We start from the raw sequence: 115,343 nt of genomic DNA, 5'->3' as shown, positions 1-115,343 counted from the left end.
GTAAGTTATAAACTTCACCTCTTCCTTTTTCTTCACGATTTACAAAAAGGAATTCTTTATCAAAATACGAACCTGCAGGTAAATAGTACCTCATTCCGAGTATATTATTTTCATAGTTTAAGAGATCATGTCCAAAATGAATCTGGTTATTTATATTAACACCTAATAGATTTGTAACCGTAGGCATTATATCAATTTGGCCAGCTAAGTTAGATACTTTGCCTTTATAATCTCCTGGCAGATGAATCAACAGTGGAATATTAAAACGGTCTGCTAAACCATAAGGATGGCCAAGGATATTTTCCATTAATTTCTTATCTTTCACTTCTTCTGGCTTTGGATGATACCCAGAGTGATCACCGTAGATAACTACTATTGAATTTTGCCATAAATCGCGTTCTTTAAGACCATTAATAAATTTGCCTAATGCGTAATCAGCATAGTTAGTAGATTTAAGGTAATTGCCTATCTTGGTATGATTAAATTGCTGAGGTAATTGTATTCTTTGTTTTTCTTCAGGGAGTTCAAATGGGGTATGACTAGTCATGCTTAATACATGAGCATATATTTTATTGTATTTTGCTGTAAGATCAGATAATTCTTTTAAAGTTTCTTCATAAAGAACCTCATCTGAAGGTCCAAAACCTATAACTTCTTTATCTCCAAAAAAAGACTCCTCATAATACTTATCAAAACCTAAAGAAGGATATAACTTTATTCGATTCCAATATTCAACATTATCTGCATGAAAAGTAGCTGTATAATACCCATGTTTACTCAATACTCTTGGTAAACTTGGGATAATTTTATCTTCATAAATCTTAGAAGATGGTTTATTCCCAGCAGGATAAAGCGACGTATTAATTAAAAATTCTGCATCAGATGTATTCCCTGCTCCTATTTGTTGGTAAGTGTTGCTAAAATAAAAACTATCTTTTACTAATGAGTTTAAGGTAGGTGTAACTTCTTTATCATCTACTTTAAGATCAATTAAAAAGTTCTGAAAAGATTCTAACTGAATAATGATTACATTTTTACCTGATGCAATATTAAAATATTTAATGTCCTTCTGATTTAGAGATTTAAGTCCTTTGAGGGCATAAATCTTTTCATTGGATAAATTTTCCTTATCAGCAAGTGCTGGTAGTGCTTTATCTTGATAATACTGCATTAATTCATATTGAAAGATACCCTTATTATTTGCCAATGCAAGTACATCTGTAATTTGTTTATTCTTGTTAAAGTAAAATTGAGCGGATATACAGATTATACAAATTATTACTAGGCCTGAAGTCAAGGTTCCATTGTTGCGAGTTCTTTTTTGATAAAACTTTAATATTACATATACGATAATGACATCAATAAATACAAGGTAATAACGTGGATTTATTAAATCGTAAATATCAGATTTTATTGTTCCTACTTGATTGATTTGAAATAGGTCATAGTATGTGGGAAGTATTTGATAATACTTTACATATACAATGAGTATAAAAAATACAATGCTGTAAAATAAGTTAACTAAAAATAAATTAAACAATCTAGTGTTTGGCAATAGTACCGCAAACATTATAAATAACAAAATAAACGGCATATCCGTTGCTAAAGAACTTAATACATTTATTTCTCCAAATAATATGTGTCTGATTATCATTAACTTTAAAAATAGTATAACTGAATATATTACAGCAGGTTTCCCTATTATTTGTTTTAATTTGTTTTGCAATTCTTTACCTCCTAAATATAACTACTATATGATGTTAATCTATTTTGTTAGTTAACAAAAGTAAAAAATCAGCCAAATATTGGCTGATCTCCCCATCACTCATATCCATTTTTATTTTTTTGCTGCCAATTCCAAGAATCGCGCAGCATATCTTCAAGACTATGTTCAGCTACCCATCCTAATTCTTGTCTTGCTTTGTCCGGATCAGCATAACTTACTCCTATATCTCCCGGGCGACGGTCCGTTACCTCATAAGGTATAGTTACACCCGTAACTTTTTCGAAAGTCTTTACAATGTCAAGAACACTGTATCCTTCACCCGTTCCTAGGTTATATGCATCAACTATATTATTCGTTAATACTTTATCTAGCGCTTTAAGATGTCCTTTTGCTAAGTCCACTACGTGGATATAATCACGTACACCAGTACCGTCTTTTGTATTATAATCGTTACCAAACACTCGTAACTTATCAAGTTTACCTACTGCCACTTGTGTAATATAAGGTGTTAAGTTATTGGGAATTCCACTTGGATTTTCTCCGATCAATCCTGTTTCGTGAGCACCAACTGGATTAAAATAACGAAGTAAAGCAACACTCCATTCATTATCCGAAGTATATAAGTCGCTAAATATTTGTTCTAGCATTAATTTTGACCAACCATATGGATTTGTAGCACCAAGAGGCGTATCTTCTTTAAGTGGTACCGTCTCAGCTGTACCATATACAGTGGCAGATGAACTAAAGACCATCTTCTTAACCCCAAACTCTTTCATTACTTCACTTAAAATAAGGGATCCTGTAATGTTATTGTGATAATAATAGAGCGGTTTCTCAACAGATTCCCCTACTGCTTTTAATCCTGCAAAATGTATAACGGCTTCTATTCGATTATCAGAAAACACTTTACTCAGACCTTGTTTATCCAATAAATCAATATTATAAAATTTAATTTCTTTACCTGTAATTTCACTGATTCGATTAATGACTTCAGTATTGCTATTCATAAAGTTATCAACTATTACAACCTCAAAGCCAGATTGGACAAGTTCAACAACTGTATGACTTCCAATGTAGCCTGCTCCACCTGTAACGAGTATTGCCATGATTAAACCTCCAATGATACTTTTTATTTATTTTAACAGATTAGGGATACATAAGCACATTTATATTAGATAAACCCTTTGTGCAGTAAGGTTTTTCATTCTAACAGGCTTATCTTATTAGATAGCGTACTTTATTTGGTACATATTTTAAAAATACTCAATTATAACTAAACTTGATGCGATACTCTATCTCGGATCAATGATTCTACTTTTATGATTACTATTTTACAAGATTTTAATTATCTTCAATGGTTGGTGAATACTGCTGTCGAATTTTGATAAAAATACACCTTTTTAATTGAATTAAAGATTGATATCCACTGATTACCAACTTATAATTATGGGAAGAGAAATATATTTAACTACCTACTCGCTCTTTTTAAAATATTAAAAAAGTAAATGAGGTATTTATGAATTTTCAAATATTTTTGGCAGCAATTCTCTCTTTTTTAGTAGTTTTATTCATCACACCATTCGTAATAAAGTTAGCTATTTTAATAGGAGCTACAGATCAGCCTGATGCACGAAAAGTACACAAAAAGCTCATGCCTAGACTTGGTGGATTAGCCATTTTTCTAGGAGTTATGGCAGGTTATTTTGCGGCTGGACTTCATAATCAATCGATTAAAGGAATTACGCTTGCTGGGATTATTATAATTATTGTAGGTATCATTGATGACCTCTATTCTCTATCTCCTAAATATAAACTATTAGGTCAGTTTATCGCAGCTTTTATAGTGGCCCATACAGGTTTAACAATTGATTTTATTACAATTCCTTTTATAGGACATTTTGATTTAGATTTACTAACTTATCCCATTACTATACTTTGGATTTTAGCCATTACAAATGCAATAAATTTAATTGATGGTCTTGATGGCCTGGCAGCTGGAGTTTCTGCAATTGTCATAGCTACCATCGCAATTATGGCGGGTTTAAATGGTAATATTATGATCTTAACCATTTCAATGATTGTCTTATGTTCAACGGTTGGATTTTTGTTTTACAACTTCAATCCAGCTAAAATATTCATGGGAGACACTGGTGCATTATTTTTAGGGTATTGTATCGCGATACTATCGTTGCTCGGTTTGTATAAAAGTGTTACGTTATTCAGTTTCGTCGTTCCCATTATTATTCTCGGTGTTCCTATCTTTGATACAACTTTTGCAATACTAAGAAGACTTGCAAACGGACAGCCAATCTCTGCTGCTGACAAAGGGCATCTTCACCATCAATTACTTCGGTTAGGCTTGTCACATAAAATAACTGTTATTGTTATCTATGTATTAAGCATAATTTTTAGTATTTCAGCAGTCCTATTTTCAACGACAACACTTTGGGGCTCGTTAGCTATAACTTTCGGTCTGTTGCTCATGTTGGAACTAATAGCAGAACTAATCGGTTTGGTTCATCATAAATATAGACCCCTACTCTACGTATATAATAGAGTATTTGGTCAAGATAGAAACATAAATCGCTCGAAAGCAAAATAGTTTTTTTGAAGAAAGTCTATGTTAAGCGCATAGACTTTCTTCTTTTTGTCCAACTATAAAACTAGTAAATACACACAATTTTGGATTGAAATCCATCGTACAGTCTTATATAATAAGTGACGACACAAAAGTAAAACATTGTAAAAACTTTACGATATATGTAAATCGTATAAAGGAGAAAATGTTATGGGATTAAGATCGGAAACAAAAAAAAAGAAAAGAAAACCCTTTCTTAAAGGCTTACTAATTTTTCTTAGTATAATATTACTCGCAGGTGCAGGCTACACCTATTATGTTTATCACTCAGTAAAAGAAGCTGCACATAAGATGCATGAAAAAAGTGAATGGTCAGGATCAAAAAAACGAGAAAAAAAATTAGATCTTTCTACAAACCCTTTGTCTATCTTAGTTTTGGGTGTCGATGAACGTGAAGGTGATCGTGGCCGTTCTGATACATTAATGGTTGTGACTGTAAATCCAAATGATAATTCTACTTATATGACTAGTATCCCTCGTGATACAAGGACAGAAATTATCGGTAGAGGCAAGGAAGATAAAATTAACCATGCCTATGCGTTCGGCGGTACGAATATGACGATACAAACGGTTGAAAACTTTCTGGATATTCCCATCGACTATTATATGAAAGTAAATATGGAAAGTTTCAAACAAATCGTAGATGCTTTAGGTGGTGTTAGTGTAAATAACCAAAGATTAGCTTTCAATTACCAAGGCTATTCTTTTCCAAAAGGCACTCTAAATCTTACTGGTGATGAAGCTCTAGCATACTCTAGAATGAGAAAAGCTGATCCTAGAGGAGATTTTGGCCGTAATGAAAGGCAGCGCCAAGTAGTAAACGGAATTATTAATGAAGGTGCACAAGTATCTTCTATTACTAAACTAGGCAATATATTAGATGTCCTTGGCGATAACATTGCAACAAATATGTCCTTTGATGATATGAAAGACATACAAGCTAATTACAAGGGTGCAAGAAAAAGCGTACAATCTATTGAAATTAGTGGTCAAGGTGGAAAAATAAGTGGAGTTTATTACTTTAATGTGAACGAAGAGGAAAGAACTCGGATTAGCTCTATGCTAAAAAAACATCTAGAACTATAAAAAACGGATGGCTCGTTGGGCCATCCGTTTTTTATTATGAATTAATGTTTGATTCTACCAGAAAAGCTACAAGAACATATCTTTCTGGCGCGGCTCCAACAAAATTAAAAGGATAACATGTGCTTACAGTTAAAGTTGGCCGAGGTTTAGGAACAATTACCGTACGATCATCCTTATCGACGATTCTGACTTGTTTTACTTTATAAGTAAATTCTCCAGCGACCGTTGTTACGACAAGCAGATCACCTTTTTTCACTTCACCCAACTTACGAAATACAGTGTCCCGATGCCCAGAAAGTACAGAATTATCTTGCTCTCCTGGTAAGACGCTATCAGCAAAGTGACCTACACCTTTTTCAAGTTCATCCTCATTCGTTCCATGAAAAATGGGTAGGTCTGCTTTCAACTTCGGGATGTATAAATTCCCGATGTTTTCTCCCACCTTGGGACGATTGATATATAATTCGGTTTTTGATGGTCCTTTTTTGGTAGCTACTGCTTTTGTTTCTAATTTAGTAAAAGTCATCTGCCTCTCTTCTTGTCCCACCTTAAAAAGTAAATAACCTTTAGCAAATTTGTATGCATTTGTTGAAGAAAACCATAAACCGAAAAAGATAAAGAAAATAGAAATTGTTAAAAATATGATTCTTTTGTTTTTTTTCATCTTATTGGATTTTTAAACGTCTAAACATAAAACCACCAACTAGTGCGATTCCTAAACCTAACATCATATTAGTTCCATAGTCAGATGCAGTCTTTGGGAGCTTTGCCCCTTTAACTGTTTTATGTTTTGGTGAACTTTTAACTTTTTCAATCTTCTCAACTACTTTTGGTACTTCTTTAATATCCTTACCTGTTTCTTGTATAATCTTTGCACCAATCATTTCAGCAGTAAATAACATATCTAATATGAACTTACCCTTCAAATCATAGAACTCGATTTTTAGTTTATAGCCCTTTTTCATATCTTTTAAATACAGTAATTCTTTTAATGAAAGAGGTTGAGTATCTGTCCCATTCGTTAGAAAAAACTTAGGTTGAAGCTCAAAAATATTTAATAATTCTTGTGAAATAGATAGAAACTCTGAAATTTGTGCATCTGTTAGATCATCAACACTTTCAAAGTCTTCAAAAGCCATCATTCGATCAGCTAAATCCATTAGACGCTCTTCCATTGCAGGATCAGAAAGTTTGTCCTCAAGTGCTACTAAATGTTCCATCATAGCATTAAGTTCATCTTCTGTCAGATCAAATTCAGCAAACATATCGCCAATTTCAGGCATTTCAGGCATCTCTTCAACGTCTAGAAAGAAGCTTACATCAAAATATAAATCATCTACAAATATGTAGTTATCAATACTCTCTCCATTTTCCTCTAATAATGAAAATAAGGATTCTTGGTCTAACTCATAATCTTCATATATCGTTTCAAGGTTACTATAGTCTGATTTAATAACGGCACCTAGAGAATCTCTTAATTCTGTAACATTTTCAAAGAATGCAAGATCCTCTTCAAAATATTCCATTACATAGTCTTCAAGATCTACTTTCGAAAACTCAATTCCTCGCTCACTACTAACTTCCTCCAAAAATTCAGTTAGCTCTTTTTCATCAACTGCTGCAAATGAAACGTTTGGAAATAGCGAAAATAATAGAGCAAAAACAGACAAAAAAGCAAAGTATTTCTTCAACTAAAACCCACCCTTTTATTTATTTGACAATAACTTAATCATAGGGTAAAAAATTACATTTGTATATAAATTTTTTCCAATAAATTGATAATTTTTTATACTCGAGTTGATAAAAAACACCCCTTTTCATTGAGAAAAGAAGTGTCAAAAATTTATTATTATTTCAAGGAAAACCAACTACTTTGAATTAAGGATTTGTTACCCGCAACATCAATACTTTCGATAATAAACCTGTATTTCCCCGCATTTGCGAAGGTCTTGTTTTCAGCCTTACCATCCCAACTTTGACTATGTGTTCCTAGTTTTAGAGACTTCTTGTTAGCCAAAGTTCTTATTTTTTGACCATTGTTGTTAACAACATAAATCGTTACGTTTGAAGTTTCATTGATTGAGAAATTACTTACAACTGTCATACTTTTACCTGTTTTGTAAACAGAGGGCGTTATCGAATTAATTTTTATTAGTGGAGGCTTGCTATCAACTATTATCTCAACTGTCTTTCGATCTGCTCTTTGATTATCAGAATCTATACTATCTAACCTCATCAGATAATTTCCATCAGGTGCTTGCTTTCCAGAACTATTTTTACCACTCCAACCTATCGTCTGACTACCACCTATTATAATTTTGTTAGTTATAATATTCTTCACATGTCCACCTTTTGAATCAAAGATTTTTGCAGTAACTAATTGTGTTTTGTTAAGTTTTACATGTACAATACCTGCCTTAGAAACTTTAGGAGAATAATGAATTGTCGTTTTCCCAACAGCTATTGATGGCTTTAATTTATTCTTAACGTTCACAGAAAGCTCTTTTGACCTAGAAGAAGAACCTTTCACTGCCGAAGCTATTATTTTGTAAGCTCCACTATCTGCATAACTGCCATTATCTATCTTTCCGTCCCATTTTATGTTTACCTGTTTACCACTGCTTTTAGCATTTTTGTAAATGGTTTTTACAATATTCCCTTTTGCATCTTTTACAACTATGGAGACTAATGAACCTGTATAAGCTTTATAAGACGTTGAAATAGTATTTAGTCCATTTATTATTAATTCTTTTGATGATAAAGATGCGACAGAAAGTGCTTCTGGAGTATTTTTCACTGCCAATGAAGCATCAATTCTCCCAAATCCCGAAAGATTATCTCTTCCAGATTGATAAAGATCTACAGTGGATTTTTTCAAAATAGTATCGACCTGAGTTTCATTTATAAATGGATTCTTTGAAAGCATTAAAGCAATGGTACCGGTTACGACAGGGGATGCCATTGAAGTTCCACTCATATAACCATATTTTCCGTAGGCAATTGTAGAATAAATATCCTCTCCTGGAGCGGCGAAATCAACAAAGCTTCCGTAGTTGGAAAAATAAGAAGCACGGTCTGCATGGTTGGTAGCACTAATTCCAAATACACCTTTATAAGCAGCTGGATATGTTTTTTCGTTTACATGATCATTACCAGCAGCAGCAACAACTATTGCTCCCTTAGATCTTGCGTATGCAACCGCATCGTTTATAACTTTGCTATAATAATAACTTCCTAAGCTCATGTTAATAACATCCGCTCCCTTGTCTGCAGCATAATATAAGGCGGATGAAATTTCTTCAGCAGTTGTTGAATCTCCATAAAACACATTTATAGGCATAACTTTCACATTTGGAGCTATTCCTGTTACTCCTACAGTATTTAGTGATGCGGCTATAATGCCTGCAACATGTGTTCCATGATCATCTGGAAAATAGGTAGAATCACCATCGACAGCATCATAAGGCTTGTACAACTTCCCTTTAAGTTCTGGATGCCTGCCATCTACACCACCGTCTATTACTGCTACAACTATATCGCTAGAACCTTTTGTAGTATCCCATGCTGAAGGGGTATTAATTTTGGAATGAAACCATTGTTTTTTATACAAAGGATCAGAAGGTATATATTCTTTTTGTATTTTATAATTGGGTTCTACAAATTCTACAATTTTGTTATCGTAAAGTTTTTGAACCAGTTTAGGTAAATTAGTCTGGTTGGAAAAAGAAATAACATAGAAGTCTTCTCCAATGGGTTTAATATTTATTAGATTAAAGAGATTTTTAAAATTTCTCTTGTCATTCTTATGTAGTTTTTTTGAAAACTTGACAATGAGCTCAGTATTTACGTAGTTTCTATCTTGAAACATTTTTTGAATAGTATACGCTGTTCTTTCATGTGATCTTGACTCACTTGCGGCAGATACATGGGTAGAAGAAAAGCAAAGTGAAGTGAAAACCAAACAACTTAATAGTTTTTTTTTGTTCATAATGGCCCCCAAGATTATAAAATATAATTTTATTATACTTGAAAAACCACTTATTACCACTTAATTCCATGTTTTTATGCAACAAAAAAAGCAACCTGTTTTAATAGGTTGCTTTAATAGAATATGCTTTTTCTTAGTTAGTATGTAACTTAAAAATTATCTTCGTATCTTTCTTAGCGTACCTTCAATACTTGCCCTACTTTAATTGATGTAGATTTTAGTTTGTTTAACTTTTGGATTGCTGCAACACTCGTTTTATATTTCTTGCTTAAGCCCCAAAGGGTGTCACCTTTTTGAACTTTATGTGTTTTTGTTTTAGATGAACTAATAGCTGGTTTAGAAGCAACAGGTTTTTTTGCCGCACTAGACGTAGCTTTCTGATTTATAACTCGTCTTCCTTTAACGTACCTTGCTCCCCAATAATACTTGGAAAATGCATCAGTATAAGCAACTCCATTGGATTGTGCATTTAACATTTTTCCATTACCAGCATAGATTCCAGCGTGATTAACTCTACCATCAAAATCAGTATCATAGAAAATAAGATCGCCTTTTTGCAGATTAGCTTTTGATACGGCAACTCCAGCAGATGCTTGTCCAACACTTGTTCGAGGAATTGTTATTCCATTTTGTGCAAAAACATATGAAGTGAAAGATGAACAATCAAATGTTCGTGTATTTCCAAACGTTGAACCATATTTATAAGGTGTTCCTAGATATTTATTACCAGTCTTAATAATGTTATCTCCAACTGAAGCTTGAGCAAACTCTCCACCAGATAAAATTACACCTGCAGCAACTACTATAGATAAAAGTTTCTTTTTCATAAAAATACCCTCCAATTGATTAGGCTAGATATAACCAATTGGGTTCAAGTTATACTAGTAGACTAGTTCAATTTATGTAGTTAAAAACAAGTATGTATTGTATGTTTCTACCTTTTGCTTGACCCCATCGTCCTATGTCTATGGTAGCATAAGTCGACTGGTTGGTTTATTACATGTTCGTTACATATCTGACAGCATCTGTGTAATTTTTGTAATATTATGCTAAATCATGTCGTTATTCCCTGCTAATTAGATTACCTTTTGGATCAATGGGTATTAAAAAAAGCTGATATCAAAAAGGACGTGAACCTTTTGAATCAGCTTTAATTTATTATTCAAATATTTCTCTAAAAACATTCTTTACTTTAGGTGTTACGTAATGACTGCCATTTCGATTTTCAACATCTTCAATCATCATGGAAACAAGAAGGGACGGATTTTGTGTATTATAGCCAACAAACCAGCCTAATTCTTTCCCCTTGTCTTCTCCAGCGGATTTCAGTTCAGCCGTACCCGTTTTTCCTGCAAGTGGCAAGTTCTTCATAAAGGCATCTTTATGAGCTGTTCCATTTTTATTGACCACAACCTGAACAAGATCACCACTTATTAATTTCGCTGTTTCTGCTGATATTACTTTTTCTTTCCACACAGTGGTCTCTTTCGCTTGATCCAATCGTGGCGCCAGCAAGTTTCCTTCATTTAAGAAAGGTGTGTAAGACATGGCTACATGTAGCGCACTCATTTGAATCTGCCCCTGACCGAAGCCACTGTCAGCGAGCTGCCCTTCACTCATTCCGTTTTTTCCAATAGAAGATGCAGTGAACGGGAATGAAACAGGCACCTCTTCACCAAATCCAAATTTCTTCAATCCTTCCGTAAACTTGTCTTCACCTAGATTTAGCGCAGCTTGAGCAAAGTAAATATTATCTGAGTAGATGAGTGCTTTTTCCAGATTTACACTAGGAACATCCGTTACCCTTGTTACTTTATAATTACCCCATGCTTCTTTATCTTTTTGCCACGTTTTACCTGACACTTTCATTTCTGCATTAGGATCCAGTGTTCCCTTTTCAAGTCCGATAGCAGCTGTTAAAGGCTTAAGCGTTGAACCAGGTGCATAAACATATTTGAATCGGTTCAACATGGGTTGCTTTGGATCATCTGCCCATTTTTGTCTTAATGCCTTGGTTAATCCCAACGTAAATTGATTAGGGTCATATGATGGACTATTCACTAATGCTAGTACATCACCTGTTTTTGGATGGATAGCCGATGATGTTCCAACGTCAGCTTTAATCTGATTATAGATGGATAGCTGAACCTTGCTATTAATCGTTGTTTTTACATCTTTTCCATTTTCAACTTCAGTTTGTGCAAGTATAGATTTTTCTTCACCTTTACTATCCATAATTTTTATAATGCCGCCACTCTTGCCACGCAATTGTTCTTCATAAACTTGTTCAAGGCCTGCCTTACCAATCCAATCTTGTGCTGAATAGCCTTTTCCCTGTAACTTTTCCATATCCTCAGCTGAAACAGGCGCAATATAACCTGTAAGATGTGCCGCAGCTTCTTTTAAAGGATAAAGACGAGTTGATTTCTTTTGGTAATCTACGCCTTCTAGAGCAATAGTATCTTTTAATTTAGGATCATCGACCGAAATTTTTTTAATCGGAACTGCTTGGTCTTGTTTTACCCATGGCTGATCTAACTGTTTTTGTATCTCTTCTGTTGTCATCCCAAGTATTTTAGATAATGGTTCCAGCGTTTTCGCCTTATCTTGAGGCAGTTTTTCAGGGACAATAACAATTTCTGCTGCCACACCATTTACAGCAAGAGGTTTGCCTTCGCTATCTAAAATCTGTCCTCTTTTAGGAGATATGGAAGATGCAGAAATACGATCACCTTTTTTCATGTCAGGAAAGATATGAGACGTATTCCATTGGATGCCCCACTTTTCAGTATCCTTTTTCTCCTCGAGGTTTAATTTTATATTTTGAGTAAATGTTATCGGGCCACCCATTGTTTCCATTTTAAGTGTATAAGGAAGATTAACACTCTCACTATTATCTTTATCGTCTTTTTTCTTTTTTTTCATTTTTATATCTAACTTACTAACTTCTATTCCACTATATATAGATTCATAGCGTTCAACAAAATCTTTCTCAGAAATGGCTTCTTGCGATTTAGTATCTAATAGTTTATACATATTCTTAAAATCTTGTTTTTCCCAGTACCCAACATATTTTTCTAATGTATTCTCTGGCTTTGGAGGCTCTGAGCAAGCTGATAAAAGCCCAATGGACAAGACCATTAACAGGATAAGTTTATAATAATTCTTCAAAACACATCTCCTTCTCAACTAGTATTTTCATATACTTTAACACTCATATATTATAACAAAATAGTTTACAATATATGACTGATAATCACCTGATAGTTTGCTGATAAAACACATATATAATATTAAAAGCTGCTATGCAAGGCCATATTAAACCTAGACAGCAGCTTTTTTTTATTACTATTTTAGTAATTTACTCGTTTCGCTCCTAAATAACGGGATTTCCAATAGGATAAGTTCATATCACTGACCGTCACACCTGTACTTGATCCAGCATGTACAAATTGGTTGTTGCCTATGTAAATACCTAAATGTGATGGCCCAGAGGTGTATGTTTCAAAATAAACTAGATCTCCTACTACTGGTTTACTGACCAAAGAAGTCGCGTTCCACATTTGCGCTACAGTTCTCGGTAGCTGAATACCTTCTTGTGCATAAACATATTGGATAAATCCACTGCAGTCGAATCCTTTTGGTGTAGTTCCACCCCAAACATAAGGTACACCCATATACTCTGAAGCATTTGCAATAATATTAATAGTGGTTTGATTACGTGAATTGCTTGGTTTTTGTCCCTTTTTTTTCTCAACCTCAGTTATTTTATTTAATACTGAGCTTGTAATTTCACCAGTGACCGGCAAACTGTTAGCTTTTTGGAACCTCTCAACACTATCCTCTGTAACTGTTCCATAATAATCTGTAATCATATGGTATTTAAAATACCCCAGTTTCTTCAGGCGTGTTTGAAGTTGCATTACTTGAGTACCTGTACTTCCAAATTTCATTAAAACCGTTTCTTTGGAAGGTGATGTAGGTTTTGTAACAATTGGTTTAGGTTGTGACACTGGTTTTTTCTTTCCTGCTATTAGCTTTTGAATTTGATTAAGTGTTACCTGGTCTGCAGTCCCCGTCGCCTTTAATTTTTGATTAATTTGAAACTTCCGAACGGCTTCAGTTGTTATTGTTCCATAGAAATCAGTCGTTTTATAAAAGGTGAAGAATCCTAAAGTTTTAAGATCAGTTTGAAGTTTTTTTACTTCAGGTCCAGTTGTATTAAGCTTTAAAACTTTACTAGTTTTTGAACTTGATGCGGGCTTAGTACTGGATACCGGCGGTTTTGACACTTTAGGTTTTTGCACTGTCGGTTTTTGCACTGTCGGTTTTTGCACTGTCGGTTTTTTTACTGACGGTGCTTCTTCTTGATGAGTTTTTTGCAACAACTTATCGTATGTTTTCTTTCCAACAATTCCATCCACAACGAGACCATTAGCTTTTTGAAAGTCCATTACTGCCTTTTTTGTAATTGGTCCAAAATAAGTGGTCGTTTCTTGATAATGAAAATACCCCTTACTTTTTAAGATAGACTGCAACTCTTTTACATCGGTATGACTATTACCTTGTTTAAGTGTTTGATCACCAAGTGCTGCTTCCCCTATTACTGGTGCTGCTAAGAATGCTCCAGCAAAAGTAGAAGTCATAATAAAACGTTTTAGTACCTTTTTATTTTCCATTTCTTCCTCCTTTTACTAATATCTTTAAAACTCACTTCTTCTTTTATCGACAATTTCCTTCTAAGTTTCAGAATAAATATGCATTATATTGATAGATAAGAGTATTAGATTGTCAAATTTTTGCTAAAGCACTTAATATTTTGATAATATATAGAGTAATTTAAATACGAGGAGTATATAGTGAAAAGACTTTTAATTATATTATTTGCTTTGATCGCATTCACAAGCTTTTTGGGATATGTGCACTACCAAAAACAAAATGAGGATAAATCAAGGTATGAATTTAATACTACACGTGGAATTACAAAAAAAAATGACGGTATTTTGATCGAGGATGTCCCTTTAATCCAACAAAAGCCCGAACTAGATCGAGGCTGCGAAGTAACTTCACTGGCAATGCTTTTGCAACATGCAGGAGTAGACGTTGAGAAAATAGAACTGGCAGAAAAGATAAAAAAAGTGGACACGCCATATAAAAATGAGAATGGAACCTATTATTATGGCAACCCAAACGACGGATTTGTTGGGAATATTTATACGTTTGATAAGATGGGGTATGGCGTATATCATGGCCCTGTGACAGATCTTGCGGAGAGATACTTGCCTGGTAGAATAGTAGATTTCAGTGGAAGCAACTTTAATGAAGTCCTTGGAAAGATTAAGAATGGCAAACCTGTTTGGGTAATCATTAATTCAGAATTTCGTGCATTACCAGAGAGTGAATTTCGAACATGGAATACACCATCAGGGAAAGTAAAAATTACGTGGAAAGAACATTCGGTGGTCATTACGGGCTATGATCGTGAACACGTATATGTGAATGATCCGTTGAACAAGGAGAAAAATCGAAAATTAAAGCTTAATGATTTTGAAGAGGCGTGGAAGCAGATGGGTTCTCAGGCGATTACATATAAAAACTAAAAGAAGGAACTCAACCCTGAGTTCCTTCTCATTAATTTACGCCATGTAGATCGATAAGTTCATAGAGAAGAAATGTGGATTCTGCTTTCCACGTCACTTCTTTTATCACAGCTCTTCCTACTGGAGAGCTGTTTTCTTTTTTCTGTACCGGTACAGGATGATCTAAAATAAACAGCTTATAGCCTTCTAAAGAAATCTCAAAGACATTACCTTCAACTCGTTTTTCTTTTCCAGTCGTCACTAGATTCGATTGCATCGTCATTGGCATTTGCATGTTATCACCTGCGTTCTTTTTTCTTTTATTGTAGCACTAAACTAAATTCTTTTCGTACGGAATTTTTTATAAATCATTGAGGCTAATAAGATACCGATAAAACCGCCTGTCGCATCAATCATGACATCCTCTAAATGCGGCGATCGATTGGGAGTAAAGCTTTGATGAACCTCATCTGAGATGGCATATAAAATGGTCATGATCCAGGAGATCAACCACGTTAAACGTTTGTTTAACAAATAATAATTTAAAGCACGGTACATTAAAAACCCTAATACAAAATAGGTGGAAAAGTGTGCTGCTTTTCTTATAAAAAATTCAAGAAAATGAGCAGCTCCCAGTGCTTCAATACTGATCTCATCGCCAGCATAATGGAGTTTCACTGAGGAGAACAGAGTCTCAATGATAGTTAAATCTAAATTAGCTGAGATTGTTGGTCTCAGATCTTGTTTTTCATAGGGTTGAGAGCTGGCATAAAAAATGATTCCCATCCAGAGAAAGACGGGGAGCCAGTATAATAAAATTCTTTTCATGTTAAACCACCTGTTTGAATGATTACTTGGAATTACTATACCATATGAAAGGCTGCAAAAAAGACTCCGAATATACGGAGTCCTGTGTTATTGAAATGCTTTTATCATAAAGTCAGCCCAAAGCTTATGGCCCTTTTCATTTGGCTGTAATGTTGTGCTATCGTAGTAATCCTTTATTTCTTCTGAGTCTACACTTGGCCAACTGCTCCAAATATTGAGATAAGTAATACTTTCTTCTTTCGCAAAGTTCTCTAATTCAAGAACTTGATCCGCATATTTAGCTGGTTTGCTAATAGGGTTTGAAGACTGAATAAGAATAATGGCTTCAGGATTTGAGGTCTTTATTCCTTCGATCATATTTGACAGCACAAACAACGTATCTCTCATACTTATTCCATCGTTATCATTTAATAGTGGTGGTTCTATAATAATAACGTCTGACTTTCTGGTTTGTATCTCTTCATAGATTGAGTCATCTTGAAGTTCTAGACTTGTCATATCTCCTGTACTAGTCGTATGCAGGTTTACTTTTTCTTTATATGTGTTTGTCATTTCAGTTGTAAATAGTTGTGCCCACGTTCCTTGATCGGAAGATGTATTCGTTGAACCAACAAGGTGAAACTTAAGAGGGTTCCCCATCTTTTCCTTTTCTTTGTATAGTTCTGCTATTCCCTCAGGTGCATTTGCAAAAAGATTCTCTTTTAATAATGGAGTTTCTTCTGATGAGACTTTTTTTGACGCAGTCCTCTTTTCAGTGATCCCTATTTCTCTTTTTGCTGCATATGCATTTTTTTCTAATTTGTTATTGTAAAAAAAATGTCCGCCAACTACACTAACCACGCATGCAATCATGACAAACACCATTAAAAAACGGCGTTTCTTCATCCGTCCCAACCCCTTATATATACTATAACTATAATATAGGGTAAAATTTTCTAATACAAGAAAATTGTTGAAGATTGTAGGTTTCTATCTAAATTTCTCTAGTTGATTTATCAAATTTTGTTCTGATAAATTTAGCCTTTGATGCTCCTTTTTTAAATTACTAACAATCTCTAGAACCATTTGCATTCTATTTGTGAGCATTTTCCTCACCTCATCCGGATTCGGCCCGCCTTGAATGCTGCGCCTTTTCACGAATTGGAGGGGGCAGATGATGTCTTCCCATTCTTTTTGGGTGAGAGATAGGTGTTCATGCTGAGTCGTCAAAATTCGTTGAACCGTTTCAAGAGGTAGTTCGTTAAGTTCCAGCTTTTCCGATGAGCACTTTTGCGCGACGGCGCTCGCTAATTTGTGTGCTGTTCGAAACGGCACTCCCTTTTCTTTCGCTAAAAAGTCCGCCAGCTCTGTAATCGTGATACATGATGTTTTCGCACGAGCGAGTGCTAACTCTTTGTTCACTTCCATCGTTCGGATGACCGCATGCATGAGATGCATCACTCGGTTCGCTTTTTCGTAACTTCTATATAAATGTGGCTGAAGGTCATCCTCGGTATCCACGATATCGCCAAACGGTGTGTTGTGGATCATGTGGATTGCCGCGAGTGCTTCTCCTGCTGTTGAACTGGCGAGTGCCCGAGAGTGTTCGATGGAAACCGGATTTCGTTTTTGCGGCATGATCGAGCTGATTTGCACGTAAGGATCTGCCACTTTGATGATGTCGTGTTCACGGGTAACGAGCTGAAGAAAATTTCCAACCCAACGACCGCTGTTCGTCATCAACGTTAAAACGGCAGTCGCTGTTTCTATCAAATAATCAGCACCTGCAACAGCGTCATACGAGTTCTCAATAAGTTTGGAGAAACCGAGAAGTTCACAAACTCGATGGCGGTCGATCGGAAAACTTGTCGTGGAGAGTGCTGCTGCTCCCATCGGTGAACAGTTCACTGTTTTATATGCGGATTGCAGACGTTCGATATCTCGTAACAGGATGTCTAGCACAGCAGTTAAGTAGTGTCCGAGCGTTGTCGGCTGTGCGGGTTGGGTATGAGTGTGTGCAGTCATGACGGTTTCCGCGTGTTCGTCAATTTTTTCTAGAAGTGCTGTGGCGAGTGAGAGTGCACTTTCTATCAGTGTGAGGATGTGTACTCGGAGCACAAGTCGGTACATGGCGATTCCCATGTCGTTCCGGCTTCGTGCCATATGCATACTGCCCGCAAGATCCGGTCCAATTTCTTCACTCATTTTGTGTTCGATCATGAAAAATAAGTCTTCGAATCGTGGATCGTAGGTTAGAGTTTGCGGGTCGATCTTTGCTATCGTTTCGACTCCTCGGAGTATTTTTGCAGCTTCACTTTTTTCTAAAATACTCTGCTCGGCAAGCATCACAACATGTGCTCGGTGAATGTTAAACATATGTTTAAAAAGATAGTCTCTTTGGTCGTTGAATACGGGGCGTAGTAAGTGTTCCACGTACGTTTTACCGGGGAACTCCGTGCCTTCTTGTTTGATAAAATTGTCTTTGGATGGCATGTATTCTCACTCCAATGCTGAAGGAACTTCTGTTAGTAGTGTATAGAGATGAGTGGATCTTGGGAACTCGGTTACATTATGTTATTGGGATTAAAGTTGGTTAAGCTACGTAAAAACCCGGACGTCAATTACGCCGGGTTCTTTGTATTTACATGAAATTGTGTACCCGGATAAGTGGGGTAAAAGGGTGAGTTTCTTTCTAGAGGCTTGATTCTAATTTTCCTTAAGTTGAAAGATTTCGCGGTCATGTTCAGCAATTTTAAACTCGTAGTATTTTAAGTCATTTTTGCGAACCATTGTTTTCTCGATGTTTGTTACTCTAACTTTCAAGTCTGCCACATCATCTTTTAGTTCTAAAATGCCTTGCTGGTTTTGTTTAGTCAGTTCTAAAATTTGTTCTAATAATAGTCTGTCGCTCATTCTGCTCACCTCCTTTACACTTATTTTATCAAAAATCGTAATCGTTTTCTGCTGTTAACAAATAAAGCTTACGGTACGTGTTTTTATATTTCTTACACGTTCGCTGATAAATGGCCCGTTTTCACCTGTTATGCACTATTTTTCACCTGTGAATGATGTACGAGCACCTGTAGACGAACATGTTTCACCTGTAAACCGTTCTTAATCACCTGAACATGCTACCTCCCACAAAAAAACACCCGATTCGCGAAGAATCGGGTGCCTCATGAAATAAAAAAACCTACTTTTTCTCCAAAACCGCAACAAACTCACGCATATAATCCGGCAGATCTGGCGGACGGCGGCTGGATACGAGGTGACCGTCAACTACGACAGGTTCATCGATCCATTTTGCTCCTGCGTTTTCCATGTCATCCTTAATTCCAGGTGTACTTGTCACTTTTTTACCGTCTAAAATCTTCGCAGATACGAGAACCCATCCCGCATGACAGATCTGGCCGATCGGCTTTTTGTTCTTCTCCATATGCTGGACCATCTCAATCACTTCTGGAAAACGGCGCAGCTTGTCCGGTGCCCAACCGCCCGGAACTAAGATTGCATCGTAACCTCCAGCATTCACATCACCAAACGCATAATCAGCCTCAGCCGGAACACCGTATTTTCCGATGTACGTCTCCCCTGCTTTCTCTCCAACAAGTTCAACGATCGCCCCTTCTTCACGCAAGCGCAAAATCGGATACCACAATTCCAAATCCTCAAAATCGTGATGCACGAGACTGAGCACTTTTTTACCTTTTAAACGCATGTTTAACACCTCCACTATTTATATCCTTAATAGCGTAACATGAATCCTAGCTGAGACACTATTCTTCCACTTTATCAAAGACTTATGATACGATTTTTTTAACAGAAGACAGAAGGAGACTGATTATGATGGGCAAATGCACGATCGACCACACGTTAGAAGATGTGAAGCAAAAGCTAGCCGAACAATCCGCTTTTATGCCGCGTGAACTTGTGATAGAGGTTGGCGACTCTTTATCTGATGATAGTGATCAGACCTACTTAAATGAAGTGTTTCATCTTTTGAAAAAGTATGACCTCGTGGACGAAAGTGAACGAGAAACACGCAATGAGAAATTGAGTAATCTGGTTAAATAGAAATCATAGCAGAGAAAAAACACTTGGAATTGTCACCAAGTGTTTTTTCGTTTAATTAATCGGAATCGATCGTTCTGGTAATTTGCCTGGCTGATCTGCACCAGGATTTTCTGAGTGCTCAAAAGGGACGACATAATATTTTTCCGATTCCAGATTGATTGCGCTAAATCGGTTATACGATTCTTCCGGTGCCACAGAAACCGTGCCTGGCAAGATTTCCTTTCCAGATTGACTTACAATTTTAAAAGCAATGTGGTTCTCTTCGCCTGGCCAGTCATAATACAGCACGGTGGAGATTGGAGTCACGATCATTTTTTCGAGTTTTATAGAGCGTCCGTTCTCGAGTTGTATGTTTTGATAAAGCGTAATCGTTTTGCTATCCGCTGCTAACTTTTCAGTTGGGACTTCAATATCAAACACCCACGGCTGGTTCATCTTCAATTCTAGATCTAAGCGATCGTATTCAATATGAAACTGAATCTTCTCCCCCATCGGTATTTCTTTTAATTGAACTTCGTTGTAAACCGTAAACATAGAATTGTTTAGTTCAATCGACTGCCCGCCAGTACTTGACGTTAAATCTTTTCCATTCATCTTCACTTTAGGCATAGGGTGCATCTTATGATGAAAGTCGATTCCGTCTGCTGGTTCGTAGGTCGAGCTTAAAAGTAAACGTCCGCCATCAATCATCACTTCGTTCAACGTCAACTTCCCCTTCTCGTTTTCAGCGGTTTGTCCGATCGCTGTTTTATAGGAAGAAAAATCGAGATTCTCGTTTTGATTCAAATATTTTTCAATTGTTTCACCTACAAATGGCATATTAGCTATAGATACGATGCCTGTACTTAGTGATAATCCCGTCGCTATGAGCATGGCCGCTGTTACACCCATATACTTCTTTACCTGCGATGGCTTTTGTTTTTTTACTTTCTTTAGTACTCGCTTTTCCCATTGCTTTTTTTCAAAATGAGAAAGGTCTTGCTCTTCATATTGTTTCAAATCTATATCCATTTCGTTTAATTCGCGATAGATCGTCATATCTTCACTCCTCATGCTTCATTATTTTGAAACAAAAACCCTTTTAGTTTTTTACGTCCCCGGGATAACTTGTTGTACACCCAGGATTCTCTCTCGTTATATTCATGAGCGATCTCACTTGACGTGTTTCCTTCTAAATAGTACTTTTCAAAAATCCGCCGTTCACCGGGAGGTAACTGCTGAAGCAACTCATCAACGAGAATTTCTTCGCGTGACTTTTGTGACAGTAAGTTGGACTCGGTAAAACCGGGCACTGAGAACTGTTGTTTTTGTAGAGAGATCTGTCTTCTCCCATAATCGATTGCTTTATATTTCGCTACAGCTGCGATCCATTGTTTGAACGTATTTTTCGTAGGATCAAATTGATGAATATTGTTCCAAACGGACAGTAAAACATCGTCAAGGCATTCTTCATAATCTTGTTGCTGCTTATTCACATATCGTTTGATGATTGCTGTGAGAAGACCACCGTACTGCTGGATCATGAAAGAGATCGCATTTTCATTTTTATCTATTAATTGTTGTACAACATTTTCTTCTGTAACTCTCAATCGTACACCCCTCCTGCTTATTATTGGTACCTACTATGTATTACGAAATGAATAGGGGAAATCTATCACTTATCAAAAAATTTGTTGAGAAAGTAATCATTTGGAAGAATCACTACAATCTAAAGCATAACTTTATTTCCTAATGAATTGTCTATATATGTTTAAAAGAAATACGATTACACAAATCTAGTGAATCGTTTCGATTTTTCATTGACTCTCAAAATGAAAGCGCTTATAATTTTTATTATCAGGTTTATCGAAACGTTTCGATTACGTCAGACCATACACAATAAACGATATCCAGGAGGTTTTCTTTATGCTTAAGCAAAACGTGCAACATATCATTCAAGACATGACATTAGAAGAAAAGATCAGTCAGTTGGTTCAGCTTGCTACTCCTTTCTTTAAAGGTTCATCTGATCAAGGCTTCATCACGGGTCCTATGCAGGAGATGGGGATCACGGATGACGTGATTTGCAATACAGGATCTGTTCTCGGTGGATCAGGAGCTCGTGAAACGCGCAACATTCAAGACGCACATTTAAAAGAAAACCGTCATGGCATTCCTTTATTGATGATGGCTGATATCGTGCATGGTTTTAAGACGATCTTTCCGGTACCTCTAGCGATCGGTTGTTCGTGGGATATGAATCTTGCTGAAAAAAGTGCAGAGATCGCAGCGAAAGAAGCATCTGTTTCAGGTGTTCACGTGACATTCGCGCCTATGGTCGATCTTGTTCGTGATCCGCGCTGGGGCCGTGTTATGGAATCTACGGGTGAAGATGGCTTTCTGAACAGCGAGTTTGCTCGTGCATTCGTTCGTGGTTTTCAAGGAACGGATTTAACAAACGACAAAGACCGCGTGGCAGCTTGCGTGAAGCACTTTGCCGCATATGGTGCTCCTGAAGGCGGACGCGATTACAATACGGTGAACATGTCTGAACGTCAGCTTCGCGAGTCTTACCTGCCAGCTTATAAAGCAGCGCTTGATGAGGGCTGTGAAATGGTGATGACCGCGTTCAATACAGTCGACGGGATTCCGGCAACGGCGAACAAGAAGCTGATGCGTGACCTTCTTCGTGACGAGTGGGGCTTTGACGGTGTAATTATCTCGGACTGGGGTGCTGTAAAAGAGCAGCTTCCGCACGGTGTGGCTGAAGATGAAGCAGAAGCGGCGTATAAAGCGCTAACAGCTGGAGTTGATATCGAGATGATGACAACGTGCTACGTCGACCATTTGAAAGAGCTTGTGGAAAGCGGCAAACTATCTGAATCTCTTGTAGATGAATCGGTAGAACGTATATTAACGTTGAAGCAGAAGCTCGGACTTTTTGAAGACCCGTACCGTGGTGCTGATGAGAAGCGTGCCGAAGAAGTGATTTTGTGTGAGGAGCACCGTGATGTAGCACGTGAACTGGCTGCGAAATCGTGTGTACTTTTAAAAAATGAAGGTGGGATTCTTCCCCTTCAACCGACGCAAAAGATAGCACTGATCGGACCATTCGCGACAAATGGCGATCTGATGGGACCTTGGTCGTGGCAAGGTGCGTTTGATGACGTGGTAAAAGTAGACACAGGTCTGTTGGATAAACTGGCTGATCCTTCTCTTTTAACGGTTGCGGATGGTTGTGAGGTTGAGTCTGTAACAACTGAGCAGTTGGAAAAAGCGGTTCGTGTTGCGAATGATGCGGATGTGATCGTGCTCGCACTTGGAGAAGCTTCATACATGAGTGGTGAAGCGGGATGCCGTGCTGACATTCGTCTCCCTGAGGCTCAACTTCAATTGATTCAGGAAATGAAAAAGTTAGGTAAGCCGATTGTCACCGTACTCTTTAACGGTCGTCCACTCGACCTGCATGGTGTGGTAGATCAAGTGGATGCAGTATTAGAAGCTTGGTATCCGGGTACTGAAGCGGGTGCTGCGATTGCTGATCTTTTATTCGGAGATGTGAATCCGTCTGGTCGTTTATCGATGTCGTTCCCGTATTCAGTTGGTCAGGTTCCTGTGTATTACAACCACTTCAACACAGGTCGTCCACAGCCTACTCCTGAAAATAAAGAGCGCTATCTGTCTCATTATCTGGACATTCCGAACGAGCCTCTATTCCCGTTCGGTTTCGGGTTGAGCTATACAGAGTTCACGTATGACGATGTGAAGTTGTCTAGTGATGTGTTGACGGAGGATGAGTCGATTACAGCTTCTGTAACGGTTACGAATACAGGCGATGTTGCTGGTGAAGAGCTAGTTCAGCTGTATATCCGCGATATTGCGGGTGATGTTGTTCGTCCAGTGAAAGAGTTAAAAGGATATAGAAAGATTGTTCTTGAACCAGGAGCGTCTGAGGAAGTAACGTTCGAGATCACAGAAGAAATGCTACGCTATCACCATGAGAACCTAGAGTTCAAGAGTGATGCAGGTAAGTTTACGATGTTTATCGGGAAAAACAGCCATGATGTGGTAAGTGTTCCGTTTAGGTTGGTTAAGTAATATAGTAAGTGAGGACTGCTCTTGGGGTTGAGTAGTCCTTTTTTTGTGTTTTACGGTACGTGTTTTTATATTTATTACGCGTTCACGCAGACGTGGGCTCTTTTCACTCAATTGCCCCTTCGTTTCGCTCAGTAAACCTTTGTTTTCGCTCAAACAACAGTGCGTTTCGCTCCAACGGCCTTCCTTTTCGCTCAAGCGACCAATATCACTGGTATTCCGCATACTAAAAAATGAATAATGTTCAATTAAACACCCTTTTTGTGTCTATTTCTGCCTTTATGATCTACATTACAGCCAAATACAAAAGCTAATATTTAACTATCTAAAAATAAAAAAGACCGCTCCGAAAGAGCAGTCTCACCTTATTATCCAACCAAAACCCGCAACGCATCATCCACTTTTGCATGTTTTTTACTGCGAACGATTGTGAACTCCTCATTTTCTTCAATCACATAATCAGCACTCGGTAAAATCTTCGTTCCACGTTCAAACGCGATCACATCTTCGACCTGCGTTAGGCGGAAATCGATATATTCTGCATCCACACCGGTAATTTCTGCTGTCGCGTAAGCAATTTTCACATTACCTACAGCTAGATTCATAGGCAGCATCACACCGTCTTTGCTCTGCAACAATAGCTTTCTTCCGCCTAACAACGCTACGCCATCTTCATAAACCGTGAATTCTTTATCGAATCCGTCTAGGTTCAACAGATGAAGGAAACGCTCACCTTCTGCGTCAACAGTCGATGTCATAAAGATGCCGTGATGTGGACAATCATGCGTTAGTTTCGCGCGACTTCCTAGTCGTTCGAGAGCGTTTTTAAAGAAAGGTAGATCGCAGCGATAGAAGCTGGCGATCACGATCGCGCTTCCATTCCCCACTTTAGACTCAAACCCACACACATCATCCGATCCGTACACTCTAAAAATCGGCGTTACATTAGGTCCAACTTCAAAACGCTGAACGAAGCCTGAACGAATCTCCGGCTGAGCTGAAGCCCAGTTGTCTCCATAGATAGAAAGGTAGTTTCCGTGACCATCACGGCTTATTCCTTTATACGTAACACCAAGTGCTTCTGCTAAAAGCGTACAGTCCTTCCCTTCCATATCAAAAAGAGGAACTTCACCGTACAGAAGAATCTTTCCGCCCGTGTTCAAATAGTTTACGAGTTTCTCCTGAATCGCACTGTCCATATAGCGTGCGGACGGCAACGCGAGTACAGGCGTTTTCGTCACATCCAGGGGTTTGTTCTGTACATCAACCGCTGTAAAACGATAACCGTTAAGCAACATCGCACGGCCCATGATTTCCCAAGCGCCGGCACCGCGGTTCGCCTCGATGTTTGAGAGAATCTCACGCATCACTTCACTCTTCGGATAACGATATTCGGTCATGTAATAATCCGGGATGAACGCGAACGATACTTCATCTCGTTCTTCGTTCATACGCGCGAGCTTATCACTCACCGCCATCACACTTTGATTCACGCGTGACATGCGGGGAAACGTATAGTTATAATCACCTTCTGGCCCAATTGGTGCTGCGAAACCGTGGCGTTCACCAGTTGAGGCAATTCGGTCGTTTCCATCGTCAACAAGCGTATCGAGTCTCGCATTTTTTCCGCCAGCAAACAGATAATAGTTGATGAGTCGGTTTCCTTGAGCAAGACACATTCTAAATTTAAAATCCGCTGCTGATGGATCATAGCGCTCGCCTAGTGTCTCGCCAAAGTTTCCGTCACCACAGTTGAACTCGACAGACGTTAACGGCTGATCCTCGTTATGAACGGCTTCCATCAGACCGTTGATGATGTAGAGGTCCTGGAACGTTTTCATGTCAAGATCGCCAAAATAAATATCAGAACCCGAGATATATCCAGGTCCTTGGTTATACGTTTCATACAGCTGACTGATTCCGATCGGATACGTGAATCCTCGTCCTCCACCCGTTCCGTGGATGTTAACGACGAACGGAATGTCTTTCACGCCGAACTCTTCTGCGTACTCTCTTAAAATCGCTATATATTTGGCGAAACGATAACGCATGTAATAGCCAAGATCTTTTAACAGTTGAGCGGCATACTCTTCTTTTGGAGAACGGAATGCGGTATTACGCTCTGCACTTTCATCCAACGAGAACGGATAGCGGTCAGAAACGTTATCTCCGTATCGTTCACTCAACCAATTTGATAAATCGTTCAGCACGTTTTCCGTCAGATCTGGTGTGTTGCTTACCCAAGAGAGCATGCCGATCTCGTTATCAAGCTGAAACGCGATGATCTTTCCACCGTTCGAATAGATGCGCGGTGTAACCACTTCCATCACTTTTTCATAATACTTACGAACTTCTTGTAAAAAACCTGGCGCAAGATAATCGACGGTTGGTGTCGTTGGTTCGCTCTCGTCCCAACCAACCGGAATGATCTCTGGATGCTTCTCGTACACCCAATAAGGCAGTCCTTCGTTTTTCATCTCGGCCATAATGAATGGTCCCGGACGAACGAAGAAATAAAAGCCGTTTTCTGTACAAAGGTCGATGAAACCGCCAAGGTCTGTTTCAGGACGCGTTTTACCTGTAAAATCAAACTGCCCTTCCACCGGCTCATGCCAAAGCCATGGCACATAAGTGGCCACGGCGTTACAACCCGTTTCTTTTAGCTTATCCAGTCGGTCTTGCCAATCGCTTTTATCAAGACGGTAGTAATGAATCTCTCCGCACGTGATCAGAACGGGCTTACCGTCGATGATGATCTGTTTGTTCTTGATCTCAATCATTTTGCCGGACTTCCTTCTGTCTTTTTCCAACCTAACAGGTCAGCACCTTGTTTCACATATTTATTTTTCATGAACAGATCCCACACGAGACTAGATTGATAGTTTTCGATCATAAGAAGCGTGATCCCCTTGTCGATTCCGATGACATGGTCTGAATACCAAGCTGGCGTTACGTCTAGGTTATAAGAATCTTGGAAACCATATTCACCCCAAAGCTGAGGATGCTCTTCGTAAAAATACTTCATCGCTGCGATCGACTCTTCTGGTGTGAACACGATCGATCCCGCTGCTCCCGTCGGTGCGACCGTACCTTCTAGTTCAGGCTCACACCCTTCGTAATAAGGAGGAGCTCCTGGAACGCGGTAGCCGGTCGGGCTTGCACAAGCCGTTAAGCCCCATGCATTTTCGTGATAGGTCTTGAACTCACTCGATTTTTCTTTACAGAACGCACGGTTCGCAAGGGATGCTTTTACCGAGTTCTCGTACCAGTTGATTCCGTCTCCGTCGACGATATTTCTAAAATCGATGAACGCATGCGAATATTGGTGAACAAACATCGCGTTTCCTGGTGCATGGATGTACTCGTAATCTTTGTACGTCCCTTTTCTGCGCTCGAAGCCGTCATAAATTTTTGCAGGAACCGGATGTGTAGGAGACGCCACCCCAAGCACGTACGTCATCATCTGCTCCGCGTACATATCCCAATAGTGGAAGCCGCCCGTTTCCGGGTTGTAACCCATGTAGAACTGGTTAACCGGCTCATCATAATACACGTTCCAGTCGATGCGCGCGTAAATTTTTTCGAAAAGCTCTGCGATCTCTCCGCCAAAGTATTCAGCAGATGTTACGGCACCACATAGGAAGATTCCCGTATCGATGATCGACGCGCAGTCATACCACTCTTCGTTTTTCTTCGCCGTCTCTATGTTTAAGAAGTGGTAAAAGAAGCCGCTCGCGTGTTCCACGTTGTTTAAGAAAGTTTCAAGCGTCCCTTTCGTGCGCTCGTAGCCTTCTTCTTTCGTGATCCAACCGCGCTCGATTCCGATGATGATCGCCGTTAAACCGAACCCGTTTGATGCGATACTTGCTACTTTTTTATTCGCCGACTGATCCAGGATCAACCCGTATCCCGGGCTGTTTTTATCCGTGTTTGCTTCGTTCCAAAAGAAATCAAAGCATCCTTTTGCTTCAAGGTCTAATAGTTTTTGTGTATCCATCGTTATTTCCCTCTCTATCTTTAATCTTGAATTTTTCTATTAAAGAGCGTGGATTTGTATAAAGGTTCGGTTGGGCCTCATTGAAAAGTTAATTGTAGTGCAGGGTGCGAGACTCATGCGGGACAGGTGGGCAGGTGAGACACTTAAAAGTGAAACGTACGAATGTGGCTCACCGCCTGCCCCGCGGAAAGCGAGCACCTGAAACGGAAATCAACTACCCACACCGATCTTTACTCCCCAGTAATCCCCGAACGGTCCACACCTTCAACGAACCAGCGCTGCGTGATAAAGTACACGATCAATAATGGCAGAATCGACAGGACGGTTCCTGCCATCTTGATTCCTTCGTTCAACTGGTTACCGCCCGACACTCCCATCTCAGCTGGGAACATCTGCTGATACGTGGCAACGAACTTTTGCAGCTGCAGCGGTAATGTGGTTAACGCATCTCCAAAATAAATCGCCGCGAGATACGTTTCGTTCCAATACCAAACGAACGAGAACAAAAATGAGATGATGATCGCAGGCAATGCCATCGGTAAGGCGATCGTGAAAAAGATTCGAAAATGACCTGCTCCATCTAGCTGAGCTGCTTCTTCCAAAGCTTTTGGCACGGCTCTAAAAAACTGATAAAAGATCAGGATGAAGATCGCGCTGTTCAAACCTTGTCCGAACGTTGCCGGAAGCAAGAACGCACTCAAACTGCCGAGGATATTCAGCTCATTAAAGAAGATGTATCTTGGAATGAGCGTCACCTGCGGCGGGATGATGAACGTTGCGAGCACAAGAACGAACATGATCTTTTTACCGCGAAACTCAAATCGAGCGAGTCCGTATCCGACTACTGCTGCAACGGCAGTTTGCGCCAATGCAGGGAGAACCGTCACATACAATGTTTCCATCAGGGTTGAGAAAAAGTTTAGTACTTTGTTCGCCTGCTCATAGTTTCCGGTATAAAACTGTGTTGGAATCCAGTTCACGAGCGGGTTCAACAGATCATCCAAACTTTTAAAGCTGTACACACCCATGTAGAGAAGCGGATAGAGATACACGAAACCGATTCCCACCAAGAGTCCGTAGATCAAGAGCTTGTAAAGAAGACCATCTGTCCCCTGCATGCCCAAAAACATGCGTTTTGTTTTTAAGTAATACTTGTTCACTTGCTGTGTTTTGGTTTGCACATTGATCACATCCTCTTAGGTGTATTTTTTCTTTCTTTTTACCGTCATCACACCAACCGCAATTGCTAGCGCTGCGGCTATGATCAGGAAGTAGATCCAAGATAGCGCTGACGCATAGCCATAGCCTGTGTCTACTTTAAACATGTTCTTCTGAATATGTTCGATGATCGGATTCAGTGAGAAGACTGAATACGTTACGATCGTGTAGATCAAGTTAACGATGATCATCGGCTTTAGACTTGGCAGAGTGATCTTCCAAAAGAACTCCCAGTTGCTCGCACCGTCGATCTTCGCCGCTTCAAAGATCTGCTTGTCCATCTTTTGAAGTGCAGCTAAGAAAATTAAGATCTGTACGCCTGAATACCACAGGATTACGATCAGGTTTTTTATTAAATACAGTAAGATCCCGTTAAAGAAGCCATCCGGGTTATCATTTAACGCCTGATAGATCGCGTATTGTTCAATAGAAGGAATGGTCGTGATTCCTTGATCGATCAGCTCCTTGATCACCGGTCCGCTCGCGATGATAACGGGCAGGAAGAAGATCGTACGGAACAATCCGCGGAACTTGATTCTTTGGTTTAACAATAGAGCGATGATCAATGAAAAGACGATGATGATCGGAACCGAGATGACCATCTCTTCTAGGTATTTTAGGACGCGGTCTACGAACGTTCCATCGACCGAAAACGCGTATTCATAGTTTCCAAAGCTCACAAAGTTCGTTTTGATGCCATCCGTCGTAATCTTTACTTCCTGAAAGCTTAAAAAGAGCGAGTAAAGAAGCGGAAACGCCGTAAAGACGAGAAAGCCGATGATCCATGGTGAAACAAACAGCAATCCTGTAAGATTTCTGTTATTGCCTAGTCGTTTCATCGCTTTCTCCTCCTTCAGTTACCGCAAAATCCTTAGGTTTCACTTCAATGCTGTTACTTTTATAAGTCGCATTCGTATAGTTGACGACAATCACTTTTCCGTTCGAATACCCTACTTCTACAATGCCTGTTTGAGGCACATTGCGGCTGATGATCTCTTCGCCTTCTACATCACCGAGACTTTTCTTGATGTTTTCGTATTGATACAAAATCTTGTCTTTCCAGATCGAATATTCCGATGTGTAAACGTCACTGGATGCTGTTTTAGCAAGAAGGTGTGACGCTTCCTTCGTTAAAAGATACGATGGATAGGCTCCGTACTCGATCATGCGCAGCATCTGATCTTCCGAATCTGACTGAAAGTTCGAGAACGGTGCGTAGTATGGCATGTAGCCTTTTAATACGATCTGCAGAAACGGCACCGTGTCTGTTTCAAACACATAGTTGGACGCGTTCATCGGAATGTCGAGATAGCGGTCGGTCTGATTCCATAGATATGTGTTCGGCTCATAAAGAGCAACGTTCCCTACTTCTTTGTTGAGTGTGCCGAACAGCTTTTGATACGTTTTGATCGTCTGGTTTCGCTCGCTCGATTTTTTCCCGCTAAAGTCAGAGAACAGCGTGTATCCGCTCGTATCGATCGCTACGTTTGAAATGCCTTGTTCTTTAAATTCCTTGGCATCTTCTTTTGCAATCGCAAGAGATTTTTCTGGCGATAGATAATACAATGTCTTCTTATCTTCACTGTGTGAGATCGTCTCAGCACTGATTTTCTTCGCTACGTCTTTGCTACCGGAATAGCCGGATGCTCCGTCGTATGCTTTTGTGTAATCGCTATAAAAATAAAGCGGAATGTTATCTTTTTTAAGACTGTCGATCGTGTGCTTTACGTCGTCACTGCTTCCAAGTTCACTTTCAAACGGAAACTTCTGAGGCAACGTGCCCGTTAGACCGCCTTCTGACCAGCCTTTATAGACGACGAAAAGATCATCAATGTCTTTTTTGAGTTCAGATGTCATACCTGGAATGTCTGTCACCTTCGTCATCGGCAGAACAGAGTCCCACAATAGACCTTCCTTCACTTCGCCACCTAGAAATTCAAGTCTGACGCCGGTTTGGTCGTCTTGCTTTTCAAGCTGTTTTGTTTCAGAAAGATGATTCTGATACGCTTTAGCCATCCCTACATAATCAGCGTCATCTTCTTGTAAGAACATGTATCTCAGCTTTACACCGAAAGGATTTTTCGTTTTTTGATACACGTTCAGACCCTTCATGTTCTTACTCGTCGGCTGGTAATATTCTTTTCTAAAATGAAATTCAGAAGAGATCCAGTTAAAGTCGGTTGAAACACCAGACGGATACGCTAAAATGTCCCCATGTGTGTAGCCTTCTTCGATCACGGCAAGAAATCCGTTCTGCTTCACACCGTGAACCGTTCCGAATACCGGCATCTTGATCTCTTCAACCGGTGTTACTTTTTCTTCTTCTTCCTTCTTCACTTTCGTTTTCAAAAAGGCTTCATCATTACCGTAAATGGATCCCGTAAACGGCGCATCGGCTTTTGTTCCGTTCTTTTCATAACGAATCAATGCTCCTGATCCGTCTGGGATGAACATGTACCCGTTGATGTCACTCTTGTTAACCGCACCTAAAAACGGATAAACGCGCATCGAGATGAGCTTCGTGTATTTGTTTTCTTTAATTTCATTCTCAGGAATTGAAACAACAAGGTCGTTTTCTTGAAGTTCCACGTTCAGTTCAAATTCTAACTTCGACTGGTTCATGTAAAGAGAGGCCGTGAAGCCTTTATCGTTCATCTTCACACGAGGTCTAGAATCGTTCGTCGTGATGCTCTCGGTTTTCACCTTTCCGCGACGATCCATATAATCAACGGTGATCGCAGATTGAGCCATCTGTTCCCACGTTTTGTTCAGTCGGTACTGATCAGGATTATCGAGCCCTGAGTTCCAAACGTATTTTGTTTTCTTGTTCTCGATCTTGATCGCGAGCGTTTCTTCGTTCACATAAAGAGCAAGATTTTCGTTCTCAGCTGCTTTTTCAAAGCCTTGGAATGAATTTTTCTGCTTGATCGTAGCACCATCTGCTTTCTCAGGCTTCGTAAACGATGAAGACGTATACTTCATCACGTTTTGACTCTTTTCTGTTGGTACGGGAGGCTGTTCCGTACTTTTCTTATCATCTTGCGCGGCGAATACAGAGATCGGTACGAGCAAGGTAAGAAGCGCGATACTTATCTTTTTATACACGAAGAACAGCCTCCTTTATGATGGAATAAACAAAATCGTACACTTGATCGATCAACACGAACACGATGAACACTACAAGAAGCATGATCACCATTCCGAACAGCGTAACGAAGATGTTTCGGATCGTGTCTGAGAACGTATAGTTATGGATCTCTTTTAGCATGATGAAAAGGATAATCAGACACCATGCGTAGATGATGCGGATCGAGAACACATAAACAAATGATTCATTATAAGTTAGCACGTTCGACAATAGGGTCAGGATCGGACTGAACACAAGGAACGGAGCGAGTGAATAGATCGTTCCGATATAGATGTCCTTGAACCTTCCTTCACCATCGTTGATCGTACTAACGAGATAGTTCACCACAATGAACAGTGCGAGCGGTACGAGCAATAAGAGAAGCTCGCCGACTAAGTTCGCATCGCTGCTCACCGTTTTAAAGATAAATCCGGTATAGAAGCGGCTGTAAATATACTCGACGATTAAGATTACATATAGAATCGTCGCTGACAGGATCGATGCGTATTGTTTCTTTTTCAAATAATAAAAACTGTCGATCGGATGACGGAAGAACTTGAACAGAAAGAGCAGTTCTCCTATCAATCTCTGTTTCTTAATCGCGCCGAGACTTCTGCGCGGCTGATTCAAAATGCCTTTCTTTTTGTCGATCACTTTTACGATATAGTACAAAATTCCGAAGAAGATGAACGCGAACAACACGGTTTCCAGGTTCTCTTGCATCCACGCATGTCGCACTTCCCAGAACGAGTCTGAATAACCGTACACGTCGTTTGCAAACTGATACTCTTCTAGCGCCTTATCATAGTCTTGTTGTTTGTAGTAAGCAGAGCCCATGGCAGAATGCGCGAGACCGAACGAAGAGTTCATCTCCAGCACTTCTTCCCAATACTTCTGGCTCTCTACATAACGGCCTTCTTTAAAAAGCGCGATTCCTTCATGTACTTGCTTCGAAAAAGCAGTAGATTCAAAGACTTGAATCATGCCGCGTTCTTTGTCTGTAACGTACAGCCTGCCGTCAGGATCGATCGTGATGCCTGTAGGCTGTTTGAACAACCCGAGACGGTTCGTTCCGTCGTCTTTTCCACCGAAGATGAATAACAAATTTCCGAAGCTGTCATATTCATAGATCTCACCGGTGCTTGATACGACGAACATGTTTCCGTCGTGATCCACCGCGATATCTTGCAGTGACTTCTCATCAGAGATGTCACCAAACAGCATGTTCTTTCCGGCAACATTCAGCTTTTTGATCACTTCGTTCGTCGTTCCTTCTGTTACAGAATAGACGAGACCTTGATCATCAAGCGCGATGTTGTCTGGCGCAGGAGGTGTCTTCATGAACATATTTGCTTTTTTGCTCTCTGATGTGAGAAGCTTCTGCAAAAACGTGCCGAACGATCCTTCTGTGCTGTTTACGCCGTAATAGCCGAGGAATCCGCCATCTTTACTAAGCTGAATGATTCCGTTCGTTGACCCTTCACTGATTACATAGATGCTGCCGCGACGGTCGACCGCTACTTTTTGCGGTTTAAAAGAAGAGCTTTTACCAAAAAGCGGTGAATCCGGCTTTTCGTATTGCTCCTCGACCTTGCCGTCTTGCGAAAAGCGGAATACCTTCTCTTCTTCATAATCCGCTACAAAGATCTTTTCGTTTTCGTCCACATAAACGCCAGTTGGTGATTTAAGAACACCTTTTCCGATCTCACGGACAAATTTACCGTTCTTATCGGCGACGATAATCTTCTTAGCACCAGAATCCGCGATATATAAGTTTCCTTTTGTATCAGAGAAAATATCTTCCGGGTTCGTGATCTCAACGTCCGGCAATAAGGTACCGACCGGTGTGTAGGCAGTCTGTGTTTCGATCGTCTGACCGTCTGCTGATAATGTTTCTGTCTGATAAGGGACAGATGCAGAAGCGATAGATGAGATCGGAACAAGCAGGAATACCAAGAATGCTACAAATTGGGCAAAGCACTTCATTTCTCCCCCCTCCTACTTTCTTACTTGATTCCTGAGTGGGCCATCGTGTTCATCACCTGGCTCTGCAGAATTATAAAGATGATTAAGTTTGGTACGAACATGATCAAGGAAGCTGCTGCTGCGAGTCCTTGTCCTGCTACGTTGTTTCCTTCAACCGTTGAAGTTAACGTCGACATGTAGAACGAGAATGTCTTCAGTCCTTCGTCGTTCACATAGAGTGACGAGCTCTCAACACTGTTCCATACGAGCTGGAACGATAGAATCGCGATGGTAGCGATCGCAGGTTTGACGAGCGGTATGATGATCCGTACGAAGATCTGAAAATCAGATGCTCCATCAAGCCTCGCTGCTTCGAGCAGTTCATCGGGTATCTGATCGATAAACTGTTTGACAAGAAACAGACCGATCGGCATCGCGAGTAGCGGTAGGATATGAACCAAAAACGTATTGATCAAGCCGAGTTCATCGATCAACAGGTAACGCGGAATCATAACCGCTGCTGGTACGAACATGAGCGCTAACGTGTTGATCTCAAAGATCGCTTTTTTCATTCTAAAATTTTTCTTAGATAGCGCGTAGCCTGCCATCGTGCTGATGATGACGGTCAGCACAACAACGATCAGCGTAATCACAACAGAGTTGAACAAAAAGCGCGACATCGGAACACCGGTATCGTTCGTCTTTGTAAAAAGGTCTACAAAGTTCTGCAATGTTGGGTTTTCTACAAAAAAGCGCGGTGGATACGCGAACAGTTCGTCGATCGGTTTGAACGCATGAAAGAATATATAGACGATCGGCAAAGCCATAAAGATAGCCAGTGGAATTAAAAACGCAAGAAATTTCAGCTGACTTTTATGAAACTTTGACGGGTTCATTCTTGTCCCTTGAAAGGCTGACATGTTGATCACTCCTTTTTCGCTAGTCTTTCTCTCCAAACAGCCTCCAGGCTACTTTCGAGAACAGATATACAACGATGAGCAGCACGACCGAGATCGCTGCCGCATAACCCATCTCATAACGGATAAAACCATAATCTTCTAAGTGGTTGACCATAAGCTGACCCGCATATTGCGGTGTCGGGTTAGCACCAGAAAGCGCCACCCCGATCGCACCAGCTTGAAACGTTCCAACGACTGCCATGACCGCGCCGAACAACATCTGCGGCTTCATGGACGGAATCGTAATATAGATGATCTCTTGAAAACGGTTGTTGATGCCGTCGATGTATCCAGCTTCATAGATCTCGGTGTTAATGTTCAGAACACCTGATAACATCGCGAGGAATCCAACACCCATAGAGCCCCAAAGTGTTACAAAGATCATGATCTTCATGAGGTACTCAGGTGACTGCAGCCATTGGATGGGCTCTAACAGCACACCCATCGTAAGAAGCAAGCTATTGAGATAACCTGTTTCATCTCCAGAGAAGATGATCGTCCAAACAACCGCCATCGCAACACCTGCTGTCATGGATGGCGAGTAGATGATTAGTGCAAGCACCGTTCGCATACGCTTTGGTACTTGAGCGAGCGCCCAAGCGAGTATGAACGATAAGATATACCCGCCAGGGCCCACGATCAGTGCGAACGTTAACGTGTTCGGCAGGATCTTCTGCATGAACACTTCATCCTGTGTGATCAGACCGACATAGTTGCTCAAACCGATGAACGTCGGTGTTTCGATCGCGTTAAAATACGTGAATGACAATAGGATTGCCGCTGCAACAGGTATGATGATAAACGTTGTAAAAAAGATGATATACGGAGCAAGGAACATCCACGGTGAATAATCTCGTTTATTTGGTTTCTTTTTCATTCTCATCGCCTGCCCAACTTTTCACTTGTTCTATCGTAGGAATCGGATACGGCTTGACCATCTTGCCGTCCCTCACATAACCGAACTCTTCCATCTTTCGCTTGATCTCCCGGTCGATCGCAACGACTGAATCGTCAACTGCGGATCTCGGGTTCACACCGTCGAACACGATGCGGTTCCAGATGTTCGAAAGCTCACGCTCGATCATGTACGAACCTGGATTTTTCGGTACTTCGTATAGATACTCCCATTGCTTCAGGATTGTTTTCTTATGCTGTTCTGGCCACGGAAGGTTCTTGAACGCTTCTAGGTTGGACGTGTTCCACATGTATTCTGGTCCGTACAGCATCTGAAGATTGGTCGCGAACTCGGTCTGCGTATCTTCTGACAGCCACCATTTTAAAAGCTCCCACGAATCTTCCTTGCTCTTCGTCCCTTTGAAGATCATGGCAGACTGGCCAGAACCTGTTGCCCAACGCTCCACCGTTCCGTCTTCCTTTTTCACACCAGGATGCGGTGCAATATCCCACCATCCTGCGATCTCTGGAGCGGCTGCTGTAAGCTGTGTATATGTGGTAAAGTTAGCCGTCCCGATCGGTAGTGTTGAATATCGGAAATGATTATAAAAGTTTGGCACTTGTAACGGCATGCTGTAGATCGTGTTTAGCTCTGCCATGAACTGTATACCTTTTAGTGATTCTTCTGTTCCGATCGCCGTCTTCATTCCATCTTTTCCGTACAGATCTCCATCAAACTGATACACGAACGGAGCGGTTGCTTGGAACGGCTTAAAGCCTGTTGCACCAGCGATATGCGTATAATAGTTCATCCCAAAACGCTGAAGCTCTGGCAAGATGCTCTTCACGTCATCCCACGTATCTGGAACCGGAAGACCGAGTGCTTGCAGGATATCTTTTCGGTAAAACTGAACAAAGAAATCTTGCGTCTCTGGCATCGCATAGACCGAATCATCGATCATAAGCGGTAGAAAAGCTCCTGGTGAGAACTGCTTGCTGAATTTTTCAAAGTCATCGAACTGATGCAGATCAACGGCCGCACCACGGATAGATAACTCGTACGGCAACCATGAAGAGATACCAAGCGCAATGTCTGGCTGTTTGTTCGACGCACTCGCGAGTATCAGCTTCTGCTCTTCTGGCATGATCGAGAACTTTACTTTAATTCCTGTCTCTGGCGTAAAGTTTTGATCAGATAGATTTTGTAGAAGTTCAACATATTGACGAGGTCGGTTTACCCAAACCTCTAACGTATCTTCTTCCGCTTCACTCGCTGAATAATTTTCAGAGAAGAACGATAAGAAGAAGCGTTGGATTGAGTCAATCAGCTTTTCCCAAAAACCAGCTTCTGCATCTGGCACATCTTTTTCATCACCATGCACGTAGAAGCGATCCACTGTTAACGGCTGTTCGGGCAGCGTTACGAGCATGTTTCCGAGCAATTGTGCCGCGGAAGACGATCCTTCTGACAGCTCTGTTAGTCGGCTTGGAATCTGGTCCGGCTTTTTGCTAAGTGCTCTTAGCTTTTGTACCGCCATCTCAAGCGAAACCATATCTTTTGAATCTTCTTTTGTTTCATCAAGTTTTCTAAGGTACTTCAGTTCTTGCTCTAGCTCATCCGCCCAGCCAGTCAGTTTTTTATCGATGCCTGGAATGTACTCGCCGATCTTCCAGCCACGAGACGTATCTGTCTGATTCCCTGTAAGCTTTCGTATCTCAAGCGTCAGCTCTTCCATCTCGCGCATCACTTTGTTCGTCGTATGAAGAACAGGCTCAACAGGCGCAGCATCCGCTTCTAGACCGATCTGATGCTTCCCTTTTGATAGATAAAACAGATATGCTTTTCCATCTTCATCTTCTAACGTCACGTTATCCCAGCTTTTATTGAATGGGAATGTAACCGGTGAAGCTTCTTGAAACGGAACTTTTCCATCGATCAACAGTTTTCGAAAAACCGGACCACCTGTCTCTTTGTTCTGCAACACTTTAAATGTCAGCTTATAAAAGCCATCTTTCTTCACGTTTACGTTCCAGTTCACCGTCTGTCCGGAGTCTTTCCACGATTCAGAGCCTAGCGTGTTTAATAGAAGATTCTTTGGAGAGCTCGGTACCGCTGAAGAATCATCTGCTGCAAAAGGACGTATGTACGAGCTGTTCTTTTCATAGTCCTTCTCGGCTTCATGCGTGATCATTGTTTCAGCCAATTTTGCGTTTTCATGTTTCTTTACGTAATCTTTATAGCTTGGTAGTTTGCTAGGTGATTTCACGTATGCTTTTCCTAGCAACATCTCACCTGATAGGTTCGTAAGCTGGATCGTATTACTTCCTTTTTTCAGTTCGTAACGAAGCGGCTCAGATTGAAGCTGACTCGCATCTTCTGCTGTTAACGTGTTCCAACGCTCGATCCGCTTCTGCTTTGGAATCATGTCGTTATCAAACCGATCTTTCTCAAAGGTGTTTTTCTCGTTTTTCCAGTCGGCCGGAAACACGATTCTGCGGCTTTCATAAAAAGGATAGTTACCGTTTACCTGAATGGCGCCCTCTATTGGAACAACCTCGTTGCTCAGTGGATAATAATCAAACGCTAGCTCATAAAGTCCCGCTTCCTCCACATTCACTTCATAAGAAACGGACTGTCGGTTATGCCAATAGAAAACACGATCGTTATAGCCCTTACTCCCTGATTCTGACAAAAGGTTCTTTTTGTCTTTAATCTTAAAATCAGAAGGTGAGACAGACGCTTCAAACTCTGAAGCGTCCCCTGTCCCTTTCTTCTCCCAACTGTTAAGGGCGGTATGATAGTTTTCCTCCACGACTTGTTCGGCAGGCTTATTATCCTGACTGTTGCCTTCAGCTGATGCATAGGTTTGTGGAAAAATGAGACACAGCGCTAAACCTAACCAAAGAAATCTTTTAAACTTCATACTATCAACCTCCCCTTAAACTTCAGGCTTTCTATTTATCTTTTAAAGCCTCACTTGCTTCTTTGCTCTTTTGGTCTGCTAATTGATCAAGCTGTTTTGCGTAGTCTTCAATCTTCAGATTTCCTTTGATTACGTTATCTAAAATCACAGCCACTTTCGCGTTCGCTTCTTCTCCAACCTTCACGCCAGTTGGTGCTTCCCAACGTGCATCAACATAGCCAGGTACCGTTTTAACCGGCTCAACGATGGCGTTGTCTAAGTTGTCATAAGCTGTTTTGATTCCAGGTACTTCATTGATCGCAAAGTACTCGTCTAAAATTTCAGGATCTGCGTTAACAGGTAGTGTGTTTAGTGCTTTTCCTTCTTTTTCAGCGATTTCCATACGCTTCATGAAACCTTCTTTACCGAATGACATCCACTTAGAGAAAAGGAATGCTTCTTTTGCATGTTTACTTGTTTTAGAGATTCCAACAAAGTCGTTCGTTACACCCGTTCTTCCACCTGGAAGACCGATGAAATCAAAGTCGAATGTTCCTTTTTCAACAAGAGCAGGAACTCCCCAAGTACCGTCCCATTTCACAGCAACTTGTCCGTTCATCCAAACTTCTTCTGGGTTCTCGCCTTTAAAATTCGCTTTCAAGTCATCTGGAAGTGACTCGTACGCGTAGTTGTTTGTTGTGATTTCTTTTGCAAGATTAGCTCCTGCGATGAATTCTTTTGAATCAAGAGAATATTGTCCGTCTTTAACCGTGTACCAGCCCATGTCTGGGTTTGCCGCAGCCGGATACCAGTCTGTTACAGAGAACGCATGGTTCGTTCCGGCTACACCTTTGTTGATGTTCGTTACTTCTTTAATGGATTTCGTGTACTCTTCTAGTGAAAAACCAAACTCAGGGTAATCCAGGTTCGCTTCGTTAAACAGATCTTTGTTTACTAGGTAGCCTAAGAAATGCTGTGCGAATGGAACCGCATACACTTTATCGTTGTAAGTTGCTGATTCACGAACCGCTTCTGGAATGTTAGCAAAATCTTTATCTTTTTCCGTCATTTTCGTGATGTCCATCAACCAGTCGTTTGATAGTGACGATGGAATTTGCGGAAGAGCAAAAACGTCTGGCATCTTGCCCGCACTTGCTGCAGCAGCGAGTGTTCCGTTCCAGTCTGTTGGATTAATCGACTCGTCGATCTTCACTTTGATGTTCGGATACTTTTTCTCGAACGCTTTGATCATCAGGCGCTCAAGGTTTTGTTCTTTTTCTGTACCAAGTGACCAGCTTGCATATGAGATCGTTACGTTTTCTTTCTTTTCATCAGAGCTTGCTTTTTCATCTGAGCTACAAGCTGCTACTGAAAATAGCAGTGCGATGATCATGAAAAGTGATAATACTTTCTTCATTACCTATCAACTCCCGTTAATTTTTTGGGCTATTTTGCTATGTTGCTTTTGAAAGTGTTGATTTCCGTTTCGGGTGCTTCGCTTTCCGCGGGGCAGGCGGTGAGCCCCTTGCCGCTTTGCGCCTTTAAGGGTCTCACCTGACCGCTTGTTCCGCAGGAGTCTCTCACCCTACACTTCAATCAACTTATTCAGAGATGAGAATGAAAAAATTACTTTAGCAGCAACTAGAAGATAGCCTTACTTATATTTGAATAGCGTTTGCGAACGCTGGTTGAAACCGAATGGATGCTGTTTCTTCTGTTGATTGAATCAGCACTTTGAATGTGTGCTCTTGGACTTCCTCTATTGAAACCTCTTTCGTGTCTACAGGTTTCCAGGAAGAGGAACGGAAGACGAATTCTTCTTCTTTTTGAACCATTTTTATAGTGAGTGAGATCTCGTCTTGTTGGTGTAAGGTTTCGTAGATTTCACCCGTTCCGTATTCGATGAACAGTTCTTCATGTAACAGTACGTTAACTGGTAGCATGAGGCCGCTACGCATCGGTATTGAGATTTCTTTTCCACCGAAAAGGGTGGTTCCGTCATACGTGATCGTCGTTGACTTCTTAAATTCATCAAAGTTTTGAAGGAAGAAGAAGTCTCCTTTTTCTGGTGAAGATCGAACGGTAATATCAAGCTCTTCTTCTAGTGTGAAACGACTCTCGATCCCAGCTCGTTTGGCAAGCTCGACGATGATGTCGTTTTGATAGTGAAAGCCGTGATCCATACCGATTCCAAACATATAGAGCTGACCTTTTCCAAGCTGTTTTTCAAACGCGATTACATGGTCCGGCTTGTCCTCGATATGTGCGAAATCGCCATCTGTTGTTTCATAGATTTCAGCTCGGTCAATCAACACGTTGTCTGCCTGATCAATCTGACCGAACACGCGGTGCTTTGTTTCTTTTACCGTTACGTTGATGTAGTCTTTTAGGATTGTACATGGTACGTTTTTCAGCGTTTTTGTCGGAATCGTCGGGAACAGGATCAGCTTTCCACCGTTCTCTAGATACGTGACGAGTTTTTGCTGAATGTTTTCATTCATCCACTCTGTGGTAAACATCCATAGAGAAGGGATTTCATTCGGATTGATTTCGGCATCATCCTGCACGTTGATCGCATCATAGATGATGTTGTTCACGCGAAGCGCCTTCGCGATACCGTTCGCCATAAAGGTTTCACGATCACGCTGAATGTGGTCGACCATGTGTTTCGTATGCTCATCATGAAACTCCGTCATGTAATAATCCGGATAAAAACCGAGATGCGTATCAACGACTGGCTTCGTTTGCAGAAGTGAGTTTTCAAAGGTTTGTAGCATCTTTCCGATATGCTGAATCACCGGATAATGCGGATTCTTCTGACCTGACTTTGTAAGTGGCGCCTGCCAATCGTGACGTCTGCCGAACAAACCGATGTTTTCATAGTTCTCACCCGCACCGAACATGTAATAGTTCACGCCGTTCATCCCGTCCGCGATACATAACCGCGTCGTCAGATCAAACGTTGTCGGTTGGAGCTTTGGCTTGTCGTGAATGCTTCCGCCTTGGAACTCTGCTGAGAAAAGCGGCTGCTCTTTCCATTGGATCGCTTTTGTAAAGGCGTTCGCTAAAACGATATCCACATAGCTGTCATACTCGATGTTACCGATGTAATAATCACCCGCCATGAGTGTGTTTTCGATTTTAGCGGTCTCGAGCAGCTGCGAAATGCCGATCGGGTACATCGTTCCGCGCTTTAAGATATCGATTCCATGAAAGCCATGAATGTTCACGACGAACGGAACATCGATGCCTTTCTCTTCTGCTGACTGTTTCAGATGCTCGATGAAACGCTTGTAATGCTGTCTTAAAAAGAGTCCAAATTCGTTTCGTAGAGCGTGGGCGTAGATCGCTTCAGGCTTTTTCGTCATGTTTTCCGCGAACGACCGAATCTCGCTAAACGGAATGCGGAACGTTTCTTGAAACGATTGCTCCGTATAGTTTGTTCTCAGATGTTGTTCGAACTCTTGTAGTGTTGAAGTGTTGAAATCGGGTTGGTTCGTCACCCAGTGGAACATTCCTACTTCGTTATCGAGCTGAAAAAGAATGACTGGACCACCATTTGTTACGAGAAACGGCTTAATAACGGCACAAACCTTTTCATACCAAAGTTCCGTCTTTTCTAAAAAGGTTGGGTGACTGTAACTCACGACTCGTGTTGGATGAATATCGCCAACGTTCGTTTTCGCTACCGCCTCCGGGTAGTTATTGATGAACCACGTTGGAACCCCATGATCCACGATCTCTGCCATCACATATGGACCCGGACGGACTAGACAGTACATCCCCTCTTCTTTTACGAGCTGCAGAAATGTTTGTAGATCACGTTCTGGCCGAGAGGTTCCGATAAGATCCGTAACACCTTCCTCATACTCGTGAAAAATCCACGGCACGTACGTGCTGATCATGTTCGCTCCCGCTTCTTTAACTTGCTGGATGCGCTCGCGCCAGTCTTGCTTAGGAATTCGAAAGTAGTGAAGTTCTCCACCGAACAAGAAGACCTCCTGACCGTCCACGATCACTTTTTCATCTTTTATAGCTATGCTTTTCATAAATCACCTCTTCATCCGGAGTAACCGGGGTACTGGAGTAAAAATAAGTTTGAATCAAGTGGGTGATGCGTTTGGTACAGTAATTCGAAACGTTTCGATATTATTCAAAAAAATAGGAATTTAGGTAAATATAAACGTTTTGATTGTTATGTGATACCTAAAATCCTCATTTTACCAATAGAAACGTTTCACTTTTCAATATTATAATCCAACTTGTAAACGGTTACAATATAATTTTCTAAAAATTATGACCCTCTTTTAACTATTAAATAAGTTTTTCTCTTTAAACTAAGTAAACACAGGTTTTTATCACAATGAAATGTATTTTCATTAAAACTTTCAATTAAAATGAGCTGTTTAGGTCTTACTCACAAAAACAAAAAGACACCTATAGTAGGTTAAAAACCTACTATAGGTGTCTTTAATTACTGTTTCATCCTGCTGTTCTAAGGAATTTCCTATAGATAAAACTTCTCAAAGCATTTGGAACTACCCTTACTAATGTTCGTGTTACCACATTAGTTATAAATTCAGAATTCGAAATGAATTTCATATTATAAAATTCTCGCTGTAATTTCACTTCATTTAACACATATTTAATTCCACCTCTTCTTTGGAACATAGTTTCTCCGGCCCGTGCAAAAACTAAGACTTCTTCCAAATTTTCAAGTTTGAATCCCCGATTTAGTAGCCGCACCCATAAATAATAATCTTCATTCCATAAAAATGACTGATAACTTCCTACTCTGAGAATACTTTGCTTACGAAATACAACGGTCATATGGTTTAACGGATTCCTTTTTTTGCTGTAAATTTTAATTCTATCTGCAGAGCTGGGAACTTTTCTAATATAGGTGGACTGATCACCATTCTCATCAAATTCTTGAATCCAAGAACCAATTACATCAACATCAGGATGTTCCATCAAATAAGAAATTTGCTTCTTAAAACGATCCTGATGGCAGATGTCATCTGAATCCATGCGTCCTATGACCTCGTACTTACAGTGTTTGACACCAATCCGTAACGCTTCTCCTAACCCCATATTTTCTCTGAGTGAGATGACTTTAACCAGTTCAGGATAACTTGCCGTATATGATTCAAGAACCCTATTTAGTTCTTTCGTTAATGGTCCATCTTTTATAATAATGAATTCACTAGGAGCTAAAGTTTGATGTAGGACACTCTCGATTGCCTCTTGCAAATATTTAGGTTTTTCCCTTGCATACACAGACATTAAAACAGAATAGTTCATCTTACCTTCCACTCCATTCCACCAAAATTTAATTCAAGAAGCCATGCAATCTTCCTATTATAGATGCAATTCTAATTCTTACAAGAAATGGTTTGAACTGTAGTATACTAAGTACAGTTTTAGCTATCCCAATTGCTATTGTTCCTAATTTAATAATCAGAGAATATTGGTGATTCTTCATAACGTATCCAGCGGCCGCAGAATAAATAAATGTCTTGCGAATCAATTCTTTTTTTTGCTGTTGAGTCAGGTCCTTAGTCAATAGGACCGGGGCCGGGTGATAGACGATAATATGAGGTACATAGTGCATAGTAAAACCTGCATCTAAAAGTCTAAGCGGGAAATCTTTATCTTCAGCACCTTTCCATTTAGAATGTGGACCGACACCAAGTGTTTCATCAAATCCTTTAATATGATGAAAGACATGATGTTTGATGAAAAGCGTGATGGAACTAACTTGCGTCCATATGTTAAGTCGATTGATAACTCCTTCTCTTTTACCAAAATTTTTAATTCGATTTCCGCTGATTGCGTCATGCCACGCGACAGAAATGGCATCAACTTTTGTTTCTTTCTCAAAAAAACGGCAAACATTCAAAAGTAAACCGTTTGAATACAGACAATCATCATCCGGAAAAGCAATAATCTGTCCTTCCGCTTCCTGCAGTCCTCGGTTTCGCGCTAAAGAGAGTCCTTTTTTGGAATATCTAATGTGTTTGATACAAAAAGCTTCCTTGTAAACTTCAACAATCGGTCTGAGGAAATCAGTGTCGTTTTGGTCAACGATAATTAGCTCAAAATCCTTATAACTCTGCTGCTTTAAACTCTTTAGGAAAGCAATAACTTCATTTTCTCTTCCTACCGTTGCCATAATTAATGAAAATTTCATAAAACTACCTCTCTTTCCGTGCGATCTAAACCTTTTGTTAAACGGATTGAACTGAGCAGCAAGATACCATAGATGAAAAACAACTCTCTAAAACCCATTACATTTAAACTCGTATTCACAATGACGAAAAATATTAAAAGGCTGAGTGGTACATAGTTTCCTTTTTGAATTTGAAGGAAGGTTCTTATAAAGAAGAAAAAAAATATCAAAGATAAAATAAGTGTTCCGACAATGCCGAGTTCGACTAGAAATTGCAAAAACATGTTGTGGGGGTTTTTAAAAGTAAGTTGCGTTAGTGTTGGTTCCAATCCTAAATAATATTTTGCTCCGATTGAACTACCGCTCTGAAAACCATTTCCAAAAAAAAGTGTAAAACGATCACTATTAGAAAAACCGTTATAGATTGCGCTCCAAACATCTAACCTGTCACTAGAATCTCTTAAGAAAAAACGATTAAACGATTGATAGTTTAAACCTGTAGCGTTCTCACTACCAAATTTGCTGTAGATTAAGTAAATGATTGGCACACAAAGCATCCCTGCCAAAGAATAGAATAAAATTCTCGGTTTATTTTTTTCTTTTAAAAGGTAGGTTAGTAGCGACGTGATAAGAAATGCTAACACCACACCTCTTGATAAAGTATTAAGAAAGAAATAACTTAAGAGCAATAGAATCACGATGTTCTGCGCAATACTTCTTATTTTGTGAGTAAAGCAAAAATAGAACAGTGATAAACCTATGAAAACAGCAAAATAATTAGGGTCAGAAATAACCTCTCCTTGATATTCAAACCATCCAAACCGATTTTCTATTATTTCAATAGATACTAGATTATGCAGAATGGAAACGAACAGACATGTAAATAGAACACCGAATGAGTAACTTCTGTACATGCGCCAAAATAAATTTTGATGAGCTATATATTCCACCAAAATTAATATAACAACGTATACAAGAATGAGACTAACACCTGAAAACATCATAAATGTGTATTTCAAGTAAAAAAGAGATCCAGTCATATAGATTAAGAGGATGAGAAAGCCATAATTATAAGGGGTGACAAAGATATATTGCTTTTTTATATCTGAAAAAAAAATTGAAAATGCCAACAGACTTACTATGGAGACAAAAAGAACGATATACAGCTGTTCTTTGTTGCCAAAAAGATGAAAGCGAAAAACGTAGAGAAATAAAAGAAGAAAAGAAAAATGGATACATATCTTTTCTCTCATAGCCTTTTCTCCTTTATCTTGTATTGTAAAACTTGCTGAGTCTGACTTATTTTATATCGATTCAGAATAACACTTCTCAGCTCTCCATCCAGTAAAGGTAAGAACAATATGATAAATAAATTTAGTACAGCGGAGAAAATAGACTGATCAATAAAACTGGAGGTTACATACAGAGAAACGACTCCAGTAACAAGATAGGGCAACAACACTCTTTTTCCGATCAAAAACCAGCTTGGATTTGCCAACCAGAAACAAATAACTGCAAAGCACTCAATAAAAACAACAGAGTAAGCAGCACCATACAGGCCAAATCGTAAACTCAAAGAATAATACACCACAATTGCTAAAAGAACGGCTACTAACTGAATACATGTTCTCCTAGTTTGAAGCCCCTTCGTTGTCAATCCATCTGCAAGGGCAAAGCTAAGACTCTGTAAAAAAAGAACAATAGAAACAATTCGCAGTGGCTCTGACGCACTCAACCACTCTTTTCCAAATAATAGCCGAATCACTTCAGTGGACATATGAAACAAAGGAATCGTGATGATGATACCTATTAACCCCATCACTTTCAGCTGTGTAATGTTAAGATTTAGATGCTTTTCCCTGTCGCCCGAATTCCAATATCTAAAAAGGACAGGGTAAAAAGCACCTGCAACAACGCCTGGCACTTGATAGAGAGCTGAGGGAATTCTATATGCAATTGCAAACAAACCCACATAGTGTAGTAACAACGTTTTCTCTAATACGAGAGGACCTAGCTGTGGCAATAACATCATAAGAAGGCCACTAACGATAAAAGGGGACAACTGAAACAATATTTTCTTCTCAAACGCCTCTCTTAAATGAACACGAGTGTGTTTAAATAAAATTAATAAACTATACAGTCCACCTAAAACGTAAGAAAATCCAAACAATAACGCGATGATCGTTACAGGTAGTTTTAACAACATACCTATCACCACAAATACAACACATGCTACTGAAGACCAGATTCTGATCAAACCTACGTTATGCATCTTTTCGACCATTTGAAAATAAGTGATACTAATGTTTTGTAGAGCAAGCCCAGTAATTACAGGAACGAGCATGTAATAAAAAACTTCTTTCAAACCTTCTTTTTCGTAAAAAAGTTCAATAAAAATAACAGATACGAACAATGTCCCGAAAAGTAATATCAATCTAAGCTTTATATAAGAGGATAAAAGTTTAACAATGTTTGCACTCGTCTTGGAGCTTTCTCGAATAACTGTGTTACTTACTCCTGCATCCGTAAAAAAACCCATTACCATAGAGAACGCTAAAGCCACACTAAACATCCCATATTCCCGTGCATTTAAATATTGAGCAAGAACGATCAGTGCTGCAGCGAACAATATTCTAGAAAGAACCGTGCTATACAAAAGGTGAATAACGTTTGATACGATTGACCTCATCTTGCACCATCACCAGTAATGAGGACTTTAATCGTACGGAAAAGGATTTTGAGATCAAACCAGAGAGATGCATGTTGAATGTAGTGAAGATCGAATGCAAGTTTTTGTTCAGGGGTAAGATCGTAACCACCATTCACTTGTGCCCATCCTGTTAGACCGGGCTTTACAGTTGTTCGTTTTATGAAATAAGGAAGCTGCTCTTCAAACTGATTATAAAAGAATTTCCTCTCTGGACGAGGACCAACTAGAGACATCTCTCCTCTTAAAATATTGAAGAGCTGGGGTACTTCATCTATTCTTGTTTTTCGTAGGAATGATCCAATCTTTGTAATACGAGGGTCGTTCTTTAAAGCCCACATTTCCCCGTATTTCTCGGCATCCATATACATGGAACGAAGCTTAATAATTCGAATTGGCCTACCATCAAGTCCTAATCTATCCTGAAGATATAAAGGAGAACCAGGAGTCTCCATTTTAATCGCGATACACGCGACGATAAGTAATGGCCACATTATGATAAGTGCTGTTAAAGATATCAGAATATCTAGTATCCTTTTACTCCATTCAAATGCTTTTGTAAATGATGAAAGGTTCTTTTGTTCTACTTGTTGAACATGTACTCGTATGTGCTCAACTCTCAACAGCTTTACGCCCCTTTCCAAAAAAACGGTTTAAACGCATTTTAGGCGCTTTTCGATAGATAATTCCAATTAAATCGGTATTACTTTTTTGAAGAAGCATTTTTACTTTTTTCATATCTTCTTTCTTTGTAACTTTTTCTTGTAAGACAAGCACAACTCCATCACAGGTAGCTGTTAACCGCTGCATGTCCACATTGTTTAAATAATTAGTTGAAAAGAAAAGAATATGATCATAGTCTGATTGTTTTTGGTCAACTAACTGTTTAATTTTTGAAAAGCTATTGTTTTGTGTATTAGTTAGCAATAAAACTTTCTTTCCTTCTTTTGAAAGTAAACTCGCAATATTGATTGCTATCATGTGTTGACCCTTTATTAAGGTTGGAGAAGTAATCATAAGTGTCTTCCATTTCTCCTGCATTCCCATCTCTATGTTATTTCTAATGATTGAGTACGTTTGATTCAGATCATAAGATCGATTCTTGTTTTCCATAAAACTCAAGTGACTCCCTTCTTATGAAAATATCAGTCTTTCTCTTTTCTTCTACTTCTAAACGAGATTGAATAATTCCGAGAAGGGGTACATTGAAGATGTCTTCAACTTCTTTAGGATGATTCAACTTGTCATCCAAACTATCAATAATTATGGCAAGGCATGCACCAGCTAAAATGGAAATGATGAGGGAGAGTACAACACCAAGAACTGTAGGCATGAATTGAATGCTTGCACTTTCTTCAATGCCAGTTTCATTAAGGACTTGTATATTATCCTCTTCTGTAAACCTCTTCATTTTTTCTTTTGAAACAGCCGTCACAGTCAACGCAATATCACGGGCTAAACGAGCATCCTGATCATTCACTACTATACTTACTATTTGAGAGTTTTCATTATTAAGAACAGAAATTTGATTGCGGATATCAGTACTAGATCGGTTTAAATTTAATTCTTTCTTTAACGTTTCCATCACGATCTGACTCTTAATCACATCCTTATAAGAGTTAATAAGCTGCAAGTTACCATTAACTGTATTATCTTGTTGCAATCCTCCAACGAGAACTTCTCTTGAATATTGATAACTAGGAGACATGAAGTAAACGATGACTAAACAGGAGAACAAAAACAAAGTTAATGTAGTTACTGAAATGATTGTTTTTCTACGTTTTAATACATTTATCGTATCTATAATGTTCATTTTCTCCTGCATAACAATCCCTCCGAATAGGTAGTGTTAAAATGTTCAATATAGAGAAACTAGAAAAAGCACGATTTCTTTTATAGGAAAATGAAATATAACGAACAATTAAGTTCTTTATAAAGAACAAACTATTACTTGTATTATAGGGATAAGTTATAAAAAAGACAACTATTTAATTTGTAATTTTTTACACTACAATTAATTATTGGATTTTTCAATAACCCTTTGATTTTAGAGAAAGAATTGCTATATACTAGACCTTTATAAATATACAAATATTCTGATTAATTTTACATAAAAAGACAGGAGATCTGACGATGAAATATACCATTGAGCCTTTAGGCGATAACAGCTTAATCATTGAACTCGGACAAGATATGAGCCCTGAGATCCAGCAAAAAGTCAAAAAAATCTCCTCTTTCTTTGAAGAGCATGCGTTTGACTGGGTGATTGAGACCGTACCTGGATTTACGACGGTTGCTGTTTTTTATGATCCGTTGAAGATTGAAACAACCTCTCTTCCTTATGATGAAGTATGCAAATTTTTGGAACCGCTTTTAGATGAGTTAGAAGTGGATGATAACGCTGAACCTCGTGTGGTGGAGATTCCCGTCTGTTATGGCGGTGAGTTTGGTCCAGATTTAGAGGAAGTCGCGAATCACAACGGACTTACGGTTGACGAAGTGATTGATATCCATTCGAATGGTGAATACACCGTTTATATGATCGGATTCGCTCCTGGCTTTCCGTATATCGGTGGCATGAGTGAAAGAATCGCAGCACCGAGACGAAGTAATCCGAGACTGAAGATTCCTGCTGGTTCCGTTGGGATTGCCGGCAAACAAACAGGCGTATATCCGATCGAAACGCCAGGCGGATGGCAGCTGATCGGCAAAACACCAGAAAAGCTCTTTACCCCAGAAGGAGAAACACCTTCCCTTCTTCAAGCGGGTGACCAGATCAAATTTGTACCGATCTCAGAAGAAGAGTTTCAAAAATATGAGGAGGACGCAAAATGATTAAAATCACAAAACCAGGCCTCCTAACGAGTGTTCAAGATCTTGGCCGTTACGGATCACAAAAATATGGTGTGATCACGAGTGGTGTCATGGACACGACAGCACATCGGATAGCAAATTCTTTAGTTGGAAATGATGAGAATGAAGCGACATTAGAGCTTACGCTGCTCGGACCTGATATGGTGTTTCATGAAGATACGCTAATCGCGATCTGCGGAGGAAACTTGTCTCCTTCCATTGACGGAAAACCTGTAAAGTTGTGGCGCTCCGTGCTCGTGTCGGCTGGCAGCAAGCTAAAATTCGGCGGCTGTAAAACGGGATGCCGCGCTTACCTCGCTGTAGCTGGCGGTTTTGATGTGCCAGTAGTTATGAACAGTAAATCTACATACTTACGAGCTGGAATCGGCGGACACAATGGGAAAGCCATTCAGAATGACGATGAGCTTTCTATCGGAAAACCAAGTGAACTTTCCGAAAAAATAACTAAAGTTTTAGACGCCCAACGTGGAGAGAAAAAGTTTGTGGAGATGCAGTGGACGATCTCTTCAGATTTTATCGCGTCTTCTGCTTCCAAACCGCAAGTCCGTGTTATGAAAGGGAGGCAATATGACTGGTTCACAACAGAAAGCCAGATGAAGCTTTTTACCGAGCACTTTGAAGTGACATCACAATCGGACCGGATGGGTTACCGCTTAAAAGGACCCCAGCTTGAACTTCAAGAGAAACAAGAAATGCTTTCTGAAGCTGTGAGCTTTGGCACGATTCAAGTTCCGTCAGAAGGCAATCCGATCGTACTTCTTGCGGACCGCCAAACTACCGGGGGATATCCAAAGATCGGGCAGATCGCTACAGTTGATCTCTCAATCATGGCGCAGCTGAAGCCTGGAGACAAAGTACAGTTCGTCGAAGTTTCACACGAAGTGGCTCAACAACTCTATTTAGACCGTGAAAAGAAATTGCACCAGTTAAAACAAGGAATCGCACTTAAGATCCGACAAGAATCGAAGTAATTTAGGAGGTAAGTTATGAAAAAAGAGTCAAAAGCTAGTATTCTTTTAGGCGCCGCGTTCTTGATGGCAACATCTGCGATCGGCCCAGGATTTTTAACCCAGACTACTCACTTTACGTCCATTCTCGCAGCGAGTTTTGGTTTTGTTATTTTAACATCGATCATTATTGATATTGGCGCGCAGATGAACGTATGGCGAATTATCGCTGTCTCTGAAAAAAGAGCACAAGATATCGCTAATGCCGTCCTTCCAGGCTTAGGTGTATTCCTAGCGATATTGATTGTTATAGGAGGGCTCGCGTTTAACATCGGAAATATAGCCGGTGCTGGACTTGGTCTAAATGTTCTGTTCGGCGTTTCCCCTACAACGGGAGCTATACTCAGTGGGATCGTGGCCATCTTAGTATTCGTTGTGCGTGAAGCTGGAAAAGCGATGGACCGTTTCACACAAGTCGCCGGTTTTGTCATGATCGCTTTAACCGTCTATGTCATGTTCACAGCGCAACCTCCTGTTGGAGAAGCAGTCGTAAAGACGTTCGCACCCGACACGATTGATATTTTAGCGATCGTCACACTGGTCGGTGGAACGGTCGGTGGATATATCACGTTTGCTGGAGCACACAGGTTGCTTGATGCAGGAATTAAAGGAAAAGAAAGCTTAGGAGAAGTAACAAAAGGTTCTATCTCCGCAATCGGGATCGCATCCATCATGCGTATTTTTTTATTCTTAGCCGCACTTGGAATCGTATCTCAAGGTCTTGCGCTTGATCCGAAGAACCCACCAGCTTCTGTTTTCCAGTTAGCTGCCGGAAACATTGGCTACAAAATGTTCGGTGTCGTTATGTGGGCCGCTGCCATCACATCTGTTGTTGGTGCAGCGTATACGTCCGTTTCATTCATCCGTACATTCAGTGCAACATTGGAAAAATACCACAAATGGATCATCATCGGTTTCATCGCCATTTCGACCGTGGTCTTCGCACTCGTTGGAAAACCTGTTGCCATTTTGATTCTCGTAGGTGCTTTAAACGGTCTCATTCTCCCAATCTCACTCGGCGTAATGTTGATTGCAGCATACAAGCCTAAGATCGTTGGAGATTACAAGCATCCGATGTGGATGACAATCTTTGGCGTCGTGATCGTTCTGATCATGGCCGCGATGAGTGTTTACACGATGTACACAGAAGTTCCGAAACTTTTCGCTTAACTACTTATAAAAAGGGGAGCTTCTTATGAACGCACTAGACCGTTTAACTCCAGTTGAAGCCCGTGATCTGATACGACGTGGTGAGTGGAGAAAGCCAACAAGTGGACTCGCAAACGGATTTACACAAGGAAATCTTGTCGTGTTGCCGAAAGATTTGGCGTTTGAGTTCCTTTTATTTTGTCAGCGAAATCCGAAACCTTGTCCGGTGCTTGATGTAACGGAGCCAGGTTCAGCCGTTCCTGCCTTAGTTGCGCCTGGTGCCGATCTGCGCGTGGACATACCGAAGTATAACGTCTATCGTCACGGTGAACTTGTTGAAGAGTGTACCGATATTACATCACTATGGAGTGAGGACATGGTCGGCTTCCTGCTTGGTTGCAGCTTTACGTTTGAGCATGCATTGATGAACAACGGAATTCCTGTTCGCCACATCGAGCGGGGATGCAACGTTCCGATGTTTAAAACAAACATCGAATGTGTAAAGGCCGGCCGATTTGAAGGTCCGATGGTCGTGAGTATGCGCCCGGTTCCTGAAAAAGATGTCGTTCGAGCGGTTCAAGTAACAAGCCGCTTCCCTTCTGTTCACGGAGCTCCGGTTCATATAGGAAATCCCGAAGCAATCGGTGTGGCTGATCTCTATCAACCAGATTTCGGTGACCCTGTTCAGCTTCATGACGGTGAAGTTCCTGTGTTTTGGGCATGTGGGGTAACACCTCAAGCTGTCGCGATGCATGTGAAACCAGAGATCATGATCACACACGCTCCCGGACACATGTTCATTACCGATGTTCGAGATGAAAAGTATGGGGTTTTGTGAGTTGATATTGTTAAATGAGGAGAGAATCTACTTCCGTAGATTCTTTTTTCTTTTTTAGAGAGCTTTTTTAGGTGTGAGGATGACTATTTGGGTACGAATTTTGTTCTTAGCGGTGGTGACGAGCGTTTTATCGGTGAAAAGGTAGCGATCATCGGTGCTCGGAGCAACGTTACCGGTGAATACGTTGCGTTTACAGGTGGAAACAAACACATTAGCGGTGAACGTGTAACAAATATAAGAACGCGTACCGTAAAATTCACCACTCTTCACATCAAAAAAGGCGGTCAAAAGTATATCTACTTTTAAAGACCGCCTCTCGCCTTGCTTAATCCCTATCCACAAGTTCCAGTACTTGTGTCTTATTCGGCAGTGCTGAGATCGCACCTTTCCCACTTGCCGTTAATGCACCGCTTGCATTCGCAAACTGCAAAATATCTTTATGGTACTCTTGGAGTACGTTTACTAAATTCTCACGTGTAGCTGCAGCCTCTAGCAGTTTAAACAAAAATCCGCCGATAAACGCATCACCTGCACCCGTTGTATCCTGAACTTCAACCTTGTACCCTGATGATTCAAACTTTGTATCTCTTACGTATAGGTCAGCTCCTGCTGCACCCTTCGTATACACTACGGCTTGCACATCACCTACAAACATTGATTGAATGGCTTCATCCACATCATGGATACCTGTGATGAATTCCAGCTCCTCATCAGACACTTTCACGATATGTGCGTGCGGTAAAAACTCATGAATCGCATTCCGGCAATCTGCCGGACTCTCCCATAGCGGCAGTCTTACGTTCGGATCAAAGCTCACGAGTCCACCTTTTTTCTTCATAAACTGAACAGCTGTCCGATGTGCCTCTTTCATCGGACTTTCCACAAGGTCCACGGAGCAGAAATGAAGGATGTCTCCTTCACTAAACCACTTCTCATCGATCTCTTCTTTACTTAAAAGCAGATCAGCAGAAGGTTTTCGGTAAAAGGAGAAATCGCGCTCACCGTTTTCTTTTAACGAAACAAACGCAAGCCCTGTATTCGCTTCTTTCGTGCGAGAGATCTTATCTGTCTCTACTCCTGCATTTCTCAGCTGTTCGATAAGAAAATCACCAAACGCATCATGTCCAAGTTTCGTGATCATCGATGCCTCATGTCCAAATTTTGCAACCGCAGCGGCAACATTGGCCGGAGCCCCTCCGGGAGCACGTTCGAACGAAACGACATCTTTTAAGGCCACGCCTTTTTGTTCTGGAATAAAATCAATTAGTACTTCGCCGATTGAAAATAGTTTTGACATACTCCCACCCTTACCTTAAACCGTGATTCCTTGAGATAGCTCGTGCTTCGTATAGCTACCACTCAATGAATCATCACTAAACACTTTGATTCCTTTTGATTCTTTTTTAGGGAACACTCTTGTCGTAAACACAACTTCGCCATCATTGATAAAAATCTCTGCTATGCTGTGATCAACAAACACGCGAATCTTAACTGAATCACCATTTGCAAGCTCTGAACTTCGCACATATCCGAAATCGCCGCCAAATGCTGCATCAAATTTCTCACGGTTCACAGAGACGGTTTGTTTTTCTCGGTCAAATGCTAGGACTAGACCTTCCGTTTCTGATGCAAACAATTCTACGCCAAACTGGTTCGCTTCTATATCGCTAAAATCAAGCTCCAACTCGTATTGATCTAACGCATTCTGTATCTCAACTGCTCCCTCCACAATCTCCATCTCAGAGGATTCAGATCGTACCCTTAACTGTTTTAACTCATCAGCTGGTTTTTGACGAAGCTTACCATCCACAACCTCGAGTTCACGTGGGATTGAAAGGCAATGCGCCCATTTTTCCTTGTCTGTCGGGTACTCGACCTCTCCCATTCCAGCCCATGCGAATAGAAGACGTTCGTTATTTTTTCCTGCGAACGATTGTGGTGCGTAAAAGTCAAAACCTTTATCCAGTTCGTGATGTGTTTCTACATCAAAAGTAAGTCTATCAATATCTAACTTTCCGATAACAGAGATCACATTATATAGATTATGATAGTTGTGCCCATCAGCATCTAAGCCTTGCGGAGAGACAATGAGTACATCTTTCCCGCTAACTTCGAAATAATCCGGGCACTCTAGCATATAGACAGAATTCGGTAGATCTAAAGCTAGCTTCAGTTCACCTTTAAAGCGCCAATCCACTGCATTTTCAGATTCATAGACAATGAGTGCACCTGTCTGGTCCGTGCGCTGAGCACCTAATAACATGTAATAGCGTCCGTCTTTTTCAAAGACCTTCGGATCCCGAACATGTCCCGTATACCCTTCTGGAACTCCTTCGATCACAGGGTTGTTAGCATATTTCGTAATCGTGCCGTCTTTCTCCATGATCGCCAGGCACTGGTTAGCCGATCTCTCTTCTGCACTATATTTGATGTTGCCTGTGTAATACATGTACAGCTTTCCATCCACTTCAAGGGACGCTCCTGAATACGCCCCATGTGATTCGTAGTCCTCTATTGGAACAAGTGCGACGGGCTGTCTTTCCCAGTTCACGAGATCGCTTGATTTCACATACGCCCAGTGCTTCATGCCGTGCATAGCATCGAACGGATACCACTGGTAAAACACATGAAACTCACCGTTAAAGTACGCAAGACCGTTCGGGTCGTTAATCAATCCGAACTGAGGATGTATATGAAAAGCTGGCTTCCATGCGGAAGTAGCCGACATCCCTTTCAAATTCTCCAATTCATTTTCTTGTGCTTCCAAGATCGTTCTATATTTTGGTTCCATATATTTTGCCATAATGAGTCCTCTCCTGCTTAAAAATAGCGATGAGAGGAATTTCTCCCTCTCATCCTTGAGATTAGTCCATGTTTGGTTTTCTTACTTTTAAATAAATGATCGTTAAAATCGCTCCGACTGCGAGCGCCAACAGGTTTGCCGCTACATAGTGAAGATGACCACTATCTTTTGCAGCGATGATCGCAAATCCAGGTATAGCGGTAGCACCAAAACCAAGAGCTTTAATGCCTGATAAGTAGACGTAAGCTCCGCCGATCGCGCCACCGATACTTCCCATGATCAGAGGAAACTTGTATTTAACGTTTACTCCGAACAGAGCTGGCTCTGAGATCCCAAACAACGTTGAACCGAATGCAGAAACACCGATCTGTCTTGCTTTTTCACTTTTCCACATCGCTAGCGTGTAACCGAGAACAGCTCCACCCTGCCCCATCAAGGCAACAGACATTAATGGCATTATGAAATTTGAACCTGTATCCGCGATCAATTGAGCCTCTACAGCTCCAATCACGTGATGAAGACCTGTGATTACGATGATCTGCTGAACACCTGCAAACAACATGAATCCTACAATACCAAGATGATCAACAGACCACATCAGACCGTTTGTAATTCCATCTGACAGCAAGCGGCCTAACGGGCCGACTGCTGAAAACAATAGAAACCCTGATACCACAATCGTTAAGAACGGTGCCAAGAAAAGTTTGATCATATCAGGTACTTTTCGGCTAAAGAATTTATCCAGCTTCGCAATAACAAATCCCATCATCAGGGCGATGATTATACCGCCTTGGAAAGCAACAAGAGACACTTTTAAACCAAATAAGCTGATTACTTCTGGTTTAACCGTCCCGTTTCCAACGGCATAAGCATTAGCAAGATCCGGGTGAAGCATGATCGCGCCAAGCACAAGACCAAGTACGGGATTCCCACCGAACCGTTTTGTTGCTGAATAAACAACGAGTAGCGGTAAGATCGTAAAAATACCAGTAGACATGATCGAGATGAAACGGTTGAACCCTTCAATGGCCGGATACATCTCTACAACTGATTTCGGACCAAAGATTCCTTTTTGGCTTAACAGTCCTGTAACACCCATTAAGAGTGCAGCCGCAAGCAAGCCAGGAATAATTTCGACGAACACATCAGACAATGCTTTAATTCCTCTTTGGAATGCATTTTGTTTTTGAGCGGATTGTTCTTTTACATCGCCAAGTGACATTCCAGAAATGCCAGCTTCCTCCGTAAATACGGCATACACGTCATTGACCGTTCCTGCTCCAATAATGATTTGCAGCTGATCGCCAGCTACAAACGATCCTTTCACATGATCAAGTTCACCGATAGCTTTCGTGTCAGCCAGCGAGTTATCTTTGAGTACAAGTCGCAGTCTTGTCGCACAATGAGCTGCGCCTTGAATATTTTCTTTTTCGCCTATTAATCTGATCATTTCCTTAACGGTAGGCAGGTATTTTGATTTTATAGTAGAATCAGCCATCATTTTGTTCCTCCCCTAAACACGTATCCGGAACCGGTTCCAATTTGTGATAAAAAAATTCCGTTGTTCCCATTATTGTGTAGAAACTAATGGGAACCGGTTCCACAAACCTATAATAAAATAGCTGATAACATTTTGCAACCCTTTTCTGAAAACGTTATCAGCTTATATTTTCTTCACACTTTCCCCTTCAATGAAGTGAAATCCGGAGACCTGTAGTTTCTGAACTTCTTCGCCTTCTGTCATACTGATGATCGTTCTAGCCGCTTGGATACCCGTTTGCTCATTTTTAAAACGAATCGTTGTTAGTGTTGGATGGATGACTTCCGAAATGTTATATCCTCCAAAACCAGCCAGCGAATAATCATCTGGCACTTTTTTTCCGAGCTTCGAGATGGTCTTCATCGCTCCAAATGCGATCGTATCTGTGGCACATATGATAGCTGTGGGTGCTGAAGTTTCAAGTACTTTTTTTGTGACTTCAGAAGCGTTATGTAAATCGAACTGTGAGACATATGTTTGAACGTCTGTAATTCCTGCTTGTGCAAGTCCATCCAAAACCCCTTGCTTACGCTTCTGTCCAACTGCTACATCACTTTCGGTTACGCCCAGATAGACAATCGATCGATGCCCTTGAGTTGCCATGTATTGTCCCATTGCAAAACCAGCTTGATAATCGTCGTTTATGATGCAGTTAAACGCATCCACTTCCTGCGCTACAACGAGTACCGGAATAGAAATCGCCTGGATGGTTTCGTAATGCTTATCAGTAATACCCGTAGAAATAAGGATGATACCGTCCACTTTTTGACGTGAAAGGTTGATCAAGCTTTCAATTTCTCGATCTACATGCTTGCTCGTGCTGATGATCAGCGTCGTATATTCACGCTTTCTTAGTTCTTCATCAATCGCCATTAAGACAGTAGACGTTACATACGAATCTAATGTAGGAGCAATCACACCAATAAAATTAGTTTTCTTCGCTTTTAAGCTCTGAGCGAATGAGTTCGGCTCATAATTGGTCTCTTCAATGACTTTTCGAATTTTCGCTTTCGTTGTTTCACTAACATTGCCGCCGTTCAGATAGCGTGAAACGGTACTTTTCGCAACGCCAGCGAGTTTCGCTATATCCTTGATCGTTTTATTCATGTCATTCACCTACTTCATTAAAAACTGCTAGATGGTTACCATTATAGTATATGGATAGAGTTGTTTAAAGGAGAAGAAAAAAGACTGACCCTCCAAAAGGTCAGCCTTCATTATTTATTTACTTGGATGCACCACGGTATTCAGCAACCCACCAAGGATGATGATCATCGCAGAAAGGTAGAACCATAACATCAATACGACAAGACCTGCTACTTGCCCGTAGAGCGCAGAATAGTTGCTTCCACTCACGTACGTAGCAAAGCCCATTGAAACGAGCTGCCAGCCGATCGTCGCAAAAAATGCACCTGGAAGTACTTTTTTAAATCCAAGCTTGATGCTCGGAGCAAAGGAATAGAGCATGATAAAAAATAACAGCAAAAACACGGTTCCTATTCCCCACTGCACGATGATCCATAGCTTTTGAAAAGCAAGGTTCGAAAAGATGCCTTCCAAATACACCCGCAGGATTTTTTCAAACAACGGTACAAATACCGAGAACAGGACAGCGAGCATGAATCCGACGGTTAACAATAAACTTTCTAAAATCTGTTTTAGCATGTTCTCGTCATTTCGTACTTGGTACGCATCGTTCATGATACGCTTCATACTTTGAAAACCCATTGATGAAAGCCACAATGTGACGATCAAACTGAACGATAATAGGTTTCCTTCTTGTCTCATAACCGTATAGGATAATGTCTTATCGATTAGATTGTATGTGCTCTCAGGCGCATACGGCTGGACTAGCTCTAGTATATTTTCTTCTTTCAGTGGTAAATATGTCAGCAATGAATAGATAACGAGCAAAAATGGAAAGACCGACATTAAAAAATAATAGGCCATCTGTGCCGATAAATCGTATACCCTCAGTTTGAGAAATCGGTCACCTAGTTGTTTTAACACTTTAACGATATTCATGTTGCAACACCTCTTTAGTTAAAGCCAGTCCATAAATACAGTAATATAATATATACGTTAAAAGTAGTCAAATCAGATCACTTTTTTGTGAAAAAAATCTTCTTTTGTGAGTGAGCGTGTATGGAAGCTATCATATCTAAGATATTAATGAGGCTAAAAACCTTCAATGTTTCATCCCAATACTCCCATGGGTCTTCGTGCATGTCCTATTGGTCTTCCTCAACTTCTATGGGTCGTAAGGTTACCGCACTTACCGAAACTCAACTTACTGTTTCCTTCGATGCACTCATAAATATAGAAGCATCTTAATGTCATTTCCATTAAAAATCCTGTAAGCTGTACTCATCATTAATTGTTAGATGGGAATGAACGGTTATGGAAACGACACAAAATGTTAAACAATCGACGATCGTTGCCTTGTTGCTCGCTGGAACGTTTATTGCGATCTTGAATCAAACACTCATGATCACCGCGATTCCTCCGATCATGAAGGAGATGAACATCACAGCGAACAGTGCTCAATGGCTGACGACCGTGTTCATGCTCGTCAATGGGATCATGATTCCGGTCAGCGCCTTCCTGCTCGAACGCTTCACAACACGGCAACTTTTCATTTCCGCCATGAGCGTGTTCGCTGTTGGAACACTCGTTGCAGGACTAGCACCAAACTTTGAGACACTATTGCTCGGAAGGGTGATTCAATCGAGTGGAGCTGGGGTGATGCTGCCTCTTATGCAGACCGTGTTTCTCATGATTTTTCCCGTGAACAAACGTGGGTCAGCGATGGGACTAGTCGGACTCGTCATCTCGTTTGCACCGGCCATTGGCCCTGCTCTTTCAGGCTGGGTAACATCACACTACTCTTGGCGCGTACTCTTTTTCATCATCTTGCCGATCGCGATCATTGATATTTTCGTAGCTTTTTTTGCGTTAAAAAATGTTACGGAAACATCAAAGACAAAAGTGGATGTAACCTCCATCATTTTGTCTTCGTTCGGTTTTGGAGGATTACTTTATGGATTTACGTGTGCAGGAAATCTAGGTTGGACAGCGCCTAGCACATTGCTCTGGCTCGCGATCGGTGTTATCGCGCTAGTTTTATTCATCACACGTCAACTGCGGTTAGCACACCCAATGCTCGAGTTTAGAGTGTTCGCGAACTCCACCTTCCCGCTTACGATCATCATCGGAATGATCACGTTCTTAGGGCTGATTGGAGCGGAGACGATCATACCGCTATTCATGCAAAACATGAGAGACTTTACCGCGTTTGAAGCGGGGCTTGCGCTCTTACCAGGCGCCCTCATCACAGGCCTCTTGTCACCCATTACCGGAAGACTTTTTGATAAGTTCGGTGCGCGCTGGCTTGCAATTATCGGATTGACGATTATTACCGGATCTTCGTTTGCTTTCGCCACATTAAGTCCGACCACTTCTTTCACGTTTTTAACCGTAATGTATGGGGTTAGGATGTTTGGGCTTGCGATGGTTATGATGCCCGTTGCAACGGCTGGGCTCAACCGCCTTCCGCAGCGCTTGATTCCACATGGCGCAGCGATGGATAACACGATGAAAATGATTGCAGCCTCCGTCGGTACAGCCATTTTAGTCACGGTCATGACAACAACCGCCGAAACCGCAGCAGCGCGACCTGAAATTTCACATCCCGATATGTATGGCGCGAACATGGCCTTTATTGTTGTGTCCGTACTGTCGTTAATCGGCCTAGTGATCTCATTCTTTATAAAAGAAAAACAAATAGAAACAGAGGGCAGCTGATCACAGCTGTCTCTTTGTAAATTTGGTATTATTTAGCTCGATTGTTCGTGACAACCCTATCTGATTAAGTAATACTAAAGATAATGCTTCACTTCTTAACATTTCGATACTTATATCTTTTAAAATAGGAGGTCACCATCTTGAATCAGATCCAGCACACATTAGCCAAAGTACTCATCGATGAGGCACCAGCGTTGGCTGAGCACATACTCACACTACGGTTTAAGAAATATCCGATAAAAGATAAACAGCTCTTTGATCACCAATCGTCAACCGATTATATTATGAAATTAGTCCAACTTACCGGCAGCTCACTAATGCTTTCACCGTCAGCAAGAGAGGACGGATTAAAAGTATGGGCGATTCAAACTGCTCGCTATGCGCTTGAATACGGACAGTCACTGGATGTTTCCATGCAATCTTCTCCTTTTATTCGCAAAGAAATTATTCATGTGATTGAACGCCTGGCGGAACAAGAGGAATTTAGCGTAAAAGATGTAATTTTTATCATTCAAGAGATCAATCAAATGCTCGATCTATGCTTTCAGGTGTTTACCCAAACCTACATGGAGAGTATTTTAGAAGCTATTTAAAGATGACGACACTTGATCATAGAAGATCGGGTGTCTTTTTTTGTACTACCCACTATTTATCATAAATTCCTAGTTACTTCTATTAAAGATTGTTGCTTTTAAACATCAATGAAAAGTTGATTGGAGTGTAAGATGCGAGACTCCTGGGGGATCAGCGTGCCAACGACCTGAGATACATCTAACAGGCATGCGACTAGGAAACCTGCTACGATTAATTATTCTAGCAGACGCAGGAGCACATCTTTCTCACCGCACGCCCCCCGGAAAGCTTAGCATCTGAAACGGAAATCAATAACTATCAATGGCATACAAAGCGTTACTCAAAAAAAGTTTTATCATTCCTTTTCTTCCCATAGAAGGGATGTTTGTCGAAATGTCGAAGGTTTCAACAGATGCATTTGGAAACTGTTCGAGGAGGCTATCCCCATGGAAAGTTGTAGGAATCTAGGAACGAAGATAAAAGAAAACAGCAAACAACTTGTAGACAAACTCACGCCGATCGAGAACTTAGAAGCTGATTTTTTAATCTACAAAACCAAAGTGTCCCACTGGATGGAAATCCTTTTTCATTATTTAGGTGAAGGGCTATCAGAAAATGTTCAAACCGCTGAAGAGAAGATTAAGAAATGGGCTAACGCATTCGGCCAGCGCTCTTCTGAGATGGAGATCCCTCTCGATCATGCCCTTCATTTTATCTTAGAGTCTCGCGTTGTCGTCTCACAGCTATTAGAGGAAGCGTTTAAATTCAATAACACAAACGCTAATCTTGCCATTTCTGCGTCAAGCCGCCTGAACTCCTTGATTGATACAGCCACACGTGCTATCGTCGCACACTATACAACGTTCATGCATAATACGAAAAAAGCGCTTCAACATACAAACCGAGATCTAGATGTCTCCATCCTAGAGTTAAATAACATTCGAACTGCTCTCTTTGAAGGAACGATCTTCTCCGTCACAGACAAAGACGATCGCATCATTCAAGTGAACGATCACTTTTGTGAGTTGACGCAATATACCCGCGAAGAGTTGATCGGACAAGATCACGGCAAGATCTTCTATTCAGGCGTTCATACAGATAGCTTCCTAAATCATATTAAAAAAGAGATCAAAGCCGGTCGTGTTTGGAACGGCGAGATCTGCAACAAAGCAAAAGACGGCTCACTCTATTGGGTGGATACGACGATCGTTCCTTTTCTAGATCCAGAAGGTGTAGCGTATCAACACATCTCGATCCAATATGATGTAACCGAGAAAAAGAAAACAGAGGAGATTCTGCTGAAATCTGAAAAGGTTTCGCTGATTGGTGATTTAGCAGCAGGAATTGCTCATGAGATTCGCAACCCACTCACCTCCATCGCAGGGCTCGTTCAGCTCATTAACGAATCTGATCACGAGAAGAACACATTCTTTAAAGACATCATTCTGACTGAGATTAATCGCATTAATTTTATCGTAAGTGAACTGATGGTCCTCGCGAAGCCACACGCTGTTTATTTTAGCTGGTTCAATATCGTAGATAGCATCCAGAACGTCATCGATCTGATGCAGCCAGAAGCGAATCTGCGCAATGTAATCATTTCATTCGAGAAAGCGAACATGCCACTCGTTTATGGTGAGAAGAATCAGCTGACACAAGTGATCATCAACATGATCAAGAACGCGATGGAAGCCCTCCCTGATGGTGGAGAGATCTCGCTCGCCGCCACTTCTGTTGATGGACACGTCGTTCTATCGGTAAAAGATAACGGACTCGGCATGACAGAAGAGCAACAAAAAAGAATTGGCGAGCCGTTCTACACGACGAAGTTTAACGGAACGGGGCTCGGGCTCATGGTTTGTTTTAAAATCATCCAAAACCATGGAGGCTCGATCGTGGTTGACAGCAAACTGAACGAAGGCACTTCATTTATGATTACACTGCCAGTTCACGCAACCTCTGAAGTTGATCCTGTACTTAAATAGTATTTGATAGTGAAGAATCTACTTGTTGTAGGTTCTTTTTTTGGTTACGAAGCTGGTTTTGGAAGGATTAGCGGTGGTCATGAGCGGTTTTACGGTGGTCACTGTTCATTTACAGGTGTAAATTGAGCGTTTAGCGGTGGATAGACCACGTTTACAGGTGAAAACGGCCACTTTACCGGTAAACACGTAACAGATTATAAAAACACGTACCGTAAAAACTCCCTTCCAATACAAAAAAAGCCTCACCACGATATCAACAGGTGAGACTCGTCGTAGCAGGAATCTTTGGAGTCCCGACGCCCTATCCACTCTAAATAATCTAAAAAATAGTCCCATTCCCCATTTACTTGTATACTAGAGTTATAGAATTGAATGATCCTAGAAAAACACACAATAAATGGTACATATAAGGGGAAGAAGTTTGAATGTCCATTCTGATCGTTGATGATAATACAGTAAATTTATTTGTAATAGAAAAAATATTAAAGAATGCAGGATACGACGAATGCACCTCTCTTTCATCTGCTCAACAGCTTTTCGATCACCTCGAAGAAAATGAAAAAGAGCTGAACAAAAAGTCGATCGACTTGATTCTCCTTGATATCATGATGCCGGAGATTGATGGGATTGAGGCTTGCCAGCGCGTTCAAAAAGACGAGCGATTCAAAGACATTCCGATCATCTTCATAACGGCGCTGGAAGACTCTACGAAATTAGCAGAGGCGCTAGATTGCGGCGGAATGGACTATGTGACGAAGCCGATCAATAAAGTAGAACTTCTTGCCAGAATCCGTGTAGCACTTCGATTAAAATACGAGAAAGATTGGCACGCCGAACAAGAACAGAAGATCCAAAACGAGCTCGATCTTGCGATGCAAGTTCAAAAAGGCTTGTTGAATCCGCCGATTAAAGAAGAAAACATTACGATAAACGTGTCTCACCTGCCTTCCTTTAAGCTCGCGGGCGATATGTATTATTGGCACAAGTTCGATGACCATCGTTATGGCATCATCTTGCTCGATATGATGGGACATGGGATCTCCTCTTCTCTTGTATGCATGTTCATCTCGTCGGTTATGAGAGACAGCATTAAAGAACTTAGAGATCCGGAACTCGTCATCAAAGAGTTGAACCGTTATATGGCGCTTCTACATAACCCCAAAAACGACTACAACTACTATTTCACAGGCATCTACCTTTTGATTGATACCGAGAAAAAGACAGTAGAATACGTGAATGCTGGGCACCCAGAAGGCTATGCGCTCGTTGACAACACCCTTCAACCGATCGAACGCAGTTGTTATGCCGTCGGTTTCTTTGAACAGATCGAAGTGAAGAAGTCTGTTATCCATTACGAAGACAACATTCAGATGCTGCTCTTTACGGATGGTGTGTTAGAAGCTGGTGATGACGAAGAATTGATGCTGGAGAAGCTGAAATACGTAGCTTCTGAGAAGTGGAGCAACATCCGCTCGCCGATTCATCTTGTGATTCCAGAAGAACAACAAAAAGATCAGAGCGATGACATGTGTATCATGATGATTCAAGCCAAATAAAAAAGCAGGATAGAAGAGGCTGTTCACCCCTTCTTCCTGCTTTTATTTTTTTGATAGATCTTTACCTGTTCCGCAAAGTCCGTATATTTATCCGCACAGTCTGCAAATTGGATAGATTCTTTATCACCTAGACCGAGAAAACCATTCGGGCTGAGACTATCGTAGAACAGCTCATGCACTTGATTCTGAAGAGCAGCCGTAAAGTAGATCAAGACATTTCGGCAAAGAATGACGTGAAATTCATTAAACGAATGATCCGTCACAAGGTTATGCTGCAAAAAGCTGATTTGTTTTAATAATGAAGGCTTTAAATACGCAAAGTGGCCGTCTGTCGTATAGTACTCAGAAAAGGCTTGAGTCCCTCCAGCCGCCATATAGTTCTTCGTGTACGTCCTCATCTTACTCAGCGGTAGAATGCCAGATCGCGCCTTGTTTAGCACCGGTTCGTTCATGTCAGTCGCATAAAATTTCGTCTTATGACTTAAGCCTTCTTCTTCCATCAAAATCGCCATCGAGTATACTTCTTCACCTGTCGCACATCCAGCATGCCAGATGCGAATCTCCGGCAGTTCTCTCAATTCGGGAATCACCTTTTGACGAAACGCAGAAAAGAACTCGGGATTCCGAAACATCTCCGTTACGTTGATCGAAAAGTCGTTGAGCAGCGTTGTCATAAACGCAGGTTCGTGCAGTACTTTTTCCAAAACGCCTGTAATCGTTGAAATCTGTTCAAGCTGCATGCGATTGTGAACACGTCTATGGATGGAAGACCGCATATACTTGCGAAAATCAAATCCAGATATGCGGTACAACCCTTCTAATAACAGCTCCATCTCAAGCGTTTCCGTTATGTTATTTTCCTGGTTGTCATCGTTGTTCCATAAGAAATCCTTCATCAGTGGTCGGTCCTCACTTTGTCATCCAAACATGCATCACAGAAAAGAGCTGTTCGAGCTTGAGCGGCTTGCTGATATAATCAGACGCTCCTGCTTCCAGACACTTTTCACGATCGTTCTTCATCGCTTTAGCCGTTAGCGCAATGATCGGCAAGTCTGTGTGCTCACCTGTTCCGCGTATGCGTTGCATCGTTTCATAGCCATCCATCTCAGGCATCATGATATCCATCAAGATCAAATCAATCTTTTTGTTCGCATCCAAAATGTCTAGACATTCCATTCCGTTATTCGCGATCAGAATGTTCATTCCCTTTTGTTCAAGAGCTGTTTTTAACGCAAAAATATTTCGGTTATCGTCATCTGTGATCAACACCGTTTTACCATAAAATACGTTCTCTTCGTCAACAGTGATTGACGGTTGTTCAGCTTCAGGCTCTGCCGGCACGATTTTAGCCGTGATCGGTGGTTCTGCAACAGCTACCGAGTGGCTCGCTTGTTCTAGGGCAGTCGCAACTTCAGCTGATGCGCCAAGGAACGTTTGAGCAGAAACACTTTCGTCAGAAATACTTGGAATCAGAAGTTTGAACGTACTTCCTTTTCCTTCTTCACTTTGCAGCTGTAATCTTCCACCTAAAAGCTTCGCAAACTCGCTGCTGATGGATAAGCCAAGGCCTGTTCCGCCAAACTTACGAATCGTTGCACCATCACCTTGCTGGAAAGCTTGGAAAATGAGCTCGTGCTTCTCTTTTGGTATGCCGATTCCCGTGTCTTTAATCGCCACTTCTAACCAATAATCAACACCATTGTAGATTACATCTGTTTGTACTTTTTTCACACTAACAGATACTGAACCTTTTTCCGTAAACTTAAACGCGTTAGAAAGCAGGTTTTTAATGATCTGCTGAAAACGTTTTTCGTCTGTTTGTAGAAGGGTTGGAACATCTGGAGCCATATTGATCGTAAAGTTGAGATTCTTCTGATCCGCGATATGAGTAAAGTTTCTCTCCAAATTATTCGGGAACTCACTCAAGTTCACTTCACTAAGCATGATTTCCAGTTTCCCTGCTTCTACCTTCGATAAGTCTAAAATATCGTTGATCAAATTCAGAAGATCCTGTCCGGATGAATGAATCACTTTAGCAAACTCTAACTCTTCATCAGAAAGTGATTGGTTTCCATTTTCGGCAAGCATCTCCGAAAGGATTAAAATGCTGTTAAGCGGTGTTCTCAATTCATGAGACATGTTCGCCAAAAACTCTGATTTGTATTTTGAGCCTGTTTCAAGCTGCTTCGCTTTATCTTCAAGCTCTTTTTTCGCGATCTCAAGTGCCTTTGATTTCTCCTCGGCATCTTGTGAACGTGATTCAAGCTGCTCGTTGATCATCTGGAGCTCTTCCGATTGCATCTGCAATTCTTCAGACTGCGTTTGCAACTCTTCGGATTGTGCCTGCAGTTCTTCAGTCATCGCTTGTGATTCCGATAGAAGTCTTGCAATCTCCATTCGATCGATCACTCGGTTGATCGTGAGGCCAAATGTTTCAAGTACCTTTTCAATAAATGAGATGTGCTGTTTGCTGTATGAACTCAGACTCGCTAGCTCAATAACCGCTACAATCTCATCTTCGTGTACGATCGGCGCGATCAAGATGCTGTTCGGTTTAGTTTCTCCAAGTCCAGAAGAGATGAGCGAGTATTCTCCTTCGATTCTGTCGATCACTTGAACTCGTTTTTCTAATGCACATTGTCCGATAAGACCTTGGCCTAGCTTAAAGCTAGCTCGTCCAACATCTGCAGCCGTATCGGCGAAAGCTCCCTTTTTTACAAAACGAACGTTTTCGTCTTTGCCTTCTTTAATATAAAAAGCACCGTATGACGATTCCGTGATCCGTGCGGTAGCAGAAAGGAAAATCTCCGCTAACGTTTCAAGTGATGACACGCCTTGGTTCTTACTGACAACATCTGTTACACTTCGCTGCAGCCAATCACGTTCCTCAAAAGAACTCAACAGTTCGTTCGTCGCTTCTCCTAAATCTCGAATCTCATCGTTCGATCTCACATGAATGCGGCTACTCAAATTCCCGCCCGTAGTCATGGCGCGAATCGTACCAACAACTTCTTTTATCGTCTTGATGATCGATCCAGAAATGACCCACGCAAGAGCCATTGAAACGAGAATAACGAACGCAAGCAAACTAAAAAGACCGATCTCTAAGTATCGATTCTGGACGTTCAAGTTTTCTGCTCGTTTTTGTGTAAGACTCTTCTCTGTATCCCGAAAAGAATCGAACTGCTGTAGAACTTTTTCAGTCTGTGATTTTCCTGGATCTTGTTTGAAAAAATCAGCAATACCCGCCGTGTCATTCTGCTGTTTCATTTGAATCGGTGGATCACCCGCAACAGCAACCCAATTTTGAATGTTTTCATTGATTTCAGCAATTCTCTTTTGCTGACTCGGATTGTCCGATAACAGCTGGTTCAGCGTGTTGTAGTCTTTTGACCATTGAGAGCTCGCTTCATTATAGAGCTGAAGATAACTTTCATCACCCGTAATGATATACGCACGCTTATTGGTTTCCATTTTCAAGAGATCCTTTTCAATCTGACTCGTAAGATCTCGAACTGCAAAATCATGCTGGATAATAAAATTCCTCTCACCCTTCATTGTGTCCAACTGATTCGTTACCGCAAGAATAGCAGCAATTAAACAGATAATGATCACAATATAGCCAGTAATAATCTTCTGGCGAATCCCGAATCTAAAATTATTCATCCCCTATATTCCTGCCTTTTTACAAAAAATGTTTTTATGCCTCATTATACTGTTATTTGTGAGAATAAGGTAGCTGGAAAGACCGTGGAATGTGCTGGAAAAAGAAAAAACTAGATCTTTTGTACGGAGATCTAGTTTTTGTCGTTTAGTTTGAGTGTTGCAGTTTATTTTTATAGTGAAGTGCAGATAGTAGTTTTAGTCCACCTAAGGTACTGATTTGTTTTTCAAGGATAGTGAGCGCTTCGTTTTTGTTGCCGTTTCGTCGAAGTTCTTCAACCGTTAACCACGTCACATAATGAGGGTCTTTTAGCTGGGTTTTATGTTTCTCGTAATTTGCCAATCTGCCTTCTTCCATCGCCACGATTGCAGAATAATAGAGGGTAAGATCACTCTTTTTCATGTTTTTGAGAAGTGGTTTTGCGTCGTTCCATCTTTCTTGTTGTGTAAAAAGCATAATTTCTGCGTATTTTCTTGCCTGATCTTGTCTAATTTTTGTGAGCCTTGCCTCTGCCTCACTCTCTTCTTCATATAAAAACGCGTGTAAAAAGCGATGGTACGGTTGCTTTGATTTAAGTAAGTACCTCTTTACTTTTTCAGCATCTTTTTGCCACATTAATGGATAGAGAAGTGTTAGAAATGAAGCTGCTACGAATAGAATGAGGAGCAGGATGAACATCCACGTTGGTGCACCAAGTACTGAGAGTGTGAATGATAGGACGAATAGTATGAGGTAGAGAATCCAGATCATAGATGTGGTGATTCCTTTCTTTAGTAGAAGTTTCCAGGCTTATTATGACATAGAGAGGGGTTTTACGGTACGTGTTTTTTTATTTGTTACACGTTCACCGGTAAAGTGGCGGTTTTCACCGGTAAAGTGATCGTTTCCACCTGTGAACCATCCTTTTTCACCGCTAACCGTAACTGTACATTTACCTGAAGATAGTATGAATAGTGGACACACCACCTGAACCCCATCCACAAACACAAAAAAGAGCCCAAAGAGACATCCCTTTGAGCCAACTTCCGTCCAATTTAAATACTTTCTCCGATTTTACGAACAGAGATCCCTGAGTTCTCTAACGTTTGTCTGATTTTCTTCGCAAAACTTAGCGCATGAGCTCCGTCACCGTGGATACACACCGTATCTGCTTTAATATCAACGTCCACATCTTGCTGCGTCATCACTTTTCCCTCTTTTGCCATACGAATCACTTGTGCGACAGCCGCATCATCATCCGTAATCACCGCATGAGGCAACTTGCGGGAAGTTAGTGTGCGATCCTGCTGATACGTACGATCGGCAAAAACTTCAGATGCAGTGCGCAAGCCTATCCGTTCACCCGCTTTAACGAGTTCACTCCCCGCAAGTCCGAACAAGATAAGCTCAGGATCCACTTTGTAAACCGCTTCGGCGATGGCTTCAGAAAGCTCACGATTTACCGCTGCCATGTTATAAAGTGCACCATGTGGTTTCACGTGTTGAACGGTTCCACCTTCAGCCTTCACGAATCCCCATAACGAACCAATCTGATAAACGACCATCTCATACGCTTCTTGAGGGGAGATGTCCATGTTTCGACGGCCAAACCCTGCTAGATCAGGCAACCCCGGATGAACACCAATTCCAACGCCGTATTCAAGAGCAAGTTTAACTGTTTTTCTCATCGTAGCAGGATCTCCCGCATGAAAACCGCATGCGATGTTTGCTGACGTTATGTATTTTAAAATCTCTTCGTCTGTTCCAAGTTTGTAAGCGCCAAAACTCTCGCCCATATCGCAGTTAATATCAATAATACTCATGAAAATACCTCCCACTTTTTAATCAGTTGTTTAATTTACACCAACTGTACGACAAGTTTTATATATTGTAAAATGTTTAGGAAGACTAAAGAAGGAGGTGAGAAAATTGGAAAAAGTACTGAATGAAATCTTAGTAAAATTACTCAGCATCGATAACAAGGTTTCTGATATAGATCATAAGGTGAGCAGTCTAGATATGAAGGTCAGTAATCTAGATAATAAAGTGAGTAATCTAAACAACAAAGTAAGTAATCTAGATAACAAAGTAAGTAATCTAGATAACAATGTGAGTAACCTAGATAATAAAGTGACAATCTTAGAAATTGGTCAGCAACAGATTCTAACTAGACTTGATACATTAGAAACAGATGTAAAAGATGTTAAAGCCACTGTCAGTCGGATCGAAGTTAGTCAAAATGATGATGTGGTTGGGTTATTAAAAGTCATGCAAAAACAAAAGCATTAACTTCATGTCGTTTAAATTACTTCAGAAAAGGTCCTCGATTGTTCATTTCTAGATTATTTCAAAATTCTCAAATCCTAAAAAACGGAAAGCCCCTTGAGAACAAGGAGCTAATTTATTTTCAAATGTATCAAACGCGCGATATTTTCCGCTGTTTTTTCCACATTTACAGCTCCATACAGCAATGCTTCCTCCAACGTCACCACACCGTTCATTACGCTAAACACAGCATCAATTCCGTGATCGTACACCGCTTCATAATCAGGACCGATGCTGCCAGCAATCGCAACAACGGGTACACCATCCACAACAGCCTTCGCTCGTTTCCCTACACCAACTGGCGCTTTCCCATGAATGGTTTGAGAATCGATCCGGCCTTCTCCAACAATCACGAGATCTGCGTCATGAACCGCATCTTCAAAATGGATTACATCAAGCACAAGATCAATTCCGCTCTGCAGCTTTCCATCTAAAAACGCTACAACTCCAGCACCAAGGCCTCCAGCAGCACCAGCACCTGGCAACTCATCCACAGCAACACCAAGATTTCGCTCTACCACTTCAGCGTATCGTTTTAAACTTTCATCTAAAATGCCAACCATCTCAGGCGTCGCACCTTTTTGCGGTCCAAAAACTGCTGATGCCCCGTGTGGTCCTGTTAACGGGTTGGTCACATCACATGCCACATCCACTTTCACTGACTGTAGTCTAGCATCTAGCCCTGACACATCAATCGTCAAAAGTTCACGAAGGGCTTCACCACCAGCTGGCAATTCCTCATCGTTCACATTCAAAAACTTCACACCCAGTGCAGACGCCATGCCAGCACCACCGTCGTTTGTTGCAGAGCCACCAAGACCGAGCACGATTCGCTCTACACCGCGATCCAATGCATCTAGAATCAGTTCACCTGTTCCACGTGTTGTTGTCACACAAGGATTCCGCTTCTCTCTCTGAACAAGATGCAGACCGGAAGCGGCAGCCATCTCGATCACTGCCGTCTTCCCATCGCCTGTTACGCCGTAAAACGCATTTGCTTTTTCACCGAGCGGACCTGTGACCTGGAGTTCCACCCTCTCGCCTCCTGTTGCGTCAACAACCGATGTAACCGTTCCTTCACCGCCATCTCCAACAGGCACGTGCACATACTCAGCGTTAGGAAACGTTTTTCTGAAACCAGCTTCAACTGCTCTACAGACCTCAGCCGCTGTCATACTCTCTTTGAATGAATCAGGAGCGATGACAATCTTCATTAACATCCACCTACTTTTCGGTTCAACTTGTTCATCTAATCATTTCGTTATAAAAATTTTATAACCTCCATCAGCTTCTGTAAAACGATGAATGTTTGATTATTGATTTATTACAAATTACATAGCTAAGAAAAAACCAAGCTCGTATATCTTCTAAAAAATATGTTAAACTACTCACTTAACCAAAAAAACATAACTTTTTCCAATAAAATCATCTATTATATAGAGAAGAGTATTTTTTAAGGACGTGGACAATGAAAAAGCATATTCCAAACTTATTAACTTTAGGAAATTTATTCTGTGGGTTTCTTTCCATCGGTTACGTTTCAAACGGTGATATTCGAAACGCAGCCATCCTCATTTTTATCGCGATGATGCTGGATGCAGTCGACGGAAGAGCAGCTCGCATCTTAGGGGTATCAGGAAACCTTGGAAAGGAACTTGATTCACTTGCGGATGTTGTATCCTTTGGGGTTGCACCTGCCTATTTTGTTGCGAATACCTACTTTGCTCATCTCGGAATGTGGGGTTTTCTATTTGCAGGGTTGTTTCCGTTATTCGGCGCCTACCGTCTAGCGCGTTTTAACATTACGGCTGCCGAAGAATCGATGAAATATTTTAAAGGAATCCCAATCCCGCTAGCTGGTGGAATCGTTGTATTCTTAGTCTTTTTTGTAAAATGGATTCCACTTTGGATATTTGTTCTTCTCTTTTACGGACTCGGCCTCTTGATGGTAAGCACGATTAAGATTCCAAGCTTCAAGGATATTCCAATGCCGCGATACGGTACGATTATCTCGTTATTTTTGTTCTATATGTTCTACTTGCTTGCGAAGAACCGATTTGAAAGCGTACCGATCTTCTTTTATGTCGCACTAGCAACGTACTTCTTATTTATTGGGGTTCGTTTTGTTAAGGTAAAGGAAATCAAAATTCGACGACCGCGACGACCTCGTCGGAACAAAAGAAGACGCTTCTAATAAATGCACTTATTTCATTCCAGATGCTGAAACTTCAGTATCTGGTTTTATTATTGAACAAAAAGGATGAATGAACATGGATGCCCTCATATTTGGTTTGTTATTTTTTATTCCTAGCACCGCTTTTTTCTATTGGGTTTTATTTAAATATACAGAACAAGAACATCAAAAGGAGCTTGAAAAATACGCTTGGTTTCGTGAAGACAATAGGAAATGGTTGTGGGATTCGGACTTTGCTCTTTTTACAAAAATAGCGGAAAACTCCTTTATTATCACGAAAATTATTATGATGCTGCTCACTTTATTTCCTTTGGGTATAGGTGTTCTTGGCCTGTGTGCGTATTTTTTATAAAACTATCATCTTTTCCCCTCTCCCTTCATATAATGTCTCAATAAGCGAAACATGAACTTTGTGAAATGGACAAATCATGTTTGAGAGGAGAGATGGTATGAACAACTACCCAAACCTTAGGGAGTTTTATGAAAAGGTACCTATTTTAATCGGTGAAAATGATCGCGCCGCTCTAAAGAATAAAGCCCAGGAAGATGACGTTGCCCTTGAGAGTTCCACACATTGGCTCATCGCGATGGAAGGCAGTGAAAAGCAACGCAATGTTTACCACTGGAAAGTGCTCATCTATCCTTCACAAACAAAAATGATACATTGCTACAAGTCGCCATACTACGCGTCGCAGCACTTTACATCCATTTATGAGGCTATCGAATATTCTAACGAGTTAAGTCAAAAAGCCCGTGAAGATATGCTAAACACGATTGAAAAGCCCGCCCTACAAAGAGAAGCATAACGTGATTCACCCTCGCTTTTCTTTTTGCTACAGATTGTGAAACAGTGTACATAGAAAGCAAACTATATAAGAAACGAACCAATGAAGTGGATGATAAACCAGTTCATTTTTATTATGTCTTTTAACACAAATAAGTGAAGACGAACTTACAAAATGAAGGTATAGTAGAAAAATAAGGAAATAAAGAGATGGGGATGCTGATGGATTACATAAAATACATGAGAGCCATGGTTGGCCACTCAAAAATCATTACGGTGGTCGCCGGAGCTTTCGTTATCAATAAAGAGGATGAATTACTGCTTAATAAACGTAGTGACAACGGCCAATGGGGTCTACCAGGTGGCTTTATGGAGTTCGGAGAAACGGTTCAGGATACAGCAAGACGAGAAGTTTTTGAAGAAACAGGACTGACACTTGGTAAACTTGAGCTGTTTGGCATTTATTCTGGACAACGTCTTGATAAAACCTTTTCAAACGGAGATCAAGTATCCATGGTAATGCATGTGTTTACTTGTCATGATTTTTCGGGGGATCTTATTTCTTCTAATTCGGAATCAATGGATAATAAGTTTTTCCCTATAGACAAGCTTCCACAAAACCTATTTACGGATCACCTTGAGATGCTACAAGATTTTCTGAACGGGATTGAAAGACCTGTTGTAAAGTAAAGGAAAACGTAACATATGGGAAATGATAGGTTGTTAACTTGCTCTGTTCCGCCTAGATTATTTTAGAGGAGAATCACGATGAACCAAGCACACCAAGAGGAACTTACCTCATTTGAAGAGCAGCATAAAGTTGTTCAGAAAAACATAGCGTATTAAGATTTGAAATGGAGATCGGTTGAAGATCCCGGAAAGAAAAACACATGGAACTGGGTTGCTTTCTTCTTTGCGACCTTTTGGCTCGCGTATCGCAAAATGTATAAACCATTCTTTATCATTGCTGGTCTTCAATTGCTATGGACGGTACCTATTTATTTTACAGATCTTCCTGCATGGCTTGATCTTCCCTTTTACGGAATCATATCCATAATCGTCGGGTCATTCGGAAATAATCATACAAACCATGTTTTGAAACAAGCCAGAGCCTTACATGAAACCGTGGAAGACTCCTATATACAAACAAAAGGCGGAACACACGTTGGTATTATGCTTGGTTTCCATGCCCTTTTATTCGCACTTTTCTTTGCGATGGATTTCGGTTTATCTTTCATACCAACAGAAACGAACATAAAGGATGTCGTACGAATCAGCGAAGAGGCAGATACATTAGAAGCTTACATGGACGATCCATAGTGGGACTATATTAAGGAAGATGGTCGTCACCATGTTGTAGAATTCACAGGTTACGATTATACCGAGAAAGAAGATGTGAGAATCATCTTTTATGTTTACTTTGACTAGTACATGTATGAATGGAATCAAGTCTATATTAACGGTAAAAAACTTAACGAAGAAGATTCAATCGATTATGAACTATATATTGAGGAAAGTTCTTGGTGATTTAAATACGAAAAGGAGCTATAAGCAGCTCCTTTTTCTTATATCGTTCTCCATTCACAACCCGTGTAAAGCTTTAGCTCTCCGTTATAAAATACCATACGGCCTGCAGTTGGATTCTCTGGTAAGCTTGATACATTTATATTAATACGGTCTTTTGCTATCACTTCTCCAGTTTCCGTAAAGGTCACTACATTAGAAGTTCCGTTTAGATCTGTAAGGTTTAAACTGCCGTTATCATCACGGATTGTCCACTTCCGCATTTTGTTCGGGGTGCTCAAGCTAATTTCCAAGTTATCCGTATGTGATTCAAACTTCACTTCACCTTTACAGCCACGCTTTGTTTTAAAATGAAATTCTTTATCAGGGTTCGCCATTCCACCGAAACCCCAGTACCCATTCGTTTTGTTGATCGCCAGCATCGTTTCAAGTCCTCTACCACCCGCTACTTTATTACCGATAATCTTAAAATGCGCTAATTCATCGTCTGATGCGCCTTTTGAAACACCACTCGAAACGCCTGCTGTATTAATTCCTTGACCCACTCCCCAAGCTATCTACATCCGCAATTGCCGCTTGAAGTGCAGCGCGGTTATGATACTGCGAGTGCATAGGGGCAGCACCATAAAAAATAACTGAAACCATTTGCGGAGAACCAAACATCTTACCACTCCTTAAAAAACGTTACGTTCTTTTCAAATACCCTTAAACAAGATTTTGACATACTATATAATGGTACTATAAGGATAGAGAATCTTTAGAAGGAAGTTGAGACATATGCTTAAAACACTTAAGAAAAGTCACTTCTACATAGGTGCTGGCACCACGTTTTTATTCACCATGTTTTACTTCTACCTCAGCACAGGATTTAGCCGAGAAAATGAGGGTCTTCCTTTTCTTATCCCTTATTTCATCTTTTTCGTTTATTTCATATGTTTTCTAGGCGAAGCTGCACTTTATATTGTTCCTAAAAAGAAACACTCATATAATCTATCTCTATTATTGCTTTTATCTATCACAATTAGTATATTTTTTAGTTTACTAATTTACGGTGATTTATTCTTTATGATCTTAATCGCACCTTTATTAACAGTTGGAAGCTTCATCTATTATTTTTCAAGTAGAATGATTAAAAGAAACAGCATCGCTCTGCTTCTATCCGTATCCCCTTTATTCGTCTTAGTTTTGTCGTTAGGTCGTATTCTATAGAAAAAAAGGAGTATGTAAGAATGGAAGAAGCTTTTGGAAAACGCAAGATCTTCTCTACCATAATAACGAGCTTACTTTTTTCACTAATTCTGACAGCTCTGTCGGTGTTTGAACGTGAAGTTGGTGAAAGTGGGTTAGAGATCATCATGTTTCCGATTTTTGCCGCATTTATAGCTGCGGGAGTCATCGTATGTATGGGTCTAATAACATCAGCAATTATTGAATATATCATCTGTAAGGTCGGCATGAACTACAGCATCAGCGTTCCTATGTACATAGTTTTACATGGAGTAACGGGTCTATTAATAGGGAGACTAATCTTTGGTTTCTGGGAATTATATACATATACAGGGGGTTTATGTGCTTTAATATTCGCATCCATTGATATGTGGTTACTTTTCAGAGTAAAAAAAGGAAAAGGTAATTCTGAAGAAATTCTAAAGATCTATCTATGGGTCCTACTCACTGTTATCGTGGTTACACTTTCACTAATATTATTTATTCAATTCTTCTAAATAAAAGCGTACGGCAAATGCATATGATACATCAATCTTTTTTACAAGCCTCCCCGTTTTGTTGGAGAGGCTTTTTTTGAAAACATCTAATATTGTACTTCAAACTGCTTATTGTAAAGCTGCGCATACGCTCCATTGCGACTTAGCAATTCGTAATGCGTACCTTCCTCCACCATGCCTTCGTTCGTTAAAACAATAATTCGTTCAGCATTGCGAATCGTTGAAAGACGGTGAGCGATCACAATCGTTGTGCGCCCTTTTGCCAGTGACTCAAGTGATTCCTTGATTACTGCTTCTGATTCATTATCCAGCGCACTCGTCGCTTCATCCAGAATCAGGACAGACGGATTTTTCAAAAATACGCGAGCGATACTAAGCCGTTGCTTCTGACCGCCAGAAAGCTTAACTCCTCGTTGGCCGATGTCAGCGTGATATCCGTTTGGCAAGCTCATAATAAAATCATGTGCATTTGCCTGTTTTGCCGCTATCACCACTTCTTCATCTGTCGCTTCGTTATTTCCATAGCGAATATTCTCCATCACTGTTCCCGAAAACAAATAAACATCTTGCTGAACAACACCGATTTGATTTCTCAGATCATTTAAATCAAGCTTCCGTATGTCCACACCATCAAGCTGCACTTCCCCTTCTGTCACTTCATAAAAGCGAGGGATGAGCGAGAATAGTGTTGTCTTTCCCGCACCAGATGGTCCCACTAGCGCAACGTACTCTCCAGGCTTTATATGAAGAGAAAGATTTGAAAACACTGGGTCTAAATGCGATTCGTATCGAAAGCTCACACTCTTAAAAGCAATTTTCCCTTTTACCATGGATAGCTTTATCGCATTTGGTCGACTTTCGATGTCTGGCTTCAGATTCATGATCTCCATAAAACGCTGAAAGCCCGTTATCCCTTCTTGAAACTGTGTGCTCATATGAGTTAGACGCTGAATAGGCTCTACCATATAACCGACATATAACAAAAACGTGATCAGATCTGCTAAATCTAACGTTTGATTGACGATACTGGCACTGCCGAACACAACAACCGTTATCGTGATGAGCTGAATTAAGATTTGTATGCTGTTATAAAAGGTTGCTTCAACTTTATACGTATTCCTTCTGCTCTCTAAGAAACGAAGATTTTCTCTATTAAACTTTTGGATCTCCACCTGCTCGTTCGCAAAGGACTTTACGACTCTAATCCCCGAAAGTGTATCTTCAAGCTGTGCGTTGATATCTGCGATCCGCTCCTTATTTCGCCGCAAAGCTTCGTTCTCTTTCTTATTAAAATAGAGCGAAAGAAAACCGATGACCGGCAGAAACAAAAACACGGCAAGTGTTAGAGGAACATTAATAAAAACCAGAATCACAAATGCTCCTACAAACCTTACGAAATATTTAACATAATCTTCTGGACCGTGGTGATAAAGTTCGGCTAGTAGAAATAAGTCGTTCGTTACCCTAGACATGAGTTGTCCTGTCTTTTCTTTATCGTAAAAACTAAAAGAAAGTTTTTGCAGATGCTGAAACAACTCGCTGCGAATATCACTTTCCATTCGAGCTCCGACCTCATGACCTTTATAGTCGACAAAGTACGTTCCAAGATTCTGCACGGCTACTAATACGATCATGATTCCCCCGATCCAGTACACCTTATGAAGGGCAACAGACAAGTCCCCTTCTAGAACATCTTTCGTTATATACCGAACAAGCAACGGAAGGATGAGTGTGATCCCAGAAACGATAAAAGCAGTAGTTAGTACTGTTAAAAACAACGGCAAATACGGTTTGTAATAGGAGAAAAAACGTTTGATTGGAAAATGCATGATTTACCCCTTTGTGTTTTTTTCGAGGCACACATAAGGGGACACACCTTCTATATGCTAAAAATGTGTTCCACCCTTATATGTTTGGACAGTTTGAGTAGTCGTTTTTCTCATGTTAACTTCCTCCTTCATAATTAGTACTATTATTATAATTCCTTTTTAAAAATTCTGATACTTTATTTAGTCAACAAAAAAAGACCCTTGAGTTCGTCACCTTACTCCTGAGTCTTTTTTTCTCTATAGGTAATCGTAAATTATAGTTGAACAGTAACTTCTGATTTATGAACCAAAATCACACGAGGTACGTAAGGTTCATTCACTTTTCGAATCTCAAGAAAGTCCGAAGAATACACATGTAACACTTTGTGTAATTCATCATGATAGGTTACAAGGTCGCCTCTTTCAATAGTCATAGCTTTCACCCTAGTCGTTAGTTTCTATAGTTAATTATACCTAAAAAATCTGTTAAAAAAATTGGGAAACATGAAGGGATTTAGAGGTTAAATCACGATAATTTAAGACTAGTTTCCTCTTCTAGTTAAAGTTCAGGTATATTAATAGAAGAGAAATATTTTATCGTGAGCTTATACCTAATAAATGTAAATCTATTACGTGTACAAAGGCGGGGTAACAAATATGAACCTAGGGGAGAAGATTCGATATTTCCGAAGAGTCAAAAACTTATCCCAGCAAGAACTCGCTACCGGGATATGTTCTGTACCTTATTTAAGTAAGATTGAAAATGGAGTCACTGAACCTTCAGAAGAAATACAGCAGCATTTAGCAGAACGGTTGAATATCAGGTTACATACTAAAAATGAAAAAAGCATCATGCAAAACTATGTAGATCTTTTCTATTCTTTATATATGAGAGATTATCCAACTGCAAAGCAAAAATATGATCACTTAATTGATATACCTTCACAATCTGTTGAAGAGGATATTTTGAATAAAATATTTAAGAGCATGTACATTATGATGACTACCCAGGAAACAAGTGGAGTTCCTGAGATGTTAGATGAAGTTGCTTATATTGACGATGTGATCAAAGGGGAAAAGGCATTTTACTATCTATTAGCTAGATCACAGCTCAGTTTTTTTATGGAAGAATTTGAAGACTCGCATAGCTATGCTTTAAAAGCTGAAAAATTATTAGAGGAACATCGCTTTCACGAATGGGAAAGAGGCTACTTACTCTATATGATTGGTCTTACAGCGAATCAGCTATTTAAAAGCATTATCGCCTTAGAATACACACAAAAGGCTCTGACTATATTCGAAAAAACGTATTTCTTTAAAAGGTGTGCAGATTGTAGGATTATACTTGCCATTGTTCAAACGAGGATTAAGAATTTTGAGGAATCTATTAAACAATTACTTCTAGCCGAAACCATCGCTAATTCGTTTGGTGATGAAGTAATTAAAGGGATTGTCTACCATAATTTAGGCAGTATTGCTAATCATAAAGGTGAAACGGAAAAGGCGATCGAACTGTTTGCACGAAGTTTACAAGCAAAAGAAGGTGAACCTTTTATCGCTAAAATCATGACAATCTATGCACTTATTAAAAGTTATGAAAAAACCAACCAACCTGAAAAAGGCTTAGAGTTATTGAGCACTTGGATGGATCAGTTGAAAGATAACCCCATTTTCAGAGGATATGAACTGCACTTCCTTTATTACAAAGATCTGTTTACTCATGGGGAACTTAATGAGGAAACCGTTCAATTTATGATAAAAGATATGATTCCTTATTTTAGAAAAAGAAATGAGTGGATCTTTTTAGCAGAGTATTACCCGATACTCGGAAAATACTTTGAGGATCACCAAAAATATAAACAGGCTAGCATGTACTATAGTTCCGCTATGACAGCCATGAGAAAGATGTATGACTTAGGTGTTACTTATATATAATAAGTGTACTTGTGTATCTAGAAGGAATTTAAAACCCCGTCTCAATTTTTGAGTTGGGGTTTTCATCATTCTTATTTTGTTATTCAGCTCACTTCACTTACCGATCGCTCCTGAAGAATTACCGCCAAATCTTCCGCTGAAATCGGTCGGCTGAAGAAGTACCCCTGTGCCTCGTTACATTGCTTTTGTTGCAGAAACTCTAGCTGTTCTTCCGTTTCTACCCCTTCTGCTATTACCTTCAGATCCAAATTATGAGCCATCGCGATTATCGTTTCTACAAGCGACGCATCTTTAGAATCCGAATAGATATTACGCGTAAAGCTTTGATCAATTTTTAGCGTATGTATCGGGAATGTCTTCAGATAGCTTAACGACGAATAGCCTGTTCCAAAATCATCAATTGATAAGAGAATACCCATCTCTTTCAGCTGCTGCATTTTCGCTACAGCATATTTCGAATCTTGAATGATACTTTCTGTCAGCTCAAGCTCTAAATATTGGGGTTCAAGCTCTGTTTCTCTCAAGATTCTTCTCACCCGCTCAACGAGATCACTCTGTTGAAACTGACGTGAGGAAATGTTAACCGCCATCCGTAACGGTGCATATCCTGCGTTCTGCCATTCTTTATTTTGACGACAAGCCCCTTGAAGCACCCATTCTCCAATCTGTAGAATCAGTCCGGTTTCTTCGGCAATCGGAATAAATTCAGCCGGTGAGATCGTTCCCCATTCTGGATGATGCCAGCGTAAAAGAGCTTCAACTCCGATGATTCCGCCTGTTTCCACATCAATTTGAGGCTGGTATACAATCTTAAACTCGTTACGTTCCAGTGCCTTTCGTAAGCCGATCTCCAGCTTCATTTTCTTAGTAACGGCCTCATTCATCTCTGGCGTATAAAATTGAAAGTTGTTCTTCCCTTGTTCCTTTACACGATACATCGCAGTGTCCGCATTTTTTATTAACGTTTCTATATCACGGCCATCTCCCGGGTACATCGCGATGCCGATTGATGGAGTAACAAAGAGCTCTTGCTCGTTAACCATTACAGAGCTGCTAAAAAGATCTACGATTTGCTGTGCGATTTTAGAGACTTCATCTGCCGTTGTATTTGGTATAAGTACAATAAACTCATCCCCACCCTGGCGGCAGACTGTATCGTTCTTCCCTACACACGCTTGGATACGCTTTGCAATTTCTATTAAAAGCTGATCGCCAACCGCATGTCCTAACGTATCGTTGATGTACTTGAATCGATCGAGGTCAATGAACATGATGCCGATCGTCTGTTTGTTCTCATTTGCCAATTCGAGTGCTTGAGAAAGACGGTCGTTTAACAGCAGGCGATTCGGCAGACCTGTCAAAGGATCACGATAAACCATTTGATTAATTTTCTTCTCGTTTCTTTTTCGCTCCGTAATGTCACGAATAATGCTGCTAAAGTAAACATGATCATCTTCCTGCCAAGCTGCGAGGGACAATTCGATCGGAAACTTACTTCCATCCTTTCGAAGTCCTTCTAACTCAACCGTGTTGCCGATTACTTTTGGTTCTCCTGATAAAAGATAGCGTTCCATCCCTTGTTTATGAGCCTTTTTAAATTTGTCCGGTATAATGATCTGCAGGTTTTTGCCTAACGCCTCTTTTTCAGAAAAACCAAAGATCAGCTCTGCTCCTTTATTCCACGAGATAATGGTTCCTGTGCGATCTGACAGAATAATAGAATCGTTAGCACTTTCAATGACTGAACGAAACTTTCTTTCTGATAGGATCGATTGATATTCAAACCTGCGATCGATGAACGTGCTGATGAACACCATTCCTAACAGGATAAGGATTACAATACCAATCGCATAAGCTAAAAGAGTACTGTTAAATGGCGTTGCCGTTAGATCAGCGTGATGTTGATGTGCTTTATAAGTGGCTGCCGACATTCCCGTATAGTGCATTCCTGAAATGGCGATACCCATGAGCACCGCACTTCCTAACTTCACAAGCCATATTTTACTTGTTTTATAGTTTTGGCTGACAAAGGATAGTAGGTACAGTGCTACAACTGATGCGACAAAGGCAATGACCGCCGAGAGCGTCCATAAAAATGGATCGTACTGTATTTCAGCATTCATCTTCATCGCTTCCATGCCCGTGTAATGCATAGAAACTATACCCGTCGCCATGAAAAGAGCTCCTAACAACACTTGCTTCTTCCCCATAACAGGGCGGCTGATGATATAGAGAGCAATTCCTGATGAAATTATTGCTGGAATGATTGAAACGATTACGAGCGTCACATCATATGTAACTTTGATGGATAAATGAAAAGCAAGCATGGCCACGAAATGCATCGCCCAAATGCCCATCCCCATCGCAAAAGCCCCAGAGATCATCCAAATGTAACGTGCGTATGATCTTGTTTTTTGTACTTGAATCCCTAGGTCGAGCGCAGCATAAGAAGCAATTATTGCAATAATGATTGATAGAGAAACAAGCGGAATGTGATATGTACTTGAAACGGCGTCCATTTATAGAAACTCTCCTTGTGTATGAATCCAAAATACTTTACATATTCTATATCGGTAAAATATTTGTCGTATTAAGAGAGGGTAATCATAATATTTTTAAACAGGTGTTTAATTTGATAGATTACCTTAAGCCATTTATTTAAAGACATTAACTTTTGTAGCGAGCTGTAAAGAAGTTCTGCTCAAAGGTGACACTTCTGAGCGAAACAGATGGTAGTTGGAGTGAAACCCTGACGTTTCTGCGTGAAACAGCATCAAGTTGGAGTGAAACGACTGCAGGATTGAGCGAAAGTGTAACAGATATAAAACACGTACCGTAAACACCAACTTTAAAACAGTTGCTGTCGTAAAAAACTTTAAAGTTATTGCGTTTTTAAATTCACCCATACGAAAAAGGGAAATTATGTATAATAATAGAAGTTAGGAATAAAAGCTGAAAATGATCCTAAGGAGTGCTTTTATGGTGTTAAAAAGAAATGCTGGTATACTTTCAATTCTTTCTTTATTAATTGCGGGATCTCCAATCATTCTGGCTGCATATAGCCAATTTATCGGTGATAACATGTTTTCTATTTTTATTACGTTTATCGTCCTATCTTTGTTCTTAGCTTTTTACGCAGAAAAAGGATTATCAAAACGTATTGCTACAACTCTAGTTATAGGATTCCTAAGCTTGGTTGCACTCTTTTATTTAGGCATGCATATCTTCTGGTCAAAACCTTAACCAAGAAGAGTAATAGGAGGAGTTTAACATGTTTTTTGGCTAGCCTTTTCTTATTAGCTTAGTCCCTCGCTTAATCGTCATAGTTCTCACGTTGCTACAAAAAGAATCACCGTCATTTCATTCACAAAAAAAGGACAACCCGGTCTAATTCCTGGTCGTCCTTACTTTTTTCCAGCCCATTACCCCAAACGAAACACAATCCCATGCCCACCTTTTGGATATTCCCACTTAATATTTTGATGCGGGCATCCGATTCGGCAGCTTCCGCACTCGTGACAGCCCTCGTATCCGACGTGCATCCTGATTTCTTCCCACTTATACACTTCTGCTGGACAGAATATCGTGCAGATTTTATCAGGACAGTGGTTCAGACAAACATCGGCATCCATAACCGTGAGATGTGATTTCGTGTCTGCGTTAAAACGAACGAGATACTGTTTTTCTTCGATGCTTTGACACTTTTTTTCGCTCATTTACTTCATCACCTTCCACGCCCGGTACGCGTCACGAGCTAGTTTAAATTTCTCTCCAGCCGTTCCTACATCACGCCAAATTTTCTTTTGTTTCTCCCACTTCGATGAGCCATCGACCGTAAACATCTGGCTCGCCGCCTTGTTCACCATCGGAATGTACTTATCAAAATACTGTGGAAACTTATCGAAGTGATGCGTTGAATCTTTGTATTTTTTCATATCCTGACCGACAAAACTGCTCATCAAACGCGTTTTATAATGATTGAGTGTTGCTTCCGAATAGTCGTCACGTTCCTTCGCAAGGAGCACCGCTTCAGCCGCAAACTGACCGGATTTCATCGCAAGGTTTGAGCCTTCTCGGTGGATGGCGTTCACGAGCTGTGCGGCATCACCAACAACGAGCACCCCGTTGCCCGCTACTTTTGGCATCGATTTGTAGCCACCTTCCGGAATCATGTGCGCCAAATATTCGACCGGCTCTCCGCCTGCAATGTAAGGACGAATCATTGGATGATTCTTCACATATTCCAAGAGCTCATATGGTTTTATCTTATGCTTGATTAAGCCAGATAGAAGTGAGCCGACGCCTAAGCTCAGCGTGTCTTTGTTCGTATAGAGGAATCCGGTCCCTAGAATTCCTTTTGTGGCGTCACCAAAAAGCTCGATCGTTGTCCCTTGGTTCTCTTCTAGATTAAATCGGTCCTCAATCGTCTTTTTGTCGAGCTTGATAATTTCCATTGTGGCGAGGGCCACTTCATCCGGCCTGAACTCTTTGTGGAAGCCGAGTGACTTGGCTAACAACGAATTCACGCCATCTGCCAACACGACAACGTCTGCGTACAAGTCACCGTCCGGCCGATCTGTTCGTACTCCCACTACTTTTCCGTTTTCCACGATACACTCAAGAACAACGGTTTCGTTCACCAAAAGAGCTCCCTGCTCAACGGCTTTCCCCGCAAACCATTGATCAAACTTTGCCCGCAGCACCGTAAAGTTGTTGTACGGCTCCTGTCCCCATTCCATCCCCTTGTATCCGACGGTTACAGCAGATTCTTTGTCCATCATCATGAATCGTTGCTCTACAATCGGTCGCTCGAGTGGCGCTTCTTTCCAGAACTCTGGGATCACGTCTTCCATCATTTTGCGATAAAGAACACCGCCCATCACGTTCTTTGAGCCCGGGTACTCTCCGCGTTCGATGAGTAATACGTTCACGCCGGCTTTGGCTAGTTCATACGCACAGGAAATGCCTGCAGGACCTGCACCAACAACGATTACATCAAACTTTTCAGACATGATCCACCACCTCCTGGTTAAACGCTTGTTTAAACTGTTGGATCAGAAGCGGTACGATTTCAAACGCATCTCCTACAATTCCGTAGTGACTCGATTGAAAAATTGGTGCCTCAGGATCGTTGTTAATGGCGATGATCAGTCCTGAATTCTGCATCCCAACGATGTGCTGGATGGCTCCTGAAATGCCGATTGCAAAATAGATTTTTGGCGTAACCGTTAACCCTGTCTGCCCCACTTGGTGATGGTGCTCGACCCACCCTGCTTCAACAACATCACGGCTCGCCCCAACTGCTCCCCCAAGCGTTTCAGCGAGATCATGAACAACCTGAAATCCCTTCTCACTGCCCAGCCCTTTACCGCCCGCAACAACAATATCCGCTTCATCGATTCGAACCTTCTGTGTCGTAAACTGAACGATCTCGAGCACCTTCGTTCGAATGTCTTCTTCTTTTATAGAAGCTGTTTCTTCTATTAACTGTCCTTTTCGGCCAGGTTCAGGCGTGAGTGCCTTCATTACTTTTGGGCGGACTGTCGCCATCTGTGGTCGATACTTTTTACAGAGAATCGTTGCCATGATGTTACCGCCAAACGCTGGTCGGCTCGCAAGCAGCAATCCTGTGTCTTCTTCTATATCTAAAATCGTAGAGTCTGCGGTGAGTCCTGTTGGAAGGTCCGTCGCAACCGCGCTCGCCAAGTCTTTTCCGGTTGAGGTTGCACCATATAAAATCACTTCAGGCTTATACTTTTGACAGCATTCTAACAGTGCTTTCATATATGACTCGGTTCGGTAGTTTTTAAAAATGGTGTCATCATACACATAAACCGTGTCCGCTCCGTATTCAAAAAGCGAAGCAGCGAGATGTGTGACGTTTTCTCCGATTAACACACCAGCAAGTTCGGTGCCACGTTTGTCTGCAAGTTCCTTACCCGCTCCTAACAACTCGAGCGAAACCAGTACGACCTCACCGTCTTTTACCTCAATAAAAACCCAAATGCCTGAATACTCCTCAAAGCTCAACGGCAGACCCTCCCTTCACCGCAAAAAGTTCTTTTTTCTCTAACAAAAGATTCAGCAGTTTTTCTGTTTGCACTGCTGCATCCCCTTCTAACATCTCACCACCACTCGGTTTTGTCGGTGCCCACACTTTTGAAACGATCGTCGGCGAGCCTTTTAGTCCGAGCTGTGTTCTCTCCACATCCTCTAGATCAGCAACTGCCCAGATCACTGGCTGATAGCGAGCTGCTTTCAGCATGTTCGTCATCGAAGAATAAGGTACTTCGTTGATTTCTTTTTCCACCGACATCAAGCACGGCATCGTCGATTGGATCACTTCATATCCATCCTCCAGCTTTCGGTGAACGATCGCATACCCTTCTTCTACGTTGATCTCTTTTATCTTGTTGACAGAAGTGAGAGGAGGCATGTCTAACCGGCGTGCGATTCCTGGTCCAACTTGTCCCGTATCACCATCGATCGTCATCTTTCCGCAGATGATCAGATCCACCGGCTTAATTTGCGAGATTTTCTCTATTGCTTTCGTGAGCGCATAGCTCGTCGCAAGTGTGTCCGCACCGGCAAACGCTCGGTCCGAGATCATGTAACCTTCATCTGCCCCGATTTCAATACATTTCTTGATTGCCTTAACCGCTGGCGGCGGACCCATCGTCAAAACTGAAACCGTTCCTCCATATCTCTTTTTCAAACGCACCGCTTCTTCCACCGCATGTGCGTCATATGGATTTAGTATCGCAGGCGCACTCGCGCGGTCCATCGTATTCGTCTTCGGGTTCATCTTGATGATCTTCGTATCCGGAACCTGCTTGATGCAAGCCACAATATGAAGCATTCGACCCCTCCTCTAATCACAGGCATTCCTCACATAAGAAGCCACTAGTATGATGATTATTACTACTATATGGAGGGCTTGTTCAATACATGACGGATTTCTATACATAAATTAAAAGAGCACTTCTCCTTCTGAAGAAATGCTCCCGTTTGGTTGAAGTATTTTTATTCCCTAAAAGAATGCTTGCTGTTAATAATTGTTTTAAGGTTCCCACGCCATAATACGTCTTTCAATTCCCATGGTCGGAAAGGTAAAATAGGTGTTAAATAGGGAATTCCATAAGGTTTTAAATAGGTTGCCCATAAAAAAAATAATGTAAAAGCTACGATTAATCCACTAAAACCAAAGAAGTAAGCAACGATTAACATCAACCACCGAAGAGTCGTTGAGAGCGGAACGATGCCTTTTACAAGGACTAAGAACACACACAACTGATTTAATCCCGCAACTACTAATCCAGCAGGGCTAATCAAATGGATGGTTAACGCGTGTTCACCGACTACCAACGTGGCTAATACGGTGATCATAATCGTTAAACTTTTATAGATATGCAAAGAAACATCGAACGTTATCCTTAGAATAAATAAGATAAATGCCATTTCCCAAAACGCACCCAGTACCTCTTTGCCGTGAAACCACCCTTTGATGACCTCTGATTCAATACCCCCAGAATGAAACCTTTCCACGGCTACATAGATACTAGGTAAAAATACGGTTACCAAAAACCCAAACATTCTCATCAAACGATTTACAAAGGAACCGTAACTAGTCGTATACTCGTTTTCCGTCTGAAACAATTCCCAAAATAGTAATGGCGTAACTAATGCGTAAGGGGTGTGGTCCGCTATAACCACTACTTTACCTTGCATGAGATCCGAAGCGATCGTTTCAAATCGTTCTGTAAACTTCGTCATAGGAAATAATCCCGAACCTTTAACCTTTAATTCATCCGCTATCACTTCTGCATTAAACATATAGTCCACATCTAAATTTGAGACTTTATTCATGACACGCTTCAACGTAATTGTATCTACTTTCCCCTCAATATTAAACACTTTGACATTGGTCTTTGCCTCTCTGCCAATTATATAATTTACAATGTTTAAAGGTGCTCCGTTTACCATATGTTTAAGGATTTTTGTGTTGGTTTCCAATGATTCGGTCATGCCAATTTCTTGACCGAACACAGTCCGTTCGCTCGTTGCTTCCTCTAAAGCACGTTCGGGTAATTTCGAATTGTTTTGTTCATTTTGTTCAATCAATTTTTCCAGCAATTTCTCTATGTTTTTACTCAATGAATACCACACCTCATTTCAAAGGGTAGTATTCCCACGAATAAAGCTAAAAAACCTAAATAAAGAAAACATGAGGAGGTTTGAATACAAGGGTTCTTTGCCCGTACAAACCACAAAATCATCTGCTGAATCAATCCATATACATTCCTGTTTATGTGAAGATTCCGGATGCGAAGAGTGGTCCGAAACCAACCGAGCTTATGTTTACGACTACCTCTGAAACAGATAACAATAAAACGTCAACCGTGGTTCACAAGGTTGGCCTTGGTAAAGGTTAAATAATTAAAAAAGGAGGAGTGATCGCGATGATCACTCCTCTCTTTTTTAAAACGCGTATTGAAACAGCCCGTAATAGAGAGGACCGATCATAATTAGTGCCGTAATGCCGAATATCGCTGGTCGAGCGGCTCTAGGAATCTCGTTCGCGTCTTCATTAAACTTTTTAAGTCCATACGCTAGATCCCAGATCAGTCCGCCTATGAAAACAAATTTCCATAGAAGTGGCGTGAAGAGCTCATTGCTCGTAACATACCCGAACAAGCCGATCCACGTAATGATTGAAATAACAAAATCTAGTTTCGCAGAGTGGGTCTTGTAACCGCCTTTGATGAAATAGCCGATGGCAAAAGCACCTATAATCCCTAGATAGATCGTCCATAGAATGTCTGTCATAATCCTCTTGTCCCCTTTTTTCTGTCTGTGATTTTATTATAAATCTTACATTTACTTCCGAAAAGGTGTGTTGCTGAACTTTTAGTTATATTAAAAAAGCAACTTCGCCTAGGAAGTTGCTTTACTTTTGTGTTGTGGGTGGTTTTACGGTACGTGTTTTTATATTTGTTACACGTTCACCGGTAAATGGTGTGTGACCACCTGTAAATGGCTGCTGACCACCTGAAACGATGCTCACACCACCGATAAACACCCCTCGACCACCTGAAAATCACACATAACCACCTACAACCCGCACAAACATAATCTACCGAAACCTCTTTCACACGAAAATCACACTCAATCTATATGTTTTACCTGTAAATTCTCAAATATAGCTTCTCCACCTTCAGAAAACAGTGTGATTCCCTGATCATGATGCTCCGGATACACTAAGCTAGAGTGCGCGACTCGTCCATCATCTACAAACACTTCCACACTTGTCTTATCCACGAGGATTTTCAAGTGAACGTTTTGCTTTCCAGAAGAAAATGGCGCTTTGCTCTCTACATATTGTCCGCTTTTATCCGGTTGATTAGCAGCGGATCGATTCACATAAGAAAACTGCCCTTCACTATGAATCCCAACATCAATATGACGATTCTTGTCTTCGGACTCTCGAAGTCTCAAACCAATATTCTGGCTGTCTTCCCAACTGATATCTGTTTCTAACACGTACGAATCTCCAGATACATCGAGCGTTTTTTCTCCATCCACTTTAATCTGCTGGAAGAAATCCCTATAACTTGTTAAGTTCTCTAACGCTGCAACCGGTTGTGACGCTAAATAATATCGATCCGCGTTAGCATCATGTTTCAACTGAAGTTCACGCACCACAGAATCCATACCGTTAAAATCTTCTTTCCTCGTCGGCGTTTCATGCGGATAGCTCCAATTGTTCATCCAAGCGAGCGCATATCTTTTCGCATCAGGATCACTCTTCTCTCCTTCATCAAACGTTACGCCGCCATACCAATCAAAGCCGTGATCCAGCCACTCGGGATCTTCATGATCAACGGCAAAGAATTCTCCGTTAAAATCGCCCGTCCAATACGCGTACGTGTTCGGTTTTCCAGACGCGAGACCGTTCGCGCTCACACCGAGCACCCATTTCAACGTTCCATCTTCACCACGCATCAAAAAGAGATCAGGACATTCGATCAATCCGATATCCTTCATTTGAAAATCGCTCGTAAATCTCCAGTTTTTCAGATCATCCGACTCATAAAATCCGATTTTCGTCCCTTCTGCCATCAGCATGATCCATTTTTTACGCTCATCATCCCAGACGACTTTAGGGTCTCTAAAATCCTTCGTTCCCGGGTTATCTAAAACGGGGTCCTCGCCATGAGGCTTAAACGTCTTTCCTTCATCCGTACTGTACCAGAGAAACTGCTTCTGTTTTCCTCCGTCTTTTGAAGGCTGTGTCAGAATAGCGATAAACGCATTCTTCCCGAACCCAGCGGTATTTTCTTTATCGATTACTACAGAACCTGACCATACATCTCCGTTATCGTTCGTAAATTTCGGAATCGCCACGCCTTGATCCCTCCAGTTCACAAGGTCTTCTGACGTTGCATGGCGCCACTCTGTTCCATTTCCATCTGGATAATTTTTGTTATACAGATAGTAGTAATGATATTTCCCTTTATAATAGACCGGCTTCTGAGGATCGTTCTTCCACTTATCAGGCGTTGTAAAATGATAATCTGCCCGGTACGATGGATCGTTCTCCTTTTTCGGAACCGGCTTACTAGATTCCTTCACTAAATGATTCACGAGTAATATGCCTGCCAACAGTAAACAAAAAATAAATAATAATGGCCATTTGTCATTCTTATACATACGCTAACCTCCTAGTAATCCCTAAATAAAAAGAAATGCCATCTCTGGCATTTCCTTTTTGGTTGATTTGTAGGGTAGGTCGAAAATTGAATGATAGAAAAATCTTTTTTACTTCGTTAATTGTCCTTGTTCAAGGATGCTATTTTTCACAACAGATGTGTGTGGGCCTTTGATGTTCATCTCGAAGCTTGGTGCAAATGTTGATTTACGATCTTCGAAAAAGCCTCTGTTTGTCATGTAGCTTGTTACAACGACATTGTCGCTATTTTCTTGTGGGATCGCGTAGTGTGCATACGTCCAAGTGATGTCTTTCGGATCTTGGTCTTGGTGCAGCACAATACCCGTTTTGTTCAACGGCTTGAACGGGCCGTCTAGAGAGTTCGCAGAATATCCAAGCATGTAGATGTCTCTGTCATCAATGCCATCGATTGTCATTTTAGAACCACGACTGCTCGTGAAGAGGTACCATTTCCCATCTTTCTTAAAGATGTTTGGTCGCTCGATCTCATCTGTTACCGTGTTGGATACGATAAGTGGCTTCATCACTTTCTTCACAGAATAATCGTCGTTGATCTCGATGATTCCGATCGCACCGTTTGCCTTTTCAGCTGTTTCTTTCTTATCGCTCGCTAACAGCTTCTTCTTTTCAGCTTGGAAGAAAGCATTGCTCTTTCCGTAGTATGCTTGGTTATAAAGAGATTTTTCTCCTTGGTAACCTGTTTCAGTACCTGTGTTGGCTTCAAACACTAAATATTTGCGTCCATCTTCTTCAATATAGTGAGGATCTCTGAACGTATGGTTGTCGTTGTAGTCCCCGCCACCGAACGCTTTGTCAACCGTTTGGTACATTTTGCTGTCTCCGCCTTCAAAGATAGACTTGTAATCTTCTACACCGTCGACCTTAAGCGTTTTGCTATCAGGTTGAGAAAGGTTTACTTGTGCAGTTGTTAATGTTTGTTTACCAAAACGATCTTGATCTGGCTTGAATGCTTCACGGTTTGTGTAGAACAAACGAACTTCGCCATCAGAAGTGAACGTTGCAGATCCTGACCACTCTTCAGATTGACGCTCTAAGTATTTATCGTTTGCTTTGAACTTGTCATCGTCCTCGAAAACACGTCCAGCATTTTTCCAAGCATCGATTGATTGGTCATCTGCTTTTTTATAAAACATGTAGATGAACGTGTCGTTTGGGTTCTTCGGGTCACCCGCTAGACCGAAAACGATGTGATAGCCTTTATATTCAGCCACCGTTCCGTCAGCGTTTTGAAGTGGCCACGTATCCCACACGTCCATGTCGATCTTCTTACCGTTCTCATCCACTTTTTTAGCGGACTCAACGTTCTTAATCGTTGATGCATCAAATTTGGGCACCGTATATTTTGGATCCTTATGCTGATTGATCATTTGTTTCATGTCGTAGCGCGTGATCTGTGAAGTTCCGTACGTTTCTTTAAAATCTGAAGGGGTTTGTCCTGACGCAAATGTAGTCGACCCGCCTCCTAATAAAATCGCAGTACTGAGTGATACGACAGCTACTTTTTTCGCCATATTACGATAGTTCATACGTATTCCTCCTATGTGATTTTCGTTGGTCCTTTTCTAGCAGTTCCAACCTGTTGTGACTTGCAAGTACAAGTATAGGGGAGGTTGCGGCATGTAGATATGGCATGGATTGATGAGGATTTCGTCTTAAATTGATATCTCGTAAATGTTGTTGGTGGAAAGCGTCATTAGATTGATAAGTTGTTACTGTGTAAGATGCAAGACAGGTAAGAATATTAATTACTAAACACCGAGGTGGCTCACCGCAAGTTCCCTACAAGGGAGATCCACCACTTTCACATCAAAAAAGACCCCTTATCAAGGAGTCTCATCATTTTTGTGCTTTTCGTGCTCTGTCCCAAGAAAGCTGAAATTCGCGCAACAGCTGATTACGTGTCAATTGTTTACCAACATACATCTGCATGGCAGATCCGAACTCTTCTTTCACCCCTGCGGGAAAGCCGTTCCAGTTGGCATCCAACGTGTCGCCTTTTTCGTATGCCGCTATCGTCTCTTTTGCAAGCGGACCTAGCTTTTCCGTTTTAATGTTTTTAAAAACCGGGATGAACTTAAAACGCTCCGTAATGAACGTTTGTCCTTTTTCCGAATTCACCATCCAGTTTAAAAAACGCTTCGCTTCTTTTTTATCTGAAGAATCTGCCTGTTTGTTCACGACCCAATAGTTCGGCACGCTCACAACAAGCTGATCGGTTGGTTCATCATTGATCGGTATCGGCATGAAAGCAACATCCAGATCAGGAGCTCGTTCATCGATCATCGGTTGAATCCAGTTTCCTTGCAGAATCATCGCGGTTTTTCCTTTTGCGAATAGGTCCACTTCCATGTTGTAATCCGTCGTTAACGGATCAGCATTTCCGTATTTCAGCGTAACATCCAATAGATCAATCACGTCCTGAAACAGTGGATTATCCGGAATTTGCACTTCACCTGCATTCAACTTTTTTATAAAAGCATCAGGATCTTTCTGTCTCGCAAAAGCCACATTTAATAGGTGGACACCAAGCTTCCAGTCCTCGTAATAGCCGGTTGCGAACGGGGTGATTCCTTTTCGCTCTAATTTTACCGCTGCATTTTTTAACTCTGGTAATGTCTTTGGTACTTGTTCTACACCAGCACGTTGAAACAGCTGCTTATTGTAAATAAAGCCATAGCCTTCTAAATTCATAGGCATTCCGTACACGTTGCCGTCCATCTTGATCGCGTCAAGCGTACCTGGATACGCTTCCTGGACCCATTGCTCTTTTGATAGGTCCTCTAAATACGGCCGCCACGTCTCAGCATTTCCATACCCCGTGTTTGTAAAAATGTCCGGCCCCTTACCTGAAGCCAGTTCTGCTTTTAAGTCAGAATAATCATCTGCCGCTCCTCCGACCGTACGAATCCGTATATCAATCTCAGGATTTTCTTTTTCATAGACTTTCGCGAGCTCTTCAAATTCAGAGGCGATCTCTACTTTCGGGTTTCGGATATCAAGTACAACCTTTTTCTCTATCTTTGCTTCTTTTGGGGGCTTTGAATCACTTTCTTTCTGACAGCCTGCAAGAAGAATCGCTATCATACCAATGGTTACATAATGCTTTTTCATGTTTTCTGGAATCACCCCTTTCTATTTAAAATCTCTGCTTACGATTTTTCACCATTTCGAAACTCAAACGGTGTTATCCCTACTTCTTTTTTAAAAAGCTTAGAAAAGTATTTTTCATCTTGATAGCCGAGCATCGTTGATATCGAAAAGATGCTTTCATCACTTTCCTTCAACCAACGTTTCGCCTGGTCAATCCTTAATTTTGTTATATATTTCGATAACGTCATGCCTGTTTCTTGTTTGAACTTGCGAGAGATATGCTCCCGACTAAAAAAGAACCGGTTCGCTAGTCTTTCTAAACTCACATCTTCCATGTAGTATGTTTCAACATACGAAATAATATCGTTCATGCGCTGTTTCGCTTCAAGTTCGTCCAACCGCTGGATCGATCGGTAGTTTTGATTTTCAAGCTCACTTTGAAGATCGTTATATTTTTCGTGAATCTCTTGAAGTGACTGCAGCTCGCCCTTTACGAGGCGCACCGGAATATCAAGCTCACGGCTCAAACGCTCTTCTACCAAAAACCACTCTTCCGGCAAGGTGATGAGCACACTTTGGTTACTATCACCCGGGAGCATTACAGCGTTCCCGATTTTCTGATCCACCAACTCATCAGCAAGTTTTTCGATAAAAGGCGCAGGCTGATGCATTTGATAGAACGATAACAATGTAAAATCATATCTTTCCGATGGTGGCAGGTTCGAGGCGATAAGTTCGAGGTCTGCTGGCTCACCGAGACAAGCCGCTAAAACCGTTTGACTCCATCGAATCTTGACCGCGTCCTCTTGGTACACACGAGACTTTCTTTCCTCATCATAAGCGGCAACTGCTTTTTTCAGCACGTTGTTAAACGCCTCATCCTCGACCGGTTTTAATAGATAATCGAAGCTATTATGCTGAATGGCTTTTCTCATAAACTGATAATCGTCATAACCTGTAATCAAGATAACCTTGCCTTCATACGAGATAGAATCCAACCACTCGATCAGCTCTAAGCCACTCATTCCCGGCATCTTAATATCTGTAAAAATAATCTCCGGCTGCTCTTTTTCAATAACCTTCTTCGCTTCGTTTCCGTTCGCTGCTTCCAAGATCTCCGTTATCCCGTGTTCATCCCATTTCCCGATATACCGAATCACATCGCGGACATTGAACTCATCGTCAGCTATCAACACCTTCATTTGTTTACCTACTTTCTGTCACTAAACTCTGGGCTCATCCCTAGAATCTTTTGGAATGACAATCGTTACCGAAAAACCTTGTCCATTCGGCTGATCCACTAGGAAATCAGCTCGCTTGCCATAGTTTAGAATCAGTCGCTGATATATATTCTTCAGCCCAATATGTTCGTTTACAGGGGTACCTTCCGCTGGCGATCGATAAATGTTTTCTCGTAAACGATCTAATTCGCTTTGTGTGATTTCAGGACCATCACTATTTTCAACAACAAGATAGAGAGAATCTCCTTTTAACTCACCCGAAACCGTCAGTTGCGCTTCGTAATAGCCCTCTTCATACACATGCTTGAAAAAATTTTCGACAAGCGGTTGTAAAATCATACTTGGAATCCTATTCTCAAGTACCTCGTCACTGAAATTCAGCTCATAATGAAGCTCTTTTCCGAATCGGGCCTGTTGCAGATTGAGGTAGGCCTTCATATAGTCCACTTCATTCTGCACGGTCACCCACTGATTCGCTTGCATGGAATAACGCATCATCTTAGACAGCGATGTAATCAGTCCATACACTTGCGGAGACTTGGAACGAAGCGCCACCGCTCCGATCGATTGCAGAGCATTGAACAAAAAGTGTGGATTCACTTGTGACTTCAACGCACGAAACTGATTTCTCCGATTCTCAATTTCCAACTTATATTCACGATTAATATGAAGATTGATCCGATCCGTCATGTCTTTAATATGTCGTTCCAAGTGTCCGATCTCATCTTGACGATCGTTCTCAAAAGGAATCTCGATATGTCCCCCTTCGATCCCGCGCACCTTCTCACTCAGTTCCCGAATCGGCCGAGAAATTTTATATGAGATGAAACTGATCATGAGTAGACCTAAAAGGCCAACACCAAGGCCGACGATGATATTGATAGTCGCCGTTTTCCGAACATCGCGGAACAGTACGTCACTCGGCGTCTTTTTCACTAATTTCCAGCCTTCAATCGGTCCATCTAATGTCTTTGTTAGCGATATTTCTTTATCTGTTGTACCTTTTTCGATTCGATTTTGTAAGTCGGATGGAACCCGCTTACCTATTAATGAAGCATCCGTCGCATACATGATTTCATTTTGGTCATTGATCAGATAAGCTGATGACCCATTTTCTCCCGCTAAGTTACTCACGATTTTTGAATACTCACCTAAACTAATGTCCATCGTCATGATTCCAAGAAACTTGTCAGACGGCACTTCCTTTATTTTATGATGAATGCTTAACACCTTCGTCCGATCTGACTCTGGAATAATCGCAGCATTGTTGTAGTTTTTTATCACATGTGGCAGCTCGATCACATAATTTTTATTGGATTTAAACAATTGTTTAATGTGTTCTTGGTTCAGTAGATCCGGCTGTGATTTTCGTGTACTAACAGTCGCGTTATATACGGTAAACGACTCTTTTCCTTCATTTAAATAAAACCGGAGCTGGCGAATCTCATTTCTCGTTAAGTAAAATGTCTCAATACTCTTCTCGACAGAATCCTGATCAAAGTAGATCGAGTCTTCAAATCCCTCCGTAAAAATTCGAAACAGATCCGGATTTCGATACAAGATGTACGGGAGGTTCACCATGTCATCAAAATATTGTTGGAGGTCTTCCGCATTCTTCTCCAGCTGCATCTGGCTGTTGTTCAGTTCATATTTCTCAACACTGTTCTTCGTATAAGCATAAATAATAAATATCGTTAAAAAATACGGCACGATAATAAAACCTAGCAGCATGAGCAACAAACGACTATGTATACTTTTCACGCGCGACCTCCTTTACATGAAGTTTTTCCTTTTATTGTGCAATCAAAACGAGGTTTGGATGTTTAAGTTGTTCGTGGTGGTGGGTGGTTTTGTGAGGATTTGGGGTGGTGTGGGATGAGCTGTAAGAGATTCTTCGCAAGATATTTTGAATTGGACAGATTATGTTGGAGTTTGGACAGATTACGTGGACAAACAGACAGATTAATCATTGAATCCGACAGATTGCAGTCGCCAACCATATGATCAGCCCGGATGTAGACGCAATTTCGGGGTGCACCCGTACCTCTACAAGGCCTTACTATCGACTTTCATGAAAATACTGTCCACTTTTTGCATTTTACTGTCCACTTTCGATGAAATACTGTCCACTTTTATAAATTTACTGTCCACTTCGGTACTTTTACTGTCCACTCCAACTCTCCCCCCCACCCAAACCCTATTTTTAACATCATTCTCGGTATTGCCACCACACTCAAAATAAGTTACCATTAAAGGGGTAACTTTTATTATTCAACTTAGAAGAAGGTAGATAAATATGAACAAACGTGTCTATTTGTTAACGATTGTTTCGTTTGTGGTTGGGATGGTCGAGTTAATAATTGGCGGCATCCTTGACCTGATCGCTGACGATCTTGGCGTTAGTCTCGGTAAGGCGGGCTTTCTGATCACGATCTTCTCACTCGTGTTCGCTATCGCGGCACCTATCCTGCTTACGATGACAGCTCATATCGAGAGAAAACGACTAACGATCATCTCTTTATTTGTGTTTCTAATAGGTAACGCACTCGTGATTGTGAGTCAGACGTATTCGATGCTGCTCATCGCACGAATTTTATCTGCGGTTAGTGGTTCGTTACTCGTTGTACTTTGTGTGACGATGGCATCTAACATCGTGGAAGAAAAATACCGAGCGCGCGCGATCGGTGTTGTGTTCATGGGAATCAGCGCTTCGCTCGTACTCGGCATTCCGGTCGGTTTAATGCTTGGAAATGCGTTCGGATGGCGCGCACCGTTCATCTTGATCACAGCACTTACCGTTCTTTCCATACTCGGGGTGCATTTCTTCATGAATACGTTGGCTCCAAAACCGGCTATTCCGATCAGAGAACAGCTACGTACATTAAAAAACAGACGAATCTTGTTTGCTCAGATCACATCATTCCTGTTCTTAGCTGGTCACCTAACGCTATACGGATACCTGACTCCGTTTTTAAAAATGACGCTTGGACTTAACGGAACATGGGTCAGCATCGTATACTTAATATTCGGTGTAGCCGCGGTCTTTGGCGGCGGAATCGGTGGTATGCTTGCTGACAAATTCGGCACAAAACCTACGATTATTGGCGTTATTATTGTTTTTGCGGTCTCAATCTTTATGATTCCATATACAACTTTTGCTTTTCCGCTATTTTTAGTGGTTATGGTCATTTGGAGCATGCTTAGCTGGGCAATCACGCCGGCGATGCAGAGCTATCTGATCGAGTCATCACCTGAAACGTCCGATATTCAGCAGAGTCTGAACAACTCGGCGCTTCATTTCGGGATCGCGTTCGGGTCCATGATCGGCGGAATCGTGATTGAGAACGCATCAGTCGAGAACAACGCAACGGTCGGCGGACTGCTGATCATCTTAGCACTTGGAACCGCTGTGCTTTCTATGACAAAAAAAGCACGCCGCTCCCGAGAATCTGCACATACTATTAGCTAGGTTGCGAAAACTATGGCATGATGAAGGTAGAGAAATTTTTGGTAAGTTATCAATTCCTGAGGAGGTGAAACCATTACAATCGTAACGATGTAATGGTGAACAAATGAGTATTCATATCGGCGCAAAACAAGGTGAAATCGCAGAAAGCATCCTATTACCAGGGGATCCGCTTCGTGCAAAATATATTGCAGAAACATTTTTAGAAGACGTAACATGCTATAACGAAGTTCGCGGCATGCTTGGATTCACAGGAACATACAAAGGAAAACGCGTATCTGTTCAAGGGACAGGCATGGGGATTCCATCGATCGGGATCTACACAAACGAGTTAATCCGTGAATATGGCGTGAAAAATTTGATCCGCGTTGGTACGTGTGGCGCGATACAACAAGACGTGAAAGTACGTGACGTAATCCTTGCGATGACAGCATCAACTGATTCTCGCATGAACCACTTGGCGTTTCCTAACATCGACTTCGCACCTTGTGCAAACTTCGATCTTTTAAGAAAAGCGTATGAAGCTGGAACAGCAAAAGGCTTAAAGATCAAAGCAGGTAACGTGTTAACAGCGGATCTGTTCTACCGAGACAGCATGGATATCGTGAAAAAGCTTGCGGATAACGGTGTGTTAGCGGTTGAAATGGAAACAACAGCCCTTTACACGATCGCAGCGAAATACGGTGTGAACGCACTATCGATCCTAACAGTAAGTGACCACATCTTCACAGGTGAAGAAACAACATCGGAAGAGCGCCAAACAACGTTCAACGATATGATCGAGATGGCTTTGGAAGTTGTGAGTACTCAAGAATAGTAAAAAGTAGATAAGCAAAAAAATGCAATAGTAACAATTAGCCATCTAATTCATTTATGGGAATTAGATGGCTTTTTATTTTAATAGAATCAAACGAACTTGACGTTTTTTGTCGAATAATAATTTTATCCAAAAAATGGGACGCGAGAGGTTTTCGTTAATTTCATATCGAATTTGTACTCTAGTTTAAAAAATTGGGGGAATTAAGAAAATGAGTGTTCCAAAGAAAATGATAAGTATATGTGGTGCTTTAGGATTATTGTTTTGCACATCAACAACATTTGCCACGACTTCCGAGAACGTGTATAAAACTGAAAAAAAGGTATCAGGAAACTTGCAAGAACAGATTGTAAAAATTGAAGACAGTGGAGTTAAAAAAAAGGAAATCTTAACTAAATTTTATAACACCAAATCAAAGAATTACAAAGCAAATGAAGTAATTGTAAAATTTAAAAATAATACATCAATCAAAAAGCTTGGATCTGGATCTATGAACACCACTTTAGGTTTATCGAATTTAAAAGTGTTAAATAATCAAGGAACACATGTCCTAAAGTTCTCTAAAAATAAAAAAATGATTGATGTATTACAAGAATTGAATGCATCTCCAAATATTGAATATGCCGAGCCAAACTATCTGTATCAACCAACCACAGTTAAAGACCCTCTGTATAAAAATTTATGGGGGCTGAAGAATACTGGACAAGAAATATTGGATCAAGTTGGTAAAAAAGGGATTGATATGAATGTGGAAGCAGCTTGGGCTAAAACAAAAGGAGACTCCTCACTTGTAATTGGGGTGATAGATTCTGGAATTGATATTAATCATCCTGACCTAAAAGATAAAATTTGGGTAAATCCTGGAGAAGTACCTAATGATGGGATCGATAATGATAAAAACGGATATATAGATGATATAAATGGATGGAATTTTTATGATAAGAATAATAATTTATTCATTCGAGGAGAAGAAGATTTTCACGGTACCCATGTTGCTGGGACAATAGCAGCAAAAGCGAATAATATCGGTGTGATTGGGGTCGCTCCAAACATAAAAATTATGCCTCTTAAGTTCCTTGGTCCTTGGGGGGGTTCTGAATCAGATGCTATTCTTGCTATAGAATATGCAAAAGCAAAAGGAATTAAGATTCTAAATAACTCATGGGGTGGAGAGGAGAACGGACAAGCTTTAAAAGATGCTATTAAGAATTCAGGGACTCTTTTTATTGCTGCAGCAGGAAATGACGGTATGGACACTGACTCCTCTCCAATGTATCCAGCAGCTTATGATCTTCCTAATATTCTTTCTGTAGCCGCAATTAACAACAAAGGAAATCTATCATCTTTTTCTAATTTTGGTGCTAGAAGTGTAGATGTTGCTGCTCCAGGAGAAGGTATACTCAGTACCTTTCCTATTATAGAAAAAGATTATTCTACCGCTTACGAATATCTTGATGGAACGTCTATGGCTACCCCCCACGTTACAGGAGTAGCAGCATTAGTAAAAAGCGTAAACCCTTCTTATAGTCCTGGGCAAATAAAGGATGCTATTATGCGCACGACAACAAAGCTTTCTTCTTTAACAGGAAAAGTAAGTACAGGGGGACTCGTGAACGCAGGGAAAGCCGTAAATTTTGAGGCTGATTCTGAAATTCCTGGTATTGCATGGAAAGAATCAAGTATTCAATCCACACTTGATTCTATTAAGGACAAGAATGATGTGTATTCTATCAAACTATTAAAGGGAGAAAAGTTAAAGACAACACTTAAAGGTGATGCGGGTACTGACTTTGATCTATATTTGTATAATGACACGGCAAAGACTGTAAACTCGAGCAACGGTATAGTTGCAAGCTCAGAAATTGCAAACTCATCCAATGAAACAATTACTTTTACAGCGCCTAAGACTGGCACATATTATTTAAATGCCTATTCGTATAAAGGAACTGGAAAATATACTCTTGCTGTTACAGAAGGCATTGGGGCTGGGACATACGAGAACAAAAGTCAATATTTTGGATATAATGGAACTTGGAAAAATATATCAGATGGAAGTGCGTCTTCAAGTTCATACACAATTACTAACCACACTGGCTCCGCTGTAAAAATTGTTTTTAATGGTACAGGAGTCTCTTACAAAGCTATTAAAAATTACAAACAAGGAATTGTAAAAGTAACCTTAGATGGTAAATCAACAACGCATAGTTTGTACGCCCCTAATCCCAAATACAAAGAAAATATCTTTGATAAAAAAGGATTACCTGCAGGAAAACATGTATTAACGATTGAATGGACTGGCCAAACAGATCCTATGGCCCGGAAAACTTCTACGGAAATAAATGTAGATTCTATCACTGTTATCAAATAAATTTATCCATTCTTAATAGGAAAAAATACGAAATAAATAGCCACACCCCTTGTTAGACACATTCTAACTTAGGGGATGTGGCTTTTATTTGGCTCAAGATATCCATTGATTTTTAGTACCTCAACTTCATCAATACACTCTTAATCTCTTCATCATTCATCATCAGTTCTGAATGTTTCTCCGTAATTTTAGCCAACGCCACATCGTGATAAAAGAATTCAATGAAAACTTTAATGAATGGTCGAGATTTGGTCTTCAATGCTTGCCAGCTCTGACTTTCCATCCCTGCAAAAATCACTTCTGTTTCATCGACGACAACAAGACGAAAACGCTCAAGCGAGTGATGCTCTTGCGCAGGAATCAACGTGTGCACATGAGACAGCGTCGACTCCAACTCTCCCACCACAAGCACTTCCACATCCACGCCCTGCTTTTCCTTTTCTTGCAGAATTGGAAGGATCTCTTGAATATCTTCTTGCCAGCATGAAACCCGGATTGATCTCTCCGCTGTATCCAAAAGCTGCTTCGTTTGCGCTCGAATTGACGAATCCACTTTCAGACTCCAAACGTGTTCATCGTAAAACGTTCGCTTCGACGTATTATTTTTAAGTTGCTCCACGTTTTCCTGAAATTCTGTCGTCAGCTTCTCGATTACGATCGATAGCGGCAGCGCGGTATACAACTTCTTCTTCTCTGAGACCGAATCTAACACCATGCCTTTTTCGATCATGCGCGATAGCACTTCATATATCTTGGATTTCGGGACACCCGAGTATTTAACGATATTCGTCGCATCCATCGGCTCCTCGCTTGACGCAAGAACCTCGAACACCTGACTTTCGTATTGTGAAAAACCGAATTTTTGTAGCATGATTCCTCCTGAATACGGTTTAAATAAGTATAAGAATTCTAGACTATTTCATAATAGCATGTTTAACACTACTATCCACAAGTCGAACAGTGTCCACTAACGAGTATTTTTATTCACGAGAGATTAATAAAAAATCCGCGAAATTATTTCTCATCATTATAATATTCACAAGGATAAATTTTATAAGATCCGTTCACTTCTTCTAGATAAGCATATTCTTGATAATCTTCCTGTGTAAAGTGTATTACTGTACCGACTGGCAATCGAGATCCATAATAATCTTTCTCATTATCAAAAGAGCCTTTAAATTTCCCCTGGATTTTTAACGGTATCGCTTCACTTTTATCTACTTCGGACTCAGTTCGTTCAAAAACACATATTCTAGCTGTAGATGCATCAATAATAAAATCGGTATCTCTTTCTAAAAGTTTTTCACCCTCATGTAATACTTTTTTTTTCCTTCTTCATCTAACTTAGCGATCTGTCTTGCTCCTTGAACTTTTGGATCTTCACTTTCATAAGTACAACTACTAATAACCAACAGAAGTAAAAAGCACAATAAATTCTTCAGAACATTACCTTCTTTCCACGAATAATCAAATACAACTCTCTATTCTGTTAAGAGCATACGCTTCCTTCTTAAAATATGGAATATTTTAACTTAATCTGAAATCACCCGATATATATAGAAAATAATAAAAGAGGAATACAAATGGAAACTGCAATAAATCTATTATTAACATTCATCGGAAACATCATTTCCGTATGGATTATATTTGAGGTCATGGAAAAACTGCTAGAAGTGAAAATGCCACGCCCAAAACGGAGAAAGTTTTTTTGGCTGATCGTCACCTTATCCACATTATCTAGCTACTTCCTAGGTTTTTAATCAATCACAATTAAAAAGCACCCCTCTACAACCAGGAGTGCTTTCCTTCTATATAAATTGTTATCTCGGCAACGTAAACTTCGCTTTTTTCTCGCCAAACAGGTACTTTCCGTCTCCAAAGAACGGTCCAACCTCTAAATCAAACGACTTAAACAATTGGAATTCGTCTTTACGGAACAAGAATACCGTGTACTTTTCTTTCTCTTCGCCTGGCTTCACACTCTTCGGATCGCGTGGCTCTGCGAATGCATTGCTTAATGCTGATCCGCGGTCTTTATCGATGGTTACTTTTCCAGGTACGTTATAGATGTCGATCTCTTTTTTACCATTGTTTTTGATCATCGTTTTAACTGTTAATGCAACCAACTCTGCATCTTCAAAGCGCGATTCGTTACCCGCTGTTGGGATGACTTCTGTGTACTGAACGCCTTCTAACGTCACTTCCATGTCACCGACTGTTTGCTTTTGTCCGATGCCTGTTTTCTCGAAAATCATCTTCTTATCCGCTAGGTTGTTAGCTGACATCAAGTCTGGATAGAACTTTTGCTCACTTGCGGATGCTTTCGCTTGTTCCCCGCTATATGCAAAATCAAAGATCTTTTCTTGCATGAAATCTTGCATGCCGCTGAAGTCTTTGTTTGGTGCAGCGCTTGCTTCAATAACGAACTTTGGTTTTACACTCGTCATCGTTTGGTAATCCGCTTCTGTAATCATGAACGTAATCAGACCAGAAGTCTTTTCACCCGCTTTATACATGTTGGTATTGCCGTCGATGCCCTCAGTATATGTTTTCGGACGCAATCCTTTTCCTTCTTCAATAAAATTTCTTGTGTTTGACGGAATGTACGTAAGATTATCAGTTAAACGAATGTTCGTTGTTCCGTTAAAATAAACATCTTTTCCAGATTGATTATCCACCGACATGCGTGCCGTTAGGATATATCCGTTTGGTGAATCATCAAAACGTGCAGCTGTTGACTCGTTCATGCCCGTCACTTTTACAAGCTGGTACTCATCGATCGTTACTTTAAAGCCGCTACCTTCATTCACGAAGCCAGGGTTGCTATTTGTATATAGGACTTCAGCTTTTCCACCTGTATCTTCTTCTATGTATGGGTTCAACACTTCGCCCGAATCACTGCTTGCTGGCTCTTCCTTTTTTTCTTCTTGTTTCTCTTCTTTTTTAGGTTCGTCAGCAGCTTTTGCTTTCTCTTCAACCTTCACTTCTTTTTCTTCTTTATCTCCTGATGCTTTCTCGCTATCGCCACATCCACTTAGCATGAGGACAGCAGATAGTCCTGCTACAACAACGAACTTAGATTTAGACTTAGCTTTTAACAAACCGACCACTCCTTTTATTTATATATCTTCCAATTTCTTCACATTTTCTTATTTACCATTTTTCGACAGATGTGAAACCTAATTATATGTAAAAATATGTATTTCACTCAAAAACACAACTCTCTGATCATACACTTAATGGCTAATTTACTCTTAAGTCAAAAGAACAAATTGGTAGAAAATGTATCATTTTTACTATTTCTAAAGAACATTTCAATGCATGAAGGAAGTAGGCATAGTGTCCTCTTCTTAAATCCAAAAGTAGGGAATAGGACAATTTTCGCGATGAATACAGTGATTGAGGGAGGTGGGTAATGAAAAAATACGTGTTTGCAGGCGTTCTCTTTCTGATATGTATATTATCGGGATGAGGTGATCCTGTTCAGGACGATTTACTGAACTATGTAAACAAGGAAATGCCTACTATCGGTAAAGAAGAATCATCTATTATAGGAGTATATGAAAATGTGACAGGTTCCAATTATACCGATGACCAAACGCTCTATGATGCGCTGAAGGTGGAGATCATACCTTCATACAACGTGTTTATTAAAGAACTTGAAGCAGTGGAAATTGATACGGAAGAACTGCGAAAATTACATGAGAATTTTATTGAGGCAGCGAATATACAAGCAAGTGCATTCTTACTGATGGTGTCCGCCATCGAAAACCAAGACAGCACAATGATTAATGTGGCAAATGAAAAACTAAACACTGCTCGTAAAATGAGGAGAGACTATAAGAATGATGTGGAAAAGTTGGCAAAAAAACATGATGTGAAGCTAGAAAAAAAGTGAAACTAAACCCCTTCGTGTTATGAAGGGGTTTAGTTTTTTGGAGTCTTTGAGGCTTTCCAAGTATTCCACCACATCCATTTTCGCGTGAAAATCCAAATAGAAGGATTGATTAGATAAAGTCTCGCTGTGTATTTTTCCCATGAAGCAAGCAAGATTATAGCTATAAAGGCGACCTGTGGTGAATACAAAACATGATCAACAATTCCTGTTAAGAATATCGCAGGCAAAGATAGAAGAAAGACATCCAGATATTTCTTGTCTGTTTTTTTGGAAAGATATAGCCATAGAACCTTATATCCATTGATGAACATAACGATTAAAAAAGCAATTCCTCCAAGTGCCCCGTACTCTGCAAACATACTAATAATGACGTTATGTGCATGTGGTACTTTTTCGTGATAATGATAGAAATATTCTTGATAAAATCCAATTGGTGAAATTCCAAATAAGGAATGATTTTGCCAGAGATTGAACGAATTTCTCCAGATTTCTTGTCTTAGATCAGCAGATTTTATCAGTTCGTTATACCTTGGCATAAAGGCTACAATTAATTCATGATGTAACGCTAAAATATTTATGAGTAAGACAGCAAATAACTTGTTCCACCTAAATACGAAAAGAATGACTATAATGATAGAAACACAAAATCCTCCTCTTGAACCAGTTAGAAGTATGGCATGTAAAAAGAGAGCAACGCATGCTATCAACATTCCCAAAAAAATCAATTGATGCTTTCTTATACATTTAAGAATTTCAGCGAGAAGTAAGGATAATCCGAACAACAGTAATGCGACAGAGAAATTAGGATTATACGCCGCTCCCATTAGTCTTTCATATTCCTGAATTTGAGGGTAACCTATAAGCGATGTACCCATCAGAAGGCTTGCGATGGGATGTGTCATCAGAATTTGCTGAAATGGATACAAACAATAAAAGTAAAATCCTCCCCCAATTGTTAACCACTTAAATGATGTAAATGACCTTTGTACCCCGTCTGTAGTCATTTTTATATAAATTCCCATATATGCAAGAATGAGAACTGTTACTAAGAAATACGAGTAGTCTTTCATATAGAAGGAAGAGCCTATAGTTGAAAGAAACAGACATCCTAATAAAAAGAGGCCAGGTGTAAAGTGTATGAATCGTGCTTCTTTCCATACTCGATGTAAAGAGTACCACCCTATAAACACTAGACACATCAGACCTATAGGTGGCAAGGTAAAACTCAATGCTATACTTATTTCGAAATGATATTTCTTTAGATTCTTGTAAACAAACTTCATATTATTTACCTCATAAAGTTATACGTTCAAACACAATCAAATATTTAATCATCATACTAAAAAATGGTTGACTAATACTGTTATTTACAATAACAATGTGTATTCTTAACATGATTTACATGTACCAAATAGTTTAATGAGCTTTGTAAGTCACAGTAAACCTCGCCGATCTTGAATCATTCACTAAACAGACGACACCTTCAGATAAGTATGTAGATTCCCCAAAAACAGGACCACATTGGAAGTTTGTCATCAGACCTTGTTTTTAAATACCTATCAAATCATTAAACAGCAGACAAAACGTACTCTATTAACACATACTGAACTATTAAAAATATTAAGGGCATATTAAACTTTTAAATTCAAACTACATTCGACAGATTTCGACTTTAATTTGCATTATTACATGCTAAATTAATAATAGTGTGACTAATTTGAAGGGATTGTGATAGTATGGTTTTAAATCAAAAGTTTAAAAAATTGCTTGCTTCTTCTCTTGCTGTTGGGTTAATTTCTTCCCAAATCGCAGCACCAGCTTTAGCTGACGACCTAGTTCAAGGTAAGAAACATAAGTTTAAGGATCGTACGTTTAACCTATCGCTCATGCATACAAACGATACGCATGCTCACCTAGATACAGTGGCTAAACGCGTAACAGCCATTAAAGAGGTTCGCGCAGAAAAGCCAGATGCCCTACTTTTAGATGCTGGTGACGTATTCTCAGGTACTCTTTACTTTAACGAGTTTAAGGGACAAGCTGATCTTGAATTTATGAACCTAGTAGGCTACGACCTTATGACATTTGGTAATCATGAATTTGACCTTGGTGCTAGTCCTGAAGGTCACGAAGCGCTTGCTGATTTTGTAAAGAATGCAGATTTTCCTTTTGTTAGTTCGAATGTCGATTTTTCAAAAGACATGAATATGAAAGCCCTTACGAACAAAAGAATCCCGCTTAAAGCGAAAGACAGCAACATCTATCCAGCTGTTATCAAACGTGTTAACCATGAAAAAGTTGGATTTATTGGCTTAACGACAGAAGAAACTGCAGACATCGCAAGTCCTGAGAACGTTCAATTTAAAAACTATATCGAGTCTGCACAAAAAGCAGTTAAAGATTTAGAACGCCGCGGTGTTAACAAGATTGTAGCGATCACTCACCTTGGCTATGATGATAACCCTGAATATGATAATGACTTAACACTAGCGAAACATGTTGATGGAATTGATGTTATCGTTGGCGGACACAGTCATACACAGTTAAACGCTCCTGTTGTGATTAAAGAAGATGAAAAAGGCAAAGTGAAAGATTCCACGGTTATCGTACAAGCCTACCAATATGGTGATTTCCTAGGAACATTGGACGTGGAGTTCAACCGAAAAGGTCAAGTCATCAATCAATCTGGTAAATTAATTGAAGTAAAAACAAAAACGGACGATCCAGAAGCTGCGAAACTCTTACAAAAGTACTCTAGCAAAATTGCTGAACTAAAGAACACACCAACTGGTGGCGAAACGGCAAAAGCACTTGAGAATCCTCGTTCTGACAACGGCGGACCAAGTGTACGAAGCAATGAAACTGAACTAGGTAACCTCATCACAGATGGCATGTTAAACAAAGCAAAAGAAGTCAATCCAAATGTGTCGTTCGCCCTTCAAAACGGTGGTGGAATTCGTGCCCCAATCGATGCTGGTCCGATCACATACGGTGATGTTTTAACAACACTTCCGTTCGGTAACACGTTAGCAACGATGAAGTTAACAGGTGCTGAGATCAAGACAGCTTTAGAGCACAGTGTGAGCCAATCTCCGAAAGAAAGCGGCGGATTCTTACACGTTTCTGGTATGAAGTTTACGTATGACAGCACAAAAGCTGCTGGCAGCCGTGTACTTACGATGGAAGTAAAAAACGCTGATGATTCTTATACAGCAATTGATACAGCAAAAGAATATGTAATTGCAACAAATGCCTTCACAGCAAAAGGTGGGGATGGATACACAGTATTCAAAACCGCATATGAGCAAGGCCGCGTAACAGATCTTGGACTATCAGACTGGGAAAACTTACGTGATTATGTAGCGAAATTGAAGACGGTCGCTCCAAAAGTGGAAGGTCGTATTGTAGATGTAGCGAAAAAGTAAGACAGAAAACAAGCTGGCTCTATAAAAGAGTCAGCTTCTTTTTTTGTGGTGGTGACCCCTATTTTTCGATAAGTGTCTCGTCATTTTTAATATAAGCCTCACGCCGCTTAAGATAACGTAAGACTTGTATTCTCTTTAGCAGAACCATCATCAGAAAACCAAATACCACACCCAGCAATGCAATCCAGTTTCCCCGTATCAGCATGACCAAGTCACTTACAAACATATAGAAAAAAAAGGTGTACACAGTCGCTAGCATGATGTTAAAGAATTGCAGCTCCTTTATTCGTCTTATTTCAGAAGCTAATATAGGTTCTTTATTACGTGCAGAGAGAAGTTTCCACTCACGGGTTATGATGATGTATGGTTCAATAAACCAATTTACTATTCTTTTCATGTCATACTTATCCTAACTTTATAAGGTTTTACTACTATTATAAGCTGTCATTAATAATGTGGTAAGAGCAGAGATTCTCCCAATCACTGCAGTAAAAAAAGCTTGAGAATTCACCCAAGCTCCCTACGAGTAGGGTTCTAAAGCAAACCAAACTTATATATAGTCTGGGAACGAAACACTTCACCTTTTTCAAGAATATTAGACGGAAAATGTGGATGGTGAATACTATCTGGAAGACCCTGCGTTTCTAAGCAAAGACCTAGATATTTTCGAGACTGTACGCTTCTGATTTCAAAATCATTGTTTAACTTATTCCCCGTATATAAAACGACAGCAGGTTGATCTGTTTCAATGGTGAGGATCCTTCCACTTTCTTCATCACTTAATACTATTTCTTGATTATGATTTTCAGACAACAAAAATGGATGATCGTATCCATTACCCGCTAAAATATTCTGATCATGAGAAGAATTTACCCCGTCTTGAATCACTCTACTTTCTCTAAAATCAAAAGAAGTATTTGCTACCGAAAGTACCTCTCCTGTGGGAATAAGCTCGTCATCGAGTTCCAAAAAAGAATCACTCTTTACTTTTAACGCATGATTTAAAATATCTCTCTTTAAATCTCCAGATAAATTAAAATAAGAATGATTGGTTACATTCAGAAGTGTTTTCTTGTCAGAAACTGCTTCGTAGGAGATCGTTAATTCATTTGCGTTTGATAAGCAATATGTCACTTTAATTTCTACATTTCCTGGATATCCTTCTTCTCCATCAAGGCTGATGTATTTGTAAACTACGCTACTCTCCTCATCGTCGCTGTTTACATCAACATGCCAAACTTTTTTATCATATCCCTTGTTGCCTCCGTGTAAGGCATTTCCCATATTGTTCTTTTCTAGCTGATATTTGGCTCCATCTAACTCAAACGTTCCGCCTTTTATTCTGCCAGCCACTCTACCAATGACCGCTCCAAAATATGGCGAATGCTTTTCATAATTTTCTATTGTGTCAAAGCCAAGCACTACATTTTCCATTTGTCCATTCTGATCAGGAACCATGATGTTTGTGATGATACAACCGTAATTGATGCTTGTCACTTCCATTCCGTGATCGTTTACAAGAGTAGTAGATGTTATCACTCCATCATGAATACTTCCAAATTCCCTCTGAATAATCTTCATAGCCACTTCTCCTTTTTAAAGAAATTGGCATTCGCCAAATCAGTGACGAATGCCGTATCTAAAGTTAATTTATGGGTTTAACGTATGAATAAAATTCCGAAAAGCTTCTTGGCCGACAGCATCCCTTTTAAAGACACCTGCATCCATAAGAACGCGGAGAAACTTTTGTCCTACTTCTGCACGTAAAATTTCTTCAACAGACTCTGATGTAATCTCGTTGTCGTAACGAACGCTAATCTCGTTCGCCCACTTTACGTGATGATCGCTTACTTTATTATCAATTCCTATTAAATAATTCTTCACATCTTCCAATTCCCTTTTTAACCTAGCCGGTAAAACAGCAAGTCCCATTACTTCGATCAGTCCTATGTTTTCCTTCTTTATATGATGCACATCTTCATGTGGGTGAAAGATGCCTAACGGATGCTGATCATTCGCTCGATTATTTCTTAACACCAGATCAAGCTCAAACTCATTGTTCTTATAGCGTGATATCGGAGTAATCGTGTTATGTCTTGTATCTTCCGTATGTGAAAGGATGTCTACACTCGGATCACTATAAGAGATCCATTCGTTTAAGATGAATTCAGCCGCATCAGTAAGTTCTTCTTTGTTCTTTCCTCTTAATCGAATAACAGACATCGGCCACTTAATCGTACCAGCTTTTACATTCGGAAAGGCGTCTAGAGAAAACGAATATTCCTCTTCTGCTCTTGCCATAGCAAACTCATAATTCCCACCTTGATAATGATCATGACTTAATATCGATCCTCCCACGATAGGCAGATCTGCATTCGACCCTGCAAAATAATGAGGAAATTGCTCTACAAAAGATAGAAGTCTTGAGAATGTCTCACGACTAATCCTCATATCTCGATGCTCACTAGAAAACAAAATACAGTGCTCATTATAATAAACATAAGGAGAGTATTGCAGAAACCATTGTTCATCAGACAATTGCATAGGAATCAACCTATGGTTTGAACGTGCAGGATATCCTATCCTTCCTTCATACCCTTCATTCTCCATACAAAGCAAACATTTCGGATAATTTGAATCCGTTACCTTCATCTCTTTTTCCATAGCAATTTGTTTGGGATCTTTTTCTGGTTTTGAAAGATTAATAGTAATATCAAGCTCACCATAAGTAGTCTCTGCTTGAAAGCTAATATTTTTTGCAATCCTTTTTGTTTGAATATAGTTGCTGTTTTTACTTAACTCATAAAAAAATGACGTCGCTTTCTTCGGATTCTCTTTATATATCTCAAAAAAAGTTCGGTTCAAATCCGATGGACGCGGCATAAAAATATCCATTAACTTACTTGAAAAGATTTCTTTTTCGTCCAACAGATCTCTTATCAATCCTGTTTCAACAGCATATCCCATAATATCTTCTAAAAGATCGGGGATTTCTACGTCTATCGCTTCATGGCTTTCATCCCAATGATTTATTTTAAGAAGGGCGATCAATTGATTACGAACATAGATCTGATCACGCTCGTCAATAAGGTTTCGGGTGGTCGCTTTTTGAATCAGACTTTGTATAACCGAGTAAATATCCATTGCATGACCTCCTACTGGTTATATCCTTCAGGGTGTGATTGATGCCATTTCCATGCATCTTCAATAATTTTATTAATGTCGGTGCGCTTAGGCTCCCAGCCTAAAATTTCCACGGCTTTGTCTGAAGAAGCAATTAAACTTGCTGGGTCACCTGCTCTTCTTGGTGTGACTATTTCCGGAATAGGATGTCCCGTTACTTTTCTTGCAGACTCAATAATTTGTTGAACGGAATACCCCTTATTGCTTCCAAGGTTAAAAATATTACTTTCGCCACCATTTTGAAGATACTGAAGAGCTAAGATATGAGCATCAATTAAATCTTCTACATGAATATAATCTCGGATACAAGTCCCATCCTCTGTGGGATAATCATCTCCGAAAATAGAGATGGATTCTCTTTTCCCAAGAGCAACCTGAAGTACGAGTGGGATTAAATGTGTTTCCGGACTGTGATCTTCTCCAATCTCACCCGTGGAACGTGCTCCCGCTACATTAAAGTAACGAAGAGAAACATATTTCATACCGTAAGCTGTGTCACACCATTTCATTAACTTTTCCATGATCAACTTGGTATCGCCATACGTACTTGAAGGATTTGTTTCCATATCTTCTGTAATCGGCATGACATCCTTATCTCCATATGTTGCTGCGGAAGAAGAAAAAACAATGTGTTTCACATCAAATTCAACCATAACTTCTAGTAGCTTTTGAGTTCCATATACGTTGTTATCAAAATAGGCTAAAGGATTTTCCATGGATTCTCCAACAAGTGAATGAGCAGCAAAATGAAGAACCCCTGTAATTTCCTCTTTCGAAAAAACAGATCTTAGAAAATCTCCATCCCGAATATCTCCTTCATAAAAAACAGCTTCAGGATGTAACGACTGTTTATGACCCGTTTGAAGATTATCTACAACAACCACTTTATACTTCTGTTGAATTAACGCATATACGGCATGGGAACCAATGTAACCTGCACCACCGAGAACAAGAATACTCATCTAGACGACCTCCCTCGTAATCTCCTTAGCACCATCACCAATACTCGCTACATAAAAGTCTGCATCATAGCCAATTTTCTCTTGATATTCTTGTCCGACTCTTGCAACAAATTCATCTACTCTATCGCATTCAATAATGGCTATTGCACAACCACCGAATCCA

101 protein-coding genes (2 of these 101 running past the window's edge) are annotated in these 115,343 nt (G+C 40.5%); 32 read left to right on the top strand and 69 right to left on the bottom strand.

Going from position 1 to position 115,343, the window contains the following annotated elements; all coding sequences use genetic code 11:
- Together ACFS5O_RS06780 and galE (ACFS5O_RS06775) are read right to left on the bottom strand one after the other, a co-directional pair.
- Positions 1–1,726 carry the 5' portion of an LTA synthase family protein gene (locus ACFS5O_RS06780; RefSeq protein ID WP_205725221.1) on the bottom strand. It extends 146 nt beyond the left edge of the window, so 1,726 of the gene's 1,872 nt are visible here — the first part of the coding sequence; the start codon lies at positions 1,724–1,726; its stop codon lies beyond the left edge, outside the window.
- A 95-nt stretch (positions 1,727–1,821) separates the two neighbouring features.
- Positions 1,822–2,832, bottom strand: coding sequence for a UDP-glucose 4-epimerase GalE (gene galE, locus ACFS5O_RS06775; RefSeq protein WP_205725220.1), 1,011 nt, complete (start codon positions 2,830–2,832; stop codon positions 1,822–1,824).
- Between the two features lie 410 nt (positions 2,833–3,242).
- Here galE (ACFS5O_RS06775) and ACFS5O_RS06770 point away from each other — a divergent pair, with 410 nt between their 5' ends.
- Together ACFS5O_RS06770 and ACFS5O_RS06765 are read left to right on the top strand one after the other, a co-directional pair.
- A complete protein-coding gene (locus ACFS5O_RS06770) occupies positions 3,243–4,328 on the top strand; it encodes a glycosyltransferase family 4 protein (RefSeq protein WP_205725219.1) in 1,086 nt (361 codons plus the stop codon).
- Positions 4,329–4,514: 186 nt separating this feature from the next.
- On the top strand, positions 4,515–5,450 hold the full coding sequence (locus ACFS5O_RS06765; RefSeq protein WP_205725218.1) for an LCP family glycopolymer transferase: 936 nt from the start codon (positions 4,515–4,517) through the stop codon (positions 5,448–5,450).
- A gap of 34 nt (positions 5,451–5,484) precedes the next feature.
- Here the strand turns inward: ACFS5O_RS06765 and ACFS5O_RS06760 are convergent, their stop codons facing one another.
- The 6 genes from ACFS5O_RS06760 to ACFS5O_RS06735 all read right to left on the bottom strand — a co-directional run bounded on the left by ACFS5O_RS06760 (position 5,485) and on the right by ACFS5O_RS06735 (position 14,117).
- Positions 5,485–6,114: a class D sortase gene (locus tag ACFS5O_RS06760; protein WP_205725217.1), complete on the bottom strand. Its 630-nt coding sequence runs from the start codon at positions 6,112–6,114 to the stop codon at positions 5,485–5,487.
- Position 6,115: 1 nt separating this feature from the next.
- Positions 6,116–7,141, bottom strand: a complete 1,026-nt coding sequence (locus tag ACFS5O_RS06755; RefSeq protein ID WP_205725216.1) for a processed acidic surface protein — start codon at positions 7,139–7,141, stop codon at positions 6,116–6,118.
- 158 nt (positions 7,142–7,299) lie between these two features.
- Positions 7,300–9,438 carry a S8 family serine peptidase gene (locus ACFS5O_RS06750; RefSeq protein WP_205725215.1) on the bottom strand — a complete coding sequence of 713 codons (2,139 nt, stop codon included), beginning with the start codon at positions 9,436–9,438 and terminating at the stop codon, positions 7,300–7,302.
- A gap of 173 nt (positions 9,439–9,611) precedes the next feature.
- Positions 9,612–10,265, bottom strand: a complete 654-nt coding sequence (locus ACFS5O_RS06745; RefSeq protein WP_205725214.1) for a C40 family peptidase — start codon at positions 10,263–10,265, stop codon at positions 9,612–9,614.
- A 331-nt stretch (positions 10,266–10,596) separates the two neighbouring features.
- Positions 10,597–12,609, bottom strand: coding sequence for a penicillin-binding transpeptidase domain-containing protein (locus ACFS5O_RS06740; RefSeq protein WP_205725213.1), 2,013 nt, complete (start codon positions 12,607–12,609; stop codon positions 10,597–10,599).
- Positions 12,610–12,791: 182 nt separating this feature from the next.
- On the bottom strand, positions 12,792–14,117 hold the full coding sequence (locus ACFS5O_RS06735; RefSeq protein ID WP_205725212.1) for a peptidoglycan-binding protein: 1,326 nt from the start codon (positions 14,115–14,117) through the stop codon (positions 12,792–12,794).
- Positions 14,118–14,297: 180 nt separating this feature from the next.
- Between ACFS5O_RS06735 and ACFS5O_RS06730 the strand changes: the two genes are divergently transcribed.
- Positions 14,298–15,038: a C39 family peptidase gene (locus ACFS5O_RS06730; protein ID WP_318300129.1), complete on the top strand. Its 741-nt coding sequence runs from the start codon at positions 14,298–14,300 to the stop codon at positions 15,036–15,038.
- Between the two features lie 31 nt (positions 15,039–15,069).
- Here the strand turns inward: ACFS5O_RS06730 and ACFS5O_RS06725 are convergent, their stop codons facing one another.
- The 6 genes from ACFS5O_RS06725 to ACFS5O_RS06700 all read right to left on the bottom strand — a co-directional run bounded on the left by ACFS5O_RS06725 (position 15,070) and on the right by ACFS5O_RS06700 (position 19,542).
- Positions 15,070–15,312, bottom strand: coding sequence for a DUF2584 family protein (locus tag ACFS5O_RS06725; protein ID WP_205725211.1), 243 nt, complete (start codon positions 15,310–15,312; stop codon positions 15,070–15,072).
- A 41-nt stretch (positions 15,313–15,353) separates the two neighbouring features.
- Positions 15,354–15,845, bottom strand: coding sequence for a VanZ family protein (locus ACFS5O_RS06720; protein ID WP_205725210.1), 492 nt, complete (start codon positions 15,843–15,845; stop codon positions 15,354–15,356).
- A gap of 87 nt (positions 15,846–15,932) precedes the next feature.
- On the bottom strand, positions 15,933–16,730 hold the full coding sequence (locus ACFS5O_RS06715) for an SGNH/GDSL hydrolase family protein (RefSeq protein WP_205725209.1): 798 nt from the start codon (positions 16,728–16,730) through the stop codon (positions 15,933–15,935).
- Positions 16,731–16,814: 84 nt separating this feature from the next.
- A complete protein-coding gene (gene argH / locus ACFS5O_RS06710) occupies positions 16,815–18,317 on the bottom strand; it encodes an argininosuccinate lyase (protein ID WP_205725208.1) in 1,503 nt (500 codons plus the stop codon).
- A 213-nt stretch (positions 18,318–18,530) separates the two neighbouring features.
- Positions 18,531–18,737 (bottom strand): hypothetical protein, encoded by a 207-nt coding sequence (locus tag ACFS5O_RS06705; protein WP_205725207.1) that lies wholly within the window; start codon positions 18,735–18,737, stop codon positions 18,531–18,533.
- Positions 18,738–19,017: 280 nt separating this feature from the next.
- On the bottom strand, positions 19,018–19,542 hold the full coding sequence (locus tag ACFS5O_RS06700; RefSeq protein ID WP_205725206.1) for a type 1 glutamine amidotransferase domain-containing protein: 525 nt from the start codon (positions 19,540–19,542) through the stop codon (positions 19,018–19,020).
- Positions 19,543–19,667: 125 nt separating this feature from the next.
- Here ACFS5O_RS06700 and ACFS5O_RS06695 point away from each other — a divergent pair, with 125 nt between their 5' ends.
- A complete protein-coding gene (locus tag ACFS5O_RS06695; RefSeq protein ID WP_318300128.1) occupies positions 19,668–19,898 on the top strand; it encodes a hypothetical protein in 231 nt (76 codons plus the stop codon).
- 51 nt (positions 19,899–19,949) lie between these two features.
- Here the strand turns inward: ACFS5O_RS06695 and ACFS5O_RS06690 are convergent, their stop codons facing one another.
- The gene (locus ACFS5O_RS06690) at positions 19,950–20,936 is read right to left on the bottom strand and encodes a DUF4179 domain-containing protein (RefSeq protein WP_205725205.1); all 987 of its coding nucleotides are present in this window, start codon (positions 20,934–20,936) and stop codon (positions 19,950–19,952) included.
- Between the two features lie 11 nt (positions 20,937–20,947).
- On the bottom strand, positions 20,948–21,487 hold the full coding sequence (locus ACFS5O_RS06685) for a sigma-70 family RNA polymerase sigma factor (protein WP_205725204.1): 540 nt from the start codon (positions 21,485–21,487) through the stop codon (positions 20,948–20,950).
- Positions 21,488–21,803: 316 nt separating this feature from the next.
- On the opposite strand from ACFS5O_RS06685, the gene bglX reads away from it, so the two are divergent.
- Positions 21,804–23,975, top strand: coding sequence for a beta-glucosidase BglX (bglX, locus tag ACFS5O_RS06680; protein ID WP_205725203.1), 2,172 nt, complete (start codon positions 21,804–21,806; stop codon positions 23,973–23,975).
- Between the two features lie 365 nt (positions 23,976–24,340).
- Here the strand turns inward: bglX and ACFS5O_RS06675 are convergent, their stop codons facing one another.
- The 18 genes from ACFS5O_RS06675 to ACFS5O_RS06590 form a co-directional block, all read right to left on the bottom strand.
- Positions 24,341–26,752, bottom strand: coding sequence for a beta-galactosidase (locus tag ACFS5O_RS06675; protein WP_205725202.1), 2,412 nt, complete (start codon positions 26,750–26,752; stop codon positions 24,341–24,343).
- Positions 26,749–27,969 carry a glucoamylase family protein gene (locus ACFS5O_RS06670; RefSeq protein ID WP_205725201.1) on the bottom strand — a complete coding sequence of 407 codons (1,221 nt, stop codon included), beginning with the start codon at positions 27,967–27,969 and terminating at the stop codon, positions 26,749–26,751. The genes ACFS5O_RS06675 and ACFS5O_RS06670 overlap by 4 nt, the downstream gene beginning before the upstream one ends.
- Before the next feature lie 230 nt (positions 27,970–28,199).
- Positions 28,200–29,150, bottom strand: a complete 951-nt coding sequence (locus ACFS5O_RS06665; RefSeq protein ID WP_260858293.1) for a carbohydrate ABC transporter permease — start codon at positions 29,148–29,150, stop codon at positions 28,200–28,202.
- A 15-nt stretch (positions 29,151–29,165) separates the two neighbouring features.
- A complete protein-coding gene (locus tag ACFS5O_RS06660; RefSeq protein WP_205725200.1) occupies positions 29,166–30,026 on the bottom strand; it encodes a carbohydrate ABC transporter permease in 861 nt (286 codons plus the stop codon).
- The gene (locus ACFS5O_RS06655) at positions 30,007–32,292 is read right to left on the bottom strand and encodes a DUF5696 domain-containing protein (RefSeq protein WP_205725199.1); all 2,286 of its coding nucleotides are present in this window, start codon (positions 32,290–32,292) and stop codon (positions 30,007–30,009) included. The genes ACFS5O_RS06660 and ACFS5O_RS06655 overlap by 20 nt, the downstream gene beginning before the upstream one ends.
- Entirely contained in the window at positions 32,285–34,300 is a 2,016-nt protein-coding gene (locus ACFS5O_RS06650) for a YIP1 family protein (protein ID WP_205725198.1), read from the bottom strand. The genes ACFS5O_RS06655 and ACFS5O_RS06650 overlap by 8 nt, the downstream gene beginning before the upstream one ends.
- A gap of 20 nt (positions 34,301–34,320) precedes the next feature.
- Positions 34,321–35,199 carry a carbohydrate ABC transporter permease gene (locus ACFS5O_RS06645; protein ID WP_205725197.1) on the bottom strand — a complete coding sequence of 293 codons (879 nt, stop codon included), beginning with the start codon at positions 35,197–35,199 and terminating at the stop codon, positions 34,321–34,323.
- 19 nt (positions 35,200–35,218) lie between these two features.
- Positions 35,219–36,115, bottom strand: a complete 897-nt coding sequence (locus ACFS5O_RS06640) for a carbohydrate ABC transporter permease (RefSeq protein WP_082861496.1) — start codon at positions 36,113–36,115, stop codon at positions 35,219–35,221.
- Complete coding sequence (locus ACFS5O_RS06635) at positions 36,096–39,056, bottom strand: extracellular solute-binding protein (RefSeq protein ID WP_205725196.1); 2,961 nt, start codon at positions 39,054–39,056, stop codon at positions 36,096–36,098. Before ACFS5O_RS06635 ends, ACFS5O_RS06640 begins: the two co-directional genes overlap by 20 nt.
- 31 nt (positions 39,057–39,087) lie before the next feature.
- Positions 39,088–40,452: an ABC transporter substrate-binding protein gene (locus ACFS5O_RS06630; protein ID WP_205725195.1), complete on the bottom strand. Its 1,365-nt coding sequence runs from the start codon at positions 40,450–40,452 to the stop codon at positions 39,088–39,090.
- A gap of 241 nt (positions 40,453–40,693) precedes the next feature.
- A complete protein-coding gene (locus ACFS5O_RS06625) occupies positions 40,694–43,084 on the bottom strand; it encodes a beta-galactosidase (protein WP_205725194.1) in 2,391 nt (796 codons plus the stop codon).
- 433 nt (positions 43,085–43,517) lie between these two features.
- Positions 43,518–44,351: a glycosyltransferase gene (locus tag ACFS5O_RS06620; RefSeq protein WP_318300127.1), complete on the bottom strand. Its 834-nt coding sequence runs from the start codon at positions 44,349–44,351 to the stop codon at positions 43,518–43,520.
- Between the two features lie 16 nt (positions 44,352–44,367).
- On the bottom strand, positions 44,368–45,228 hold the full coding sequence (locus ACFS5O_RS06615) for a glycosyltransferase family 2 protein (protein ID WP_205725193.1): 861 nt from the start codon (positions 45,226–45,228) through the stop codon (positions 44,368–44,370).
- Positions 45,225–46,121 carry an O-antigen ligase family protein gene (locus ACFS5O_RS06610; RefSeq protein WP_318300151.1) on the bottom strand — a complete coding sequence of 299 codons (897 nt, stop codon included), beginning with the start codon at positions 46,119–46,121 and terminating at the stop codon, positions 45,225–45,227. The genes ACFS5O_RS06615 and ACFS5O_RS06610 overlap by 4 nt, the downstream gene beginning before the upstream one ends.
- A 335-nt stretch (positions 46,122–46,456) precedes the next feature.
- Complete coding sequence (locus ACFS5O_RS06605) at positions 46,457–47,896, bottom strand: oligosaccharide flippase family protein (RefSeq protein ID WP_205725191.1); 1,440 nt, start codon at positions 47,894–47,896, stop codon at positions 46,457–46,459.
- Positions 47,893–48,558 carry a sugar transferase gene (locus tag ACFS5O_RS06600; RefSeq protein WP_379838858.1) on the bottom strand — a complete coding sequence of 222 codons (666 nt, stop codon included), beginning with the start codon at positions 48,556–48,558 and terminating at the stop codon, positions 47,893–47,895. Before ACFS5O_RS06600 ends, ACFS5O_RS06605 begins: the two co-directional genes overlap by 4 nt.
- Positions 48,527–48,895 carry a P-loop NTPase family protein gene (locus ACFS5O_RS06595; protein ID WP_205725190.1) on the bottom strand — a complete coding sequence of 123 codons (369 nt, stop codon included), beginning with the start codon at positions 48,893–48,895 and terminating at the stop codon, positions 48,527–48,529. Before ACFS5O_RS06595 ends, ACFS5O_RS06600 begins: the two co-directional genes overlap by 32 nt.
- Before the next feature lie 106 nt (positions 48,896–49,001).
- Positions 49,002–49,739, bottom strand: coding sequence for a YveK family protein (locus ACFS5O_RS06590; RefSeq protein ID WP_205725189.1), 738 nt, complete (start codon positions 49,737–49,739; stop codon positions 49,002–49,004).
- Between the two features lie 308 nt (positions 49,740–50,047).
- Here ACFS5O_RS06590 and pxpB point away from each other — a divergent pair, with 308 nt between their 5' ends.
- The 5 genes from pxpB (at position 50,048) to ACFS5O_RS06565 (ending at position 54,088) form a co-directional block, all read left to right on the top strand.
- The gene (gene pxpB / locus ACFS5O_RS06585; RefSeq protein ID WP_318300125.1) at positions 50,048–50,749 is read left to right on the top strand and encodes a 5-oxoprolinase subunit PxpB; all 702 of its coding nucleotides are present in this window, start codon (positions 50,048–50,050) and stop codon (positions 50,747–50,749) included.
- Positions 50,746–51,759, top strand: a complete 1,014-nt coding sequence (locus ACFS5O_RS06580) for a 5-oxoprolinase subunit C family protein (protein ID WP_205725188.1) — start codon at positions 50,746–50,748, stop codon at positions 51,757–51,759. The genes pxpB and ACFS5O_RS06580 overlap by 4 nt, the downstream gene beginning before the upstream one ends.
- Positions 51,760–51,774: 15 nt before the next feature.
- Positions 51,775–52,965: an NRAMP family divalent metal transporter gene (locus tag ACFS5O_RS06575; protein WP_205725187.1), complete on the top strand. Its 1,191-nt coding sequence runs from the start codon at positions 51,775–51,777 to the stop codon at positions 52,963–52,965.
- A gap of 25 nt (positions 52,966–52,990) precedes the next feature.
- A complete protein-coding gene (locus tag ACFS5O_RS06570) occupies positions 52,991–53,782 on the top strand; it encodes a putative hydro-lyase (protein ID WP_205725186.1) in 792 nt (263 codons plus the stop codon).
- A gap of 87 nt (positions 53,783–53,869) precedes the next feature.
- Positions 53,870–54,088, top strand: coding sequence for a hypothetical protein (locus ACFS5O_RS06565; RefSeq protein ID WP_205725185.1), 219 nt, complete (start codon positions 53,870–53,872; stop codon positions 54,086–54,088).
- A gap of 19 nt (positions 54,089–54,107) precedes the next feature.
- Here the strand turns inward: ACFS5O_RS06565 and ACFS5O_RS06560 are convergent, their stop codons facing one another.
- The 5 genes from ACFS5O_RS06560 to ACFS5O_RS06540 all read right to left on the bottom strand — a co-directional run bounded on the left by ACFS5O_RS06560 (position 54,108) and on the right by ACFS5O_RS06540 (position 60,150).
- Positions 54,108–55,079, bottom strand: coding sequence for a carbohydrate kinase family protein (locus tag ACFS5O_RS06560; RefSeq protein WP_205725184.1), 972 nt, complete (start codon positions 55,077–55,079; stop codon positions 54,108–54,110).
- A gap of 15 nt (positions 55,080–55,094) precedes the next feature.
- Positions 55,095–56,585, bottom strand: coding sequence for a glycoside hydrolase family 32 protein (locus ACFS5O_RS06555; RefSeq protein WP_205725183.1), 1,491 nt, complete (start codon positions 56,583–56,585; stop codon positions 55,095–55,097).
- A gap of 61 nt (positions 56,586–56,646) precedes the next feature.
- Positions 56,647–58,086 carry a PTS transporter subunit EIIC gene (locus ACFS5O_RS06550; protein ID WP_379838853.1) on the bottom strand — a complete coding sequence of 480 codons (1,440 nt, stop codon included), beginning with the start codon at positions 58,084–58,086 and terminating at the stop codon, positions 56,647–56,649.
- Between the two features lie 162 nt (positions 58,087–58,248).
- Positions 58,249–59,232, bottom strand: coding sequence for a LacI family DNA-binding transcriptional regulator (locus ACFS5O_RS06545; protein WP_205725181.1), 984 nt, complete (start codon positions 59,230–59,232; stop codon positions 58,249–58,251).
- Between the two features lie 114 nt (positions 59,233–59,346).
- The gene (locus tag ACFS5O_RS06540; RefSeq protein ID WP_205725180.1) at positions 59,347–60,150 is read right to left on the bottom strand and encodes a YihY/virulence factor BrkB family protein; all 804 of its coding nucleotides are present in this window, start codon (positions 60,148–60,150) and stop codon (positions 59,347–59,349) included.
- Between the two features lie 375 nt (positions 60,151–60,525).
- Between ACFS5O_RS06540 and ACFS5O_RS06535 the strand changes: the two genes are divergently transcribed.
- The 4 genes from ACFS5O_RS06535 (at position 60,526) to ACFS5O_RS06520 (ending at position 66,043) form a co-directional block, all read left to right on the top strand.
- Positions 60,526–61,929 carry a DHA2 family efflux MFS transporter permease subunit gene (locus ACFS5O_RS06535; protein WP_205725179.1) on the top strand — a complete coding sequence of 468 codons (1,404 nt, stop codon included), beginning with the start codon at positions 60,526–60,528 and terminating at the stop codon, positions 61,927–61,929.
- Positions 61,930–62,069: 140 nt separating this feature from the next.
- A complete protein-coding gene (locus ACFS5O_RS06530) occupies positions 62,070–62,522 on the top strand; it encodes a hypothetical protein (protein WP_205725178.1) in 453 nt (150 codons plus the stop codon).
- Between the two features lie 426 nt (positions 62,523–62,948).
- Positions 62,949–64,487 carry an ATP-binding protein gene (locus ACFS5O_RS06525; RefSeq protein WP_205725177.1) on the top strand — a complete coding sequence of 513 codons (1,539 nt, stop codon included), beginning with the start codon at positions 62,949–62,951 and terminating at the stop codon, positions 64,485–64,487.
- A 425-nt stretch (positions 64,488–64,912) separates the two neighbouring features.
- Positions 64,913–66,043, top strand: a complete 1,131-nt coding sequence (locus tag ACFS5O_RS06520) for a SpoIIE family protein phosphatase (protein WP_205725176.1) — start codon at positions 64,913–64,915, stop codon at positions 66,041–66,043.
- Positions 66,044–66,066: 23 nt separating this feature from the next.
- On the opposite strand, the gene ACFS5O_RS06515 is transcribed toward ACFS5O_RS06520, so the two are convergent.
- The 5 genes from ACFS5O_RS06515 to ACFS5O_RS06495 all read right to left on the bottom strand — a co-directional run bounded on the left by ACFS5O_RS06515 (position 66,067) and on the right by ACFS5O_RS06495 (position 71,509).
- Entirely contained in the window at positions 66,067–66,939 is an 873-nt protein-coding gene (locus ACFS5O_RS06515) for a CheR family methyltransferase (RefSeq protein ID WP_205725175.1), read from the bottom strand.
- A gap of 13 nt (positions 66,940–66,952) precedes the next feature.
- Complete coding sequence (locus ACFS5O_RS06510; protein ID WP_205725174.1) at positions 66,953–69,709, bottom strand: response regulator; 2,757 nt, start codon at positions 69,707–69,709, stop codon at positions 66,953–66,955.
- 145 nt (positions 69,710–69,854) lie between these two features.
- Positions 69,855–70,457 (bottom strand): hypothetical protein, encoded by a 603-nt coding sequence (locus tag ACFS5O_RS06505; protein WP_205725173.1) that lies wholly within the window; start codon positions 70,455–70,457, stop codon positions 69,855–69,857.
- Between the two features lie 42 nt (positions 70,458–70,499).
- A complete protein-coding gene (locus tag ACFS5O_RS06500; RefSeq protein WP_205725172.1) occupies positions 70,500–70,670 on the bottom strand; it encodes a hypothetical protein in 171 nt (56 codons plus the stop codon).
- A gap of 71 nt (positions 70,671–70,741) precedes the next feature.
- Positions 70,742–71,509, bottom strand: coding sequence for a LamB/YcsF family protein (locus ACFS5O_RS06495; RefSeq protein ID WP_205725171.1), 768 nt, complete (start codon positions 71,507–71,509; stop codon positions 70,742–70,744).
- A 196-nt stretch (positions 71,510–71,705) separates the two neighbouring features.
- On the opposite strand from ACFS5O_RS06495, the gene ACFS5O_RS06490 reads away from it, so the two are divergent.
- Positions 71,706–71,975, top strand: a complete 270-nt coding sequence (locus ACFS5O_RS06490) for a hypothetical protein (protein ID WP_205725170.1) — start codon at positions 71,706–71,708, stop codon at positions 71,973–71,975.
- A gap of 107 nt (positions 71,976–72,082) precedes the next feature.
- Here ACFS5O_RS06490 and ACFS5O_RS06485 read toward each other — a convergent pair whose 3' ends face one another.
- Positions 72,083–73,225 carry a glycerate kinase gene (locus ACFS5O_RS06485; protein WP_205725169.1) on the bottom strand — a complete coding sequence of 381 codons (1,143 nt, stop codon included), beginning with the start codon at positions 73,223–73,225 and terminating at the stop codon, positions 72,083–72,085.
- A gap of 254 nt (positions 73,226–73,479) precedes the next feature.
- On the opposite strand from ACFS5O_RS06485, the gene pssA reads away from it, so the two are divergent.
- The 5 genes from pssA (at position 73,480) to ACFS5O_RS06460 (ending at position 76,309) form a co-directional block, all read left to right on the top strand.
- The gene (gene pssA, locus ACFS5O_RS06480) at positions 73,480–74,205 is read left to right on the top strand and encodes a CDP-diacylglycerol--serine O-phosphatidyltransferase (protein ID WP_066398340.1); all 726 of its coding nucleotides are present in this window, start codon (positions 73,480–73,482) and stop codon (positions 74,203–74,205) included.
- Between the two features lie 70 nt (positions 74,206–74,275).
- Entirely contained in the window at positions 74,276–74,557 is a 282-nt protein-coding gene (locus tag ACFS5O_RS06475; RefSeq protein ID WP_205725168.1) for a hypothetical protein, read from the top strand.
- Positions 74,558–74,654: 97 nt separating this feature from the next.
- Positions 74,655–75,011 carry a hypothetical protein gene (locus tag ACFS5O_RS06470; protein ID WP_205725167.1) on the top strand — a complete coding sequence of 119 codons (357 nt, stop codon included), beginning with the start codon at positions 74,655–74,657 and terminating at the stop codon, positions 75,009–75,011.
- Positions 75,012–75,211: 200 nt separating this feature from the next.
- The gene (locus ACFS5O_RS06465; RefSeq protein WP_205725166.1) at positions 75,212–75,679 is read left to right on the top strand and encodes an NUDIX hydrolase; all 468 of its coding nucleotides are present in this window, start codon (positions 75,212–75,214) and stop codon (positions 75,677–75,679) included.
- Between the two features lie 159 nt (positions 75,680–75,838).
- The gene (locus tag ACFS5O_RS06460) at positions 75,839–76,309 is read left to right on the top strand and encodes a DUF2628 domain-containing protein (protein WP_318300124.1); all 471 of its coding nucleotides are present in this window, start codon (positions 75,839–75,841) and stop codon (positions 76,307–76,309) included.
- A 245-nt stretch (positions 76,310–76,554) separates the two neighbouring features.
- Here ACFS5O_RS06460 and ACFS5O_RS06455 read toward each other — a convergent pair whose 3' ends face one another.
- Complete coding sequence (locus ACFS5O_RS06455) at positions 76,555–77,058, bottom strand: hypothetical protein (RefSeq protein WP_205725165.1); 504 nt, start codon at positions 77,056–77,058, stop codon at positions 76,555–76,557.
- 520 nt (positions 77,059–77,578) lie between these two features.
- Between ACFS5O_RS06455 and ACFS5O_RS06450 the strand changes: the two genes are divergently transcribed.
- A complete protein-coding gene (locus ACFS5O_RS06450; protein ID WP_379838845.1) occupies positions 77,579–77,722 on the top strand; it encodes a hypothetical protein in 144 nt (47 codons plus the stop codon).
- Between the two features lie 20 nt (positions 77,723–77,742).
- Positions 77,743–78,237 carry a hypothetical protein gene (locus ACFS5O_RS06445; protein WP_205725164.1) on the top strand — a complete coding sequence of 165 codons (495 nt, stop codon included), beginning with the start codon at positions 77,743–77,745 and terminating at the stop codon, positions 78,235–78,237.
- Between the two features lie 86 nt (positions 78,238–78,323).
- Here ACFS5O_RS06445 and ACFS5O_RS06440 read toward each other — a convergent pair whose 3' ends face one another.
- Positions 78,324–80,066 (bottom strand): ABC transporter ATP-binding protein, encoded by a 1,743-nt coding sequence (locus tag ACFS5O_RS06440; RefSeq protein WP_205725163.1) that lies wholly within the window; start codon positions 80,064–80,066, stop codon positions 78,324–78,326.
- 254 nt (positions 80,067–80,320) lie between these two features.
- Entirely contained in the window at positions 80,321–80,479 is a 159-nt protein-coding gene (locus ACFS5O_RS06435) for a hypothetical protein (RefSeq protein ID WP_198768513.1), read from the bottom strand.
- A 223-nt stretch (positions 80,480–80,702) separates the two neighbouring features.
- Here ACFS5O_RS06435 and ACFS5O_RS06430 point away from each other — a divergent pair, with 223 nt between their 5' ends.
- Complete coding sequence (locus ACFS5O_RS06430) at positions 80,703–81,980, top strand: helix-turn-helix domain-containing protein (RefSeq protein WP_205725162.1); 1,278 nt, start codon at positions 80,703–80,705, stop codon at positions 81,978–81,980.
- A gap of 83 nt (positions 81,981–82,063) precedes the next feature.
- On the opposite strand, the gene ACFS5O_RS06425 is transcribed toward ACFS5O_RS06430, so the two are convergent.
- The gene (locus tag ACFS5O_RS06425; RefSeq protein WP_205725161.1) at positions 82,064–84,499 is read right to left on the bottom strand and encodes an EAL domain-containing protein; all 2,436 of its coding nucleotides are present in this window, start codon (positions 84,497–84,499) and stop codon (positions 82,064–82,066) included.
- Between the two features lie 188 nt (positions 84,500–84,687).
- On the opposite strand from ACFS5O_RS06425, the gene ACFS5O_RS06420 reads away from it, so the two are divergent.
- Both ACFS5O_RS06420 and ACFS5O_RS06415 read left to right on the top strand, forming a co-directional pair.
- Positions 84,688–84,819 carry a hypothetical protein gene (locus ACFS5O_RS06420; protein ID WP_318300123.1) on the top strand — a complete coding sequence of 44 codons (132 nt, stop codon included), beginning with the start codon at positions 84,688–84,690 and terminating at the stop codon, positions 84,817–84,819.
- Between the two features lie 140 nt (positions 84,820–84,959).
- Positions 84,960–85,223: a hypothetical protein gene (locus ACFS5O_RS06415; RefSeq protein WP_205725160.1), complete on the top strand. Its 264-nt coding sequence runs from the start codon at positions 84,960–84,962 to the stop codon at positions 85,221–85,223.
- 179 nt (positions 85,224–85,402) lie between these two features.
- Here ACFS5O_RS06415 and ACFS5O_RS06410 read toward each other — a convergent pair whose 3' ends face one another.
- The 5 genes from ACFS5O_RS06410 to ACFS5O_RS06390 form a co-directional block, all read right to left on the bottom strand.
- The gene (locus tag ACFS5O_RS06410) at positions 85,403–85,696 is read right to left on the bottom strand and encodes a ferredoxin family protein (protein WP_137790879.1); all 294 of its coding nucleotides are present in this window, start codon (positions 85,694–85,696) and stop codon (positions 85,403–85,405) included.
- Positions 85,697–86,992, bottom strand: coding sequence for an FAD-dependent oxidoreductase (locus tag ACFS5O_RS06405; RefSeq protein WP_198768518.1), 1,296 nt, complete (start codon positions 86,990–86,992; stop codon positions 85,697–85,699).
- Positions 86,985–88,010 carry an electron transfer flavoprotein subunit alpha/FixB family protein gene (locus ACFS5O_RS06400; RefSeq protein WP_205725159.1) on the bottom strand — a complete coding sequence of 342 codons (1,026 nt, stop codon included), beginning with the start codon at positions 88,008–88,010 and terminating at the stop codon, positions 86,985–86,987. Before ACFS5O_RS06400 ends, ACFS5O_RS06405 begins: the two co-directional genes overlap by 8 nt.
- Positions 88,000–88,839 carry an electron transfer flavoprotein subunit beta/FixA family protein gene (locus ACFS5O_RS06395; protein WP_205725158.1) on the bottom strand — a complete coding sequence of 280 codons (840 nt, stop codon included), beginning with the start codon at positions 88,837–88,839 and terminating at the stop codon, positions 88,000–88,002. The genes ACFS5O_RS06400 and ACFS5O_RS06395 overlap by 11 nt, the downstream gene beginning before the upstream one ends.
- A 164-nt stretch (positions 88,840–89,003) precedes the next feature.
- On the bottom strand, positions 89,004–90,134 hold the full coding sequence (locus ACFS5O_RS06390; protein ID WP_205725157.1) for a spore germination protein: 1,131 nt from the start codon (positions 90,132–90,134) through the stop codon (positions 89,004–89,006).
- A gap of 80 nt (positions 90,135–90,214) precedes the next feature.
- Between ACFS5O_RS06390 and ACFS5O_RS06385 the strand changes: the two genes are divergently transcribed.
- The gene (locus tag ACFS5O_RS06385) at positions 90,215–90,412 is read left to right on the top strand and encodes a hypothetical protein (protein ID WP_205725156.1); all 198 of its coding nucleotides are present in this window, start codon (positions 90,215–90,217) and stop codon (positions 90,410–90,412) included.
- 46 nt (positions 90,413–90,458) lie between these two features.
- On the opposite strand, the gene ACFS5O_RS06380 is transcribed toward ACFS5O_RS06385, so the two are convergent.
- The 7 genes from ACFS5O_RS06380 to ACFS5O_RS06350 all read right to left on the bottom strand — a co-directional run bounded on the left by ACFS5O_RS06380 (position 90,459) and on the right by ACFS5O_RS06350 (position 98,822).
- Complete coding sequence (locus tag ACFS5O_RS06380) at positions 90,459–90,806, bottom strand: hypothetical protein (RefSeq protein WP_205725155.1); 348 nt, start codon at positions 90,804–90,806, stop codon at positions 90,459–90,461.
- Between the two features lie 121 nt (positions 90,807–90,927).
- Complete coding sequence (locus tag ACFS5O_RS06375) at positions 90,928–91,059, bottom strand: hypothetical protein (RefSeq protein WP_318300122.1); 132 nt, start codon at positions 91,057–91,059, stop codon at positions 90,928–90,930.
- Positions 91,060–91,145: 86 nt separating this feature from the next.
- Entirely contained in the window at positions 91,146–92,690 is a 1,545-nt protein-coding gene (locus tag ACFS5O_RS06370; RefSeq protein WP_205725154.1) for a glycoside hydrolase family 32 protein, read from the bottom strand.
- 108 nt (positions 92,691–92,798) lie between these two features.
- Complete coding sequence (locus ACFS5O_RS06365; protein WP_205725153.1) at positions 92,799–94,256, bottom strand: glycoside hydrolase family 68 protein; 1,458 nt, start codon at positions 94,254–94,256, stop codon at positions 92,799–92,801.
- Between the two features lie 310 nt (positions 94,257–94,566).
- On the bottom strand, positions 94,567–95,841 hold the full coding sequence (locus ACFS5O_RS06360) for an ABC transporter substrate-binding protein (RefSeq protein WP_205725152.1): 1,275 nt from the start codon (positions 95,839–95,841) through the stop codon (positions 94,567–94,569).
- A 38-nt stretch (positions 95,842–95,879) separates the two neighbouring features.
- Positions 95,880–97,022 carry a response regulator transcription factor gene (locus ACFS5O_RS06355; protein ID WP_205725151.1) on the bottom strand — a complete coding sequence of 381 codons (1,143 nt, stop codon included), beginning with the start codon at positions 97,020–97,022 and terminating at the stop codon, positions 95,880–95,882.
- 21 nt (positions 97,023–97,043) lie between these two features.
- Positions 97,044–98,822 carry a sensor histidine kinase gene (locus tag ACFS5O_RS06350; protein ID WP_205725150.1) on the bottom strand — a complete coding sequence of 593 codons (1,779 nt, stop codon included), beginning with the start codon at positions 98,820–98,822 and terminating at the stop codon, positions 97,044–97,046.
- A gap of 535 nt (positions 98,823–99,357) precedes the next feature.
- Here ACFS5O_RS06350 and ACFS5O_RS06345 point away from each other — a divergent pair.
- The 3 genes from ACFS5O_RS06345 to ACFS5O_RS06335 all read left to right on the top strand — a co-directional run bounded on the left by ACFS5O_RS06345 (position 99,358) and on the right by ACFS5O_RS06335 (position 103,712).
- Complete coding sequence (locus ACFS5O_RS06345; protein WP_205725149.1) at positions 99,358–100,530, top strand: MFS transporter; 1,173 nt, start codon at positions 99,358–99,360, stop codon at positions 100,528–100,530.
- Between the two features lie 103 nt (positions 100,531–100,633).
- A complete protein-coding gene (gene deoD / locus ACFS5O_RS06340) occupies positions 100,634–101,344 on the top strand; it encodes a purine-nucleoside phosphorylase (RefSeq protein ID WP_144697518.1) in 711 nt (236 codons plus the stop codon).
- Between the two features lie 211 nt (positions 101,345–101,555).
- Positions 101,556–103,712: a S8 family serine peptidase gene (locus ACFS5O_RS06335; RefSeq protein ID WP_205725148.1), complete on the top strand. Its 2,157-nt coding sequence runs from the start codon at positions 101,556–101,558 to the stop codon at positions 103,710–103,712.
- A gap of 112 nt (positions 103,713–103,824) precedes the next feature.
- Here ACFS5O_RS06335 and ACFS5O_RS06330 read toward each other — a convergent pair whose 3' ends face one another.
- Positions 103,825–104,583, bottom strand: a complete 759-nt coding sequence (locus ACFS5O_RS06330; protein ID WP_205725147.1) for a TrmB family transcriptional regulator — start codon at positions 104,581–104,583, stop codon at positions 103,825–103,827.
- A 712-nt stretch (positions 104,584–105,295) separates the two neighbouring features.
- On the opposite strand from ACFS5O_RS06330, the gene ACFS5O_RS06325 reads away from it, so the two are divergent.
- A complete protein-coding gene (locus tag ACFS5O_RS06325) occupies positions 105,296–105,472 on the top strand; it encodes a hypothetical protein (RefSeq protein WP_205725146.1) in 177 nt (58 codons plus the stop codon).
- A 60-nt stretch (positions 105,473–105,532) separates the two neighbouring features.
- Here ACFS5O_RS06325 and ACFS5O_RS06320 read toward each other — a convergent pair whose 3' ends face one another.
- Positions 105,533–106,813: a DUF5068 domain-containing protein gene (locus ACFS5O_RS06320; protein WP_205725145.1), complete on the bottom strand. Its 1,281-nt coding sequence runs from the start codon at positions 106,811–106,813 to the stop codon at positions 105,533–105,535.
- 467 nt (positions 106,814–107,280) lie between these two features.
- On the opposite strand from ACFS5O_RS06320, the gene ACFS5O_RS06315 reads away from it, so the two are divergent.
- Entirely contained in the window at positions 107,281–107,610 is a 330-nt protein-coding gene (locus tag ACFS5O_RS06315; protein ID WP_205725144.1) for a hypothetical protein, read from the top strand.
- A 29-nt stretch (positions 107,611–107,639) separates the two neighbouring features.
- On the opposite strand, the gene ACFS5O_RS06310 is transcribed toward ACFS5O_RS06315, so the two are convergent.
- Complete coding sequence (locus ACFS5O_RS06310) at positions 107,640–108,893, bottom strand: O-antigen ligase family protein (RefSeq protein WP_205725143.1); 1,254 nt, start codon at positions 108,891–108,893, stop codon at positions 107,640–107,642.
- 453 nt (positions 108,894–109,346) lie between these two features.
- Between ACFS5O_RS06310 and ACFS5O_RS06305 the strand changes: the two genes are divergently transcribed.
- Positions 109,347–111,035 (top strand): bifunctional metallophosphatase/5'-nucleotidase, encoded by a 1,689-nt coding sequence (locus tag ACFS5O_RS06305; RefSeq protein WP_318300121.1) that lies wholly within the window; start codon positions 109,347–109,349, stop codon positions 111,033–111,035.
- A gap of 58 nt (positions 111,036–111,093) precedes the next feature.
- On the opposite strand, the gene ACFS5O_RS06300 is transcribed toward ACFS5O_RS06305, so the two are convergent.
- The 5 genes from ACFS5O_RS06300 to ACFS5O_RS06280 form a co-directional block, all read right to left on the bottom strand.
- Positions 111,094–111,432: a hypothetical protein gene (locus ACFS5O_RS06300; RefSeq protein WP_205725142.1), complete on the bottom strand. Its 339-nt coding sequence runs from the start codon at positions 111,430–111,432 to the stop codon at positions 111,094–111,096.
- Positions 111,433–111,569: 137 nt separating this feature from the next.
- A complete protein-coding gene (locus ACFS5O_RS06295) occupies positions 111,570–112,616 on the bottom strand; it encodes an aldose epimerase family protein (protein WP_205725141.1) in 1,047 nt (348 codons plus the stop codon).
- 69 nt (positions 112,617–112,685) lie between these two features.
- Positions 112,686–114,179: a UDP-glucose--hexose-1-phosphate uridylyltransferase gene (gene galT, locus ACFS5O_RS06290; RefSeq protein WP_205725140.1), complete on the bottom strand. Its 1,494-nt coding sequence runs from the start codon at positions 114,177–114,179 to the stop codon at positions 112,686–112,688.
- An 11-nt stretch (positions 114,180–114,190) separates the two neighbouring features.
- Complete coding sequence (gene galE / locus ACFS5O_RS06285) at positions 114,191–115,180, bottom strand: UDP-glucose 4-epimerase GalE (protein WP_205725139.1); 990 nt, start codon at positions 115,178–115,180, stop codon at positions 114,191–114,193.
- On the bottom strand, positions 115,181–115,343 hold the 3' portion of the coding sequence (locus ACFS5O_RS06280) for a galactokinase (protein ID WP_205725138.1). It continues 1,025 nt past the right edge of the window; the window shows 163 of its 1,188 coding nt (coding positions 1,026–1,188); its start codon lies off the right edge, out of view; the stop codon is at positions 115,181–115,183.

The sequence above is a fragment of the Fictibacillus nanhaiensis genome, from assembly GCF_042686385.1.
GTDB classification, from domain to species: domain Bacteria; phylum Bacillota; class Bacilli; order Bacillales; family Fictibacillaceae; genus Fictibacillus; species Fictibacillus nanhaiensis.
The sequence above is the reverse complement of the archived record's forward strand: the minus strand, read 5'-3'. Positions and strand labels throughout refer to the sequence as shown.

Coding starts and splice junctions, on each gene's coding strand:
- ACFS5O_RS06645 (WP_205725197.1), bottom strand. CDS start 35,199: ATGTCAGCCTTTCAAGGGACAAGAATGAACCCGTCAAAGTTTCATAAA.
- ACFS5O_RS06560 (WP_205725184.1), bottom strand. CDS start 55,079: ATGTCAAAACTATTTTCAATCGGCGAAGTACTAATTGATTTTATTCCA.
- ACFS5O_RS06510 (WP_205725174.1), bottom strand. CDS start 69,709: ATGAATAATTTTAGATTCGGGATTCGCCAGAAGATTATTACTGGCTAT.
- ACFS5O_RS06435 (WP_198768513.1), bottom strand. CDS start 80,479: ATGACTATTGAAAGAGGCGACCTTGTAACCTATCATGATGAATTACAC.
- ACFS5O_RS06465 (WP_205725166.1), top strand. CDS start 75,212: ATGGATTACATAAAATACATGAGAGCCATGGTTGGCCACTCAAAAATC.
- ACFS5O_RS06415 (WP_205725160.1), top strand. CDS start 84,960: ATGGTGTTAAAAAGAAATGCTGGTATACTTTCAATTCTTTCTTTATTA.
- ACFS5O_RS06650 (WP_205725198.1), bottom strand. CDS start 34,300: ATGAAGTGCTTTGCCCAATTTGTAGCATTCTTGGTATTCCTGCTTGTT.
- ACFS5O_RS06305 (WP_318300121.1), top strand. CDS start 109,347: ATGGTTTTAAATCAAAAGTTTAAAAAATTGCTTGCTTCTTCTCTTGCT.
- ACFS5O_RS06570 (WP_205725186.1), top strand. CDS start 52,991: ATGAACGCACTAGACCGTTTAACTCCAGTTGAAGCCCGTGATCTGATA.
- ACFS5O_RS06425 (WP_205725161.1), bottom strand. CDS start 84,499: ATGGACGCCGTTTCAAGTACATATCACATTCCGCTTGTTTCTCTATCA.
- ACFS5O_RS06635 (WP_205725196.1), bottom strand. CDS start 39,056: ATGAAGTTTAAAAGATTTCTTTGGTTAGGTTTAGCGCTGTGTCTCATT.
- ACFS5O_RS06490 (WP_205725170.1), top strand. CDS start 71,706: ATGAAGGTCAGTAATCTAGATAATAAAGTGAGTAATCTAAACAACAAA.
- ACFS5O_RS06670 (WP_205725201.1), bottom strand. CDS start 27,969: ATGGATACACAAAAACTATTAGACCTTGAAGCAAAAGGATGCTTTGAT.
- ACFS5O_RS06450 (WP_379838845.1), top strand. CDS start 77,579: ATGATCTTAATCGCACCTTTATTAACAGTTGGAAGCTTCATCTATTAT.
- pxpB (WP_318300125.1), top strand. CDS start 50,048: ATGAAATATACCATTGAGCCTTTAGGCGATAACAGCTTAATCATTGAA.
- pssA (WP_066398340.1), top strand. CDS start 73,480: ATGAAAAAGCATATTCCAAACTTATTAACTTTAGGAAATTTATTCTGT.
- ACFS5O_RS06555 (WP_205725183.1), bottom strand. CDS start 56,585: ATGGCAAAATATATGGAACCAAAATATAGAACGATCTTGGAAGCACAA.
- ACFS5O_RS06610 (WP_318300151.1), bottom strand. CDS start 46,121: ATGTACAGAAGTTACTCATTCGGTGTTCTATTTACATGTCTGTTCGTT.
- ACFS5O_RS06590 (WP_205725189.1), bottom strand. CDS start 49,739: ATGCAGGAGAAAATGAACATTATAGATACGATAAATGTATTAAAACGT.
- ACFS5O_RS06550 (WP_379838853.1), bottom strand. CDS start 58,086: ATGATGGCTGATTCTACTATAAAATCAAAATACCTGCCTACCGTTAAG.
- ACFS5O_RS06695 (WP_318300128.1), top strand. CDS start 19,668: ATGATGGGCAAATGCACGATCGACCACACGTTAGAAGATGTGAAGCAA.
- ACFS5O_RS06335 (WP_205725148.1), top strand. CDS start 101,556: ATGAGTGTTCCAAAGAAAATGATAAGTATATGTGGTGCTTTAGGATTA.
- ACFS5O_RS06535 (WP_205725179.1), top strand. CDS start 60,526: ATGGAAACGACACAAAATGTTAAACAATCGACGATCGTTGCCTTGTTG.
- ACFS5O_RS06705 (WP_205725207.1), bottom strand. CDS start 18,737: ATGAGCGACAGACTATTATTAGAACAAATTTTAGAACTGACTAAACAA.
- ACFS5O_RS06395 (WP_205725158.1), bottom strand. CDS start 88,839: ATGCTTCATATTGTGGCTTGCATCAAGCAGGTTCCGGATACGAAGATC.
- deoD (WP_144697518.1), top strand. CDS start 100,634: ATGAGTATTCATATCGGCGCAAAACAAGGTGAAATCGCAGAAAGCATC.
- galE (WP_205725220.1), bottom strand. CDS start 2,832: ATGGCAATACTCGTTACAGGTGGAGCAGGCTACATTGGAAGTCATACA.
- ACFS5O_RS06545 (WP_205725181.1), bottom strand. CDS start 59,232: ATGAATAAAACGATCAAGGATATAGCGAAACTCGCTGGCGTTGCGAAA.
- ACFS5O_RS06615 (WP_205725193.1), bottom strand. CDS start 45,228: ATGAAATTTTCATTAATTATGGCAACGGTAGGAAGAGAAAATGAAGTT.
- ACFS5O_RS06765 (WP_205725218.1), top strand. CDS start 4,515: ATGGGATTAAGATCGGAAACAAAAAAAAAGAAAAGAAAACCCTTTCTT.
- argH (WP_205725208.1), bottom strand. CDS start 18,317: ATGCCATCCAAAGACAATTTTATCAAACAAGAAGGCACGGAGTTCCCC.
- ACFS5O_RS06470 (WP_205725167.1), top strand. CDS start 74,655: ATGAACAACTACCCAAACCTTAGGGAGTTTTATGAAAAGGTACCTATT.
- ACFS5O_RS06495 (WP_205725171.1), bottom strand. CDS start 71,509: ATGAGTATTATTGATATTAACTGCGATATGGGCGAGAGTTTTGGCGCT.
- ACFS5O_RS06365 (WP_205725153.1), bottom strand. CDS start 94,256: ATGAACTATCGTAATATGGCGAAAAAAGTAGCTGTCGTATCACTCAGT.
- bglX (WP_205725203.1), top strand. CDS start 21,804: ATGCTTAAGCAAAACGTGCAACATATCATTCAAGACATGACATTAGAA.
- ACFS5O_RS06345 (WP_205725149.1), top strand. CDS start 99,358: ATGAACAAACGTGTCTATTTGTTAACGATTGTTTCGTTTGTGGTTGGG.
- ACFS5O_RS06770 (WP_205725219.1), top strand. CDS start 3,243: ATGAATTTTCAAATATTTTTGGCAGCAATTCTCTCTTTTTTAGTAGTT.
- ACFS5O_RS06750 (WP_205725215.1), bottom strand. CDS start 9,438: ATGAACAAAAAAAAACTATTAAGTTGTTTGGTTTTCACTTCACTTTGC.
- ACFS5O_RS06625 (WP_205725194.1), bottom strand. CDS start 43,084: ATGAAAAGCATAGCTATAAAAGATGAAAAAGTGATCGTGGACGGTCAG.
- ACFS5O_RS06700 (WP_205725206.1), bottom strand. CDS start 19,542: ATGCGTTTAAAAGGTAAAAAAGTGCTCAGTCTCGTGCATCACGATTTT.
- ACFS5O_RS06575 (WP_205725187.1), top strand. CDS start 51,775: ATGAAAAAAGAGTCAAAAGCTAGTATTCTTTTAGGCGCCGCGTTCTTG.
- ACFS5O_RS06630 (WP_205725195.1), bottom strand. CDS start 40,452: ATGAAGAAAGTATTATCACTTTTCATGATCATCGCACTGCTATTTTCA.
- ACFS5O_RS06410 (WP_137790879.1), bottom strand. CDS start 85,696: ATGAGCGAAAAAAAGTGTCAAAGCATCGAAGAAAAACAGTATCTCGTT.
- galT (WP_205725140.1), bottom strand. CDS start 114,179: ATGGATATTTACTCGGTTATACAAAGTCTGATTCAAAAAGCGACCACC.
- ACFS5O_RS06660 (WP_205725200.1), bottom strand. CDS start 30,026: ATGAAACGACTAGGCAATAACAGAAATCTTACAGGATTGCTGTTTGTT.
- ACFS5O_RS06715 (WP_205725209.1), bottom strand. CDS start 16,730: ATGAAGAAACGCCGTTTTTTAATGGTGTTTGTCATGATTGCATGCGTG.
- ACFS5O_RS06720 (WP_205725210.1), bottom strand. CDS start 15,845: ATGAAAAGAATTTTATTATACTGGCTCCCCGTCTTTCTCTGGATGGGA.
- ACFS5O_RS06605 (WP_205725191.1), bottom strand. CDS start 47,896: ATGAGGTCAATCGTATCAAACGTTATTCACCTTTTGTATAGCACGGTT.
- ACFS5O_RS06595 (WP_205725190.1), bottom strand. CDS start 48,895: ATGATAGCAATCAATATTGCGAGTTTACTTTCAAAAGAAGGAAAGAAA.
- ACFS5O_RS06640 (WP_082861496.1), bottom strand. CDS start 36,115: ATGAAAAAGAAACCAAATAAACGAGATTATTCACCGTGGATGTTCCTT.
- galE (WP_205725139.1), bottom strand. CDS start 115,180: ATGAGTATTCTTGTTCTCGGTGGTGCAGGTTACATTGGTTCCCATGCC.
- ACFS5O_RS06310 (WP_205725143.1), bottom strand. CDS start 108,893: ATGAAGTTTGTTTACAAGAATCTAAAGAAATATCATTTCGAAATAAGT.
- ACFS5O_RS06360 (WP_205725152.1), bottom strand. CDS start 95,841: ATGAAAAAGCATTATGTAACCATTGGTATGATAGCGATTCTTCTTGCA.
- ACFS5O_RS06405 (WP_198768518.1), bottom strand. CDS start 86,992: ATGTCTGAAAAGTTTGATGTAATCGTTGTTGGTGCAGGTCCTGCAGGC.
- ACFS5O_RS06690 (WP_205725205.1), bottom strand. CDS start 20,936: ATGACGATCTATCGCGAATTAAACGAAATGGATATAGATTTGAAACAA.
- ACFS5O_RS06440 (WP_205725163.1), bottom strand. CDS start 80,066: ATGCATTTTCCAATCAAACGTTTTTTCTCCTATTACAAACCGTATTTG.
- ACFS5O_RS06300 (WP_205725142.1), bottom strand. CDS start 111,432: ATGAAAAGAATAGTAAATTGGTTTATTGAACCATACATCATCATAACC.
- ACFS5O_RS06505 (WP_205725173.1), bottom strand. CDS start 70,457: ATGATCTGGATTCTCTACCTCATACTATTCGTCCTATCATTCACACTC.
- ACFS5O_RS06370 (WP_205725154.1), bottom strand. CDS start 92,690: ATGTATAAGAATGACAAATGGCCATTATTATTTATTTTTTGTTTACTG.
- ACFS5O_RS06355 (WP_205725151.1), bottom strand. CDS start 97,022: ATGAAGGTGTTGATAGCTGACGATGAGTTCAATGTCCGCGATGTGATT.
- ACFS5O_RS06325 (WP_205725146.1), top strand. CDS start 105,296: ATGGAAACTGCAATAAATCTATTATTAACATTCATCGGAAACATCATT.
- ACFS5O_RS06745 (WP_205725214.1), bottom strand. CDS start 10,265: ATGAAAAAGAAACTTTTATCTATAGTAGTTGCTGCAGGTGTAATTTTA.
- ACFS5O_RS06760 (WP_205725217.1), bottom strand. CDS start 6,114: ATGAAAAAAAACAAAAGAATCATATTTTTAACAATTTCTATTTTCTTT.
- ACFS5O_RS06675 (WP_205725202.1), bottom strand. CDS start 26,752: ATGATTGAGATCAAGAACAAACAGATCATCATCGACGGTAAGCCCGTT.
- ACFS5O_RS06525 (WP_205725177.1), top strand. CDS start 62,949: ATGGAAAGTTGTAGGAATCTAGGAACGAAGATAAAAGAAAACAGCAAA.
- ACFS5O_RS06445 (WP_205725164.1), top strand. CDS start 77,743: ATGGAAGAAGCTTTTGGAAAACGCAAGATCTTCTCTACCATAATAACG.
- ACFS5O_RS06295 (WP_205725141.1), bottom strand. CDS start 112,616: ATGAAGATTATTCAGAGGGAATTTGGAAGTATTCATGATGGAGTGATA.
- ACFS5O_RS06485 (WP_205725169.1), bottom strand. CDS start 73,225: ATGAAGATTGTCATCGCTCCTGATTCATTCAAAGAGAGTATGACAGCG.
- ACFS5O_RS06475 (WP_205725168.1), top strand. CDS start 74,276: ATGAACATGGATGCCCTCATATTTGGTTTGTTATTTTTTATTCCTAGC.
- ACFS5O_RS06515 (WP_205725175.1), bottom strand. CDS start 66,939: ATGAAGGATTTCTTATGGAACAACGATGACAACCAGGAAAATAACATA.
- ACFS5O_RS06725 (WP_205725211.1), bottom strand. CDS start 15,312: ATGCAAATGCCAATGACGATGCAATCGAATCTAGTGACGACTGGAAAA.
- ACFS5O_RS06380 (WP_205725155.1), bottom strand. CDS start 90,806: ATGACAGACATTCTATGGACGATCTATCTAGGGATTATAGGTGCTTTT.
- ACFS5O_RS06580 (WP_205725188.1), top strand. CDS start 50,746: ATGATTAAAATCACAAAACCAGGCCTCCTAACGAGTGTTCAAGATCTT.
- ACFS5O_RS06430 (WP_205725162.1), top strand. CDS start 80,703: ATGAACCTAGGGGAGAAGATTCGATATTTCCGAAGAGTCAAAAACTTA.
- ACFS5O_RS06540 (WP_205725180.1), bottom strand. CDS start 60,150: ATGAATATCGTTAAAGTGTTAAAACAACTAGGTGACCGATTTCTCAAA.
- ACFS5O_RS06520 (WP_205725176.1), top strand. CDS start 64,913: ATGTCCATTCTGATCGTTGATGATAATACAGTAAATTTATTTGTAATA.
- ACFS5O_RS06330 (WP_205725147.1), bottom strand. CDS start 104,583: ATGCTACAAAAATTCGGTTTTTCACAATACGAAAGTCAGGTGTTCGAG.
- ACFS5O_RS06735 (WP_205725212.1), bottom strand. CDS start 14,117: ATGGAAAATAAAAAGGTACTAAAACGTTTTATTATGACTTCTACTTTT.